The sequence below is a fragment of the Ensifer sp. GW821-FHT05G01 genome (genome assembly GCF_059419585.1).
This window is the reverse complement of record NZ_JBWKSC010000006.1, coordinates 56,231-169,631: the sequence shown is the minus strand read 5'-3', so window position 1 is coordinate 169,631 and position 113,401 is coordinate 56,231. Positions and strand designations below refer to the sequence as shown.

The following is a 113,401-nucleotide window of genomic DNA, read 5'->3' as shown; positions in this document are numbered from 1 at the left end:
AGGCAATCGGCGAAGCCGGCGACTACGACAGCGTGTCGGTCATCCTGCAGACCGCATCCGGCAAGCAGGCGATCATCTCCAACTCGCGTCGCGCCACCTACGGTTATGACCAGCGTATCGAGGTTCATGGCTCCAAGGGCGTCGTCTCGGCGGAGAACCAGCGCCCGGTTTCGATCGAGATCGCCAATGGCGACGGCTACACCCGCCCGCCGTTGCACGACTTCTTCATGACCCGCTACACCGAAGCCTATGCCAACGAGATCGAGAGCTTCATCTCCGCGATCGAAAAGGGCACCGAAATCACCCCTTCGGGCAAGGATGGCCTCGCGGCGCTTGCACTTGCCGACGCCGCCGTGAAGTCGGTTGTGGAAAAGCGCCAGATCAGCGTCGGTTAAGGCGCAGGCAAGCCCCAGAATCGAACGGCCGGGCGCATTGCGCTCGGCCGTTTGCATTTCCGGACTACCGCTTCAGCCGTCGGCGCGCAGCGCCTCAGTCGACCACTCGCGCGCCTGCTCCTCCTGCCCGGTGCTGGGCGCGACTCCGGGCCTGCCCGTCAGAAACCCCTGGACCTGCAGGCAGCCTTCTTCGACCAGGATCTGTCTTTGCCGCTCCGTTTCCACGCCCTCGGTCACGACAGGCAGGTTGAGGCTGTTGCCAAGCGCGATGATCGCCCTGACGATGGCGTGCGCTGAAGGGTCCTTGTCGATCAGGGCCGTAAAGCTGCAATCGATCTTCAGCTTGTCGAACGGGAAGGTCTGCAGGTTGCTGAGGGAGGAATGCCCGGTTCCGAAGTCGTCCATGACGATGTGAACCCCGTGGATGCGCAGCCGTCCGAGGGTGGCAAGGACGTCTTCGCGATTGTGCAGCAGCGCAGCCTCGGTGATCTCCAGCTCCAGCCTGCGCGGCTCCAACCCCGTGCGCCGCAGGATGCCGAAGATCTGGTCGAACAGATTGGGAAGCAGGAACTGCACCGGCGAGATATTGACCGACACCGGCAAGGGCTCGTTCCATTTCGCCGCCTCCCTGCAGGCCTGCTCCAGCACCCATTCGCCGATCTGGATGATCGAACCGCTTTGCTCGGCAATGGGGATGAAGACATCGGGACTGATCAGGCCGCGCTCGGGGTGTATCCAGCGCAACAGCGCTTCATAGCCCAGAACCCGGTCGCCACGTAGATCGACAATGGGTTGATATTCAAGGAAGAGTTGCCGCCGAAGCACGGCGTGACGCAGGTCGTTTTCAATCTGCCGGCGGGTGCGCACGGCTTCGTCCATCTCCGTATCGAAGAAGCAGGCAATCCCCTTGCCGGATTGTTTGGCGCGGTAGAGAGCGGTATCGGCGTTGTTGCGCAGTCGGTCGGCGGTGTCGCCGTCGATCGGATAGATCGCCGCGCCGATGCTGACGCCAACGGCGGTCGGATCGCGGTTCGTATCCATCTCCGCGGCAAAAAACGTCAGGATGCGGTCTGTCAGATGACGTGCGGCCTCCGGTTGCTCGCCCCCGACCTGAAGGATGGCAAACTCGTCACCGCCCAGCCGGGCGACGGTATCCCCCTCGCCGACGGCCTCGCGCAGGATGTCGGCAACCTTCTTGAGGATGCGATCACCCTCGCCGTGGCCGAAGATGTCGTTGACCGCCTTGAACCGATCGAGGTCGAGGCAGAGGATGGCGAGGTGCTCACCCTTCGCCGCCGCAGCCGCCATGGCCTGGCCAAGGCGAAGGTCGAAGAAACCACGGTTGGGAAGGTCGGTCAGGGCATCGTGGTGCGCCAGATGCTCGATGGTGCGTTCTGCTTCCTTGCGCGCGCTCAGATCGCGCACGAAGATCACCTCGCATTCGCGCCCGCGATATTCGATCGTCCGGCACGTGAACTCGACAGGAACGGACTGCCCGGCCACATCGACCAGGTCGATCTCCCCCGGGCCGTCGCCGCGATGATGGCCCTCCAGCCCTTCCTTGCCGAAGGCGAAAATGTCCGCGGGATCTCTGGCGACAAGCTCGGGAACCTTGCAGCCCGCCAAGCGTGCGAAGCGTTCATTCGCGTCGATGATGCGGCCTTCATGCACGATGGCCATGCCTTCCAGCGATGCATTGGCAAGGCCGCGCAGGTCTGTCAGATGGCGGTCGACGAACACCGCGCCGAAGGCCAGGATGATCAGCATCGTCGAGGCAGCGATGACCCCACCGGCAAGCCAAGCGGGATGGATGACATCGGTTGCCGGAATATCCGGCGCCGGCACCAGCGTCGCGCCGCTCATCGAGGTGAAATGGAGGACGCAGATGGCAACGACGAGCAGCAAGGTCGAAACCACCAGCCGGCGGACATTGCGCAACACATGAAAGGCATGAAGCGCTACAGATGCCAGCAAGGTACCGGCAACGATGGCGAAGGCGGTGAACCTGGTGTCGTAGACGATGTGACCGGGCATCTCGAGCGCCTGCATGCCGGTAAAGTGCATGGCGGCGATGCCGACACCCAGGATGACGCCACTTGACGCAAGCGCGTAATGCGAGCGTGCACCGAGCCCGACGGTGAACGCGACCCAGGCAGCCGCGACGGCGACCGCAATCGAGAGCGCTGTCCCGGAGGCGCCGTAGGAAACCGTCATCCCGCCATCATAGGCAAGCATGGCAATGAAATGGGTGGCCCAGACGCCGATGCCGCAGGCAACACCACTGGCGGCGACCCAGAGATCGCGCTGGTTGCCTTCACTTCGCTGGGCACGCAGCAGCAACAGCATGGTAGCCACACAGCCGGCCAGGCAAACCACGGCAGCCACCAGCACCAGACGCCAATCGTGGTCATCGCGTATGCATGCAATCACTGAAAACATGATCGTCTCCCGCGTCAATGCCACATTGACAAGGAGTTGCTAAATAACCGTAAATTGCATTAGCGTGCTTGTTCGCCCTTGATACAACCCCAAGAATGGTTGTCTCATCCCGCGCCTCACGCGCGCGCCAGTCAGGCCGTGGCGATCTCGCTATCGATCACGCCCAAGGCGCGCTCGAGATGTCCATCGAAAACGAGCCGTTGCTCGTCTAGCACAACAGATATTTCAGGCGGGCCCTGAAGCCGGAGCTGGAGTGACTGGGACACGCCCTCCATCAACCCACCCTGCAGCAGATCGAAGTAACGCGTCCCGGGGCCGGTGACGTAGATCGGCATGCGCTCGTAAAGACTGAGCATGCGCGATATGCCGTTGCCGAGAGCAAGACCCGCCTGTCGAAAGGCATAGCCCGCCATCCGATGCCCCTGGCGCGCACTCGCCGCGATCTTGTCCATCTCGGCGATCGGGACGAACTTTGCCGGGATCGTGTCGGGCGGCACTTCGAAAGCTGCTCGAAGGATGCCGTAGAACCCGGCGGCCGCTTCGATGCAGCCATAGGCGCCGCACCGGCACAATCCCGCCGATGGCGCATGCAGCATGTGCCCGAAGTTTGGCGCGGTCACGTCGATCTCGCCGAACCTGCCCTTGCGGGCAACACCGAGGCCGATGCTGTGGCCGAGCGAGATGGCGGCAAGCGATCGGAAACCGGCCTCTGGCGCGCGTTCCGCTTCCGCAGCCAGCGCCTGCGCCACCAGCAAGGTCTCATTGTTGAGCATCACCTTCGCCCGCCATTCCGGGGCAAGCAGTGCGGCAAAGTCGAGTTGTTCGCTGCCGAAGACCGGCGACCAGAGCAGACGCGCCGCGTCGTTGTCGACATCGACCAGACCCTTGCTGCTGATGGAGACGGCAAGCACACGGTCACGCGTCAGGCGCGAACGCTGCAGCAAGCGCTCCAGCGCATCGACGAAGATCTGCGCGAAGGCGGATGTGCCGCGTTGATCGTGATTGCGGCTCTCCTCGAAACGGTCGAGCAGCGTGCCGCCGTAATCGGTCAGCGAATATTGCACCACATCGGAAGAGATGCGCACGACGATGACATAGCCGCAGTCGCGGCGCGGCGTGAACAACACACGCGGACGCCCACGTCCGCCCTGCACCTGCTGCTCCGCCTTGGCGATGACGCCTGCCCGCTCGAGCTCGGCCGTGATCGCCGAAACGGTCGCAGACGCAAGCCCGGTCGCAGCAGAAATCTCCGTATGGGAAAGATTGCGGGCACGTCTGAGCGCGGCAAGAACCAGGGCGCTGTTTTGCTGACGCACGAGCTCAGTGCTGGACTTGGTCAGCATCATACGTCCTTGCCGGTGGCGGGTCCTTCGAACACATGCCCTCCCAAAGCATCTGCCGTGCGGCGAAGCAAGGCGCTGACGGCCTTGTCGATAGCCTTGCCAATCTCTGCCACTGATTTTCTCGACTGTCGAGAAATAATCCACAGGCCATTTCGCGAGCCAGGCAATCGCAATCGCGCTGTTCGGCGTCGACAGGAGAGGTGTTGCCGCAAGTTGCATTGCACGGTCGCCGGGCAAAACCCACCGAGCCAACGGACAAGCCATCCGGAACCTTCCCGGAGATCGCCCCGGGCGTTGGTTGAAATGACACGACAATCCTTTTCCGACTGGCCGCGGGACCACACATTCCCTTGTGACGCTGCGGTTGTGCGCGCTGCGCGTCGGTGCATCCAGGTGTCGAATGCGACCGGGTTGCCCGTGTTGACAGGTCCGGGATTCTCTGACATTCATTTTCTCGACTGTCGAGAAAATAAAGCCGAACGATGTTACGGTGGCATTTCGACAGCGTTGCAAGGCTGGTCGAGGATGGTGCGGGAGGTTCGCACGCTCAGCCGGCCGCCACTCGGGAGGATGAAATGAAAACCGTTTTGAAGCTGATGGCAGGGGCTGCCATCATCGCGTCGATGCATTCCGCCGCGATCGCCAAGGACCTGGTGGTCGGCGTTTCCTGGTCCAACTTCCAGGAAGAGCGTTGGAAAACCGACGAAGCCGCCATCAAGGCAGCGCTTGAGGCATCCGGCGACAAGTACATTTCCGCCGACGCACAGTCTTCCGCTGCCAAGCAGCTGACCGACGTCGAGTCGCTGATCGCCCAGGGCGCCAACGCTCTGATCGTGCTGGCGCAGGACAGCGACGCCATCGGCCCGGCCATCGAAAAGGCTGCCGCCGAAGGCATCCCGGTCGTCGGCTACGACCGCCTGATCGAAAACCCGGCCGCCTTCTATATCACCTTCGACAACAAGGAAGTGGGCCGCATGCAGGCTCGCGAAGTGTTCAAGGTCAAGCCGGAAGGCAACTATGTCTTCATCAAGGGCTCGTCTGCCGACCCGAACGCCGACTTCCTGTTCTCCGGACAGATGGAAGTGCTGAAGGAAGCCGTCGACGCCGGCAAGATCAAGAATGTCGGTGAAGCCTATACCGACGGCTGGAAGCCGGAAAATGCCCAGAAGAACATGGAGCAGTTCCTGACCGCCAACGACAACAAGGTCGATGCGGTCGTCGCTTCCAACGACGGCACCGCCGGCGGCGCGATCGCAGCCCTCGACGCACAGGGCCTCGCCGGTTCCGTTCCTGTCTCCGGCCAGGACGCCGACAAGGCAGCTCTCAACCGCGTAGCCCTCGGCACCCAGACCGTGTCGGTCTGGAAGGACAGCCGAGAACTCGGCAAGCGTGCAGCTGAGATCGCCGCGGAACTGGCAAGCGGCAAGAAGATGGAAGAAATCGCCGGCGTGACCGCCTTCAACGGCGGCCCGAAGGGCGTCGCCATGCAGTCGGTCTTCCTCGCACCGCTGCCGATCACCAAGGAGAACCTCAACGTCGTCATCGACGCCGGCTGGATCTCCAAGGACGAAGCCTGCCAGGGCGTCAAGGGCGACGTGGCTGCGTGCAAGTAAGCCGCCCGGACAGGGTTGAGCTCTGACCTCCTGACAAGCGCCGCAACGCACCCCGTTGCGGCGCTTGCGCAAGGTGCGGCCGGGGCGGACAATGCGGCAAGACCTTCGGGCGCGCATTGACGAACGAGAGAAGCGCTCGACAGCTGTCTTCATCATCAGACTTGTCGCGTCCCATCCGGCCGTTTCGTGCCGGCAGACGCGATGACATCAACGAAAGAGTGGGGGGAAGGCACGTCCATGGCCGACATCACACAGGGCAACCAGACACAAAGAACCCAGGCCAACCGGGCCCGCAATGCGGACGAAAACCCGGTGAAGCGCTTTTTCCGCGCCACCGAGATCGACACCCGCCTGCTCGGCATGGTCGGCGCGCTGGCCATCATCTGGCTCGGCTTCGAGATCATGACCGGCGGGCTATTTCTGACGCCGCGAAACCTTTGGAACCTGACGGTTCAGACCTCGTCCGTCGCCGTGATGGCGACCGGCATGGTGCTGATCATCGTCACCCGCAACATCGATCTGTCCGTCGGCTCCGTGCTCGGCTTCTGCGGCATGATCATGGCGGTCATGCAGGTGAAAGTCCTGCCGCAATATCTAGGCCTCGAGCACCCCGCCATCTGGATCATCACGCTTGCCTGCGGCATTGCCGTCGGTGCTGCGATCGGCGCGCTCCAGGGTTCGATCATCGCCTTCCTCAACGTGCCGGCCTTCATCGTCACGCTCGGCGGCCTTCTCGTCTGGCGCGGCGCCACATGGTTCGTCACCAGCGGCCAGACGGTCGCGCCGATGAACTCCACCTTCCGCCTGATGGGCGGCGGCACCGAGGGATCGATCGGGGCGACAGCCAGCTGGATCGTCGGCATCATCGCCTGTATCGCCATCGTCGGGGCCATCCTCAACTCACGCAAACAACGCAAGCGCTTCGGCTTTCCGCTGCGCCCGGTCTGGGCTGAATACTTCCTCGGCATCCTCGGCTGCATCCTGGTGATGGGTGCCGTGGCGATCGCCAACAACTATTACTGGCCGGTCAACATCGCCCGCAAATATGCCGACGCCAACGGCATCGCCTGGCCGGATGGCGGCCTCCTGATCTCGCATGGCATCGCCATCCCCGTGCTGGTCGCCATCGCGGTCGGCATCGTCATGACCTTCATCGCCACCCGCCTGCGCTTCGGCCGTTACGTCTTTGCGCTCGGCGGCAACCCTGAGGCAGCCGAACTTGCCGGCATCAAGACCCGCTGGGTCACCGTCAAGATCTTCATGCTGATGGGCGTGCTTTGCGCCATCGCCGCTGCGATCTCGACCGCCCGCCTCAACGCCGCGACCAATGCGCAAGGCGAGCTCGACGAGCTCTACACGATCGCAGCCGCTGTTATCGGCGGCACGTCGCTTGCCGGCGGTGTCGGCACGATCGCCGGCGCGATGATCGGCGCCCTCGTCATGCAATCGCTGCAGTCGGGCATGGTGCTGCTCGGGATCGACAGTCCGTTCCAGCGCATCGTCGTTGGCGTGGTTCTTGTCGTGGCCGTCTGGCTCGACACCATCTACCGCGCCCGTGCCAAGTAAGAAGGGGTCCGACCAATGAAAGACCAACGCACTCCGCTCGTGGAAATGAAGAACATTTCCATCTCCTTCGGCGGCATCCATGCGGTCGACAACGCCTCCGTCGACCTCTATCCCGGCGAGGTGGTGGCACTTCTCGGCCACAACGGCGCCGGCAAGTCGACGCTGATCAAGATCCTGTCAGGCGCCTACAAGCGCGATGGCGGCGAAATCCTGATCAATGGCGAAGCCGCCGACATCAGCAACCCGCGCGACGCCAAGAAATACGGCATCGAGACGATCTACCAGACGCTTGCCGTCGCCGACAACGTCGACGCGGCCGCCAACCTCTATCTCGGCCGCGAGCTCAGAACGCCCTGGGGCACGCTCGACGACGTGGCGATGGAGGCCAAGGCCCGCGAAGTCATGGGGCGCCTCAACCCCAACTTCCAGCGCTTCAAGGAGCCGGTGAAGGCGCTCTCGGGCGGCCAGCGGCAATCGGTGGCGATCGCCCGCGCCATCCTGTTCGACGCCCGCATCCTGATCATGGACGAGCCGACGGCAGCCCTCGGGCCCCAGGAAACCGCCCAGGTCGGCGAACTGATCAAGCAGCTGAAGCGCGAAGGCATCGGCATCTTCCTGATCAGCCACGACATCCACGACGTCTTCGACCTTGCCGACCGCGTGTCGGTTATGAAGAACGGCCAGGTCGTCGGCCAGGCCCGCACCGAGGATGTGACCAAGGACGAGGTGCTCGGCATGATCATCATGGGCAAGGTCCCGCCCAAGGCGATCCCCGGCCCCGGCGCCATGCTGACCGCCTGACAGAAGATACCGAATGGCCCGGCAATTGCCGGGCCATTCATTTTGAAGCCTAAGCGCTCCGCCTCGGAGTAGGGAAGTGCCGCGTGAGGACGCGAAGGCAAGCCGCGGCAAGGCCCCTGCCTGCCTCCCGGGCTAGCCACACGCCCCTCGCCCGCGCAGCACGTCGATACATGTCGCAAGGCGACACTCGCCCCTCCTCTCGCCACCTGTCGAGACGTGTTCAACGGCCCGTTCGACCCGTTGCCCTGGCAGCAATTTGCAGTCCTTCGCAAATTCCCCTGCGAACTCCGTCATTTCACCATTGAAGCGGCGCGCAAGCTAAGCTATGAACCGCTCACAGCCCGCTTCGGCGGCCTCGCTGCAAACGGATGCACCCGTAGCTCAGCTGGATAGAGTGTTGGATTCCGATTCCAAAGGTCACAGGTTCGAATCCTGTCGGGTGCGCCATTTTACTCAAAAAATCAATACCTTAGGTCAAGGGCACGACTTCTCTTCGCTTATTGCTACGTTTTCGCCTCGTTTCACCAGGCGGAAACAGCCTCTCTCCGGCTCCGCTTGGAAAATTAAGCCCGCCTTGCCGCAAAGCAGGCATAGCGAAGTTTATACCAGCGAGCACTGATCGCGACTTGTTATGGGATTCCCTAATAGGCTGATTTCTGACGCATTGTGCCAAACGGAAGTTTGGCATGACGAGTGCGGTATCGTTACGTGGAGATTTTGACGGGCCTGCGCTCAGGCGGCTGGCGAAGAAGGCAAAGGATGCCGCCCAAGCTCGGCGGCTGTTGGCGGTGGCCTCGGTTTATGATGGCGGCTCCCGGCAGTATGCATCCGAGGTCGGCGCAGTGACGGTTCAGACCGCCCGTGATTGGGTCATTCGCTTCAACGAACGCGGCCCTATCCCTGCCGTGCGGCGTCGTGCGCTGGTGCAGGAATGATCTGGTGCAGTGGCTCGCCCAGGAGTTCAGGCTATCCCTCGACGAGACAACGACCGGCAGGAGTTGAGGGCGTTGGACTTTGCCAAGCTTCCCGCCCGTCCGTGCCGCTGGGCACGTCCGGGAACCCGACCACCTGCCCTGCACGACCCGCGAACCATGTGGGTCTATATCTTCGGCGCGATCTGCCCGAAAAAGAGCAATGGTTATGGTAGCGCCGTGCAGGAAATTGCCGTTCACGTCGATAGAGAGCACGCAGCAGAGGTGGGGCCCTCCGCGGCACCCCTCCCTACAAAGAGGATGGAAATCCGCCCCGCACGTAATTCTTATTTGATCGCAACACTGTTCGACCCGGCAACGACGAGGATACAGCCTTCGACTTGTGGAAAGACTTGGGGGGCCACCGTGAAAAGTTCGGGTGGGAAATAGACTGGCAATCCTCACAATACCGATAATCGTGATTGCCGGATCGCCTTGCTTTTGTTCACGCAATGTTTGAAATATGCCGTATACAACCGTAGCAGAGCACAGTGGCGCGCGTTTCGCGTTGCCACCGTGATGAAGAAGCAAGACAAGGTCCAATCATTTTACCGGGGGAATATCGTGGGCGGCTTTTCGATATGGCATTGGCTGATCGTCTTGATCGTTTTTGTTGTGGCAATCTTCTTAATCGTCAAGTCACGTCCGCCCGGTCCTAATCGGTTCGGTGAGATGCCCTCGTCAATGAGTTTCGGCGAGGCCATTTGGAGCTTCTTCAAGAACTACGCAAGGTTTTCAGGAAGAGCGAGCCGTTCCGAATTCTGGTATTCAATGCTCTTCGTAGTCGCCGTACTGGTGACATTGAACATCGGAGACCCAAGCGAACTTTTGGGCGCTTTGTTCTTTTGTGCGGTTTTCCTTCCCACCATCGCAGTGAGCGCACGCCGCCTCCATGACACTAACCGAAGCGGGAGACTTCAGATTCTTTCGTTGCTCGGCCCAATCGGAACTATCGCGGTTATTGTCTGGTACTGCACGAAGGCAAGCGACCAGAGCCCCGTCTTTACTCATGCCGCGTCCACGCATCCGCCATCGTCGCAGTCAGTCTAAGTGTTGGAAAGGCTTGCAAAGCTAAGCGATAGCGGCGCGATTGTTGGCGAGGAATACGACGCGGAGAAACGCAAACTTCTGCGGACGTAAGTGGACCTTCAGCGCACGCAGCCTCCTTCTCCTACTCGAAGTCTCGGAGGAATTTGGTTTGCTGACCGTCGAGATTGGAAGGTATGAGCATTATCCGGGACGCAAATTGAGCGATCAGGTGCCGCCTACGGTCGATCTTGTGCTTCCTTAAAAAGAGCTGGACCGCGCGCAAATTTGCTATGCCGATTATCAGCTTTTGCGTTGGCGACCGCCGTGAATTATGAACAAATTCAATGGTGACAAGGACTTATCGAAGTACTGTCGGGTGGGCCATCTTTCACAAGTCCTTATTGGACATTGGCTTGCAGTTTGTTTTCGAGACATAGGCAGCTTTTGGCCCGAACGGGTTTTCGAGCGGTTCTGGCATGCACGTCTCGTCATTCGAATATCCCAGATCATAGTGCATGAAGGTCACGAGCCAGATGCGCTCGTCTGCTTGTTTACTTCCGACGACCTGTCCCGCAAAGCCCTTGGCCGAGCTTCACCTTCTGGCGCTTAAAGCACATGCGGCCGCACGTGATGACGGTGCCGTCGTTGTCGTGAAACGGGTCGTCGAAGCCGGGTAAACCTCAGCGGTTACCGTGCTTTGACCTGTCCTTGCCGACTGATAATGTGGCGTCAGGCAACCCAAACGTTCGAGCGGACAATTGCACCCGCGACCGTATTTCGCCGCAGCACATTGGAAATGACGCCCGCCTGGGAAATGGAACTCCACCCTCACCGAGTTACACACAGCTCGGCATTGCAAGGAGACACCATGAGAAACCTCGTAGCTGCGGCGGCCGCAACGTCCGCGCTCCTGATCACCAGCCCGACATTTGCCGCTGACACGGTTCCCGTCCCCACGCTCGCCTGGAACGCTTGCCCGGCAGCCAAGCAAGGTGCCGCGAGCACCGACAGCTTCCAGTGCGCCACGGCCGAAGTGCCGATGGACTACGCGGATCCGTCTTTGGGACGCTTCAACCTAGCGCTGATCAAGGCTCCGGCGCGCGATGCGGGACAGCGGCTCGGCACGCTGTTCTGGAATCCTGGCGGCCCCAGCGACGCGGGAACAGAGTACCTCCCAGCAGCAATCCGCGGCTTTCCTGAGAAGGTGCGTGACCGCTTCGATATCATCAGCTGGGATCCGCGTGGCATGGGCGGACGCACGACACCGGTTGTCCAATGCTTTGACAGTGCCGATGACGAAGCGGCATTCTTCGCCCGCGCCACGCAAGACGGTTTCCCGGTGACGGCGAAGCAACTCGCCAAAGACGCCGCCGGGCGCACCGCGTTCAATGAGGCTTGCGTCAAACGCAACGGCGAACTCCTCGCCCACGTTTCCACGGCGGACAATGCCCGCGACCTCGATCTCTTGCGCCAAGCCGTCGGCGAGGAGACGATGAACTATTACGGCACGTCCTATGGCACCTTCCTCGGCGCAACGTACATTAACATGTACCCCGACCGGGTGCGCGCTGCCGTCCTTGACGGCGCTGTGGCAGTGCCGGCATGGGCCGGCAACGCCGGCGAAAACCTTGCGCTCAGCACCTTCATCCGGCTCGGCTCAGACTTCGGTGCAGCCTCAACTATCCAGGCATTCATGAGCCAGTGCGGGGCGGTCGATGCTTCGGGTTGCGCCTTCTCGGCCGGATCTCCCGAGGCGACAAGGAAGAAATGGTCGGATCTGCTCCAGCGCGCGCAGAAGGGCTTCGCACTCGAAGGCGACACGATCGACGCCCCAAGCATCCTCGCCTACGTCGGCAGCTCGATCTACGTCGTCGAGCCGCTACCGGGCTTTGGCCGCTTTCCCGGTTGGGCGGCGGTGGCAGAGTTCCTGCAGCAGGCGTGGGTGGCGAGCGAAGGCAGCGGGCAACAGGTCGCCGCTGGCGGTTCGGGCGATGCCGGTTCGCCGGCTGCCGTTGCCACACCGGAAAAGCCGGCAGGGGCCACGTATGTCACCAGCGCCGGACGCCAGCTTTCAGTGATCTGCGGCGAAAGCCCCAACCCCACGACCGAAGACGCCGCCGTTCAACAGGCACTGGCGAGTTATCAGCGTGCCGGCATCTCCGCATGGCCGTTTGTGGCGTACTGCGTCGGCTGGACTGCCAGGGCGAAGGCGACCTATCTCGGCCCATGGAACAAGGCGACCGCGCCGGTGCTCGTTATCGGCAACACCAGCGACCCCGCGGCCGCCTTACCCAGTTCGGTTCGCATGGCACAGGCTCTCGGGAACGCGCGACTGCTGATCGTGAACGGTTTCGGGCACACCGTGCTCATCAATCCAAGCACGTGTGCGCAGGACCACATCGCGGCCTATTTTATCGACGGCGAGATGCCGCCGACGGGCGCAACATGCGCCCAGGACAAGCCCCCGTTTCCTGGCGATTGAGCAGCACGAAAAAACACGACGCGCAAAAGTGTGTTGCGGTGTTTTGACGACGACATGCGCAAAAACAAAAACTCAAAGCGCGCAAGCGAATCTGAAAGATCGCGACGCGCTTTCGTTCCGCACCGCATGACGCCCGACTACCCCTGTGCAGCCAAACGCGCATACCGCCCCGGCGCCTCCCCCACATGGCGGCTGAAGGCCGTGCTGAACGCGCTCGCCGAGGCGTAACCAACCCGCTCGGCGACGTCGGAGATTTCGGCGTTGTGGTTGCACAGCAGATCCTTGGCCATCGCCATGCGCCAGCCAAGCAGATATTCCATCGGCGCGACGCCGACATTGCGGGTGAAGCGCTCGAAGAACGCCGAGCGGGAGAGACTGGCCAGCTTCGCCAGCTCGGCCACTGTCCATGATCGCGCCGGAGTGCCGTGCATCGCCCTTATCGCTTCCGCCAGCCGTTGATCGGCAAGCCCGCGCAGCAATCCCGGCGAGGCGTCCGGCCGCTGGGTCAGGCGCAACGCCTCGACGAGCAGCACTTCGACAAGGCGGGCAAGCACCAGATCGCGCCCGGCGCGCTGCTCGCCCGCCTCCTCCGTCAACAGCCGGACCAAGAGCGAAAGCCGCTCGGCGCCGCGCACATGCACCTGCGCCGGCAGCAGCGACACCAGCAACCCGGCATCCTCAGTCGCAAAGACAAAGTAGCCGCCGAGCAGCCGCACGCTTGGCGGAGCGTCGGGATCGCCGTGGCGAACTTCGTCGCCCTGGTCCGGCGCTGCCTTCGGATCGATGTATGTCGGCGTCACGGGCTCGAAGCCCGACAGGGTGAAGCCGGGTGTCGTCGGCAAGAGGACGAAATCACCGGCCTCAAGCACCAGCGGGTCCTGGCCGTCGACGGCGAGACGGCAACCACCTTCGAGTACGGTACAGAAGCCGGGATGGCCGAAGTCGGAATAGCGCACACCCCAGCGGCCGGCACCGCTGATGCCTTTCGTAAACACCGCGCGTGGCCTGAGCAGTGTGATGATTTCAGAAAGTGGGTCGATCATTTCAGGACTATGGCAAATAAGATACGGATTTTCAATTATATATCGTCCGGTCAACGTTGGGTATCATGCCATCATCAGAACCAACCAAGGACATGTCATGAAAACCGTATTGATCACCGGCTGCTCGTCCGGCTATGGCCTCGAAACCGCACGCCTCTTCCACGCCAAGGGCTGGACCGTGATTGCCACCATGCGCTCGCCGCGCGAGGATATTCTGCCGTGCTCGGAGCGTTTGCGTGTCGTGCAACTGGACGTGACCGATCCCGACAGTATTGCGGCGGCACTCGAGGCGAGCGGCCCGATCGATGCGCTGGTCAACAATGCCGGCATCGGCGTGGTCGGCGCCTTCGAGGCGACGCCGATGGCGCATATACGCAAAATCTTCGAGACCAACACGTTTGGCGTCATGGCTATGACGCAGGCGGTGATCCCGCAGTTTCGCGCCAGGAAATCCGGCGTCGTGGTCAACGTCACGTCCAGCGTGACGCTTGCCGCCATGCCGCTGGCCGCTGCCTATACCGCCAGTAAGACGGCGATCGAGGGGTTTACCGGATCGCTGGCCCACGAGCTTGCCGCCTTCGGCGTGCGCGCCAAGCTGGTCGAGCCCGGCTATGCGCCGAGCACGCAGTTTTCGCACAATACCGGCGTCAACATCGCGGACCTGATCCCGGAGACCTATGCGGCGTTTGCGCAGCCGATCTTCGCCGCCTTTGCAAACCCGGCCCTTATTACCAAGGAAAGCGATGTGGCGGACGCGGTCTGGCGCGCGGCCAATGACGCGTCGCAACAGCTGCATTTCCCGGCAGGGGCCGACGCCGTGGCGTTGGCCCGCGCAAGCTGACAATCCCTGTCGGCCCCGCGTCGCCCGCAAGCAACCGTCAGCCGAGCGGCAGGCCCGCAGCGTGCACCCTGTCGATGAGCGCTTCCGTGATCGTCCGGTCGCGGAAGAACTCCTGGGTGCGGATATATCCGGCCGAAAGCTTCGGATCGAGCGCCTGGATCTGCGCCACCAGCTGGCGCGCCCGGTCGGTATCGCCCCGCGCCATCCGCGCGGCGATACGATAAATCAGCGTCCGCCGCGTCTGGTAAGGCAGTGCCCGCGCCACGGCGAAAAGCTCGTCGTGGCGGCCCAGCATATAGAGCGAGGCGACCCGCTCCTCGACGATCCAGACCGGCAGGAACGGATCCAGCGCCTCGGCCCGGTCGAGCAGTTCCAGTGCTCGCTCGGCTTCGTTCGCGTAGGTGTAGAAAGCTGCGCATCGCCCGGCGATATAGGCATCATTGGGCGCAAGCTCGATCGCCCGCTCGTGATGGTGCCGTGAGGCGACGAAATCCCCCTCCATGCATTTGATCGCGCCCATGATGCGGTGGGAGTCCGGGTCGGTGGGGTCGAGATCAAGCGCGTGGGCGACCTGCCGCTCGCCGGCAAAAAGGTCGAAATCCGGCAGGTTGCTCCAGGCGCAGACATGCATGGCGACCGGCCGGCCGAAGGACGGATCCGCATCCATCGAGCGCTCGAACCAGCGCATGGCTTCGCCGATGTGGCTGTCGGCGACGCCGATCAAGCGATGATGGTCGAGACCAAGCAGATAGTATTCGTAGGCAGACATGTTCTCCGGCCGCTTCAGCCGCGCAGCCACCAGCTCCGCCTGCTCGATCCGCCCGGCCACCGTCGCGGCGATCCGGGCCGTCACCTCGTCGATGACGGCAAGCAGTTCCTCAAACGGCCGCTCGATCCGGTCCGACCAGACGAGATGGCCATGGGCGGTCTCCGACAGCGACACATTGAGGCGGACGAGGCCACCGAGCTTGCGCACCGAGCCCGAAACGACGTAGCGCACCCCGAGCGCCCTGCCGACCTCGACGGGATCGCGGGTGGACAGTGCCACCGAGGCCGAGCGCGAGCTGACGAAAAGGCTCTTCAGCCGGCCGAGCTCCAGGGTCAGGTCGTCGGTCAGACCTTCCGTGAGGAAAGACTGATCGTCCTGGTTGGCCGCGAAGGCGACGAAGGGCGTAACGATGACCGAATTCGGCCGCATCGACGCGGGCGGCGCCTCGCGCGTCGGCGCCGAGAGAAACCGGTGCCGGTCGATGTTCGTGCCCACCCGGTAGACGCGGATCGGATCGGCGACACCCTTGAAGCGCCGCTCGCCGACCTCCTCGAAGCCGCAGGGCGAGGCCCGGCGCACCTGCTGATACAGCGCTTCGGACACCTCGATCTCGCCGGCCGCAGCGCTTGATTGCAGCCGTGCGGCAAGATTGACACCATTGCCCCTCAGATCATCGCCGACTGCGAAAACGTCGGCCAGATGCAAGCCGAAGCGCATGTGGTTGGGCGTGGCATCGGGGATTGCCGCAAGCGAACTGCGTGCCTCCATGGCCGCGCGAAGAGCATTGACCGGGCTGCCGAACTCGGCAAGCACGGCATCGCCGGCCGTGTTGAAAACCCGGCCATCGTGCCGCACGACCGTGTCGCCCACCACCCTCAGGCAGGCCGAGACGCACTCGACAGCCTCTTCCTCACGCGTTTCCATCGCCGCCGTCGACCCGACGAAATCCGCCACCATGATCGCTACCAGCTTGCGCTGCATCTCCATCGCCTCGCCGGCACATGGGCCGCCTGTATTAGAGGATAGCACATTGCAGCGGGTCAGACAGCAATCGCTGCTTTAGCGATAACTTCAACAAAAGAAGGAACACCCCGCTGCGCGCCGTCATCCGGGCAACGCATGAGGGCCGGCGTGCGGGCTGCCCTCATCATTTCTGCTTTTTCGCCTATAACATGCCGGCTTGAAGTTGCGAGAAGGCTGGCGGAGCTGCAGCCAAATGGTTTATTGAGCCGTTGTTTTCATATACAGCCTGCGACGTGTGGAGTGTGCAGATTTGACGGTCGAGTTTCTGACAACAGAAACGTCGCCGTGCCGTGTGGCTCTAATTCGCTGGCACAAGTTTATAGCTAACCATGGGACAAGTTCGTATGGCTGAGAAATCTAAGGTCGCCCTCGTCACTGGCGTCACGGGACAGGATGGCGCTTACCTTGCACAACTCCTGCTGGACAAGGGTTACATCGTACACGGCATCAAGCGACGGTCTTCGTCTTTCAATACCGCCAGGATCGACGATATCTACCAGGATCCTCACGAGAAGAATGCGCGCTTCTTCCTGCATTACGGCGATATGACGGATGCCACGAACCTCATTCGGATCATGCAGGAAACGCAGCCGGACGAAATTTACAACCTCGCCGCACAGAGCCATGTTCAGGTCTCGTTCGAAACGCCGGAATATACCGCCAATTCGGATGCGCTCGGCACTTTGCGGCTATTGGAAGCCATCCGCATCCTGGGTCTGACCGACAAGGCACGGTTCTACCAGGCATCGACGTCCGAACTCTACGGCCTGGTTCAGGAAGTCCCTCAGCGCGAAACAACGCCGTTCTATCCCCGAAGCCCCTACGCCGCGGCAAAGCTCTACGCCTACTGGATCGTCGTAAACTATCGCGAAGCATACGGAATGCACGCTTCGAACGGGATTCTCTTCAACCACGAGAGCCCGCTGCGCGGTGAAACCTTCGTTACGAGGAAGATTACCCGCGCCGCCGCGGCCATCAAGCTTGGCAAACAGGACAAACTCTACCTCGGCAATCTCGACGCCAAACGAGACTGGGGCCATGCGCGCGAATATGTCCGCGGAATGTGGCTTATGCTGCAACAGGACAAGGCCGACGACTACGTGCTCGCCACCGGGAAAACCACCGAGGTGCGGACGTTCGTCGAATGGGCTTTCGCCGATGTGGGCATCACCCTGCGCTGGCAAGGCCACGGTGTGGAGGAAACGGGGATCGATGATGCGACCGGCCGGGTGCTCGTCGAGGTCGATCCACGCTATTTCCGGCCGACCGAGGTCGACCTGTTGATCGGCGATCCGACCAAGGCCCTGGAGAAACTGGGCTGGTCGCATGAGATCGGCGTCAGAGATCTCGTCAGGGAGATGGTGGAATACGACCTGCGCGAAATGGAAAGCCATTAACACTGCCGTGCCGGTGCACGAACAAAGCGAGATACGAGAGTGACGAAAATCCTGCTAACAGGTGGAGGCGGTATGGTTGGGCGCAACCTCGTATCGCTGTGTCGCAATGTCGGTATCGACATTGTCGCCCCCGGCCGAAGCGAGCTTGACCTGCTGGACTTCAACCAAACGCAGAATGTCCTCAAGCAATTGAGCCCTGATCTGGTGATCCATGCCGCAGGCGTCGTCGGCGGCATTCAGGCCAACATCAAAAATCCGGTGCGGTTCCTCTCCGACAACTGGGCGATGGGAAACAACATCGTCCTTGCGGCCCGATCGGCCGGCGTGGCGCGGTTGCTCAACCTGGGCAGCTCCTGCATGTACCCTCGAAACAGCGAAGATCCGTTGCGAGAGGACCAGGTTCTGAGCGGGACGCTCGAGCCGACGAATGAAGGATATGCACTGGCCAAATGCGCCGTTGCGCGCTTGTGCGAATACGTGACGAGAGAGACCCCGCAATACGACTACAAGACGATCATACCGTGCAATTTGTATGGCCCATTTGACAAATTCGACCCGGGCGTTTCGCATCTCATACCCGCGATCATTCACAAGCTGCATGTCGCCAAACTGCGCGGCGAGACATCAGTCGAGATTTGGGGAGACGGGTCGGCACGGCGCGAATTCATGTTCGCCGGAGATCTTGCCGATGCGATCGTCTTCGCCATCGCCAACTTCGCCTCCATGCCGAGCCTGCTCAATATCGGCCTCGGCGACGATTTTACAGTGAACGAATACTACCAGGTTGCCGCGGATGTTATCGGCTATGACGGCACCTTTGCGCATGACATTTCAAAACCGGTCGGAATGAAGCGCAAGCTGCTGGACGTAACAAAACAGACGATGCTGGGGTGGGCGCCACGCACGACGCTTCGCGACGGTATCCGCGAAACCTACGAATACTATCTTTCACTGGAAGCCTGATATGCCTTATCCATTAGCCAATTCCACCTGGGATCAAGAAGAATACGAAGCCCTCCAGACGGTGATCAAGTCTGGCATGTTTACCATGGGCGAGAAGGTTTCGCAGTTCGAGCGGGCTTTTGCAGACTATGTCGGCAGCAAGTATTGCGTCATGGTCAATTCCGGTTCCTCCGCCAACCTCCTGATGATCGCCGCGCTGCGGTATCGCTCCGCGTCGCCTCTGCTGCCGGGAGCGGAAGTCATCGTTCCCGCAGTCTCATGGAGCACGACCTACTACCCGCTTCATCAATATGGGCTGAAGCTCCGTTTTGTGGACATCGACGCACAGACACTGAACTTCGACCTCGAACAGCTGTCGCAGGCGATAACGCAGGATACAAAAGCGATCATGGCCGTGAACCTGCTCGGCAATCCCAATGATTTTGCCCGCATAAAGGCGATTATCGGCGATCGCGACATCGCCCTCATCGAGGACAATTGTGAGTCGATGGGCGCCTTGTATGAAGGTAAGCAGGCCGGCACGTTCGGATTGATGGGGTCTTTCAGTTCCTTCTTCAGCCATCACATATCCACCATGGAAGGTGGGCTTGTCGTGACCGACGACGAGGAATTGTTCCATGTCATGTTGTCCTTGCGCGCTCACGGCTGGACAAGGAACCTGCCGAAAGTAAACCGGGTGACGACCGACAAAAGCGATGACCCGTTTACGGAGTCGTTCCGCTTCGTGCTTCCCGGCTACAATCTGCGCCCCCTGGAAATGAGCGGCGCGCTGGGATTGACCCAACTTCGCAAGCTGCCCAGCATCGTGGACGAGCGCCGGAAAAACGCCGAAGAATTCCTTGAGCTGATGCGCGACTATCCGTTCCTGCGAGTCCAGCGCGAAATTGGCCAAAGCAGTTGGTTTGGCTTCAGCCTCATTGTCGAACCGGACTCCGGCGTGACGCGGGAAAACATGCTTCACTTGCTCACCGAAGCACAGGTCGATGTCCGGCCGATCGTGGCGGGCAACTTTGCCAAGAACGAAGTTCTGAAATGGTTCGACTATTCCGTTGCCGGCGACCTGAGCAACGCTGATACGGCCGACAAACACGGCTTCTTCATCGGCAACCACCACTACCCGCTTGAGCAGGAATTCGAACTGCTGCGCTCGGTGTTCGGCAAGACGAATTGGAAGTAGTGTGATGGCGGGGGCTCTTACCCCCTGCAGCGTTCATGACGGGAAACAATTCTTCGATTGCCCCAATGCAAGCGGCGCCGGCAAAAAACCACCTGCCGCGCGTTTTCGCCTATGCGAGGGTTTCTCTCGGCAACGCAGTTCGCGCGGTCAAGACCGTCATAGAGCCTGCTCTCGCAGAAACCGCCGAGACGGAACTCAACGTGGCCCGCCGGCGTGTCCTTTGTGATCACAACCTCTTGGCCATCCTGGCAAAGCTGGCCGGACAGCTGAAACATGAAGAGAAAGGCAGACCGCCTTCAGCCGGAGGCGAGGCACATTAGCTTTAAGCATTAGGCGTTGATGCTTCTGCACCGGTGACATTCAGGCTCATGGGTGCCGAGAAGCCGACGATCACACCAACGACGCGACGCGGAGCGCGCGCAAGCTTCCCGCTCCTTCAAACTCCAACTTCCCATACGAATACGCACCGACCACCTGGCTCGCTGTCCAGCGCCACTCGCCGCTTCTCAGTTTGCAGCACTTACAAACGCTGCCACGTGGCAGGCAGGATATCGCTTGCATCGTGATCCTTCGAGCGAAACCACTGTGCTGGCGCAATCACGTGCTTTTCCACGTTCGGATTGAGCCACGCCCCCCACCAGCTGAATGTGCTGTTGGCGATAATGTGCGCGCGGCAAGCTGCCATCAGGTGCATGTCCTCGCCGTCCTGACCATCCGCCTGAGGCTCCACGAAGATCATCGACGGCCAGGACGGCAGGTTGGCGCGGGCCCAGGCCGGATCATCGGAGAACACAAAGAAAGACGGGTTGTCGAAGCGCGCAGCCATCTGGCGCATTGCCTCGGCATACCACTCCGGTTCGCATGTCCCGTGGATAGAGTTGGCCGAGGGATTGCTGACATAGTCACCGCGGCGAACATGGACGGAGACGGGCGCGTCGGCAGCGCGCACCTGCTGCAAGACCTCTTGTCTTGCAGCGCTGAAGGGGGCCCTGAGTCCGAACTCCTTGCGGATGACATCTGCCACCGAGGCAAAGTACTTCTCGGTCTGCCAGTAGCCCTGGAGGTGCACCGGGCCACGCAAGTCGAGGATCGCTGCGTCAAACGTGTTGGCTCGCTCCTTGGCGATGAGACAGGGCGACGTCTTGGGCAGAAGCCGCGACTTCACCTTGTTGAAAAGCCCCCTGCCCGGCTTCGCCGGCACTTCGTCCGGGCGAGCGCTCTCCGCTTGAATTGCAAACTGCTCCAACCCGAAAGCCCAGGTCTTGTAGCGTTGCATTTCCGTCAGATCCAGCTTGAGCGTTTGTCCGCTAGCAGACGCGAGCGACCGGCCGGCCGCATACTGAAACATCTGGTTGCCGAGACCACCAAGGATACGCGTGATTATCAAGAGATTACCTTCGATTGTTGGGTTGCTTCAACAGGCTCTGACCCGTCACGCCTCGTCCGGCTCTTTCCATCGCCCCACATAAGGCAGATTGCTCAGGAAGCGACCGATATCGTCACGCGCGCGGTAGATCGCCCGCAGTCGCCGGAAGCGCCGCGACTTCTTTGCACGCTGGCCTCCCTGCCAGATCTCCGATTGCTCGGGCGTTTCCGCCGCGTGCGTGACAGGCAACGGCGAGATCCCATAGGAACCGACCCCGTGGGTCCAGAACCGATCCAGGTGGCAATCGACCGGCTCGAACCAAATCGCGGCCGTGGCCAAAAGCTTGGATGCGGCCTGTGGCGACACCGCATAGCACGACGTCCCGTGCGGTCCACGCTCGAAGCGGACAATGCGCATCGCGTCGTTCAGGCGCTCGCATGTCGCCCATTGGCGCCGCTTGTGCCCGGAAAACCGCAAGAGCCCGTAGCGCTCGATCTTGCGGGCGGCGAAGTGATAGGCTTCCGCAAAATTGTCGTTGAGAACGACATCATCTTCGAAGATGAGAAGCGGCTTGTTCTCTCGCACGCAGCGCTCCCAAAGAAGATAGTGGCTGGCGAAGCACCCAAGTTCACCTGCATTGAGAATGAACCCTCTGCGAACTTCAGCAAGATGCTCGTCAAAATGGTCAAATGACGAATGCCGCCCCTTGCGCCCGTCGACCGCATCGAAAAAGCTGTAGGGCAATCCGAGCGGTTCAAGCAGGCGCACCATGTCCTCACGTCGCTCGACGGAACGTTCCAGATTAACCACGACAATCTCGAGCGCAGTATCCTTCACTTTATCGATCACCCCTTGTCACTTGATCATCACATTTCGCAAGGTTTCTGGGCCAACTGGAGCGAACTTGTCAATCCGCCACCGCTGCCCGGTATCGCCATATTGGTGTTGTCGGCGTCAAGACGCGTTGAATGCACGGCGCCGGGACGCGGCCGTCCGTTGCGAAGAATTGCCGTGGCGGTCTTGCGTCGGAAAATATCGCATGGAAGTCTAAGGCTGCGCAATTGCGCAAGATCGTGGCTTGGTCTAAGCGAAGACCTTCATTGGCAGCGATACTGTGGCCGTTTGGCACGCCCTACCAGCGCCTTTTAACCTCCCGCGCACGCCGCCCGGGAGCGACCGCGCGAAAGGCAGGCAGCAAGCCGCCGCATCGATCAGGAAGTGCAATGCCTCAAATTGACCTTTGCATCGTTGCCACCCGGCGGCCCGAACTGCTTGCGCAAACCCTTGCGAGTTTTCGCGAGAAGATGCTTTGCCAGCTTGATATGGGATCGACCTATCTCAATCTCGATCCGGCCTTCGGCACGCCAGACGACCATGCCGCCTGCATTGAGGTCGTGCGCGGCCACTTTCCCGATGCGGTGATTTTCGAGCCGGAGCAGCCCGGCTTTTGCGCCGCCGTCGCAAGAACATGGGCGGCAAGCACGTCGGAGTATGTCTTCCATCTGGAAGATGACTGGATCTCGCTCAGGGACATGGGTGAAGAACTGTTCCAGCCGTTTGACGATCCGTCTGTCATGCAGGTGTCTTTTCACACTGCAGACCAGAACTGGGACATTGCCCGCAAGGGCCATTTCCATCAGCGCAACGAATATGCGCGGCTGCTCGGCATCAAGATCCCGCTGTTTCGCACCTTCCCGAAGTTCACCACCTCGCCGTCGATCCTGCGCGGCAACTTTGCGCGCCATTGCGCCAGCCTGATGGATCTCAGCCGCGATCCTGAAAAGCAGTTTTATTCCGGGGTCAACCCGGCCATGGAAGCCTACGTCGCAAGCTATCGCAACTACATCTTCTCGCCGGAGGCAAAGCCGGTCATTCGCGACATGGGACGGGAATGGCGCGATCAGCGCAACATTCGCAAGGTGATCACCAACTCCACCTCGACCTGGGAAAACGGCAGCTGAACTCGGAGCATCCCGCTTTCGACGGAAGTGCCGAAGGTGGACAAGATGCTCCAGAACCGGATTTCCGGAGCGCCGGTGGTCGGCGTTGCCCGCGTTTCTTGCGACACAGGCGAATTGATCAGCCGTCACCCCCGCTTCGGCGCGACGGCTGATTTTTCAACGTCAGGCGGCAGCGCCCTTGCGCTGGAAACCCTTGCTCGCAACCATCAGATTGCGGGTATAGTCCTCGCTGATCCGTCCGGCGACGAGATCGGCCGAGGACAGCCGCTCGACCACGCGGCCGTTCTGCATCACCGCCAGGCGGTCGCACATATGCGTGACGACACCCAGGTCGTGGCTGACCATGATGAAGGTCAGCTTGCGGTCGCGCCGCACCTGTTCGAGCAGGTTCAACACCTCCGCCTGCACCGAGGCGTCGAGCGCAGAGGTCGGCTCGTCGAGAAGCAGGATCGAGGGCTCGAGGATCAGCGCCCGCGCGATCGCGATGCGCTGGCGCTGGCCGCCCGAAAGCTGGTGCGGGTAACGGAAACGGAAACCCGAGCCGAGGCCGACTTCGTCGAGCGCCTTCAGGATGCGCCGTTCGCCATCGGCAACGCCGTGGATGGCGAGGGGCTCGAGCAGTTGCCGGTCGATCGTCTGGCGCGGATGCAGCGACCCATAGGGGTCCTGGAACACCATCTGCACATCGCGATAGAACGCTTTGTCCCGGCGATTGCCCGTCAAAACCCGGTCGTGCACGCGGATCTTTCCCGATGTCACCGGCGCAAGGCCGGCGACCGCGCGAAGCAGGGTCGACTTTCCGGAGCCGGACTCGCCGACGAGCCCGAAGGATTCGCCGGGCGCGACATCGATGCTGACGTCGTCCAGCGCCTTGAACTCGTCATAGGTGACGACAAGATTCTCAGTGGAAACGGTGGCGGTCGTCATAGGGCCCACTCCGGTTTGCGATCGAGGACCGGCAGGGGATGACGATCCGAACCGATCGCCGGCATGCAGTTCAACAGGCCCTGGGTATAGGGATGTTTGGCGTTTGCGAGATCGGACGCGGCAAGCTCCTCTACGATCTTGCCGGCATACATCACGATGACGCGGTCGCAGAACGAAGACACCAGCCTGAGGTCGTGCGAGACGAAGATCAGACCCATGCCGCGCTCGGAAACCAACTTGTCGAGGATACCAAGCACTTCGAGCTGAACCGTCACATCGAGCGCCGAGGTCGGTTCGTCGGCGATCAAAAGCTCGGGTCCCGCCACCAGCATCATCGCGATCATCGCGCGCTGTCCCATGCCGCCTGAAACTTCGTGCGGATAGAGGTCGAAGACGCGGCCGGGATCGCGGATCTGCACCGCCTCCAGCATGTCGAGCGCCCGCTCGCGCGCTTCCGCACGGCCGACGCTCTCATGCCGCGTCAATGTCTCGACAATCTGCCGACCGATGCTCATCACCGGGTTCAGCGAATACTTCGGGTCCTGCAGGATCATCGCAATCCGCTTGCCCCTGAGATCCCGCCGTACCTTCGGCGCGGCCGACAGCAGATCGATGCCTTCGAAGGAAAGCGTCTTGGCCGTCACCCGCGCGTGCGCCGGCGTCAGTCCCATGATCGCGCGACCCGTCTGCGACTTGCCGGAACCACTCTCGCCGACAATGCCGAGCCGCTCGCGGCCAAGCGTGAAGGAGACCCCGCGCACGGCTTCGACCAGCCCGGTGCGGGTCGGAAACGAGACCTTGAGGTCGTCGACGGTCAGAAGCGGGTTCATTGTCCGCTCTCCCGCGGGTCGAGCGCATCGCGCAGGCCGTCGCCGAGCAAGTTGAAGCCGAGGCTGACGATCAGGATCGCAACGCCGGGCATGGTGGCAACCCACCACTGGTCAAGGATGAAGCGGCGACCGGATGCGATCATCGCGCCCCATTCCGGCAATGGCGGCTGTGCGCCAAGGCCGAGGAAGCCGAGGCCCGCGGCAGTCAGGATGATGCCGGCCATGTCGAGCGTGACGCGCACGATCAAGGACGACATGCACATCGGCATCACATGGCGAAAGACGATGCGGGTCGGCGACGCGCCCATCAGTTGCACGGCGGCGATATAGTCGGAGTTGCGCACCGTCAGCGTTTCAGCGCGCGCGATGCGCGCATAGGGCGGCCAAGAGGTAATCGCGATGGCGATGACGGCGTTCTCGATGCCGGGGCCAAGTGCGGCCACGAAGGCGAGAGCCAGCACCAGCTTCGGAAAGGCAAGGAAGATGTCGGTGATGCGCATCAGCACCGCATCGACCCATCCGCCGGCATAGCCCGCGACCGCACCGACGATGAGGCCGACCGGGGCGGCGATAATTGCGACGAGCAGCACGACCGCAAGCGTCAGCCGCGAGCCGTGGATCAGTCGGGAGAGGATGTCGCGGCCGAGATCGTCGGTACCGAGCAGGTAGCCGGGGGTGCCGGGCGGCAAGAGGCGGGCATTGGCGAGATCGCCGATATAGGGCGAGTGCGGCGCCAGCACGTTGGCAAAGGCTGCAATGAACACCAAGGCGAGCAGGATCAAGAGGCCGAGAACGGCCAGCTTGTTGGCGGAAAAGCGCTGCCAGGTCATGTAGGCGCGGCCGAGGCGCGCCTGCGTGCGCGATTGCGGCCGGTCGGACAACAGCCATTCGCGGCGTGTCATCGGGCGTGTTTCAGTGACGGTGCTCATCGCTGGCGCGTCCTTGGGTCAAGCGTCCGATAGAGAAGATCGGACAGGAGATTGATGCCGATGAAGACCGAACCGATGACGATGGTGCCACCGAGAACGGCATTCATGTCGGCATTCTGCAGCGAATTAGTGATGTAGAGGCCAAGGCCCGGCCAGGCAAAGACGGTCTCGGTCAGGACCGACCCTTCGAGCAGACCGGCATAGGAAAGCGCAATCACGGTAACGAGCGGCACGGCGGCATTGCGCAGCGCGTGGCCCCAGATGATGCGGGTTTCCGAAAGGCCCTTGGCGCGGGCGGCAACGATATACTCCTGCTGCAGCTCGTTCAGCATGAAGCTGCGCGTCATGCGGCTGATATAGGCAAGCGAGAAGTAACCGAGCAACGATGCCGGCAGGATGATGTGGCGGAAGACGTCCCAGAGCACATCCCACTGCCGCTGCCAGAGCGCATCGAACAGGTAGAAGCCGGTGATCGGCGTAAACGTGTATTCGAACACGATGTCGATGCGGCCGGGATAGGCGACCCACTTCAGCCGGGCATAGAACACCAGGAGCGACAGGAGCGCCAGCCAGAAGATCGGCACGGAATAGCCGACAAGGCCGATGACGCGGACGATCTGGTCGGCGATGCTGCCGCGCTTGACGGCGGCGAGAACGCCGAGCGGCACGCCGAAGATGGCGCCGATCAGAGTGCCGAGCGTCGCAAGCTCCATGGTCGCCGGGAAGACACGACGGATATCGGTCATGACAGGATTGGTCGTCAGCACCGAAATGCCGAAGTCACCGGTCAGCGCCTGACGGACATAGATGAAGAATTGTTGGTAGAGGGGCAGGTTCAGCCCCATCGCCTCGCGCGTCCTTTCGACGACATGCGTTGGCGCCCGGTCGCCGAGGACGGCGAGCACCGGGTCGATCGGGATCACCCGGCCGATGAAGAAGGTCACGGCCAGAAGGCCAAGATAGGTGGTGACGACGATCACCAGGAACCGCAGGACGGCACCCATGATCTTCGCTGGACGGGCGCGTCGGCGCCCGCCCATCCGTTCTGTTCCGCTCATGCTCAAGGGAACTATCCTTTCGGGTTATTCCTTCGAGATGCCTGCAACGAAGTTGGTGTCGAAGCTCGGGCCGAGTTTCAGGCCCTTGACGTTGCCGCGATAGCCGGCGACTTCGGTCTGCTGGAAGATGATGACGAACGGGCTTTCGCCCAGCACCGTCTTCTGCAGTTCCTTGTAGGTTTCCGCACGCTTGGCGCTGTCACGCTCGAGCAGGGCAGCCTTGGTCTTCTTCGTCAACTCCGGAACGTCCCAGGCATTGCGCCAGGCGAGCGTCTTGTTCTTGCCTTCGTCGGAGTTGTCCGGGTTGGCGGTGAAGGTTTCGGCATTCGAGTTCGGGTCGAAATAGTCCATGCCCCACTGACCGATATACATGTCGTGGTTACGGGCACGGTACTTCGTCAGCGTCTGCTTGCCGTCGCCGGGGATGATCTCCAGCTTCACGCCGGCCTGGCCGAGCGTCTGCTGGAAGGATTCGGCAATGCCGGTGACCGGCTGGCCGTTGCGCACGTCCATGGTGACGGTGAAGCCGTCGGCAAGGCCGGCCTTGGCCAGCAGTTCCTTCGCCTTGGCGACGTCGAACTTGTAGGGGTTCTCGTCAAGCGCACCCAGAACGCCCTTCGGCAGGAAGCTCTGGTGGATTTCGCCGATGCCCTTGATCAGGGTCGAGCCGATTGCATCGTAGTCGACCAGGTACTTGAACGCTTCGCGCACCTCAGGCTTGGCAAGGTTGGCGTTCTTCTGGTTGAGGCTGATGTAGTAGACGGTGCCCTTCGGCGCATTGGTCGTGGCAAGGTCGCCATTCTTCGCAACGGCGTCGAAATCGCCCGGCTCCAGGTTGCGCGCGACGTCGATGTCGCCGGCTTCCAGCGCCAGGCGCTGGCCCGAGCTTTCCTTCATGTGGCGATAGATGACGCGGGCAAGCTTTGCCTGTTCGCCATAGTAGTTTTCGTTGCGCTCGAGAACGATGACTTCGTTGGCGCGCCATTCGCGCAGCTTGAACGGGCCCGAGCCGGCATAGCCGGTCTTCAGCCATTCATTGCCGAAGTCGTTGTCGTACTTGTACTCGTCGCTCGGCGTGACAGGCTTGACGTTTTCAAGCACCAGCTTCTTGTCGAGCACGGCGCCGACGGTTGCCGTCAGGCAGTTCAAGACGAAGCTCGGTGCGTAGGGTTGGTCGACGGTAAAGACGAAGGTCGTATCGTCAGTGGCCTTGGCCTTTTCCGTCACGTTGTCGCCGGTGAGGCCGAACTGGGTGAGGATGAAGGCGGGGCTCTTGTCGAGCTTGACGGCGCGCTCGAACGACCAGGCGACATCGGCAGCCGTCACCGGATTGCCGGAGGCAAACTTCAGGCCGGACTTCAGCTTGAACGTATAGGTCAGGCCATCGTCAGACACGGTCCAGCTGTCGGCCAGATCACCGACAACCTTGGTGGTGTCGTTGATGTCGAGGCGAACCAGCATGCTGTAGGTGTTGCCGGTGATTTCGGCCGCGGTCAGCTCGAAGGCTTCGCCCGGATCCATGGAGATGACGTCGTCGATTGCAAAGGCTTCGACCAGCGTGTCCTTTGGCGTTTCGGCAAAGGCCGGTGCGGTCGCGGCCATCACCATGGCGAGCGCCGCCGAAGCGGTCAGAAGACGAAGACGTCCATTGAGCTTGTGCATCATTTTTTGCAGTTCCCTCGTTTGCACCCCTTTCGGGGCTCTTCTTCATGGGTTCAGGCGGCCTCGTGCCAAGCCTGCCCCAGAACTCTCAGCCAGTTCTCCCGGCATATCTTTGCCAGTTCGGCGTCACCATATCCGGCGGTCTTGAGCGCCGCAACGAGCTTCTGGCCGCCCGCCGCATCGCCGATATCTTCCGGTATCGTCGCGCCATCGAAGTCGGAACCGAGCCCGACGCAGTCGATCCCCATCCGCTCGACCATGTAGTCGATGTGGCGAACCATGTCGGAAAGCGGTGTCGCGGCGTTTTCCTGCGCGTCGGCGCGCAGCATCGTGGTTGCGTAGTTGAGACCGACGAGGCCCTTGCTTTCGCTGACGGCATCGAGCTGCCTGTCGGTGAGGTTGCGCGCAACCGCCGTCAGCGCATGGGCATTCGAGTGGCTGACGACCAGCGGCTGGTCGCTCGTCTTGGCGACGTCCCAGAACCCTTTTTCGGTGATATGGGCTAGATCGATGAGGATGCCCAGGCGGTTGCACGCCTTCACCAGCTCAAAACCGGCCTCGGTCAGGCCCGGCGCGGTATCGGGCGACATCGGGAAAGCGAAGGGCACGCCGTGGGCAAAGGCGTTGTGGCGGCTCCAGACCGGTCCGAGCGAACGCAGGCCGGCGGCATAGAACGTTTCGAGCGACGACAGATCGGCACCGATCGCCTCGCAGCCTTCCATGTGCAGCACGGATGCAAAGGTGCCCTGCCCGGCCGCATCGCGGATTTCGGCGGTCGAACGGCAAAGCTTCCAGGCGCCGGCCCGATCGAGACGGACGGCGATATCGGCCATCTCGATGGCGACGCCCAGCGACGGCAGATGCTCGAGCGGCGCGGAGAGCGGTGTGGCATAGTGGCCATTCGCGTCCGGACCCGCCAGCACCAGATCGCCCGAGGGAACGTAGATCGCGCACAGACCGCCGATCAGGCCGCCTGTTTTCGCACGCGGCGCATCGATATGTCCCTTGTCGGTACCGTCGACGAACTCGCCAACCGGGTCGCTTCCCTTGCGCGCGTTCTGCCATAGCCGCAGAAGCACGTCATTATGGCCATCGAAAACCGCCTGCATTCCGGATTTCCTTATGTTTTCAGGGAGATCGGATGAGGCATACAATGCCGCACCGAAGGAGGAAAGATCGGATGCTATTGAAACGCCGATCCCTTTTCAATTGATATTGAGGGGTTTTACCCAACGCCCGCTGTCGCGAAATGTTGCATGTTTGCCGCACGTGCACCATCAGAGAGGGCGCGAACAGGCCGAAAAGCTATGCCGAGGGCAGAAATTCTGCCATTTCTAGGGCATGAGACTGGCCGGATCCGGGGTTATGGATCGGCGCGCCGCATGATGCGGTATTGGGGGTTTTGTTGCTGCGTTTGTTTTCTTGGGCTGGCCGACCGGGCCAAGTGGGCCGCGTCGCCACCGTTCTGCTCCTGGCGTCCGTTCTGGCAGCCTGTGCCAGCCGACCGGTCGGCGTGCTCGTTCCATCGGGAACGGCCGGCGGCGCCTCGGAAGTCGATCTGCTGGTCGCCACCACCCGCGCGCCCTCGACCGAGCCCGGCGTGCTTTTCAGCGGCGAGCGCTCAGATGAACTGTCGCTTACCGAAATTGTCGTCTCGATCCCGCCCGAAAAGAGCCGCACGGTTGGTCAGGTTCAGTGGCCGAAGAAACTGCCGGCCAATCCCGAACGCGAGTTTTCGACCGTCAGTGTGACGCCGCTGAAGGGCAAGGACGATGCGCAGTCCTGGCTGAAGGGCAATCTGCCGAAAAGCCGGCGCGTGCTGATCTTCGTCCACGGCTTCAACAACCGTTATGAGGACGCGGTCTATCGCTATGCCCAGATCGTCCACGATTCGGGAACGGATGTCGCGCCGGTGATCTTCACCTGGCCGTCGCGCGCAAGCGTCTTCGACTACAACTACGACAAGGAAAGCACCAACTATTCGCGCGACGCGCTCGAAGACCTGCTGCACCGCGCGGCGCGCGACCCGAAGGTCGGCGAAATCACCGTCATGGCCCACTCGATGGGATCGTGGGTCACAGTCGAGGCGCTCCGACAAATGGCGATCCGTGATGGCCGCATCGCGCCGAAGATCACCGACGTCATCCTCGCCTCGCCGGATCTCGACGTCGACGTGTTCGGCAAGCAGATTCAGGCGATGGGCAAGGCACGGCCGAAGTTCACGCTGTTCGTGTCGCGCGACGACCGTGCGCTCAACCTCTCCCGCCGGATTTCCGGCAATATCGACCGTCTCGGTCAAATCGACCCGACGGTCGAGCCCTATCGCACACAGCTGGAAACCGCTGGCATCACCGTTCTCGACCTGACGGCGCTGAAAGGCGGCGACAAGTTGAACCACGGAAAATTCGCCGAAAGCCCTGAAGTCGTGCAACTGCTCGGCAACCGATTGATCGCCGGCCAGACGGTCACCGATTCCGATGTCGGCCTCGGGGAGCGCATCGGCGCCGTGACGCTCGGCACCGCCCAGACCGTCGGCAGCGCCGCCAGCGTCGCTGTGTCCACTCCGATCATGATCTTCGACCCGCGCACCCGCGCCAACTACGGCAATCAGGTCCGCCGCCTTGGCCAATCGGTGGAAAACACCGTCGGCTCGACTGTTGCCCCCTGAGATCGCTCCTTGTTGCGTGGTCAAGGCCCGGTAGGCTATGCTTTATCGGGCAACGGGAAAATGAAATGAATCTCAAGGAGTTCGCAGGCCAGCTGGGGCTGTCGCAAACGACGGTCAGCCGTGCGCTCAGCGGTTATCCGGAAGTCAAGAAGACGACGCGCGAACGGGTGCTGAAGGCGGCAGCCGAACTCGGCTATCGGCCGAACACCAGCGCGCTCGGGCTTGCGACCGGACGCGTCGGCACCATCGGCATCGTCTTTCGCGGCGGCGGCGATTTCGGCCCGCACACCAGCGAGTTCATGGGCGGACTCGGCAGCCGGCTGCAGCAGGCTGATGTCGATATCCTGCTTTCCACCGTCGACACGCGGGAAGCGGAGCTTGCAACCTACCGCCGGCTTGCCGCCAGCAAGCGCGTCGATGCGGTCATCCTGCATTCGCCTGCGGTCGACGATCCGCGCATCGCCCTTCTGACCGAGCTGCGGCTGCCTTTCGTCCTGCATGGGCGAACCGGGACCGCAGGCAATTTCGCCTTTCTCGACATCGACAATTTCGGCGCGATCCGCCAGGCGACCGAGCTTTTGACCGCTCTCGGCCACCGCCGCATCGCGCTGGTCAACGGCCATCGCGGCTATACCTTCACCGAACATCGACAGGACGGTTATGCGGCAGCCCTCGGCGCGCGCGGCATCGATATCGATCCCAACCTGCTCGGCAATGGCGACTTCACCGACGAGATGGGTTTTCGCCTGATGCAGGGGTTCTTGGCACAGGAAAACCGGCCGACGGCCGTCTTGGCCGGCTCGATGATGTCGGCGCTCGGCGCGATGCGGGCCATCCGCAGCGCCGGAATGACCGTCGGCGAACACATCTCCCTGATCGCCCACGACGACGTCTTTCCGTATCTGAGCCCCGAGAACCTGATCCCGACGCTCACCACCACGCGCTCATCGATCCGCGCTGCGGGAACGCGGATCGCCGAGATGGTTCTGGACCTTCTTCAGGGCACGCCAGCTGCCGATCTGTGCCAGGTCTGGCCGGTGGAGCTGGTCATGCGCAGTTCCACCGCACCGCCTCCGAACTGAAGCGCTGTCAAACCGAGAGTTCGCGCCTTTCGGCTTCAGTCTCCAGCGCCAGGTCCAGCACCTTCTGCAGGTTCGCGGCATGGCGGAAGCCCGGCTCAACCGTCTTGGCGTCCTTAACCGCGGCGGCAAACCGCTCGTAGTTGGTCGGCACCGTGCCGGCATCGACATCGCGCCAGGTCGCCGTTTCGACATCCGTGCCGAGGCAGGCACGAAGCGTCGAGCCATCCGGCGTATGCACCACTTCGAGAGCGCCCTTGTCCCCGTGCAGCCGAAGCCGCAACTCGTTGAGGTGGCCGGTCGCCCAGCGGCTGGCATGGATCACGCCCATGGCACCGTTGCCGAACTCGGCGGTCATGACAAAGCTGTCATTGGCGTCGAGATCATACTCGCCGATGCGGTTTTCCGGCGCCTTGTCGAAAGTCTTCAGCCGCGCAAAAATCCGCTCGGCGTCGGTGCCGGCGCCATAACCGGCAAAATCGAGGATATGGATGCCCACGTCGCCCAGAACACCGTTCGAACCGTGTTTGGTCGACAGCCGCCAGAGCCACTGCGATTCCGTCGCCCAGTCGCCCCAGGCCTTGGAGACGAGCCAGCTCTGCAGATAGGAAGCTTCGAGGTGGCGCAGCCTGCCAACATCGCCGGCCAGCACCATCGCCCTCGCCTTCTGCAGCGGCGCGACATTGCGATAGGTCAGGTTGACCATGGTGACGAGGCCAGATCGCTCCGCCGCATCGGCCATTTCCGCGGCCTTGGCGTAATTTTCAGCGAGCGGCTTTTCGCACAGCACGTGCTTGCCGGCAGCAAGCAATGCCAACGTCGTCGGGTGGTGCGCCTTGTCCGGCGTCACGTTCGTCGCCGCATCGAACTTGCCCCAGGCGATCGCCTCGTCGAGCGAGGTGAAGGTGTTCGCGATGCCGTGTCTCTCGGCAAAGTCCGTGGCGCGCTTGGGGTCGACGTCGACCGCCCCCACCATGTCTACGCCTTCGATCCCGGCGAAGGCTTCGGCATGGCTGTTGGCCATGCCGCCGGTTCCAACAACAAGAAGACGCATAGCGATCACCTGTAGCCGGCTTCGCCGGCCTCATGCAGCTTGGGCCCACGCTCGACGATCGGCTCCAGCGCATTTTCGACCGGCACGTTCGGCGCGTCGTGGATCGCGGTGTAGCGGTTGTCGGCGTTGTAGGCCCACTTGACCGAGTTGCGCAGCACCTTCTGGACATTGCCGTCATGGTAGGTCGGGTAGGTCTCGTGGCCCGGACGGAAATAGAAGATGTTGCCGGCACCGCGGCGCCAGGTCAGACCGGAACGAAACACTTCGCCGCCGGCAAACCACGAGATGAACACCGTCTCAAGCGGCTCCGGCACGGAAAACTGCTCGCCATACATCTCTTCGTTTTCGAGGACAAAATTCTCGCCGATGCCCTCGGCAATCGGGTGGCGCGGATTGATCGCCCAGACGCGTTCACGCTCGCCGGCCTCGCGCCATTTGAGCGCGCAAGGCGTGCCCATCAGCCGCTTGAAGATTTTCGAGAAATGACCGGAATGCAGAACGATCAGGCCCATGCCTTCCCAGACGCGCTTGGCGACGCGCTCGACCACCTCGTCGCTGACCGCACCATGATCCTTGTGCCCCCACCACAGAAGCACATCGGTCGCAGCGAGTCGCGCCTCGGTCAGGCCATGTTCCGGCTCCTGCAGCGTCGCTGTCGTCGCCTCGATCGAAACGTCGGTGTTCAGCGCCGCCGCGATCGTGTTGTGCATCCCGTTGGGATAGATGCTTCTCACGACCTCATTGGTCTGCTCATGGATGTTTTCACCCCACACGACTGTCCGGATTGGCATCGGCAAACTCCCGTTTATGCGCAGCTGTTAAAATTGAAAGCGGTTTCAATTCGTAGAACTAGTCATGCGCCAACGCCTTTGCAAGCGCTTTTTGCCCTGCCTGATGTCAGCGACCGGATGTCGGCAGCGAGATTTTCAATGGAACGTGGACTTGGAGAAGACGTTGAGCACGATGACGCCGCAGATGATGAGCCCGAGCCCGATCACGGCGGCAAGATCCAGCTTCTGGCCAAAAGCAAAGTATCCGACGAGTGAAATCAAGACGATGCCGAGACCGCTCCACACCGCGTAGGCGATACCAACAGGAATATAGCGCAGCGTGTAGGACAGAAAGAAGAAGGCGATGGCGTAACAGACGACCATCGTCACCGTCGGCACCAGCCGGGTAAAATGCTGTGCGGCCTGCATCGCCGAGGTGCCGAGCACCTCGAAGACGATCGCAACGACCAGGACGGCATAGAGCATCGCGGGGTTCATTTTGGTCTCCCTCCGACCTATCGCGTCGAAAGCGCTTTGAGATTGTCGGCCAGCGCGAGGCGTGCCGCGGCATCAAGGTCATGGCTCTGCATCAGGTCGGCGAGCCAGAGGCCATCTGCCGCAAACCGGGCGAGCACGCAGTGTGGCGAGGCGTCGGTTTCCGCGAACTCCTGAGAGCGGCGATTGACCCATTCGCGCCAGCGGACCTTCAGGTTCGGCTCGGCAATCATCGCGATCGTCAGCATCCGCCAGCCGGGCACGTCCGCATCGGGGTCGAGCGTCGAGCAGACATCGACATAGGCGCGGGTAAAACGCCCCTGCGCCACCGGATCCGCGGCCATCGCCTTTTCGATCGCCGCATCGAACCGCACGACGAGATCGTCGAACAATCCATCGAGCAGCGCCGACTTGTTGGGAAAATGGTGCAGCAGCCCACCCTTGCTGACGCCGGCCGCATGCGACACCGCATCCAGCGTGATGCCTGCCACCCCCTGCTCATGCGACAGGCGCGCGGCGACCTCCAGCAATTGCTGGCGGACCTGTTCGGGTTGCTTCTTGCGGCGATGGGCGTCTGTCATGACGCTATAAAGATACCGTCTGGACGGTTTGTCAAGATCGCCGCGACAATCCCGCGCCGAAACGCCGCAAAAACAAGAGGCGGAAAGCCGTTGTCCGTCAGGTCCTGGCGGGCTAGGACAAAGGCACGAAGGAAGCGGCGATGGCAGATCAGGAAACGACGACCCTCTATGACGCGATCGGCGGCGACACGGTGCGTGCGCTGACCCATCGTTTCTACGAACTGATGGACACGCTTCCGGAAGCCGCACGTTGTCGCGCGGTTCATCCGCCTGACCTGTCCGGCAGCGAGGAAAAATTCTACGAGTATCTGACCGGCTGGCTCGGCGGGCCGCCGATCTATGTGGAAAAACGTGGCCATCCGATGCTGCGGCGCCGGCATTTCGTGGCCGAGATCGGACCGCAGGAGCGGGACGAATGGCTGCTCTGCTTCACCCGCGCGCTGGAAGAAACGGTGGAGCACCCGAAACTGCGGCAGATCATCCTCGACCCGATCACCCGCCTCGCCTTGCACATGCAGAACAAGGAATGACCATGCCTTCAAGTGGATTGCGCGCAACGACGCTCTTTGTCGCCGGATTGATGGGGCTTGCCGGGGTGGTCAGCGCCGCCGCCGCATCGCATGGGCCGGACCCAAGGTTGCTTGCCGGGATCTCGGCCATGTGCCTGGCACACGCCCCCGCCCTTGTCGCACTCTATGCCGCCTGGCCGAGCTTTCGCACCGCGCCGGCCGCAGCCTTGCTGATCGCATTTGGAACGGCGCTGTTTTCAGCCGACCTCGCCATGCGCCACATGGCGGGACAGGGCCTGTTTCCGATGTCGGCGCCGCTCGGCGGCACGACGATCATGGCCGGCTGGCTTGCCGTTTCCATCGGCGCCGTCCTTCCAAAGAAGGCGCCGTGACGCTTAAAGACCGTTCGCAGCGCGGGGGATCAGGCGCCTTCGACGACGGAAAAACCTTCGAACTTCGGGGGCCCCAGATACATCGACCGGTTGTCGCCTGCGTTCTTGTGGGCCGCTCGAAAATTCTCCGACTTCGTCCAGGCCGAGAAAGCATCCTTGTCCTTCCAGGTCGAATTCGACACGAAGAGCGTATAGCCCTCCTCCGGCACGCTTTCGCCCCTCAGAAGATGAAACGAGAGGAAGCCCGGCATTTCGGCAAGGCTTGAATCGCGGCCCTTCCAGATGGCTTCGAAAGCCTCTTCCTGGCCGATGGCGATACGAAAACGGTTCATTGCGTAGAACATAGCCTGCCTCTTATGCGCTGTCTTTCTTGCGAGCCGGCTCGTTGGCCGCTCTCGGGAAGGCAACAATAGTGGCCTCCTGCGCCTCCGCAAGCCCAAAGGGATCCCGGCCCGGCCGGCGCGTTTCCCAGGACGGGAACTCGGTGACATTCGGGTTTTCTTCGAGCATGCGGGAGCGCCGCGTCAGCAATTCATAGAGTTCGGGCACGAGCCCATCGCCATTTTGCGCTGCCAACTTGTGCAGGCCGATCATCATGCACTTGTCCTGTCGGTCTTCAATCATGTCGAAAAATCTCCAGGCGCGCGGGCAGCCACTCGCCATCGCCGCGCGTCATGTTTTTGGGTGGTTCTAGTCGTTGCGGCTGTTGGTGAGGTCCTGCAGCGCCCGCTCGAGGCTCGACTTCGAACCGTTGCGCAGCGGCACGAAGGCCTTGCCCCACTTCTTGCAGCCGGTCTTCACGCGAAGACACGCATCGTGGCTGATGCAATCGATCGGGCAGAAGACACAGTCGACGGAAGGAAGGACGCGGTCGATGCGCGATACTGCCTCGCGCAGACCGCCATCGTGATGCAGCAACTCCGCACCGAAAGAGCTGGCGATTTCGCGCAGATGGGCGACCTGGCAGTCGCGCCCGCCGACATAGAGGAAGCTGCGGCCCTCGAGTGTCGTCTTGGCGACCTCTTCGCGGACCTCGACCCGTTCGGAACCGGAACGACCCTTGCCGCTCTTGGCCGCATTGTGGTGACGCTTGCCGCGCATGCAATCTTCTCCGCCTCATTGCTGCGTCAGCTACCCTCACGGCAACCGATCGCATCGGGATCGACACACACCGTTCGGTTGCGTCACGGCGGCAACTTATTAAACTTGATATTCAGAGTAAAGTATAAACATGAGTTTTGTATTCATATTTATTTCGAGAGGCCGCCGGGACATTTCGGCTGACCTCGCCCGGCGTCAATCGCTGGCTTCAGCCCGGATTGTAGGCGATCGGCAAACTGAAGGTCCAGCTGCTGCGACCGGCATCGGCCGGGATCGGTGGGAACGGTGCCGCACGGCGCACCGTATCGAGGGCCGCCTGGTCGAGAATCGGCGAGCCGGAACTTCCTGCCAGGCGAAGGCCGGACAGCCCGCCGTCCGCCGACACGACAAAGCTTACGGTTGCAGTGCCGGCTATGCCCTGGCGCCTGGCCTGGGAGGGATAGCGATGCTTCCTGTTGACCTTGGTGCGCACCTTGCCCTTGTAGTTGTCAAAGGAGGCATTGCCCTCGGCCGACGAAACCTTGCCTTGCCCGGATGCCGTGGCGGACTTGGCATTCTCCAGACCGTCGGCTTTGCCTTTGACCTGGCTCTGTGCCTGCTCGCCCTTGTCGCCCGACTTTTTGCGGGTGACCTTCTTCTTTTTGACCGGATCCTTCTTCGGTTCGGGTTTTTCAACCTTCTCCTTCTTCGGCTCCACGATCTCTGGCTTTTCCTCCGGCACGACGGTCTCGACCGGCGCTACGCTGGCCGTGACCACAGCTTCGGCGACCTGCAAGGTGGGAACCTGTTCCGCCGGAAGAATGACGTCGGCTTCCGTTGCCACCAGGTCATGCGGCTGCTCGGCGACGATCTCCGGCGTCGTCGACGTCAACTCTTCGACCGGCTCGATTTCCTCGGGCTTCAGCTCGTCGGGCGTGTCTTCGGTCGGCTCGACGATTTCGGATGGATCGCCGGCCTGCAGCGTTTCATCAAAGGCATCGCCGAGAAGGGCGACTTCGGTCGCCACGCCGCCCATCACGAAGGCCGGCTCGTCTTGCGGCGCCGACGAGGCGAGATACATCGCACCGCTGGCATGCGCTACGAGCGAGAAGGCGATCGCGCCGATCCATTTGATGGTATGCTTCATCTTAGCCTAACCTCCGCCGCGAACCGCGACGCAAACGCAGTACTCAATGTAAAAACCGGACATCAGCCCTTGAGTTCGACCGGCGACTTCGAGCCGGTCTTGAGTGCCTTCATGCAAGCGTCGCCCTGAACGCCCTCGCCGACGCAGGCAGGTGCGTCATTGATCAGCAGGCTCTTGACCGCCTCGCAATTGGTGCCGGGCAGATCGAACTGGCGAACCTTGGTCTTGCCGGCAGGCAGGTAGCGGAAATCGAGCACCGCCATGCGCTCGACCAGACCCTTCTGATCGAAAATCACGAATTCGAAGGAAACCTTGCTCAGGCTCTGGGCGAAGGCGTTGCCGGCAACGAAAGTGAGCTTGCAACCTTTCTGCGACGGCGCAACCTCGTTCAGCTCGATATTGAGCGCGCCGGCGAGTGCCGCCTCCTGTGCTGCAGCGCCACCTGCTGCAAGCGCAAATGCGAGGGCCACGGGAGCAATCATACGGGAAAAGTGCATCATTCTAATACCACTCGCGAACGGCGCTCCGGGCCACGGAGCGTTGAAGTCGTCGCCATCTGTCCACAAGCGTGAAGCATCTAACTTGAGTGTGGCGATCCGGTATTGCGTCCATAAAGAAATATGAGTAATGAAGTCAAGATAGTAAACGAATTGCGCGGCAGGAAATGCGGGAAAAACGCCGCGGCCCGCCATCTAGAGACGACCGAACCGTGACAGCTGATGACACTGATTATGCGCGACTTTCGCAACCTGCGGCATCCGCGCAGCGTGTCCAGCGGGTCGTCGAAAGCCGCGACCTGTTTCGCGGCGAAAACGAGATCCTCATTTCCCACGACGGCGCGATCTACCGCATGAAGATCACCCGCCAAGGCAAACTGATCCTGAACAAATAGGCGAATGACAATGACCGAGAGCCTCCGTCCCACCCCGTCCGAAATCCGCGCCTACCGCGCCGAGAACCCGAAAATGCGCGAGCGCGACATCGCGGCTCAGCTCGGCGTTTCGGAAGCAGCGCTCGTGGCCGCCGAATGTGGTTTGACCGCGGTGCGCATCGACGCGGATGCCAACCGTTTCCTTCTGCGCGCCGAGGAGCTCGGCGAGGTCATGGCGCTAACCCGCAACGAGAGCGCCGTTCACGAAAAGATCGGCGTCTTTGAAAAAATCACGACGGGCGAGATGGCGAGCATCGTTCTTGGCGAGCAGATCGACCTGCGCGTCTTCCCGAGCGCCTGGGCGCATGCCTTCGCCGTGACCAAGACCGACGACAGCGGCGAAGCGCGCAAGAGCCTGCAGTTCTTCGACAAGTGGGGCAATGCCGTGCACAAGCTGCACCTGCGCCCGGCGTCGAACGTCGCCGCCTACGACAAGATCGTCGAAGACTTCCGCCTCGACGACCAGGCGCAGACCTTTGTTGCCGACACCAGCACGCCGGCTGGCGACGACAAGCCGGAACACGTCGTCGACGTTACCGAACTGCGTGACCGCTGGGCCAAGATGACCGACACGCATCAGTTCCATGGCCTCTTGCGCAAGCTGAAGATCGGCCGCCGCCAGGCCCTGCAGCACATCGGCGACGACTTCGCCTGGCGCCTCGACCCGTCGAGTGTCGAAACGATGATGCGCGCCAGCGCCGAGATCGAGTTGCCGATCATGTGCTTCGTCGGCAACCGCGGCATGATCCAGATCCATTCCGGCCCGATCGCCAAGATTGCCCCGATGGGCCCTTGGCTCAACGTCATGGATCCGACCTTCCACCTTCACCTGCGCACCGACCACATTGCCGAGCTTTGGGCCGTGCGCAAGCCGACTGCCGATGGTCACGTCACCTCGATCGAGGCGCTGGACGCCAAGGGCGAGATGATCATCCAGTTCTTCGGCAAGCGTAAGGAAGGTTTTGCCGAGCGCCCCGAGTGGCGCGATATCGCCGAGGGCCTGGCGCGCCTCGACACCACCGTCGCAGCTTAAGGACAGCGTGATGATCAAGGGTCTCGACTTCCGCCGCCTTCGCCGCTGGGAGCTGGCTTTGGCCGCCTTCGCGGTTTCCGCTCCTTTCCTGCTGCCCGCCGTGGCGCCGGGGGCGCCGTCGTTCATCCGACCGGCGATGGCGGAAAGCATCGAGAAGCCGGACGTCTCGCGCGTCGTTTCGGTCGGTGGCGCGATCACCGAGATCATCTACGCACTTGGCGAGGAGGGTCGCCTCGTCGGCCGGGACTCGACCAGCACCTATCCGGAAGCGGCAAACAAGCTGCCCGACGTCGGCTACATGCGTCAGCTCGCCCCTGAAGGCATCATCGCGGTTAACCCGACCGCGATCGTCGCCGTCGAAGGCAGCGGCCCGCCGGAAGCGCTTGCCATCCTGAAGGAGGCCAATATCGCCTTTACCAGCGTGCCGGAAACCTTCGACAAGGACAGCATCCCCGCAAAGATCCGCTCGGTCGGCACCTTCCTCAATGTGCCCGACAAGGCCGAAGCGCTCGCAAAGTCGGTGGAAACCGACCTTGCTGCGGCGATTGCCGATGGTGCCAAGCGCCCGGAAGGAGAGCGCAAGCGCGTTCTTTTCGTGCTCAGCACCCAGGGTGGCAAGATCATGGCTTCGGGCACCGGCACGGCTGCCAACGGCATCATCGAGCTCTCGGGCGCGATCAATGCTGCCGGCCAGTTTCCGGGCTACAAGGCTCTGACCGACGAGGCGATCATCGAGGCCAAGCCCGACGTCATCCTGATGATGGATCGCGGCGGCGAGCACAGCGCCAAGGCGGCCGAACTTTTCGCCTTGCCGTCGCTGAGCCTGACGCCCGCCGCCAAGACACAGGCGCTGATCCGCATGGACGGCCTGCATCTGCTCGGCTTCGGCCCGCGCACGGCAAGCGCCATCCGCGACCTCAATGCCGCAATCTACGGGAAGAAGGCCAATGCCTCGCAGTGAGGCATTGGACCGCGGCATGCGCCTGACCGCCTTTGCTGCCGATATCCGGGCCGAATGGCGGTCCGGCAATCGTGCACGACTGGCCGGCGTCGTCATTGTGCTGCTCGTCGTCTTTGCAGCGGCAACATTCATCAGCTCGATCATGACCGGCGCCGCCGATGCGTCGCTATCCAATGTCGTGCGCTGGCTCCTGGGTGCAAGCGAGGCGGATCAGGTCCTGAGCGTTCGCGATCGCATCATCATTCTCGACATCCGGCTGCCGCGCGCCGTGCTCGGCATGCTCGTCGGTGCGTCGCTCGCCGTCTCCGGCGTGGTCATGCAAGGGCTGTTTCGCAACCCGCTGGCCGATCCCGGCCTCGTCGGCGTTTCCTCCGGCGCGAGCCTCGGCGCAGTCCTCCTGATCGTGCTCGGTTCGGCGGTGTTCGGCCCGCTATTTGCGCTCTTTGGTTTTTACGCCCTGCCGATCGCTGCCTTCGTCGGCGGCCTCGTGACCACGCTCCTGCTCTACCGGATTGCCACGCGCGGCGGGCAGACATCGGTTGCGACGCTGCTTCTCGCCGGAATCGCGCTCGGCGCGCTCACCGGCGCCTTCACCGGCGTGCTGATCTTCATGGCCGACGACAAGCAACTGCGCGATGTCACCTTCTGGGGTCTAGGCTCGCTTGCCGGCGCCAATTGGACGAAGATCGGCGCGGCTGCCCCCATCATTCTCCTGTCGCTCGCCGTCACGCCCTTCCTGGCACGCGGCCTCAACGCGATTACGCTCGGCGAAGCCGCCGCCTTCCATATGGGCATCCCAGTGCAGCGCATGAAGAACATCGCCATCGTCAGCGTTGCCGCGGCAACGGGCGCGTCGGTCGCCGTCAGCGGCGGCATCGGCTTTGTCGGCATCGTCGTGCCGCATCTCCTGCGGCTGGTCATCGGCCCGGATCACCGCTATCTCATCCCGGCATCGGCGCTGCTCGGCGGAACCTTGCTGATCCTGGCCGACATGATCGCCCGCACCATCGCGTCACCCGCCGAGCTGCCGATCGGCATCGTCACCGCCTTCATCGGTGCACCGTTCTTCCTGTGGATCCTGCTGCGCGGTCGCACGACCATGGGGCTGTGAGACAAGACCATGATCACCGTATCGAACCTTTCTGTCCGTTTGGGCGGCCGCCAAGTCATCCACGGCATTTCGCTCGAGGCAGCACCGGGGGCGTTGACCGCAATCGTCGGGCCGAACGGCTGCGGCAAGACGACGACGTTGAAGGCGATCTCCGGCGAATTGGCGCCGGAAAGCGGTTCGGTCAGCATCAACGGCCGCAATCTCAAGGGCCTGAAACCCTGGGAACTTGCGCTGAAACGCGGCGTGCTGCCGCAATCGACCGTGATTTCGTTTCCCTTCACGGTCCGCGAAGTGGTGCGTTTGGGCCTGACCGCGGGTGCGAACGCCGATGCCAAGGCCAATGACCGCATTGCAGCCGACGCGCTCGAATCTGTCGATCTCGGCGGCTTTGCCGGCCGCTTCTATCAGGAGCTTTCCGGCGGCGAGCAGCAGCGCGTGCAGCTGGCGCGCGTCCTTTGTCAGATTTCCAACCCGGTCGCCGATGGTGAGCCCCGTTACCTGCTGCTCGACGAGCCGGTTTCGAGCCTCGACATCCGCCATCAGCTGACCATCATGCAGCTGGCGCGCCGGTTTTGTGAACAGGGCGGCGGCGTCATCGCCGTCATGCATGACCTCAACCTGACGGCGATGTTCGCCGACCGGATGATCATGATGAAGTCTGGCGTGATCCGGGCAAGCGGTGCGCCAGGCGATGTGCTAACGGACGAGACGATGGAGGCGGTGTTCGGTTGCCGCATGCAGGTCAGCGCCATGCCGGCCGCCGGAGTGCCCTTCGTGTTGCCGCAGACGGCGACGCTCTGACCGCCTCTCTGCAAATCGCGCCAACTTCAAGATTTATCGAAACAATTTGCGCACTCGTGCGTTGTTCTCCGTGAAAGGCCGGCCGCGGTGATGAGCGCGCATGCCGGTTCGAGCAGATCACGCCGGTCGACCTTGGCCGGCGTTGCAGCGAAAAGGAGACCAATCATGGCTTCAGGCCTCTTCTCAGGTTCCAGTTCACGGTCGAGCAAGCGCAACGGTGCGCTCGCGGACATTTCCATCGAAGATCAGCTCAGCGAACTGCGAAGCGATATGGCAGCGCTGGCGGCACTGCTTGCCGATCGCGGCGCCGATGCGTCGAAACAGGCGCGCAACAAGGCGCACGATGCGCGCGAACAGGCCGAAGCCGGCCTTCAGGATCTGCTTGCAACCGGCGAGGAATTGCTGGGTGACCTGCGTAGCCGTTACGCCGGCACGGAAAAACAGCTGCGCAATGCGGTCCGCGAGCACCCCTTCGCAACGCTCGGCACAGCAGCGCTGATCGGCCTGGTCGCAGCCGCCCTCCTGCGGCGCTAGACGAGCGTGAGGCCACCACGCAACAGGGTGGGAACGCCGCAAGCGTCCCACCCGTTTTGACGTCTTTCAGGAGTAGAAGCGCATGGGTCCACTTGGGGCTGCCCTGTCCGCCTTGCTGGCCGCCGATATCGGCGCCACCGCATCCCGTTTCAAGCGCAACGCCGCGCTCTGCGCTGTCGTCGCCGTGCTGCTCGTCACCGCCTACGTCTTCGCACTGATCGCGGTCGCGCTCTATCTCAGCGCCACCTATTCACCTGTCATCGCCGCCGCGTCGATTGCAGCAGCCCTCATTCTCACGGCTCTTATCGTGATCATCGTCATGATTGCCCTGGAGGGCCGGGATAGGCGCCTGGCAGAAGAACGCCGCCGGCGTTCGATGGTGAAGACCAATTTGACGATCCTGGCTGCGACAAGCATTCTGCGCAAGAATCCGCTCGTTGCTGTCGGCACCGCACTGGCCATCGGCGCCCTGCTCGGCACCGGCAAGAAACGCAGGGATTCCTAGAGCGGCACGCGGATCAGGGCGGTCACGCCGGCCGCCATGTATTCCACCTTCACCGAACTGCCGAGAACCTTGTCGAGGCTGCGCTCTATCAGGATGGAGCCGAAGCCTCGACGTTTCGGTTCGCGCACCGGCGGTCCGCCGACCTCAGTCCACGTCAGGTGCAACACCGCCTCGCCTTCCTCCACGACATTGCGCGCCGTCAGCACCACCTTGCCATTCGGCACCGACAGCGAGCCGTACTTCACCGCGTTGGTCGCCAATTCGTGCAGCACAAGCCCGAGGCCGACCGCCTGATCCGGCCCAAGCAGCACCTCATCCTTGTGCAGTTCGATCTGATCCGCATAGACGCTGACATGCGGCATCAATTGCTTGGAGATCAGGTCCGCAAGCCGGATCGTGCCCCACTCGTGATCCGATAACAGCCCGTGCGCCTCGGAGATCGCCTGAAGCCGACCGGCAAAGGCGGTCATGAATTCGGCCGGGTCGCTGGTCTGGCGCAGCGTCTGGCGGGCGAGAGACTGCAGCATCGCCAGGGTATTCTTGACCCGGTGATTGAGTTCCTTGAGCAAAAGCCGCGTCCGCTGGACCGACGCCTGCTGGTCGGTAACATCGATGGTGACGCCGATGAAGGTCAGCGGGTTTCCCTTGGCGTCCCGATCATGCACCCGCCCGCGGCCGAGCAGCCACCGGCCGGTGTCGCCGATCCGGAACATGCCGTCATATTCCTCATCCGCCTTCATCGCCTGACGAAGCTTGGCGAAGGTGGCTCCGCGGTCGTCAGGATGGATGGCACCGAACACTTCTCTTGCGCCGAACGAACGATCGGTCGGCAATCCGAACATGCGCATCAAGGCGCTGTTGCCGGCGATCACGCCGGAGCGGACATCCCAGAGCCAGCTGCCAATGTTGGCCGCCTCCAGCGCCATGGCGTGACGCTGTTCCTCGCGCGAAAGTGCGGCCTCCTTGATGGCACGACGACGCGCTTCATCCTTAAGCTTGAACAGGGCAGCGGCAAGGCCGGCAAGCCGGCGCAACTGTTCCATCAGATGCGGCGCAACCTCGCCGCGCACGGCAACGTCGAGCACGCAGACCGTGCCGACCGGCTGGCCATCGAGGATGATCGGCGCACCGGCGTAAAAGCGCAGGAACGGCGCACCGGCGACAAGCGGTCGGCTGCGGAACCGCAGATCGGCTGAAGCGTCGAGAACGACGAGGCCGGCGCCTCCGGAATCCGCGGCCGCGTGTACGCAGAACGAATCTTCCGATGACGCCCGCGGCTCCGACGTGCCGACAGCGGATTTGAACCATTGCCACTCGCGGTCAAGCAGGCTGACGAGCGCGATCGGCGCATCGAAGAGGCGGGCGGCGATTTCGGTAATGCCGTCGAAATCCGTATCGGGGACGGCCATATCCGGCACTGTCGCGTGCAGCACACGCAGACGTTCGGGCGCGTCGAGCAGCGATGTCTCCGGTGAGGCGGTGTTTTCTTCTCGTTTTTCGCGCATCCGGCCTCAACTCCAAACTGCCGCCTCGGCCACCGGCGCCAATTGCCATCGACGCACGGCGCTCCTATGCGGAGGCATTCAGGCCGCCAGTGAAAGCAGGGCTGCTCTCGATTTGCAACGCTCTGGCGGCCAAAAAAGCTTTCGAATCAGGAAACGAATGCCCGAGAGGTGATGGGAGCGGACGTTTCGTCCGGACCGTAGTCGTTTTCTCCCTGAACCTGGAGGATATCCTGAAGGCGCTGGCGGGCGCGATTGACCCGGCTCTTGATGGTGCCGAGCGCGCAACCGCAGATCGTCGCCGCTTCCTCGTAGGAGAAACCCGACGCTCCGACGAGAATGATCGCCTCGCGCTGATCCGGAGGCAGTGTTTCGAGTGCCCGACGGAAATCCTGCAGGTCCAGCGAACCATACTGTTCCGGATGGTGGGCGAGCGACTCGGTGAAATGGCCGTCGCTGTCCTGGACTTCTCGTCCGCGCTTGCGCATCTGGCTATAGAGTTCGTTGCGCAGGATGGTGAACAGCCAGGCCTTCATGTTCGTCCCCATCTGGAAATGGTCCTGCTTGGCCCAGGCCTTCATGATCGTGTCCTGGACAAGATCATCCGCCCGATCATGGCGACCGATGAGGGACATGGCAAAAGCGCGAAGGCTCGGCAGGGCGGCGAGCATCTCTCGCTTGAAATCATTCTTTTCCGACGACATTCCGGCGCTCACTCCCTACCCTGCAGAACCGACTGCTGCTCGGCCGCATCGAGTTTCTCCAGAAGATCTAGAAAACGCGAGGGTATCGCTTCTTCCTGAACGGACTGGTAGAGCGCCTTCAGCTTGGCTGCGATCTGTGCGTTTGGGTCTTCGGTCCATGAGGTCGTACCGGAAGTGCGCCCCGCCCCTGTTTTATACTTCATTGTCAATCTGTCGCCTTGTGGTGTTCATTACCGCCTTAACGCGTCTGAAAAATGAAATGTTCCCTCTCGGAACTTTTTTTTGCGTGGAACGTTTTCGGACGTCACCGCAATTAATATCTCGAGGGAGTTCCCCATGACATTGTCCACACGGATCGCGCCGCTGCTGCCTTATCTGCGCCGCTACTCGCGCGCATTGACCGGCTCGCAGACATCCGGCGACGCCTATGTGGCCGCCGTGCTCGAAGCCCTGATTGCCGACACCTCCATTTTCCCGGAGGCCAGCAACGACCGGGTCTCGCTGTTCCGTCTCTATACGTCGCTCTTCGGTTCCTCGTCAGTGCTGGTTCCCGAACCGATTTCGCCCTTTGCGTGGGAGCAACGCGCATCGGTCAACCTGGCGAACGTGTCGCCGCTTGCTCGCCAGGCGTTCCTTCTCGTATCGGTCGAAGGTTTCCGCCCCGAAGAAGCCAGCGAAATCCTTGACGTCAGCGACGACAAGATCGGCGCGCTTCTCGACCGCGCCTCGCAGGAAATCTCGCGCCAGGTCGCGACCGATATCATGATCATCGAGGACGAGCCGCTGATCGCCATCGATATCGAGAACATGGTCGAGAGCCTCGGCCACCGCGTCACCGGCATTGCCCGCACCCGCGACGAGGCGGTCGCGCTTTACAAGAAGACCCGGCCGAGCATGGTGCTTGCCGATATCCAGCTTGCCGACGGCAGCTCGGGCATCGACGCGGTCAACGACATCCTCAAGAGCAGCGCGATTCCGGTGATCTTCATCACCGCCTTCCCCGAGCGCCTGTTGACCGGCGAACGCCCGGAACCGACCTTCCTGGTCACCAAGCCGTTCAACCCCGATATGGTCAAGGCTCTGATCAGCCAGGCGCTGTTCTTCAACGAGTCGACCAAGGCCGCAGCCTAACCATCGACGCAACGCTTTATCGCCGGCGGCTTCGGTCGCCGGCTTTTGTATGTCTGCGTGCTGCCTGTTCAAGCGGCCCACCCGGCGATCCACTGGGCGATCCGAGGGCTGAAAACAAAACAGCCAGTGCCGAGGGAAGGCACTGGCTGACATTGTTCAACTCACACGGGGAGTGTGAGTTGTAAACCGGCGGATTACCTCCGGCGCCACATTGGGGGCGATGCGCGCCACCGTCCGGTCTGCAGATAAAATGCGTGACGCAAGCAAAGGTTCCCGGCGTTTCGCGTATGCCGATCATTTTTATTGAAGCGCGTCGAGTTCGTCCCGATGGCGGTAGAGCGCAAGGAAGCGGCGGTAGTCGCGATCGTAGATGTCGCGCATCTGAGCGTTCGGCAATCGCTCCTGCCCGCCCGATGCCATGGCAACGCCGGATGCCGCGAGATCGGCGTGAACCTGACCGGCGACGGCCGCCGCCATCGCCGTGCCGAGAAGCACGGCGTCAGGTGCATCCGGTGCCACGACCCGGCACCCCGTGACGTCGCAGTAAAGCTCCATCAGAAGGGCGTTGCGAACATGGCCGCCGGTGACGTGAAGCGTATCGAGCTCATAGCCGACCTCACGCATCGTTTCCAGGATATGGCGGATGCCGAGCGCGATCGCGACACAGGTGCGCCAGTAAAGCCGGCAAAGCGCATCGAACGACGAATCGAACGGCAGGCCGCTGATGACACCGAGGCCGTGCGGATCGGCAAGCGGCGAGCGGTTGCCGTGAAAATCGGGCAGGACGTGCAGCCGCTCGGCAAATTGCGCTCCGTGCAGGGCGCGCAGTTCCTGGACGCGCGCAATGATGCGGCCATGGGTCTCGGTCGTCGGCTCCAGTCCGCCGCCATGGATGCGCACGATGTGATCGAGCAGCGCGCCGGTTGCCGATTGCCCACCCTCGATCAGCCAGGCTCCGGGCAGCACGGCCTCGAAATAGGGTCCCCACATGCCGAAGCCGGGCTTCATATCCTTGGAGAAGGCGACGATGCAGCTCGATGTTCCGGCGATCAGCGCCAGCTGCCGCTCGAGTTTTTCCGGCTCTCCGACAAAACCGCCGAGAACGCCGAGCGCGCCGGCATAGGCATCGATCAATCCCGGCGCTACCTGGCAGCCGGTATCCAGGCCAAGGTCTGCTGCAGCTTCCGCCGACAGGCCACCGACCGAGCTTCCGACCGGCAGCGTTTCCTCCGGCAATCCGCCTCGCGTCAGCAGGTCCTCAAGGCCGATGCGTTCGAGATAGTCCGCCTGCCAGCCGCGTTTCTCATGGGCGAGATAGTTCCATTTCGCCGTCAATGTGCAGCGTGAGCGTGCCGCACTGCCCGTCGCCCGCCAGGAGAGATAATCGGCAAGATCGAAGAAGTAACCCGCCTTCTCCCATTGGGCCGGCAAGTTTCGCTTGAGCCACATCAGCTTCGGCATTTCCATCTCCGGCGACATGACGCGGCCGGAGAAATCGAGAACCGGATGTCCGGTTGCGGTGCAGAAATCGGCTTCCTCAAGCGCCCGATGATCGAGCCAGACGATCGTGTCCCAGCGGCCCTCGCCTTTCCGGTTGACGGAAAGCGGCACCCCGTCCCGGTCGCGAACGACGAGCGAGCACGTCGCGTCGAAACCGATGGCAGCGATATCCTCTGCCGCGATGCCGGCCTTGTCTCGGGCAGCCCTCACCGAGCCGCAGACGGCTCTCCAGATATCGTCCGAATCATGTTCGGCATGATTTTCCTCCGGCCGGTTCATGGCGATCGGCAGGTCGGCACGTGCCAGCAGCCTGCCGGCCCGGTCGAAGATACCCGCGCGGGCACTGCCGGTACCGACATCGACCGCAACGACGAATTCACGCATCAATGGAGGTCCCCGTCCCTGTTACTGGCGGACAAACTGTAGCAATTCGCCCATGTCGTCAAACAGCACGTCCGGGCTGAGCTCGGCCAGCGTCTGCCTATGCCGGTCGTTGCGCGCATGCCCGCCACCGGCGAAAGCGAAAGCCCGCATGCCGGCGGCATGCGCCGCCTCGATACCGGCCGGACTGTCCTCGACGACGATACAGTCCTCGGGCGCATAGCCCATCTCCCGGCTCGCCAGCAGAAACAGGTCGGGCGCAGGCTTGCCATGTTTGACCATCGTCGCAGAGAAGATGTTCGGCTCGAAAAGATCGATCAGACCGGTGACGGTCAGCGATAGCCGGATGCGTTCCGGCTGGCTGGACGAGGCGACGCAACAGGCAACGCCAAGCTCTTCGACCGCACGGCGGATGCCGGCGATCGGCTGCAGCTCCAAGCGGAACCGCTGGTAGAGCCGCGTGCGCATGTCATCGAGAAAGGCGTCGTCGGTCGCCAGGCCGTACTCGTCGTGGAGGATGGCGGACATGCTCTTGAGGCTGCGGCCGAGAAACCGTTCGGTCGCCTCCTCCGTCGTCATCGATACGCCAGCGGACGAGAGCACATCGACCAGGACTTCGAGCGAGATCGGTTCGCTGTCGACCAGCACGCCATCGCAATCGAAGATCACCAGCCTGGACGCGCCGTCCGCCATGATACCCTACTCCCCAAGCTTGCCGTCCAGATAAAGCTGGAGCGTAGCGCGCGTACCCTTTTCCCAAAGGGTTTTCAATGCTTGGTGGAAGCGCTTGCGGAAAAGATCGGCTCGCGCGACTTCGCCGAAGATGTCCGACAATGCCAGAAAAGCCATCGGATCCTCTTTGGCGGCCAGCGCCGCCGCCTGAAGCCGATCGGCGTTCTGGTCGTTGAAGACGATCGCCTTGCCGCTGTCGGTGGTGCCGGCGAAGTAGCGGCACCAGAGTGCCGAGACCAGCGCCAGACCGACGACGTCTTCGCCGCGTGCCAACCGGTCGGACGCCGAGGGCAGGATGAATTTCGGTTGCCGGTTGGAGCCATCCTGCGCCAGCCGCGGGATCGTGTCGCCGATCTTCGGATTGGAAAAGCGGGTCTCGATCAGCTTGTAGTAATCGCCGAGATCAGTGTTCGGCACCGGCGGAATGACGGGAATGATCTCGTCGCGCTCAAGTTTGGCGAGGAAGGCACGGATCAGCGGCTCCTCCATCGCCTCGTGCACAAAATGAATGTCGAGCAAGGCGGCCGGGTAAGCGATCGCCGCGTGGCCGCCATTGAGGATGCGGATCTTCATGTGCTCGTAAGGCGCGACATCAGGCACGAATTGTACCCCGACCTTTTCGAGTGCCGGACGCCCCTGCGGAAAATGATCTTCCAGCACCCATTGCTTGAACTCTTCGCAGAACACCGGCCAGGCGTCCTCGATCTCGTACTCGGTCGCCACGATGCCGATTTCGCGTGCGCCGGTGGCCGGCGTGATGCGATCCACCATGCCGTTCGGAAAGGCGACATTGGCATCGATCCAGTCTGCGAAATCAGGGTCGAAGAGCCGCGCGAGGCCCGAGACCGCCGCATGCGTTACTTCGCCATTGCCCGGAATGTTGTCGCAGGACATGACGGTGAACGGCGGGATATGCCTGTCCCGGCGGGCCTTCAGGCCGGCGACGACAAGGCCGAAGACCGTCTTCGGAGAAGCCGGTTTCTGCGCATCTTCGACAATATCAGGATGGGTCGGGTTGAAGACGCCAGAGGCTGGGTCGATGAAGTAGCCGCCTTCGGTGATCGTCAGCGAAACGATGCGGATCGCCGGATCGGCAAGCGTGGCGACGATGCCCGCGACATCCCCGGGCTTCAGGTAATCGATCATCGCGCCGGTCACATGGGCACCGGTGCGGTTGTTGTCCTGCTCGACCACCGTTGTCAGGAAATCCTGCGCCGCAAGCTTTGCCCGCATCTGTTCGTCGGACGGCAAGACACCGGCCCCGACGATCGCCCAGTCATGGTCGTGTCCGGCATTGAAGAGATCGTCGAGATAGACGGCCTGATGGGCGCGGTGAAAGTTGCCGACACCGAAATGCACGATGCCGGCTTTGAGATCGGCACGATCGTAGCTCGGCACACCGGCCTTGGCCTTGACCGCATCGAGCGCGGCAAGAGAAAGTTTGGTCGTCATGATCCCGTTCCTTTTGAAGGCATCGTCTGAGAGACGGACCTCAGCTCATCCAGTTGCCGCCATCGACGTTGTAGGTCTGCGACACCACGTAGTCGCTCTCGGCTGACGCGAGAAAAATCGCCATGCCCGTGAGATCCTCGGCCGTTCCCATGCGCCCGTAGGGCACTTCGGCACCCACGAGCCGCTTCTTCTCGCCGCGTGGGCGGTTCTCGTATTTGGCAAACAGCGCGTCGACGCCGTCCCAGTGTTCGCCGTCGACCACGCCCGGAGCGATGGCGTTGACGTTGATGCGATGCTTGATCAGGTCGAGCCCGGCCGACTGGGTCAGGCTGATGACCGCCGCCTTGGTCGCGCAATAGACCGCGACCAGTGCCTCGCCGCGACGCCCTGCCTGGCTTGCCATGTTGATGATCTTGCCGCCCCTGCCCTGGGCGATCATCTGTTTGGCGGCCGCCTGCATCGCAAACAGCGTTCCCGACACATTGATCGAAAACAGCCGGTCATAACTTTCGCGGGTGATTTCGACGATCGGTGCGAGATCGAAGAGCGCGGCATTGTTGACGAGTATGTCGAGACCGCCGGCCTCGGTAACGACCGATGCTATCGCCGCGTCGATCGAGCCCTGCTGCGTCACGTCCATTTCGACAGCATAGGCGCTCGGTCCGATCTCCGCGGCCGTCTCACGCGCCCGCGCCATGTTGATGTCGGCAATCGCCACCCGGGCGCCTTCGCGCACATAGGCTTCGGCAAAAGCGCGACCGATACCCCGCGCAGACCCGGTGATCAGCGCGCTTTTCCCGTGAAGACGTTTCATCGAACTGCCAACCCCTTGTCGTCGAACCTGTGGACGCGCTGGGCGTCAGGCGTCAGGAACACGCGATCACCGTGAGTGACAGCGAAATCACCGCCGACCCGCGCCGTCATCGTTCCGATATTGTCGACGTTGACATGCAGGAACGTGTCCGAGCCCAGGTGCTCGGCAACCCCGACCGTGCCGCCCCAGGTGCCGCTTTCCTTGGACAGCACCAGATGCTCCGGCCGGATGCCCATTGTGTGCGCCTGATAGGCAGTGGCCGGCGCACCGGAGACGAAGTTCATGCGCGGCGAACCGATAAAGCCGGCGACGAAGAGATTGTCGGGCTTGTGATAGAGATCGAGCGGCGAGCCGACCTGTTCGATGCGGCCGCGATTGAGCACCACGATCTTGTCGGCCATGGTCATGGCCTCCACCTGATCGTGGGTGACGTAGACCATCGTCGTCTTCAGGTCCTGGTGCAGTTGGCTGATTTCCAGCCGCATGTTGACGCGCAAGGCAGCGTCGAGGTTCGAAAGCGGCTCGTCGAACAGGAACGCCTTCGGCTGACGCACGATCGCCCGGCCGATGGCGACGCGCTGGCGCTGACCGCCCGAGAGCTGCCGCGGTTTGCGGTCGAGGTAGTCGGTGAGATTGAGAACGCGCGCAGCATCGGCCACTTTCTTGTCGATGACGGCCTTGTCCTCGTTCGCCATTTTCAACGGAAACCCGATATTCGAGCGCACGCTCATATGCGGATAGAGCGCGTATGACTGGAACACCATCGACAGGCCGCGTTGTGCGGGTGGTAGCTCGGTGGCGTTCTTGCCGTCGATGACGATCTCGCCATCGCTCACATCTTCAAGCCCGGCGATCAGCCGCAAGAGCGTGGACTTCCCGCAGCCCGACGGGCCGACGAAGACGACGAACTCGCCGTCGTTGATGTTGAGGTCGATCGACGGGATGACGGCATGGGCGCCGAAGACCTTCGAGACGTTTCTGAGCGTTATGTTTCCCATTGTCGTATCCCTTATTTGACCGCGCCGAAGGTGAGGCCGCGCACGAGCTGTTTCTGCGAGAACCAGCCGAGTATGAGGATGGGGGCGATCGCCATGGTCGAGGCCGCCGAAAGCTTGGCGTAGAACAGGCCCTCGGGGCTTGAGTATGAGGCGATGAAAGCCGTCAGCGGCGCCGCCTTCGCGGCACTGAGGTTGAGCGTCCAGAACGCCTCGTTCCAGGCAAGGATGATGTTGAGCAGCAGTGTCGAGGCGATGCCGGGGATCGCCATCGGCGTCAGCACATAGATGATCTCCTTCGACAGAGAAGCACCGTCCATGCGTGCCGCTTCCAGGATCTCGCCGGGGATTTCCTTGAAATAGGTGTAGAGCATCCAGATGATGATCGGCAGGTTGATCAGCGTCAGCACGATGACGAGGCCGGTGCGGGTATCGAGCAGGCCGGTGTTGCGGAACAACAGATACATCGGCACCAATACGCCGACCGACGGCATCATCTTGGTGGAGAGCATCCACATCAACACGTCCTTGGTGCGCTTGGTCGGCGAGAACGCCATCGCCCAGGCAGACGGAATGGCGATGATCAGGCCGATCAGCGTCGAGCCGAAGGAGACGACGACGGAGTTCATGAAGTGCAGGAAGTAATTCGATCGGCTCTGCACCTCATGGTAGTTCTCCGTCGTCCAGTCGAAGAAGAACAGTGACGGCGGCGAGGCGATCGCCTCTGCCTCGGTCTTGAAGCTCGTCAGGAACGTCCAGAGGATCGGGAAGAAGATCAGGATGCCGATCGTCCAGGCGACGACGGTAACGATGATCTTTCTTCGGGTGGAGACGTTGCGTGCCATGGGTCTCAAGCCTCCAGCGTCTTGCCGATCATGCGCATCAGGAAGAATGCGACGATGTTGGCGAGGATGACGGCGATGATGCCGCCGGCGGATGCGCCGCCCACGTCGAACTGCAGCAAGGCCTGCGCATAGACGAGGAAGGTCAGATTGGTGCTCTGTGTGCCCGGGCCGCCATTGGTCGTCACCAGGATTTCCGCAAAGACCGAGAGCAGGAAGATCGTCTGGATCAGGATGACCACGGTGATGGCGCGGGAGAGATGCGGCAGCACGAGATAGATGAAGCGGCTCCAGGCGCTGGCGCCGTCCATCTGGGCTGCTTCCTTCTGCTCTTCGTCGAGCGATTGCAGCGCCGTCAAAAGGATCAGTGTCGCAAAGGGCAGCCACTGCCAGGCGACGATGAGGATCACCGACATCAACGGTGCGTTGGCGAGAAAGTCGAAGGGCTGCAGTCCGAAGAGCTTGGCCACCCAGGCGAACAGCCCGTTGACCGGGTTCATGAACATGTTCTTCCACACCAGTGCCGCGACGGTCGGCATGATCAGGAACGGCGCGATCACCAGGATGCGCACGATCCCCTGCCCGAACATCGGCTGGTCCAGCAGCAGCGCCAGCGCGATGCCGCCGACGACGGTGATGAACAGCACGCCGAGCACGATGGCGAGTGTGTTGAAGATCGCGTGGAAGAAGGCCGGATCGGTGAGGAAGTACTTGTAGTTCGAGAAGCCCGCGAACTCTTCCATTCCCGGCATCAGGAGATTGTAGCGCAGGAACGAGAAATAGATCGTCATGGCCAGCGGAACGATCATCCAGGCCAGAAGCAGAAGCACCGAGGGCGCGATCATCAGACGCGCGGCGGAGCGGGTGTGCAAGGTCGCCATGGCGTCCCCCCAAATGACGGAATTCAACGCTGTTTCGAGATCGGGTCGGGCCGGCGCGTGATCCCGCGCAGGCCTGACTTGAGGGAAATTACCGGGGCGCCAGCCATTTGCGGCCGGCACCCCGGGCCCTTGGGAGCGCTATTTGATGTAACCGGCCTTGGTCATTTCGCGTTCGGTCAGTGTCTGGGCGCTGGCAAGCGCGTCGTCGACGCTCATCTGACCGGCAAGGGCCGCCGAGAACTGCTGGCCGACCGCCGTGCCGAGACCCTGGAATTCGGGGATCGCCACGAACTGCACGCCGACATAGGGCACCGGCTTGACGGCCGGGTTCTTCGGATCGGCGGCATTGATCGAATCGAGCGTCATCTTCGCAAACGGCGCTGCCTTCTGGTACTCAGGGTTTGCGTAGAGCGAGGTGCGCGTGCCCGGGGGAACGTTGGCCCAGCCTTCCTTGTCGGCAACCAGCTTCAGATAGTCCTTGCCCGTTGCCCAGGCGATGAACTTTTCGGCCGCTGCCACCTTCTGCGAACCGGCGGGAATGGCGAGGTTCCAGGCCCAGAGCCAGTTGCCGCGTTTGCCAAGACCGGTGTCAGGCGCAAGCGCAAAGCCCACCTTGTCAGCCACCGTCGATTCCTTCGGATTGGTCACGAACGAGGCCGCAACCGTCGCATCGATCCACATGCCGCACTTGCCGGTCTGGAACAGCGACAGGTTTTCGTTGAAGCCGTTCGAGGATGCACCGGGCGGTCCGGCGTCATTCATCAGCTTGACGTAAAAGTCGAGCGCGTTCTTCCATTCCGGCTGGTCGAATTGCGGCTTCCAGTTCTCGTCGAACCAGCGCGCGCCGAAGGCGTTCGCGGTTGCCGTCAGGAACGCCATGTTCTCGCCCCAGCCCGCCTTGCCGCGCAGGCAGATGCCGTAGACTTCGTTGTTCTTGTCGGTGATCTTGCGGGCTGCCTCAGCGATAAAGTCCCAGGTCGGCGCGTCGGGCATGGTCAGCCCAGCCTTCTCGAACAGGTCCTTGCGGTACATCACCATCGAGCTTTCGCCGTAAAACGGTGCGGCATAGAGCTTGCCGTCGATGGTCAGGCCCGAGCGGATCGCCGGCAACAGATCGTCGACATCATAGTCGGCGCCGAGATTGTCGAGCGGCAGCAGCCAGCCCTGCTTGGCCCAGATCGGCACTTCGTAGGTGCCGATGGTCATGATGTCGTACTGGCCGCCCTTGGTGGCGATATCCGTCGTCACGCGCTGGCGCAGCACGTTTTCCTCGAGCGTTACCCACTCGAGCGTAATGTCCGGATTCTTGGACGTGAAATCATCCGTCAGCTTCTGCATCCGGATCATGTCGCCGTTGTTCACGGTCGCAATGGTCAGCGTTTCTGCTTGGGCCAGACCTGACAGTGCGACTGCCGAGCATGTGCCCAGCAGGAAAGTTCTCAAATTCATCGACTTCCTCCCAGAAGAAATTGAGCATTTGCCTCGCTCATGGGCAATTACTCACTTATCGTAAAAGAATGTCAATCCGCTTTCGTTGCTGCGCTGCAAACAGAAAGGTTACAAAGCTGTTTTGATTGTCGATTTTTTATCAGCAAGCGATCATATGAACGCCAAAAGGCCGGTGCATGGCCGGCCTCCGTCAACTGGAATCGGTGCGATCAGGCGTTGAGCAGGTAGGCGGCAGTCGCCTCATCGGTGATAATGCCGTTGATGATCCGGCCCTTGAGAGCCGCCCTCAGCGCCTCGTATTTGCGCCGTCCCTTGGCGAGACCGATCACCGAGGCATTGTCACGGGATGGGAGCGGAACCGAGGCGACGCGATCGTTGAAGCTGCCGGCCATCAACGCGCCGTCTTGGTCGAACATCCAGCCGCAGATCTCCCCGGCTGCACCCGATTTCGTCAACTGCCCCATTTCGTCCTGGGACAGAAACCCGTCCTGGCAAAGCGGCGCGTCGGGGCCGAGCTCGCCGACGCCGACAAAGGCGACATTGGCTTGCGCACCGAGCTTCAGCGCCACCTGGACGAGGCTCTGGCTGTGCAGCACCGCGCGCTCCTCCGCCGACGAGGCGAGCACCGGCAACGGCATTGGAAAATGCCGCGCCTTGACCGCATCGGCCATGCTGAAGATGACGTTGTAATAGGCGGCCGAGCCGTCGAGCCCGATATTGCCGGTCAGTGACACGATGCGATGTTGCGGACATTCCATCGCCGGCAGCTGGTCGATCGCCGCCTTCAGGGTGCGGCCGGTGCCGATCGCCAGAACCTGGGGCTCGGGCAATTTGAGCCAGCGCTCGATCTCGGCAGCTCCGGCTTCAGCGATGCCGACCGTCGTCGAACTCGAGCCAGGATCGCTCGGCACCACGTCCACATGCCTGAGATCGTATCTTTCGCGAAGCCGTTCGGCGGCCTCCAGGCATGCGGCAATCGGATGATCGAGCCGGACCTTGATCAGGCGCTCTGCCATGGCGAGCGACACCAGCCGCTGCGCCGATTGGCGCGAGATGCCCATGACCGTGGCGATCTCGTCTTGTGTGCGGCCGGCGACATAGTAGAGCCAGCCCGCGCGGGCAGCATCGTCAAGCCTGTTGTTCGCCTCAGCCCTGCGCGCCATGCCAATTCTCCGTTCCCCCGCGATCGCGACGTCTTGGGGTCGGATTCACCCAAAAACATCGTGATCGCTTCCCTGAGCTAGATCCGGATGCGGGCGGAAACCCGCACACACTTTTCCTCATCCCGCTCTGATTTGCTGCCACTATTTGCCCTGCCCTGTCAAACAGCGCTCAAGAACAAGCACTTGGCACGTCTACGGCAAAGTGCCGGAGCACAAGGCTTTCAGGTCATTTCGACGGCAAACTTTTACCGTTTGATAAAAAAATAAAGCGTGTTACCGTTCCATCATCCTGAGAAAACATTGGGAGCCAAAAATGGGAACGACGCAATCTGGGATCCTCGGCGGCCGCCTGCCGCTCGCGGACTACGAAACCAATTTCTCCGACCTCCATCCAGCCCTCGACAGGCACGAGGCATTGGTCGCATCCGACCGCTGTTATTTCTGTCATGACGCGCCATGCATGACGGCCTGTCCGACCTCCATCGATATCCCGCTGTTCATTCGGCAGATATCGACGGGCAACCCCATCGGCTCGGCCAAGACCATCTTCGACCAGAATATTCTGGGCGGAATGTGCGCCCGCGTCTGTCCCACCGAAACGCTCTGCGAGCAGGCCTGCGTGCGCAACACGGCCGAGGAGCGCCCGGTCGAGATCGGCCGCCTGCAGCGCTACGCAACCGACATCGCCATGAAGGAGAACAAACAGTTCTACGCCCGCGCCGCCGCCTCCGGTCAAAGGGTTGCCGTCGTCGGCGCCGGCCCGGCAGGGCTTGCCTGCGCTCACCGCCTTGTGGTCAAGGGCCACGAGGTCGTCATCTATGACGCCCGGGAGAAATCCGGCGGCCTCAATGAATATGGCATCGCCGCCTACAAGTCGGTCGACGATTTTGCCCAGAGCGAAGTCGACTACGTCCTGTCGATCGGCGGCATCGAAGTTCGCCACGGCCAGGCGCTCGGCCGCGATTTCTCGCTTGCAGACCTGAGCGAGCAGTATGACGCCGTCTTCCTCGGCCTCGGCCTTGCTGGCGTCAATGCGTTGCGCATCGAAGGCGAAAATGCCGAAGGCATCGATGATGCCGTCGACTTCATCGCCGCCCTTCGCCAGTCGAAGACCAAGGCCGACATTGCCGTCGGTCGCCGCATTGTCGTTCTCGGCGGCGGCATGACCGCCATCGACGCCGCCGTCCAGGCAAAGCTGCTCGGCGCCGAGGAGGTGACGATCTGTTACCGCCGCGGCAAGGAGCATATGAACGCGTCGGAATTCGAGCAGGATCTGGCAGCGTCCAAGGGCGTCACCATCCGCCACTGGCTCCAGCCCAAGCGCATCGCGCTGAAGGACGACAAGGTCGCCGGCATCGAGCTCGAATACACCACGCTCGTCGATGGAAAGCTGACCGCGACCGGCGAAACGGGTATCATAGCCGCAGACCAGATCTTCAAGGCGATCGGTCAGACCTTCGAGGCGTCGGGCCTCGGCTCGCTTGCGTTCGAGGGTGGCCGCATCGTTGTCGATGCGGAAGGCAAGACATCGCTTGCCAATGTCTGGGCCGGTGGCGACTGCGTTGTGGGTGGCGAAGACCTGACAGTGTCGGCCGTCGCCAATGGGCGCGATGCAGCCGAAGCGATCAACCGGGCTTTCGCCGCGGCCATGCCGCAGGCGAGCGCCGTTGCATAACGGATCGGGAGGACGGAACAATGGCTGATCTACGCAACAATTTTGTCGGCATCAAATCCCCGAACCCGTTCTGGCTGGCCTCCGCGCCGCCGACGGACAAGGCCTATAACGTCGAGCGCGCCTTCAAGGCGGGCTGGGGCGGCGTCGTCTGGAAGACGCTCGGCGAGGAAGGACCGCCCGTCGTCAACGTCAACGGCCCGCGCTACGGCGCGATCTGGGGCGCCGACCGCCGGCTGCTCGGCCTCAACAACATCGAGCTCATCACCGACCGCGACCTCTATGTGAACCTGCGGGAAATGAAGCAGGTCAAGATGAACTGGCCGGACCGAGCTCTGATCGCATCGATCATGGTGCCTTGCGAGGAAGAGGCCTGGAAGGCGATCCTGCCGTTGGTGGAAGAAACCGGCGCCGATGGCATCGAGCTTAACTTCGGCTGTCCGCACGGCATGTCCGAGCGCGGCATGGGTGCCGCGGTCGGACAGGTGCCGGAATATATCGAGATGGTCGTGCGCTGGTGCAAGCAGTACACGCGCATGCCCGTCATCACCAAGCTGACGCCGAATATTACCGACGTGCGCAAGCCGGCGCGGGCGGCCAAGGCCGGCGGCACCGATGCCGTGTCGTTGATCAACACGATCAACTCGATCGTCTCCGTCGATCTCGACAACTTCGCACCGAACCCGACGGTCGGCGGCAAGGGCACCCATGGCGGTTATTGCGGCCCGGCCGTCAAGCCGATCGCCCTAAACATGGTCGCCGAGATCGCCCGCGATCCCGAGACCTACGGCCTGCCGATCTCGGGCATCGGCGGCATCACCACCTGGCGCGACGCGGCCGAGTTCCTGGTGCTTGGCGCCGGCAACGTGCAGGTCTGCACCGCGGCGATGACCTACGGCTTCAAGATCGTCCAGGAAATGATCTCCGGCCTCTCCGACTGGATGGATGCCAAGGGTCATCGCAATCTCGACGACATCACCGGCCGCGCCGTGCCGAATGTCACCGACTGGCAGTACCTCAACCTCAACTACATCGCCAAGGCCAAGATCGATCAGGATTCCTGCATCAAGTGCGGCCGCTGTCACATCGCCTGCGAGGACACCTCCCACCAGGCGATCACCCAGTTCGTCAATGGCGTGCGCCATTTCGAGGTGATGGAAGACGAGTGCGTCGGCTGCAATCTCTGCGTCAACGTCTGTCCCGTCGAGAACTGCATTACCATGGAAGAGCTGCCGGCAGGCAGCATGGATCAGCGCACCGGCAAGCCGGTCGATCCGAACTATGCCAACTGGACGACGCATCCGAACAATCCGATGGCCCGCCAGGCCGCGGAATAGGCAGGCGAAAGCGGTTCCAGGAAACCGCAGCGGGTTCCTGGAACCGCTTTAGCCCACGAAAAACGCCGCCGGAGCAACAATCCGGCGGCGTTGTTGTCAAAGGCGTCTCACACCTCGACCACCACCTTGCCGAAGGCGCCGCGATCGAGATGCGCCAGCGCGTCGCGGAAATCCTCGAACCGGTAGCGCGCATCGACCACGGGCTTCAGGCCGGTCTGGTCGACAGCAGCCACCAGATCCTCCAGCGCCCGGCGATGGCCGACGCCGATGCCTTGAATGACCGGAGATTTCAGCAGCACCGGCGGCACCGGCGCCGAGATCTCCGCGCCCTCCAGTACACCGATAACCGAGATCCTCCCCTGCACAGCCACCGCCTCCAGCGAACGGCCGAGATTGGCGCCACCGGCGAGCTCCAGGATATGATCGGCACCGTGATCGCCGGTGATCTCAAGCACACGCTCGACCCAATCTTCGTTCAAGCGATCGATGCCGTGGTCGGCGCCAAGAGCAAGCGCACGCTCAAGTTTGTCACGGCTTGCCGACGTGACGATAACTTCAGCGCCATGCGCCTTGGCGATCTGCAACCCGAACAGCGAAACGCCGCCCGTCCCCTGCACGACGACGCGGTCGCCGGCCTTCGGCCGTCCCTTTTCGACCAGAGCATACCATGCCGTCACACCGGCGCAGGGCAAGGTGCTGGCCTCACCGTCATCGATGCTCTCAGGCGCGTGCACGAACCAGTCCTCAGGGAAGGCGACATATTCCGACGCGACACCGGGATTGAGACCACCGAGCGCAAACGAGGTCGGGTGACGCGCAGTCCCCGGCTTTTGCCCGTCGATCCAGGTGGGATCGAAGACGGAAATGACGCGATCGCCGGCTCGAAAGCGCGTCACGTCGCTGCCCACCGCTTCGACGACGCCAGCCATGTCGGAGCCCGGCACGAAGGGGAAGGCAAGCGGCATGCCCATGCCGTTTTCGAGCACCAGCTTGTCGCGAAAGTTGAGCGATATGGCGGTGGTTCGAACGAGCACTTCGCCCGGGCCCGCCTCCGGAACGGGACGTTCGACGAGCTTGAGGTTCTGAGCGCCCAGCGCATCGATCGTCCACTGCTTCATCAGTCTTGCCATGGTCTTTCCTTTCATTGGATTGATCTGATGGAGAAAGCATAGCGTTGAAATTAACTCTCCAGTTACGATATGATTTCGTCATATTGGTTCCCTGAGGGATACAAAAATGAGCTATCTCAGTGGCGTTTCGGTGTTTGTGGAAGCAGCAGACGCCGGTGGTTTTTCGGCAGCCGCCGAAAGGCTCAACCTGTCGCGCTCGGCCGTCGGCAAGACAGTCGCCAAGCTGGAACAGAGGCTCGGCGTTCGCCTGTTTCATCGCACCACCCGCACGCAGAGCCTGACCGACGAGGGTCAGCTGTTCTACGAGAACTGCCTGAGGGCGCTCAGTGAAATCAGGGCCGGCGAAGCGCTGCTGGAATCCGGCAAGCAGGAGATACAGGGGCGCTTGCGCCTGTCGATGCCGGTGCATTTCGGCCGCCAATGCGTCATGCCGCTTCTGTCCGAACTGCTGCGGATGCATCCGCGCCTGGAGTTCGACCTCAACTTCAGCGACCGCAACGTCGACCTCATCGAGGATGGCTTCGATCTGGCCATCCGCTCCGGCCCGCTGCGGAGCGATCCCGAACTGATGTCGCGCAAGATCGCCGACCAGCGCATGATCGTCTGCGCCTCTCCGGCCTATATCGAAGCGAACGGCGCCCCGAAGACGATTGAAGACCTAATGGCGCATCAGGCCATCCTTTACCGGCGCAGCGGTCAACCCCTCGCCTGGTCCTTTCCGGCCAAGGCCGGCCAGACGCAGGCCGTCACCCCGCCGGCGCGGCTGCGCCTCGACGACCTGACGTCGATCGCCGACGCGGCGGCTGACGGTTTCGGTATCGCCTGGCTGCCATGCTGGCTTGTGGGCAGCCGCATAGCCTCCGGTTCGCTCGTGCGGATACTTGCCGATGCGCCCGCCCTCTCCTACGGCGCCTACGTCGTCTGGCCGAAAACCCAATACATGCCGCCTAAGCTGCGTCTGCTCATCGATACGCTTGCCGCGCGCCTGCCGCCCATGATGGAATGACGGCAACGGCAGCCGCCGCGGACTCAGGTCAGGGAGGCAATCGACATGCAGAAAGTGGCAGGAATCGGCGGGCTTTTCTTCCGCAGCGACGATCCGGACCGGCTCGCTGCCTGGTATCAGGCCCACCTCGGCATAGACACCGTGCCTTCGAACTACGACGACAGTTGCTGGCAGCAGCGCGCTGGCAGCACCGTCTTTGCGCCGTTCAAGCGCGATACCGATTACTTCGGCCGTGGAGAACAAATGTGGATGGTCAACTTTCGCGTCGACGATCTCGACGCGATGGTCGAGCAACTGCGCACTGCGGGCATCGAGGTGACGACCGATCCGCAAACCTATCCGAACGGCCGCTTCGCCAGGCTCCACGACCCCGAGGGCAACCCGATCGAACTCTGGCAGCCGAACCCCGCCGAATAGCGCCGGCGACCGATGACGCGCAAGACACGATAACGAAACAGATTGTGTAGAAAAGGTAAGTTGTCGGCGTATGCGATCTGGATAATAAAGGGGGAAAGAACCGAAGCCGGCGTCTCGCCGGCAGAGCTGGGCTCGCTATTTGACGATCATTTCCGCCAATAGACGCAAGCGCATTCACCTCGTCTCCGGGGCAGTGCTTGGTACGTTCATCCTTGCCCATTTTCTCAACCATTCGCTCGGCCTGATCTCCGTCGAGGCCATGGAAGCCGGCCGCAAGGTCTTCAACGTCGTCTGGCATAGTGTGCCCGGCACGATCTTGCTCTATGGCGCGCTGCTGGCGCATTTCATCATGGCGCTCGACAGCCTCTACCGGCGCCAGACGCTGCGCATGCCGATGCGCGAGGCGCTGAAGATCGTCTTCGGCCTCAGCCTGCCGTTCCTGCTCATCGGCCACGTCACCGCGACGCGGATCGAGCCGCTTTTGACCGGCGTGGAAGCCGACTATCCCGGCATGCTGCGCGCGCTCTGGTCGAGCTGGACCAATACCACCCGACAGTCGCTGGCCCTGCTGCTCGCCTGGAGCCACGGCTGTCTCGGCGCCTGGTTCTGGATGCGCGGGCGCACCTGGTTTCCGCGCTATGAAATCCTGCTCTATACGGTCGCCATCCTCGTACCGATCTTCGCGCTGCTCGGCTTCTTCAGCGGCGCCCGCTCGCTCGAACGTGTCTACGAAGAGCATGGCGGCTACGGCGACAGGGCCGAAATCAGACCGGCCTACGACGTCAACCTGCTCGAAGACATCCGGTTCGGCCTCTACCTCGGCTTTGCCGGTCTGATCGGCGGAACCTTCATCCTGCGCATCCTGCCCAAGGGTGGGCGCATTCGCGTCCGCTATCCCGATGGCCGCGTCGCCACCGTCAATCTCGGTTTCAGTGTGCTGGAGGCGAGCCGCGCCGCCGGCATTCCGCATGTCTCGGTCTGCGGCGGCCGCGGCCGCTGCTCCACCTGCCGCGTGCGGGTGATTCAAGGCCTTGAAGGAAATCCGGGGCCGGAGGATGCCGAGTTGACGACGCTGACGCGGATCGGCGCACCGGACAATGTGCGGCTTGCCTGCCAGTTCCGCCCCGTCCACAACGTCACCGTCGTTCCCATCCTCGATACCGACAGCATCGGCATCAAGAAGCAGCTGGTGCGCCAGGACGGCGAAGGCCGCGAGCGGCGCATCGCCGTGCTCTTCTGCGACCTGCGCGGCTTTACCAGCATCGCCGAGCACAAGCTGCCCTTCGATACCGTCTTCCTCTTGAACCGCTATTTCGAGATGGTCGGCGAGGCGGTCGAGGATTCCGGCGGCGTCATCGACAAGTTCATCGGCGATGGCGCTCTCGCCATCTTCGGGCTGAAGAGCTCCTTCACCGAGGCCTGCCAGCAATCGCTGGCAGCCGCCGTGCGCATCTCCAAGGGTATCGACGCCCTCAACCAGACCTTCGAGGGCGAACTCGACGAGCCGCTCAGGATCGCGATCGGCATGCATGCCGGCCCGGCCATCATCGGCGAGATCGGCTACGGTCAGGCAACGTCGCTGACCGCCGTCGGCGACACCATCAACACCGCGAGCCGGCTCGAAGGCCTTGCCAAGGAGCACGACGCCCAGCTTGCCGTCTCGGCCGAACTCGTCAACCGCGCCGGTGTGGTGATGGAGGCGCACAAGCGGCTCGACATCAGCCTTCGCGGACGCCAGGCGACACTCGAAACCTGGATCGTCGAGGACGCCGGCGATATTGCCAAGGCCTTGCAACCGTCACCGGCTCCGGCTTAGAGCATTTCCAGGAAAAGTGCGAAGCGGTTTTCCGTCAGGAAATGCGTAGAAACAAAGCGATAGGGCGTTACTATGACTCCGTTTACACCGGAAATGCTCTATAGGTGCGTGGGCACACGCATCCTTCGCCATCTCCAGTTCCGGAAGCCAGCATGAAACAGGACGTCTCGCCGAAAACGGCGCACCAGAGCCACGCCAAGGGCGTCGAAAAGCTCAAGGCGCATCTGGCGATGCTGACCTTTTCGGCGCTGATCGCCGGCTCCTTCTCCTTCGGCGGCCTGGCGGCACAGCATATGGGTGCAGGTCCGCTGACGCTCTGGCGCTATCTGTTGACTGTCGTCGTGCTCGGCGCGCTTACCTTCGGTTATGCGCGAGTACCGTTTCACATCCCCAAACAGCTGTGGCGTTTTCTCATCCTTGGCGGGCTGATCGCCGTCTACATGCTGACCATGTTCAAGGCGCTGGAATTCACCGATCCGGTTTCGACCGGCGCCGTCTTCACCCTGATGCCGCTGTTAAGCGCGGGCTTCGCCTTCCTGCTGCTCGGCCAGCACACGCGGCCGGGCGTGCTCGCCGGCCTGATCATCGCCGCACTTGGCGCCGTTTGGGTGATCTTTCGCGCGAACGTCCAGGCGATCCTCGCCTTCGATATCGGTCAGGGTGAGCTGATCTTCTTCGTCGGCGTCATCTGCCACGCGATCTATGTGCCCTTGATCCGCAAGTTCGATCGCAAGGAAAACCCTTTCGCCTTTGGATTCTGGGTCGCCGCCTGCACCGTGCCGTGGCTGCTCGTTCCCGGCGCGGTCGGCCTTGCCACCACCGACTTTTCAAGCCTGCCGGCCATCGTCTGGATTGCCGTCGTCTATCTCGCTGTCGTGACGACGGCGATCACCTTCCTGTTGCTGCAGTTCGCCTCGATGCGGTTGCCGTCGTCGAAGGTGCTCGGCTACGGTTATCTGACGCCGAGCTTCATCATTCTGCTTGAAGGCATTCTCGGCCACGGCTGGGTCAGCCTCCCCGTCCTTGCCGGCGCGTTGACGACGGCCTGCGGGCTGGCGCTGATGGCGCTGCTGCCGGATTGATGTCTGAAGCATGTCGCGCAAAAGTGTGCCGCGGTTTTGCGATAACGACATGCGTAAAAACAAGAGCCTAAAGCGTGTAACGCGACTCTGAGCGATCGCGATGCGCTTTAGGCCATTCAGGAGATCGGCTGTTCGCTGACCTGCAGCCCATCGACAAACAGGCGCTCGAGAAAGCGCGCCGCATCCTCGAACCGCCCTTCGCCGGAATTGCCCTGCCCGAGCACCGCGCGCACCTGTACGTCGAAGTCGGCATAGTGCTGCGTCGTCGACCAGATCGCAAAGATCAGGTGATAGGGATCGCACTTGGCGATCTTGCCGGCCTTGGTCCAGGCGCGGATGACCTCCGCCTTCTCGTCAACGAGTTCCTTCAACGGCCCCTTGAGTTCGTCCTCGATATGCGGCGCGCCCTGCAGCACCTCATTGGCAAACAGCCGGCTTTCGCGCGGGAAATCGCGCGCCATCTCCAGCTTTCGGCGAATGTAGCTGCGGATCTCGGTGACCGGGTTTCCCCCGGCGTCGAAGGCGCGCAGCGGATCGAGCCAGGTGTCGAGCACGCGATCGATCAGCGCCCGATGCATCGCTTCCTTGGTGCGGAAATAATAAAGCAGGTTGGGCTTCGACATGCCGGCCACATCGGCGATCTGGTCGACGGTCGCACCGCGAAAGCCGTGGGCCGAAAACACCTCCAGCGCCGCCTCCAGAATGCGCTCTTCCTTCTCACCCTGGATGCGTGTACGCCTCTGGGTCCTGGCCGCTCTCGGAAGTACCATTTCGCCCCCTGCCGGTGCCTGCGCGCTGATCCGCCCAGTCGGTCTCTGCCCAATTTTCGGCGCCGCCATCTTTTCGGGCAACAACTTCGTTTTTTTGCTTTTCCGGCTTGAGTGCCGCAACGGAAGTTGTAATGTTTACCAACCGGTCAAATTATCAGCCAGTTCGCCAGCAAAGGCAACGACTGATCGAAGGGCACCAGAAAAAACCAAGCCTGGATTTGACCAAGGGAACATGAGGGGCATGCGCCACCCAAGGCGCTGTCCGAAAGAATGAGGAGACCGCCGTGGCAGCACCTGGCGAGAACATGCGCGTCAATGCCGACCGCCTGTGGGATACATTAATGGACATGGCCAAGATCGGCCCTGGTATCGCTGGCGGCAACAACCGCCAGACGCTGACGGACGAGGATGGCGAAGGCCGTAAGCTCTTTCAGTCCTGGTGCGATGAAGCGGGCCTGACCATGGGTGTCGACACCATGGGCAACATGTTCTTCACCCGGCCCGGCACCGACCCGGATGCCCTTCCCGTCTATGTCGGCTCCCATCTCGACACCCAGCCGACGGGCGGCAAGTTCGACGGCGTGCTCGGTGTGCTCTCGGGCCTCGAGGTCGTTCGCTCCATGAACGATCTCGGCATCAAGACCAAGCATCCCATCGTCGTCACCAACTGGACCAACGAGGAAGGCGCACGCTTTGCGCCTGCCATGCTCGCCTCCGGTGTCTTTGCCGGCGTGCACAGCCAGGACTTTGCCTATGGCCGCAAGGACCCGGAGGGCAAGACCTTCGGCGATGAATTGAAGCGCATCGGCTGGGTCGGCGACGAAGAGGTCGGCGCCCGCAAGATGCACGCCTATTTCGAATACCACATCGAGCAGGGCCCGATCCTTGAGGCCGAAAACAAGGACATCGGCGTCGTCACTCACTGTCAGGGCCTGTGGTGGCTGGAATTCACGCTGACCGGGCGCGAGGCGCACACCGGCTCGACCCCGATGAACATGCGCGTCAATGCCGGCCTTGCCATGTCGCGCATCATCGAAATGGTCCAAAGCGTGGCGATGGAAAACCAGCCGGGGGCCGTCGGCGGCGTCGGCCAGGTGGTGTTCTCGCCCAATTCCCGCAACGTGCTGCCGGGCAAGGTCGTCTTCACCGTCGATATCCGCTCGCCCGACAAGGCCAAGCTTGACCGCATGCGCGCGAAGATCGAGGCGGAGGCGCCGAAGATTGCCGATGCCCTCGGCGTCGGCTGCTCCGTAGAGGCCATCGGCCATTTCGAGCCGGTGACCTTCGATCCGAAACTCGTCACCGCCGTGCGCAACGCCGCCGAGCGGCTCGGCTACAGCCATATGAACCTGATCTCCGGCGCAGGACACGATGCCTGCTGGGCCGCCAAGGTCGCGCCCGCCACGATGGTCATGTGCCCCTGCGTCGGCGGCCTCAGCCACAATGAGGCCGAGGACATCTCCAGGGAGTGGGCAGGCGCCGGAGCCGACGTCCTCTTCCACGCCGTCGTCGAAACGGCCGAAATCGTCGAATGAGTTTGCGGGCGGGACGAAAGTTCCGCCCTTTTTCGTGGCGGCCGAACGGCCACCGGAAGCACAATCGCGAGGGTGAAAATCAATGAGCACTGTCATCAAGGGCGGAACCATCGTCACCGCCGACCTGACCTACAAGGCGGATGTGAAGATCGAAGGCGGCAGGATCGTCGAGATCGGCCCGAACCTGAACGGCGACGAAACGCTCGACGCCACCGGCTGTTTCGTCATGCCGGGTGGCATCGACCCGCACACACACCTCGAAATGCCCTTCATGGGCACCTACTCCTCCGATGACTTCGAAAGCGGTACCCGGGCAGCGCTCGCCGGCGGCACGACGATGGTCGTGGATTTCGCCCTGCCCTCGCCCAACCAGTCGCTGCTCGAAGCGCTTGACATGTGGCACAACAAGTCGACGCGCGCCAACTGCGACTATTCCTTCCACATGGCGATCACCTGGTGGGGCGAGCAGGTCTTCAACGAGATGGAGACCATCGTCAAGGATAAGGGCATCAACACCTTCAAGCACTTCATGGCCTACAAGGGCGCCTTGATGGTCGACGACGACGAGATGTTCTCGTCCTTCCAGCGCTGCGCGGCACTCGGCGCCCTGCCGCTCGTGCATGCGGAAAATGGCGACGTCGTCGCACAACTGCAGGCCAAGCTGCTGGCCGAAGGCAATAACGGCCCGGAGGCGCACGCCTATTCGCGGCCGGCCGAAGTCGAGGGCGAGGCCACCAACCGCGCGATCATGATCGCCGACATGGCTGGAAGCCCTGTCTATATCGTCCACACCTCCTGCGAACAGGCGCATGAAGCGATCCGCCGCGCCCGCGCCAAGGGCATGCGCGTCTTCGGCGAGCCACTGATCCAGCACCTGACGCTCGACGAGTCAGAATATTTCAACAAGGATTGGGACCACGCCGCCCGTCGCGTGATGTCGCCGCCGTTCCGCAACAAGCTGCATCAGGACAGTCTCTGGGCCGGCCTTGCTTCCGGTTCTCTGCAGGTGGTGGCAACCGATCACTGCGCCTTTACATCAGAGCAGAAACGCTCTGGCGTCGGCGATTTCACCAAGATCCCCAACGGCACCGGCGGACTTGAAGACCGCATGCCGATGCTTTGGACCCACGGCGTCAACACCGGCCGTATCACCATGAACGAGTTCGTGGCGGTGACCTCGACCAACATCGCCAAGATCCTCAACGTCTACCCGAAGAAGGGCGCGGTGCTCGTCGGCGCCGACGCCGACCTCGTGGTCTGGGATCCGAAGCGCACGAAGACGATCTCGGCCAAGAGCCAGCAGTCGGCGATCGATTACAACGTATTCGAGGGCAAGGAAGTAAAGGGCCTGCCGCGCTACACGCTGACCCGCGGCATCGTCGCCATCGAGGAAGGCACGATCAAGACGCGCGAAGGCCACGGCGAATTCGTCCGCCGCGATCCGTTCCCGGCCGTCAGCACCGCGCTCACCACGTGGAAGGAAGTTACCGCCCCCCGCGCCGTCCAGCGCAGCGGTATCCCGGCGACCGGGGTGTAATTTTGGTGTTTCGCGGCCTGCACGTCTTCACACCACTCTGTCCCACCGGACATGTCCCGCCACACCGGTGGGACGCTTCGGCTCGGTTTCCCATCGCCTCAGCCAGGCACGAGGGCGTCGAGCTCCGGCAGCAGAACGACGCTTTCCTGCTCCTTGGGGTCGGTGCGGGCGATGACGGCCGAACAGGGTGCGTCGGAGAGATTTGCCGGCAGGTGCGGCACGCCGGCCGGAATGTAGAACATTTCGCCGGCGCGAACGACCACATGCTCCTCGAGCCGCTGGCCGAACCAGGTGTGCGCCTCGCCCGACAGCACATAGATCGCCGTCTCGTGGCTCTCGTGCAGATGCGCCTTGGCACGCGCGCCGGGCGGGATCGTCAACAGGTGCATGCAGATGCCGGTCGCGCCGACGGTCTCCGCCGCAATGCCCTCGAAATAGCTGAGCCCCTGCTTTCCGGCATATCCGCTGCCGGGGCGAACCACGCGACAGCCAGGATTGGATGATCGAGACATGACTGTTCTCCAGAATTCCCTGAAAAACCAGCAGCAAACGGCTCCGCTTGCAAATCCGCGATTGCATGTTGCCGGTCCGGATAGCAGTCTGACACAGCCAAGCCAGAATGAGTATTCGCCGATGACGTCCAATACCGCATCCGTGGTTTCGGCCCGGGACCTCTGCCTGACCTTCGAGACTGCCGACGGCCCGGTCAACGCCCTGACCGGCGTCAACCTGGATGTGGCCAAGGGCGATTTCGTGTCGTTCATCGGCCCGTCCGGCTGCGGCAAGACGACGTTCCTGCGCGTCATCGCCGATCTCGAAAAGGCGACCTCCGGTACCATCACCGTCAACGGCATGACGCCCGAGGAAGCCCGGAAGCAACGTGCTTATGGCTATGTGTTTCAGGCGGCCGCACTCTATCCCTGGCGCACCATCGAGAACAACATCGCCCTGCCGTTGGAAATCATGGGCTATTCCAAGGCGGAGAGACAAGCGCGCATCGACCGCACGCTCGATCTCGTCAACCTGACAGGTTTCGGCAAGAAATATCCCTGGCAGCTTTCCGGCGGCATGCAGCAGCGCGCCTCGATCGCGCGCGCATTGGCCTTCGACGCCGATCTCCTGTTGATGGACGAGCCCTTCGGCGCGCTCGACGAGATCGTTCGCGACCATCTGAACGAGCAGCTTCTGAAGCTCTGGGCGCGGACGAACAAGACGATCTGTTTCGTCACCCATTCTATTCCCGAAGCCGTCTATCTCTCCACCAAGATCGTGGTGATGAGCCCCCGCCCCGGCCGCGTCACCGACATCATCGAATCGCCCCTGCCGCGCGAGCGCCCGCTCGGCATCCGCGAAACGCCCGAGTTTCTCGAAGTCGCCCACCGCGTGCGCGAGGGCCTGAGAGCGGGACACAGCTATGAGGAGTAGCGCGGCGTCTTTGACCGTCTGCCGTCCGGCGACACACGGCGACATGAGCGCCTGCGCCGACATTCTCAACCGCTGGATCGATGCGACGCCCTGGATGCCTCGCATCCACGACCATGCCGACGTCGCGCGATATTACAGCGAGACGGTTTTTCCCGAACGCACCGTGATCGTTGCAGAGCGGGACGAGCGGATCGCAGGTTTCATGGCGCTCTCCAGCGATCACTATGTGACAGCGCTTTACATCGACACACCTGATCGCGGCATGGGCGTCGGCAGAGACCTGCTCGGCACTGCCAAGATGCTGTCGCCACAGGAATTGAACCTCTGGACTTTCGTCGCAAACGACAGGGCTCAGCGCTTCTATGAAAGACAGGGGTTTTCGGCAGTTCGCCGGACCGATGGCGACAACGAGGAAAGCCTGCCCGACATCCTCTATCATTGGCGTGGGGCGGAGGGACAGCCATGACCCTTGCCTATGTGCTCTGGCTGCTGCTTGCCACCACCATCTTTCTCGGCGGCGCGACGGCTTCGCGCGCCTATGTGTCCAACAGCCATATCGGCGTGCTGGTTCTGGCACTCGGGCTCTACATGGTCGGCAACATCATCATGGTCAAACTGATGCGCGATGGCGGCCTTGGTCTTGCGATCTCGCTGTCGGCCATCGTGCAACTGGTCCTCGTCAACATCATCGCCTTTGCCGTCTTCGGCGAAAGGCTGAGCCTCACCCAGGCGGCCGGCGTCATGCTCGGCATCGCCGCCATGGGCCTGATGTTGCTGCCGACAAGCGGAAAGGCGTGACGATGCGCGAGGAAAGCTTTGTTCGAGACAAACTCCTGCCCGTCGGCACGGTCGTCGCAGTGCTGATCATCATCTGGTATGTCGCGGTCGTATACCTCAACGCGCCGTTCGAGCGCGACACGGCTGCCCGCGCCGGCACCGAAATCAGTTTCTCGCAGATCGTCCACAACACCATGGCGCAGGAGCGCCCCGTGCTGCCAGCGCCGCACCAGGTGATCGCCGAAATCTGGGACACGACCGTCAACAAGCCGATCACCTCGAAGCGCAGCCTCGTCTATCACGCCTGGATCACGCTTTCGGCCACCCTGCTCGGCTTCGGTATCGGCGGTGTACTCGGCATTCTGCTCGCCATCGGCATCGTGCACAACCGCGCAATGGACCGGTCGCTGATGCCGTGGGTCATCGCCAGCCAGACGATCCCGATCCTTGCCGTGGCACCGATGATCATCGTCGTCCTCAACGCGATCGGCATCTCCGGGCTTTTGCCGAAGGCGCTGATCTCGACCTACCTCTCGTTCTTCCCGGTCGTCGTCGGCATGGTGAAGGGCCTGCGCAGTCCCGAGGCGATCCAACTCGATCTGATGCACACCTACAACGCCTCGCAGGCACAGACCTTCTGGAAACTGCGCTGGCCGTCGTCGATGCCCTATCTCTTCACGTCGCTGAAGGTTGCGGTGGCGATCTCGCTCGTCGGCGCGATCGTCGGCGAGTTGCCGACAGGGGCCGTCGCCGGCCTCGGCGCCCGCCTGCTCGCCGGCTCCTATTATGGCCAGACGGTGCAGATCTGGTCGGCCCTGTTCATGGCGGCAGCGCTCGCCGCGGTCCTCGTCATGATTGTCGGCTTTGCGCATACCGCCGTCCTCAAGCGCATGGGGGCCAAGCCATGAACCTACCGATCCTCGTTGCTGCTATCATCTTCTGGCTTGCCGCCTGGGCTTTCAACGAATGGCTGGTGCGCCAGCGTTTTGAAAGCGAAATTGCCAATCGGGCGGCGCACTTCGCCGTGCCGGTCCTTTTCGGCATCACGCTCCTGGTGCTCTGGGAAGGCATCGTGCGCGGTTTTTCCGTGCCCTCGGTGCTGCTGCCGGCACCGTCGATGATCTGGCAGCGCCTGATCAACTCGGTGCCGACACTGATGGCCGACTTCCGCCAGACGTTCCTGAAGGCGGTACTGACGGGTTATGCGCTCGGCTGCGGCCTCGGCTTCGTCGTTGCCATCCTTATCGATCGCTCGCCGTTCCTGCAAAAGGGGCTGCTGCCGCTCGGCAACTTCGTCTCGGCGCTGCCGGTCATCGGCGTCGCGCCGATCATGGTCATGTGGTTCGGCTTCGACTGGCAATCCAAGGTCGCCGTCGTCGTCATCATGACGTTCTTCCCGATGTTGGTGAACACCATCGCCGGCCTGGCGGCGTCCAGCCACATGGAGCGTGACCTGATGCGCACCTATGCCGCCTCCTGGTGGCAGACACTGATCAAGCTGCGGCTACCGGCCGCCTGGCCGTTCATCTTCAACGCGCTCAAGATCAATTCCACCCTGGCGCTGATCGGTGCCATCGTCGCCGAATTCTTCGGGACACCCATTGTCGGCATGGGGTTCCGGATCTCCACGGAAGTGGGCCGCATGAACGTCGACATGGTCTGGGCCGAAATCGCCGTCGCGGCGGTGGCAGGTTCGGCTTTCTACGGGGTGGTGGCGCTCATCGAGCGCGCCGTCACCTTCTGGCATCCTTCCATTCGCGGAGGGCGCGCCTGAGAACACGCAGTGATCCAAAGAAAATGAAGCAAAAACAAGAGGGAACTGACATGAACAAGAGACTTGCATCGCTTCTCGCCGCAGGCGTCTTTTCGCTTACAGCGTTCCACGCCCAAGCCGCCGACAAGGTGACACTGCAGCTGAAATGGGTCACGCAGGCCCAGTTCGCCGGTTACTACGTCGCCAAGGACAAGGGCTTCTACGAAGAAGAAGGCCTCGACGTCGACATCAAGCCCGGCGGCCCGGATATCGCGCCTGCCCAGGTGATTGCCGGCGGCGGCGCCGACGTCGTCGTCGACTGGATGCCGTCAGCGCTTGCCACCCGCGAAAAGGGCGTGCCCCTCGTCAACATCGCCCAGCCCTTCAAGAAGTCGGGCATGATGCTGACCTGCCTCAAGGAAAGCGGAGTCACCAGCCCGGACAAGTTCAAGGGCCATACGCTCGGCGTCTGGTTCTTCGGCAACGAGTATCCGTTCCTGTCCTGGATGTCGCACCTGAAGATTCCGACGGATGGCGGACCGAACGGCGTGACCGTGCTCAAGCAGGGCTTCAACGTCGATCCTCTGATCCAGAAGCAAGCGGCCTGCATCTCGACCATGACCTACAACGAGTATTGGCAGGTGATCGACGCCGGCATCAAGCCGGATGATCTCGTCACCTTCCAGTACGAAGACCAGGGCGTGGCGACGCTCGAAGACGGCCTCTACGTGCTCGAAGACAAGCTCAAGGATGCGGCCTTCAAGGAGAAGATGGTCAAGTTCGTGCGCGCCTCGATGAAGGGCTGGAAGTACGCCGAGGAAAACCCGGATGAAGCAGCCGGTATCGTTCTCGAAAACGACTCGACCGGTGCCCAGACTGAAAAACACCAGAAGCGCATGATGGGTGAAGTTGCCAAGCTGACCGCCGGCTCGAACGGCGCGCTCGATGAAGCCGACTACAAGCGGACCGTGCAGTCTCTGCTTTCGGGCGGTTCCGATCCCGTTATCTCCAAGGAGCCGCAAGGCGCCTGGACGCACGAGATCACCGACGCGGCCCTGAAATAAGAAGAAGCGAACCGAACTGCAGAAGAGGGTCGCGCGATATCAATCGCGCGGCCCTCTTCCGTTTCTGTACGGGCCGTTCATGTCCCGCAAGCGTTGCCTCGAACGTCCGGGCGTGGGGGTGGCAATTCGAGGCCAACGGGCGGTTGATGCGCCTCAATTGTCAAGATCGTGTCGAGATTGCAACCAAGACTGCAGAACGGGAGAAATATTGAGGAACCATCACTTCACCGCACTTGTAAGCACATGATGTCAAGATTACATAGGCGCGGATGTTTGTTGGAGGCAAGCAACACGGAGGAGTTCATTTTCCGAATGTTTTGCCTGCGGGATTAGGTCCCAGTTCTGCCTGCTCTCACGGTCTGATACCGTGTGTGCGGCGCATGAATACAATGGCCGTGCGCCTATGCCTTGTTTCGCTGGTCGGCGAAAACAGGTGTCGGCGAAACTGATAATCGCTTGATTGTGCAGGGGTCCAGCCTTGAAAGGCGCAGATCCTCTTTATGTCGTTTCCGTTGCCGGGATTGTAAAGCCGATGGCTCACAAAGTAATACCTGCTCTCAGCGTTTTCGCTGCGATGATCATTGCCCCATTTTCAAGTGCATTTGCCGAGGACGCAGCCAAGGCTCCGCCGGCGCACAGCCTGCCATCAATCGTCGTGACAGAAGCCGTCGATCAGTCGATCAGCGATCGGGTCGTTGCAACCGGGACGATACAGGCGGTGGAGCAGGTCTATGTCGCGCCGCTGGTCGAGGGATTGTCGATCCGCTCACTGAATGTCGACATCGGTGACAAGGTCGAAGAAGGCAGCGTGCTGGTCGTTCTCAACGATGACGCGCTGCGGCTTGAAAAGAGCCAGCTCGAAGCCTCACTCGCCAAGGCGGAAGCCGGGCTTGCGCAACTCAACGCTCAGCTCAGCGAAGCCAAGGCAAATTCCGAGGAAGCGACACGCGTCAGCGATCGCAACGCCGAGCTTGCCAAGAACGGCACCGTCTCGACAGCAGAGGCCGATCGTGTCCGCGCTCTTGCCGCAGCCACCCGCGCCCGCGTCCGCTCCGCCGAACAGGCCGTTGCCGTCTCCAATGCCGATATCAAGGTGGCGCAGGCCCAGATCGACGACATCGATCTCCGCCTCACCCGCACCGAGGTCAAGGCACCGGTCGCCGGCATCATCTCCGCCAAGAACGCCAAGATCGGCGCGATCGCCAATGGCAGCGGCGAACCGCTGTTTGCGTTGATCCGCGATGGCGCTATCGAAATGAAGGCCGATGTCGCCGAAGCCGATATCATCAAGCTTGCCGTCGGCCAGCCGGCGACGATCACGCTTGCCGGCGGAAACACCAAGGTCGAGGGCGCCATTCGCCTGATCGCGCCGACGGTCGATCCCGTTTCGCGCCTCGGCACCGTCTTCATCAGCCTCAAGGACACTTCCAAGGCACGTTCCGGCATGTATGCCAACGCCATCATCACCGCTGAAGAGAAGACCGCTGTCGTTCTGCCGCAAACAGCGGTTACCAACGAGGACGGCAAGACCATCGTGCGCAAGGTCGAGAACGGCGTGGTGAACATCATTCCGGTGAAGACCGGCATCTCCGACGGCAAGTTCGTCGAGGTGGTCGAAGGGTTGAGGGCCGGCGAGCAGGTCGTGGCCAGGGCCGGCGCCTATGTGCGTGACGGCGACCACATCAACCCCGTCAAATCAGCGCAACCAGCGACCAACTGACAGGAACCGTGACCATGAACTTCTCAGCCTGGTCCATCCGCAATCCGATCGCTCCGATCCTCGCCTTTTTCGTGCTGCTCGTGCTCGGCTATCAGTCGTTCAACAGCCTGCCGATCACCCGCTTCCCCAACATCGACGTGCCGATCGTATCGATCAGCGTGGCGCAGAGCGGCGCCTCGCCGGCCGAACTCGAGACCCAGGTTACGAAGGAAATCGAGGACGCGGTCGCCAGCGTCACCGGCGTCGACCATATCCAGTCGACGATCAATGACGGCACATCGACCACAGCCGTGATCTTCCGCATGGAAGTGCCGACGACGCAGGCCGTCCAGGACGTCAAGGACGCCATCGACCGTGTGCGCGGAGACCTTCCCACCTCGATCGAGGAACCGATCGTCTCCAAGGTCGACGTCGAGGGACAGGCGATCCAGACCTTCTCGGTCTCGGCACCCGGCATGTCGCTCGAAGAGCTCTCCTGGTTCGTCGACGACGTCATCAAGCGCGAAATTCAGGGCAAGAGCGGCATCGGCCGCGTCGACCGCTATGGCGGCGCCGACCGCGAGGTTCGCGTCGAGCTCAACGAGGACAAGCTGAACTCACTCGGCATAACCGCTGCCGACGTCAACGCCCAGCTTCGTCGCATGAACATGGACCTGGGCTCCGGCCGCGGCCAGGTGGGCGGCAGCGAGCAGGCAATCCGCACGCTCGGCGATGCCCGCAATGTCGATCAACTCGCCAACACGATGATCTCGGTTCCGAGCGGGCGTTTCGTACGCCTTTCCGAACTCGGCACGGTGACCGACACCTATGAGGAGCCCCGCTCCTTCTCGCGCTTCAACGGCAATCCCGGCGTGACCTTCGCGGTCTTCCGCGCCAAGGGCGCCAGCGAAGTCAGCGTTGCCGAGACCGTCGCCAAGTCGCTGGAGAAGATCAAGGCAGCAAACCCTGACGTCACCATCGAGATGGTCGACGATTCCGTCTACTTCACCTACGGCAACTATGAAGCCGCGCTGCACACGCTGATGGAAGGCGCTTTGCTCGCCGTCATCGTGGTCATGCTGTTCCTGCGCAACTGGCGCGCCACGCTGATTTGCGCCGTCGCCCTGCCGCTCTCGGCAATCCCGACCTTCTGGGTCATGGAACTGCTCGGCTTCTCGCTCAACCTCGTCAGCTTCCTGGCCTTGACGCTCGCAACCGGCATTCTCGTCGACGACGCGATCGTCGAGATCGAGAACATCGAGCGCCATATCCATATGGGCAAATCGCCCTATCGGGCGGCAATCGAGGCGGCGGACGAAATCGGCCTTGCGGTTATCGCCACCACCTTCACGATCATCGCGGTTTTCATACCGGTGTCGTTCATGCCGGGCATCGTCGGCCAGTACTTCATCCAGTTCGGCCTGACCGTGGCCGTCTCGGTGTTCTTCTCGCTGCTGGTTGCGCGGCTGATCACGCCCGTCATGGCCGCCTACATGATGCGTCCGTCCAAACTGGAAGCACATCAGCTCGAAGACGGCTACCTGATGCGCAAGTATACGCGTCTGGTGCATGCAACAACGAAGCGCTGGTACATGCGCTATCTGACAGTGCTCGTCGCAATCGGCGTGACCGTGGCATCCGTCATCGCACTGTTCATGTTCGTGCCGGGCGGGTTCCTGCCTCCGGACGACACGTCGCGCGTCAGCCTCTCCGTCGAACTGGCGCCGGACGCCATGCTCGAAGACACGGACCGAACGACGGCGCAAATCTACGAAAGGGTCAAGGACCTCGATGGCGTCGAAAGCGTCTTCGTGCTCGGCGGCGCCTCGCCCAAGGGCGACCTGGAACTGCGCCGGGCCACGGTGACGGTGCTTTTGGAAAAGCGCGATCACTCGCTTCTCAACAAGGTCGTCAACGACGTACTTGGCCGCCTGCCGGTCATCGGCCAATACCTGCCGAAGCTTGAGCCGGAAGGCCGCATCATTCCTCAGGCGCAGATCGAAAAGGAAATCTTTGCCCGCGTCCGCGATCTGCCTGATGTCCGTGTGATCAAGCTCAACGACCGCGGCGAGCGAGAGCTCTCCTTCAACCTGCTTTCCAACAACGAGAAGGATCTGGACCAGGCCGTTGCCATTCTCGAAGCCAAGCTGCGCAGTGATCCGCTGCTGGCCAATGTCAGCCCTGACGGCGCCCTGCCCCGTCCGGAATTGCAGATCCGTCCGCGGGACGAGCAGATGTCGCGCCTTGGCATCACCACCGCGCAGATCTCGGAAGTCATCCGCGTTGCCACCATCGGCGACATCGACGCGGCCCTGACGAAGATTGCCCTCGACGGCCGGCTCATCCCGATCCGCGTGCAGATCAATCGCGACTTCCGCACGGATATCGCCGCGATCCGCAATCTGAAGATCCAGACCGCTTCAGGCGCGACAGTGCCGCTGTCGAGTGTTGCCGACATCAACTATTCGGAAGGCCCGAGCTCGATCAAACGTTACGATCGCAACCGCGTCGTTGCGCTCGGCGCGGACCTGCCGATCGGCGTGGCGCTCAATACCGCCTCGGCTCGCTTCGAGCAGATCGCGGCCGAAGCCGAGATGCCAAGCACCGTGCAACTCCTCAAGAGCGGTGACGCCGAGGTTGAGGAGGAGATGCAGGTCAGCTTCGTCAACGCCATGCTGCTCGGCCTGATGCTGGTGCTGGTGGTGCTGATCCTGCTGTTCAAGGATGTGATCCAGCCTTTCACCATCCTGTTCTCGCTACCGCTCGCCATGGGCGGCGTCGCAGGTGGCCTGATCCTGACACAGAACTCGCTGTCGATGCCGGTTCTGATCGGCATCCTGATGTTGATGGGCATCGTCACCAAGAACGCGATCCTGCTGGTCGATTTCGGCATCGAGATGATGCATCACGGCATGGAACGCACGCAGGCGATGATCGAAGCGGGCCGCAAGCGCGCCCGCCCGATCATCATGACCTCGATCGCCATGTCGGCAGGCATGTTGCCCTCAGCGCTCGGCGTCGGCGAAGGCGGTTCGTTCCGTGCGCCGATGGCGATCGCGGTGATCGGCGGCATCATCGTCTCGACGGTGCTCAGCCTCGTCGTGGTCCCGTCCTTCTTCCTGATCATGGACGATCTGTCGCGCCTGCTCGCCTGGATCTTCGGCCGCTTCGTCGGCAAGAAGGACGAGGAAAACCTGCCGCTTGATCGCGAGGCGCTGACCGAACTCGTCAACGACCAGGGCAAGACGATCGAAGGGCTGGAAGAGCGCCTGAAGACGATCGAGGACGGCCAGCCAAAGGGCAAGTCCACGGGCAAGGTGATCAACCATCCGGCGCTTGCCGCCGAATAGCCGGCACAAATCACCTGACAATCGGGCCCGCACCCACCGGTGCGGGCTTTTTTTGTGAAAATTGTTTGATCGAGGTCAATTCACGTTTCAAAAGCCCGGCTACCCTGATGCGACTTTTGTTTAGGGCCGGTACGATGAAGACCTTGCGATTGAACTCGAATGACAAAGCGGTGCTGCTCGGCTCCCGCTTCTTCGAGACGCTGTCAGCGGCAGCGTCCGATGCCATTCTCGAAGGCGCCGTGGTAACCAACCACGAGGAACACGACATCCTGTTTCAGCAGGACGAACCCGTCGACAGCGTCTTCTGCGTCCTGTCCGGTCTCGTTCGGGTCTATCGGCTCGGCAAGGACGGACGCGAGGCCGACATCGCCGTTTTCCCCAAGGGTGAACTTTTCGGCGAAAACGCCATGTTCCTCGGCAACCGCGCCACCGCCAACGCGCAGGCGATCGGGTCCTCGACCATTGCCCGCCTCGACAGCCGCAATCTGCGCAAGCTCGCCGAACAATATCCGGATATCGCCCAGGCCCTGATGGAGCTGCTCTGCCGGCACGGCCAGATGGCCGAGGATTGCCTTGCGGAAGATCGCCTGCTGACGGCACCTCAGCGTGTCGCCAGCTACATACTCGGGCACTGCCCGGATGGCTCGACCACCTTCTCGTTCCGGCTGCCGTTCCAGAAGAATGTGCTGGCCGGCAAGCTGGGCCTGGCACCGGAGGCGCTCTCGCGTGCCTTCTCGGCGCTTCGTCGCTCTGGCGTCACCGTCAAGGGGCGCATGATCGAGATCCATGACCGCCAGGCGCTGGAGCGCTTCTAGCGATAACAGGCACTGCGAGCTTCAATCCGGATCTGGTCCTGCGCGATGGCGACGATGCGATTGCCTTGTCGCGGATCGCTTCGCCGCCGACCTTGCTCGGGCCTTAGAGCCCACCGTGCAACGTCAGGAAATCGACGATCCGGTTGACGCCGTCGCCGCGTTTCATGTCGGTGAAGACAAAGGGCTTGTCCGCCCGCATCCGGGTTGCGTCGCGATCCATCACGTCGAGGTCGGCGCCGACATAGGGCGCGAGATCCCGCTTGTTGATGACAAGCAGGTCCGACCTGGTGATCCCGGGCCCACCCTTGCGCGGGATTTCCTCGCCCTGGCAGACGGAGATGACATAGATCGTCAGGTCGGCGAGATCAGGGGAGAAAGTGGCAGCCAGATTGTCGCCGCCGGATTCGATGAAGACGACATCAAGATCGGGAAAACGCCGGTTGAGATCGGCGATCGCTTGCAGGTTTATCGTCGCATCCTCGCGGATCGCCGTGTGCGGGCAGCCGCCGGTCTCCACGCCGACGATGCGGTCGGACGGCAGCGCCTGCATGCGCACCAGCGCCTCGGCATCTTCCTTTGTATAGATGTCATTGGTAACGACGGCGACGGAGTATTTCTCCCGCATCGCCTTGCAGAGCTTGTCGGTCAGTGCCGTCTTGCCGGAGCCGACAGGCCCGCCAATGCCGACGCGCAGAGGACCATTCTTCGATGCCATGTGACATTCCTTTTCAAGGCCGAGCTCACGCTTCAGGAGCGGAAAAGCCGCGAATGCAGGGTTTCGTGTCTGAGGGATGAAATATCGGCCGTGATCGTGGCCGAGCCAAGATCGTCCAGCGATGCGGCGCTAGCCTTTCGCGCGACCTCGGCAATCGTCGGCTCCAGCGCCGCGATCAGGCCGACGCCGTCACGCTGGCCGGTGACGCCACAACGGATGGCCACCGATGCGGCGTTCGAAACCGACGCGTGCAGATAGGCGGCAATCGCCGGCTCGAGGCCCGTCGCATGTGCGCTGGCAACGGCACCGACGGCGACCGGATAGGCAACGCCCTCACCCAGCCGCTCAAAGACGGGATGCGGCCAATGCCGCGCGGCAGCAAGAAAGGCCTCGCCCTGCAGCAGGGTTTCCATGTGCCGCTCGCGGCTCGTCGCCATCGCTTCAGAAAGCGCGATGACGGATGCAAGTCGCAGCGGATCATCGAAGGCGCGATAGGCCTCGCCGAGCAACACCGCGTCATTCCAGCCGGATCCGTGGCAAAGCAGCGCCTCCAGCCACCGCCGCAGGCTTTCGGCATCGCCGACATGACCATCGTGAACCGCTTGCTCCAATCCGTTCGAATAGGAGAAGGCGCCGACCGGAAAGGCCGGCGACAGCCAGGCCACGAGGCGAAGAAGCGCCTGCGTGTCGATCCGTTCAGCCATGGTGATGGTGATGGCTGTGATCGTGGCCGCCGGCTGCATGGTAAGCGCCACGCAGCGGATGGAAAGGCTCGGAGATTTCAGCCACCGTCGCCCCCAGTCCCTCGAGCATCGCCCTTATGACCGGATCGCGGGCAATCAGGATGCGCCCGGTCTCGATCTGCGCCGGCAGATGGCGGTTGCCCAGATGCCAGGCCAGCTCGACGAGATGCAGCGGGTCGCGCGGGCGGATTTCGTAAAGCGCCTCGGGTGCGGCAAGAATGCGGATATGGCCGCCCCCTTCGAGCACAAGAAAGTCGCCGTCGGCCAGCATCACCGCTTCCTTGAGGTCAAGCATGACGACATCGTCGTTTTCGAGATGCAGCAGCTTGCGGCGCAGATGGCGTGCATCATGCGCCAGGGTGATGCTGTGCAGCGGTGTCTTGTCCTTTGGCCCGGGCGAGAGCACCTCGGTCGAACGATAGGGCATGTCAGAGCACCTCGACCTTTTCCGGATGCACGAGTTCGATGCGCGCTTCGATCAGCAGATCCGCCATTGCGGCCTGAAAAGCCTTCAGATGCGGTTCGGCGAAATGCGCGTCGACGGCCGCCTTGTCCTTCCAGGTTTCGACGAACACCAGCGTGTCGGGGTCGGCAGGCTTTTGATAGAGCTCGTAGCTGATGCAGCCCGCTTCGCGACGTGTGGCCTCGATCAGTGGTACGGCCAGCGGCAGGACTTCCGCGCCCTTGCCCGGGTGTGCCGTCAGATAAGCGATAATGTAAACCATTGAACCCTCGACATCTTTTTCATCTCGCAGTGTAGCAATAAAAAACCCCGGCGCTAGCACCGGGGTTTCAAAAATCGGCCCATTCGCCAGCCTGATCAGGCTGCGAGCTTCTGCGACTTCAGCGTTTCGAGAATGTTCTGCGGCGAGGAAACGCCATAGGGGTCGCTGTCGCAGTTGTCGGAATAGCCTTCTTCCTCGAACCACTGCACGACGACGCCGTTGTCGACGACGGCGGCGTAGCGCCAGGAGCGCATGCCGAAGCCGAGATTGTCCTTGGCGACCAGCATGCCCATCTTGCGAGTGAACTCGCCCGAACCATCGGGGATCAGCTTGACGTTTTCGAGGTTCTGCGACTTGCCCCAGGCGTTCATCACAAAGGCGTCGTTGACCGAGATGCAGTAGATTTCGTCAACGCCTTCAGCGTTGAATTCGGCCGTCAGCTTTTCGAAGTCAGGCAGCTGGAAGGTCGAGCAGGTGGGCGTGAAGGCGCCCGGCAGCGAAAACAGAACGACGCGCTTGCCGGCGAAGTAATCGTCGGAGGAAACGTCCTGCCAACGGAACGGGTTGGAGCCGCCGACGGCTTCATCGCGGACGCGGGTGCGGAACGTTACGGACGGTACTTTTCTGCCGAGCATGGTCATCTCCTTCAGTGCGGGCACTCGATCGCGAGCGGCCTTGGGAGAACATTCGCAGTCGAGGAAAATATCAGCCCGCTTCCTACCGGAAATTCCGCTGCGGTGCAGCACGAAAGGCAGCGAATCCCGCCGGTGCATGGCAGGCATGCGGAGAGCGCATGCCTGGAGAGAGCGTATCAAACCCGGCCATGTCTCAGTTGTGAAGCCGCAAAGACAGGCCGAGGGTGGAAGGCAAGGGATTCCACAAACCCGTCTGCAATCCCGCTTCTCTCAGCGCCCGCGCCGTCCAGGTGTTGCAACCGAACAGGGCATTGAATGTGCCTTCCGCCTCGAAGAAGCGATCGGCATAGCCATAGGAAAAGCCTTCGACCGGAATGACGGCGCTGCCGTTCCTGGCAAAGCTGCCAGCGATGAACGTCATCAGATTTTCGAATTCGCCACGCTCCAAGCCTACGCTTGCGACCGACGGCTGAGGCTCGACGATCGGACCGGCGATATCCACGTGCATCACCGAGCGATCAAGCGTCAGCGCCCTGAAGACCGGCATCGGCTTCAGCTCCGACCATGTCGGCGTTTCCAGATAGAAGGAACGGCCGCCCCAACCGAAGATCAGCCATCGGGCTTCCGGGTGATCCAATGGCACGCCCGCCTCGCCGGCGAAGCCGAACCGCGCGCGGGTCTCCTCATTGAGCGGAATGGCGATATCGGTGTGGATCGGACCGGAGAGGATCAGGATGCGTTCGCCGATGGTCGTCGATGCTGCCGCCGTCGCCGTCGTCGGCAGCAGGGGCCGGGGCACGATGGTTCCAAGGACGACAGCGAGCACAAGTGCCGACACGCCATATGCGGTCCATCTGAGGACCCGCCAAAAACCGCCTTTTCGAGACAATGCCGTTTGCCGCTCAGAACAGGAAATAGCGCTGGGCCATCGGCAGCACGGTCGCCGGCTCGCAGGTGAGAAGCTCGCCGTCGGCACGCACCTCATAGGTCTCCGGATCGACCTCGACATGCGGGGTCAGGTTGTTGTGGATCATCGATGCCTTGCCGATGCCGCCGCGCGTGTTCCTGACCGCAACCAGCTGCTTGGCGACGCCGAGCCTGGCCGCAAGCCCGGCATCGAGCGACGCCTGCGATACGAAGGTAACGGAGGAATTCGTGCGGCTCTTGCCATAGGCGCCGAACATCGGCCGGTAGTGCACCGGCTGCGGTGTCGGGATCGAGGCGTTGGGATCGCCCATGGGTGCTGCCGCGATCGTTCCGCCGATCACCACCAGATCGGGTTTTACGCCGAAGAAGGCCGGGTTCCAGAGGACGAGGTCGGCGCGTTTGCCGACTTCGAGTGAACCGAGCTCATGGCTGAGACCATGGGCGATCGCCGGGTTGATGGTGTATTTTGCGATGTAGCGTTTGACCCGGAAATTGTCGTTGTCGCCGGTTTCCTGCGGCAGTGCGCCGCGCTGGCGCTTCATCTTGTCGGCGGTCTGCCAGGTGCGGATCGCCACCTCGCCGACACGACCCATCGCCTGGCTGTCGGACGAGATGATCGAGAAGGCGCCGATATCATGCAGGATGTCTTCGGCAGCAATCGTCTCCTTGCGGATCCGGCTTTCGGCAAAGGCGATATCTTCCGGGATCGACGGCGACAGGTGATGGCAGACCATCAGCATATCCAGGTGTTCGGCAAGCGTGTTCCTGGTGTAGGGCCGGGTCGGGTTGGTCGACGAGGGAATGACGTTCGGCTGGCCGCAGATCTTGATGATGTCGGGCGCGTGGCCACCGCCGGCGCCTTCCGTGTGGAAGGCATGAATGGTGCGGCCCCGGATCGCCGCGATCGTGTCCTCGACGAAGCCACTCTCGTTCAGCGTATCCGTGTGGATCATCACCTGCACGTCGTACTCGTCGGCAACGCTGAGGCAGCAATCGACGGCAGCCGGCGTCGAGCCCCAGTCCTCATGCAGCTTAAGCGACGTCGCCCCCGCCAGCACCATCTCGACCAGCGCGCCGGGAAGCGAGGCATTGCCCTTGCCGGCAAAGGCAAGGTTCATCGGAAAGGCATCCGCCGCCTCGATCATGCGGGCGAGATGCCACGGGCCCGGTGTGCAGGTGGTCGCAAGCGTTCCGTGTGCAGGGCCCGTGCCGCCGCCGAGCATGCAGGTGAGCCCGCTCATCAGCGCTTCCTCGATCTGCTGCGGGCAGATGAAGTGGATGTGGCTGTCCATCCCGCCGGCGGTGACGATCTTGCCCTCACCCGCGATCACCTCGGTGCCGGGGCCGACGATGATCGTCACCCCGGACTGCATGTCCGGATTGCCGGCCTTGCCGATTGCCGCGATGCGCCCGTCCTTCAAGCCGATATCGGCCTTGACGATACCCCAGTGGTCGACGATCAGCGCGTTGGTGATGACACTGTCGACGGCACCCGCCGCCCGCGTCACCTGGCTTTGGCCCATGCCGTCGCGGATGACCTTGCCGCCGCCGAATTTCACTTCCTCGCCATAGGTGGTGAAGTCCTTCTCCACCTCGATGAAAAGCTCCGTATCGGCGAGCCGAACCTTGTCGCCGACCGTCGGGCCGAACATGTTGGCATAGGCCGCGCGCGACATCTTGTAGGGCATGGGTTCAGGCTCCTTGGGACAAGTCTGACGAAGAAGAGGAGAGACGGCGAAGACGGCCTTCGGCCACAAGCGCGTCGACATAGCGACGCTCGGCGCCGAAGGGGTGCAGCGCCCAGCCGGCATGGCCGAACCCGGCAAGGACGATATCATCGTCGGCCGATGCGAAACCGGAGAGCACGTCGGCGATCACAACCATACCACTCGACGGAACGACGTAAGGGGTGGGCGCAAACTGCGCCAAATCCCCGTCCAGTTGCTCGTGCGCGGCGACGGAAATGATCCGGTGCGCCCGACCGGTCGACACCGCAAAACTCTCGAAACCGGCGGTATAGTCATCGCAGAAATCATCGAGGTCCGGATGCGTTTCAGCCAATGCCGCGCGCATGCCGGCAAACTTCTCAGCCGACCGCACGCACCAGATCTCGCGGGATTGGCGCACTGCGGCGCTGTTCTTCCAGCGGCCACCTCCGAGCATGGCAAGGGCCGGCCTCCCGGTATTGCAGACAGCGACGATATCGGTCTTCGTTCCACCGGCGCCAACCGACCGGCAGTCGTTGAAGCGAATAACGACATCGGCCGCATCGATGGTGGCGGCAGCCCCCTCCGGCACCTCTCCGTTCCCGACGATCATGATGGTGCGGCGAGCCATGTGAGCTAGTTTTCCGTGGGCTCGAGCAAAGCTTTGAGTTCTTCGGTGCGCGCCGTGGTCAGTTGGGCCAGGCAGCCGGACACCAGCATCGGCTCCATCGATCCGCCCCTCGCCTCGAAGCCTGCAAGCTCGCACTGGCCGTCCCGATAGCCGATCCAGGCGCGTTGCGCCTTTTTCAACGCCTCCTCCGCACCGACATAGTCGGCGCTGATGTCGCCAAGCTCCGCGTCCTTGGCGCGCATGGCCGCGACGGTCTGCTTGTAGACGGTATTGAGTTCGGTATCGGCCGCCTCATACTCCTCGTTGGCGCAGATGTTCATATCAGCCTGCGTCGTCGCATTGCCGCAATCGACATCCTCCTGCGCCAGGACAGGCATGGCGCCCAGCAGCAAGGCGCCGGCAACAAGCATCGTTCGCATCTTCATCTCTATAGCTTTCCCATGATCTGCTGGCGGAATCCGAAAACCTCGCGCTTGCCCGAAAGCGGAATGAGCGTGACCTGCCGTTTCTGCCCCGGCTCGAAACGCACAGCGGTGCCGGCGGGAATGTCGAGCCGCTTGCCACGGGCAGCGCTGCGGTCGAAATCGAGCCCGGCATTGGTTTCGGCAAAATGGTAGTGGCTGCCGACCTGCACCGGCCGGTCGCCGGTGTTGGAAACCTCGATGGTGACCGTCTCCAGCCCGTGGTTGAGTTCGATTTCGCCGCTTGCGGCAATGATTTCCCCTGGGATCATGTCTTGCTCACTCCCCTCTCAAGCCGCGTCGGCGCCGGCACAGCCTTGCGGCTTCAGCACCCGTTCGGTCGATGCCGGATATTTCACAAGCAGCGCGGCGGGTCGCACCGGGCGACGGGTAAACTCGCCGCCGCAGTTCGGGCAGGATCCGCCGAGCTTGCCTTCGACGCAATCGGCGCAGAAGGTGCACTCGAAGGTGCAGATCATCGCTTCGCGGCTGTCGGGCGGCAGATCCTTGTCACAGCATTCGCAATTCGGGCGCAGTGCCAGCATCTCCCAGCCTCCTCAGCGGATCGGTTCGTGCACGGTGACGAGCTTGGTGCCGTCAGGGAAGGTCGCCTCCACCTGGATGTCGTGGATCATTTCGGCAATGCCTTCCATCACCTGCGCCCGGGTAATCACATGGGCGCCCGCCTCCATCAATTCCGCGACCGATCGGCCGTCACGCGCGCCTTCGACGACGAAGTCGGTGATCAGTGCGATCGCTTCTGGATGGTTGAGCTTGACGCCGCGCTCCAGGCGACGACGGGCAACCATCGCGGCCATGGAAATCAACAGCTTGTCCTTTTCGCGCGGGGTAAGATTCATGCGTCGCCACCGGTTTGATTGCGGATTAGAGGACCCAGACTTTCGGCACTGTCTTCTGCTTGCGCAAGTGCGAAATGACCGGAATGAGGGTTTTTCTGAGCGAGAAGCCGTCGGCTGCCGCAAAGCGCCCGACCAGCTTGTCGAGGCCGGCGATCTGGATGTGGCTGACACCTCCACCCGCCTCAGTGTCGATGAGCGTGCGCAGCTGCGGCAGCAGCATCTCGCAATCGGGTCCGGTGTAAAACAGCGTCGCAAACGCCACGCGACCACGAAGGATGGCAGTCCGGGCGACAAGGGCGGCGATATCGTCGGCGAAGGTAAGATTTTCCGCGTGCAGCAACCTGTCATCGACGCGAATGCGCCAGCGGTCACGAAAGAGGCCCGCCTGCATCACCTCGCCCATGGCCTTGCGGCCGAGAAGCACGGCCTCGACGGCCAGCAATGTCGCGTCGCCGTCAAGCTCAACGTCGAGCGCGCGCGTCAGCGACGCCCGATCGAACAGGATCGTTTCCTGCGGCAGCCAGTCGACGCGCGCTCCGGCCGCCACCTTGATGCGTGTCGCGACCTCGACCGTGCCGGCACTTGCCTTATAGATCTTCTCGCAGGCCTGCGTAGTGACGGTCAGCTCGGTCGCGGGACCGGCTTCGATCTCCCAGGCCATGCGGTCGCCGCCGGTGAGCCCACCCGACGAATTGATCAGTACGGCTTCCATGGAACTGTCGAAGGTTTTCGGCAGCCGGATCTTGGCGCAGCCCTCCTGGTAAAGCTCGGCAATGCGCGTGCGCCCGACGGCCGCTTTCGCGACCAGCCGTCCCTTTCCGAATGCCCGCTGCGGGGCGATGATTGCCGCATTGCTCATATTCATCGTCCGACATCGTCGGCATCCTGAGGCGCCAAGTCAAGCTGTTGTTTTGCAAAGAAAATCAGCAGCGTGGTCGCTTTATGAGCAGCGGGTGCTCATCAAACAGCCACCCTCTCAGGCGACCCTGTCCGGCGGCTCGCGCCCGTCGAAGAAGGCTGTGATGTTGTCGACCACCTTCATGCCCATGGCAACGCGCGTTTCCTCGGTCGCACTGCCCAGATGCGGCAGCAGGACGACGTTCTCGAGCGCCCTTAACCCGGCCGGTACGTTTGGTTCGGCCTCGAAGACGTCGAGGCCGGCGCCCCTGATCACGCCGTTCGTCAACGCCTCGATCAGTGCCGGCTCATCAACCACGTCGCCGCGCGCGGTGTTGACGAGATAGGCTGCCTTTTTCATCTTCGCCAGACGCTCAGCATTGATGAGATGCCGGTTCTCGCCGCCACCCGGGCAATGCAGCGAAACGAAGTCGGCGACCTCAAGCACCTCGTCGACGGTATCGAGCTGGCGCGCGCCGTAGCGCGCGGCTTCCGCCGCATCGACGCGCGAGCGGTTGTAGAACACCACCTCCATGTCAAAGCCAAAATGACAGCGTTTCGCCATCGCCTTGCCGATGCGGCCGAAACCGATGATGCCGAGCGTCTTGCCGGTCACTTTGGCTCCGATCATGTGCGTCGGCCGCCAGCCGGCCCATTCGCCCGCCCTGATCTGGCGCTCGCCCTCGCCCGCCCGTCGCGCAACGGTCAGCAGCAACGTCATGGCGATGTCGGCGGTGCAATCGGTCAGAACGCCGGGCGTGTTGGTAACAACGATACCGGCGGCCTTGGCGGCGGCGACGTCGATGTGGTTGTAACCGACGCCGTAGTTGCCGAGGATCCCTGCCCTGATGCCGCCACCGTCAAACAGGCTTGCCGGCAGGCGGTCGGAAACCGTCGGCAGCACGGCATCAAAATCGCGTAGCGCCTGCGCCAGCTGATCCGCCGACATCGGTGCATCGTTCTCGTTCAGCAAGACATCGAACCGCTCGGCCAACGCGCGCTCGACCGCTTGCGGCCATCTGCGGGTGACGAGAATGCGCGGCTTGGAACTCATGGGGCAACCTCTGAAAACAGAATCGTTCGGCGATAGTGCACGAAATGGCAGCGAGGGACAGCCTTGCGCTGGCGCATGTCGCGCAAAAGTGTGCCGCGGTTTTGCGATAACGACATGCGCAAAAACAAGAACTTAAAGCGCGCCAAGCGAATCTGAAAGATCGCGGCGCGCTTTTGCGGAGCGAAAGCCGCGTTGCGCGAGCCCCTGCTCGCGTAGAGCACGTTGTCGAAGCGTCACCACATCCGCCGAGACACTCGTCCAGAAGCGAAAAGCCCGGCGATCGCTCGCCGGGCTTTCGAAGTTCTGACGTGGTTCAACGAACCTCGAAGCGAGATTTACTCGTTTTCGAAGTAGCTGTACTTGCCGTCTTCACCCTTCTTCCAGGTGTACATGACGTAGTCCGGACGGGTGATGTCGCCCTTTTCGTCATAGCCGAGTTCGCCGATGGCGGTCTTGAACGGGCCCTTGGCCTTGATCGCTTCGGCAACGGCCTGCGGATCGGTGGTGCCACCAGCCTTGGCAGCTTCAGCCACAACCTGCAGAGCAGCGTAGGCGTAGAGCGTGTAGGCTTCCGGCTCAAAGCCGGCAGCGCGGAACTTTTCGACGAGTTCCTTGGCAGCCGGGTTCTTGCGCGGATCCGGAGCAAACGTCATCAGCGTGCCGTCAACGGCGTCGCCGGCGATCGAAGCCAGTTCGTTCGAAACGATACCGTCGCCCGACATCAGGGTAGCCTTGAGGCCCTGGTCCTTCATCTGGCGCATGATCAGGCCGGCTTCGGTGTGCAGACCGCCGTAGTAGACGATCGAGACGCCGGCTTCCTTCATCTTGGCGATAAGGGCCGAGAAGTCCTTGTCGCCGGTGTTGATGCCTTCATAGAGGGCTTCATTGAGGCCGGCTTCGTTCATCGACTTCTTGGTTTCATCGGCAAGGCCCTGACCATAAGGGGTCTTGTCGTGAATGACGGCGATCTTGGCGTCCTTGTGGTTGGCAGCAAGGAAGGCGCCGGCAACGGCACCCTGCTGGTCGTCACGACCGCAGGTGCGGAAGGTGTTCCAGAGGCCGCGTTCGGTGAACTGCGGGTTGGTGGAAGCCGGCGTTACCTGCAGGATGCCGTTTTCGGCATAGACTTCGGAAGCCGGGATGGACACGCCCGAGTTGAAGTGGCCGACAACGAACTTCACGCCGTCAGCAACGAACTTGTTGGCGACCGATACGCCCTGCTTGGCGTCGGAAACGTCGTCGCCGAGCACAACCTTGATCTGTTCCCCATTGATACCACCGGCAGCATTGATGTCTGCAGCAGCCTGTTCGGCACCTTTCTGCAGCTGTGCGCCGAAGGCAGCGTTCGGGCCCGTCAGCGGGCCAGCAACGCCAACGAGAATATCAGCCCATGCGGTGCCGCTGAAAGCGACCATCGCCGACAGGGCAACGGCCGACAGAAGAGACTTTTTCATTTTGTTACTCCCAATTATCCGAGCGGGTCTCGTTACCAACCTGCGCAATGCCCACCGTAATTCGCGCCGGTATTTCTTTCGCACCGGCCGCGGCGGCCGGCGCGCGCTGTTCCCTTTATTTGGCTTTCCAGGAGAAAGGCGAAGCCTTCTCATAGAGCCAATAGTAGTTATTGGTCATTTGCTTGGTCCGGTAGTACCGGAAACCTACGGTAGCAAACAACAAAAGTACGACCGTGTCTACGATATAGTAATGCAGACTGAACATCGTGCCTTCGAAGAGGGCGTGGTGCACAAACCGAATACCAAGCCCCAAAAGCGCCACGTAGACAAAGAGGCGCGGAAGCTCCTCCCAGCCCTCGGCGACGCTCTTTCCCGTTCTCCACGCGGTCCAGCCGCCCAGAACACAGGTGATGAAAAGAAACTGCCAGATCGACACTTCTTCGTAGAGAATACCCTGCATGTCACAAACTCCAGATGCGGCGCATCAGTGGCGGCCGCCTTCAAGATAGGCCGCGCGGACTTCCGGATTGGCGAGCAGTTCCTTGCCCGAGCCGCTCATCGTCACGCGGCCGTTGACCATCACGTAACCGCGGTCGGAAAGCTTCAAGGCGCCGAACGCATTCTGCTCGACGAGGAACACGGTGAGCCCCTCTTCCTTGTTCAGCTTCTTGATGGCTTCGAAGATGCCCTTGACGATCAGCGGTGCCAGGCCGAGCGAGGGTTCGTCCAGCAACAGGAGTTTCGGACGCGCCATCAGCGCTCGGGCGATCGACAACATTTGCTGCTCGCCGCCGGACAGCGTGCCGCCGCGTTGAGCCTGACGCTCCTTCAACCGCGGGAACAGCGTGAACACTTTCTCGACGTCCTGGTTGAAGTGCTTGAGATTGTCGAGGCTTGCGCCCATCTGCAGGTTTTCGAACACGGTCATCCGCGGGAAGATACGACGACCTTCCGGCGACTGCGCGATGCGCAGACGGGCGATCTCGTGCGTCGGCATGCGGGTAATGTCCTCGCCTTCGAAGATGACCGCGCCGGTGCGGGCCTGCGGGCTGCCGCAGATCGTCATCATCAGGGTCGATTTTCCGGCGCCATTGGCGCCGATCAGGCAGACGATTTCACCGCGGTGCACTTCGACATCGACGCCGCTCAGCGCCCGGATATTGCCGTAGTAGGTTTCGACGGCCTTTACTTGCAGGAGAGGCGCACTCATTTCTTGGAGCCTCCCTGTCCGCCTTCGATTTCCTCGATTTGTTCGATCACCTCTTCAACCTCTTCATCCTCGACACCCAGATAGGCCGCAATGACCCGCGGATCGTTCTTCACGAAATCCGGGTTGCCGTCGGAAATCTTCTGGCCGTATTCCAAAACGACCACGTGGTCGGAAATCTCCATGACCACCGACATGTCGTGCTCGATCAGCAGGATCGACGTGCCGGTTTCGGCGCGAATGCCCCGCAGTAGCTCATTGAGCGCCAAGGATTCACGCGGGTTGAGGCCGGCGGCCGGCTCGTCGAGGCACAGAAGCTCAGGCCCGGTGCACATGGCACGGGCGATTTCGAGCCGTCGTTGAGCGCCATAGGGCAGATCGCCGGCCGGATCATCGGCGCGATCGACCAGCGATGCCTTTTCCAGCCAATGGCGCGCAAGCTCGATCGATTCCTTCGAGGCCTGCTTGTAGGCGGGAAAGCCGAGCAGCCCGAGGAAGGTATAACCGGATGCCTGCATCAGCTTGTTGTGCTGCGCAACCAGCAGGTTTTCGAGCACCGTCAGACCGGAGAACATCCGGATGTTCTGGAACGTGCGTGCGACCTTGGCATGCTTGGTGATCTCGAAATCCGGCAGGCGCTCCAGCAGATATTCCTTACCGGACTTCTGCTTCATGGTGATCATGCCCATCGTCGGCTTGTAGAAGCCGGTGATGCAGTTGAACACCGTGGTCTTGCCGGCTCCGTTCGGGCCGATCAGCGCGGTGATGTCACCGCGATAGGCTTCGAAGGAGAAGTCGTTGATGGCCATGAGACCGCCGAAGCGCATCGACAGGTGCTCAACCGAGAGAATGGGGTCTTTTTTCATTGTCGTTGTCTCGAGGGCCATCAGCCATGCCCTTCCTTGGTAAAGCTGCCGGAGATCGCCTTGCGTTCGCGCAGGAACGCCGTCGGTTCACGCGAGCCGACGAAGCCCCGCGGTTTCCAGACCATGACGACGACCATCGCCAGACCGAAGATCAGCATGCGGTAGAGTTCAGGCGTGAAGTCCGGCCCGAAGACCGCCTTCAGGAAGGAAAGTTCGCGCAGGATTTCCGTGCCGCCGATCATCGCCACTGCGGCAATGGCGATGCCGGTCAGCGAACCCATGCCGCCGAGAACCACGATCGCCAGGATAACGGCGGATTCGAGGAAGACGAAGGATTCCGGCGAAACGAAGCCCTGGCGCACGGCGAAGAACGAGCCGGCAATGCCGCCGAACATGGCGCCCGTGGCAAAAGCCGTCAGCTTGGTTGTGACCGTGTTGATACCGAGCGAGCGGCAGGCAATCTCGTCTTCGCGCAGCGCTTCCCAGGCGCGACCGATCGGCATGCGGCGAAGGCGGATGGTGACGTAGGCAGTCAGAAGGGCGAGCGCCAGGATCAGGTAGAACAGGAAGATCTTGTAATAGGCCGACGACATGGGAAGCCCCATCAACGCAGCGAAACCGTCCTTGGATGCGTCGAACTTGATGCCGAACAGCGTTGCCTTGGCGATACCGGAGACGCCGAACGTCCCCTTGGTCACCTCGGTCCAGTTTATGAGCACAAGCCGGATGATTTCCCCGAAGGCGAGCGTGACGATCGCGAGATAATCACCCCTCAGCCTCAAGACCGGGAAGCCGAGGATCATGCCCCAGAAGGCGGCAAGGATGCCGGCGACCGGCAGCAGGATCCAGAACGAAAGCCCGAAATAGGTCGACAGCAGCGCGTAGGAATAGGCGCCGACCGCGTAGAAAGCAACATAGCCAAGGTCGAGCAGGCCAGCGAGACCGACGACGATGTTGAGGCCCCAGGCGAGCATCACGTAGATCAGGATCTGAACACCGAAGTTATCGACCCATTTCAGCGAACCCTGAACACCGACAAGTGCAACGATGACCGGCGGATAGAGAATGAGCGCTGCAATGGCGATCTTCGAGAAGTTCCGCTTGAAGAAGGTCTCTTCCTTGACGACGTCCTCGGCCTCTGCCTTGGCCGCCTTACGGCGCGCCATGGCGGGCTGGATATAGGCGACCATCAGAAACCGGCCGACGGCAGCGACGATCACGAAGATCGCAAGCAGACCCCAGCGCTGGGTGAGCACCAGTTCGTTGCGAATGTTCTGGTCGGTTTTCAGACCGACGAACAGCACGAAGAGGCCGAGAGAGATCAGGCCCGCGAAGACAGCCTCGCGCAGGGCCCGCGCCGTCAGGTCACTGCCGGCGCTTGCAGATGTAGAAGCAATGTTTGCCATTGAATTATACCTTCTCGACTTCCGGTCGTCCGAGTATGCCAGACGGCTTGAAGATCAGGACGATTGCGAGAATGGAGAACGTCGCAACATCCTTGTAGTCGATGGTGAAATAAGCGGACCAGAGGGACTCGATGAGGCCGATCAGCAGCCCGCCGAGAACAGCGCCAGGCAATGAGCCGATGCCGCCAAGAACTGCCGCAGTAAAGGCCTTGACCCCCGGAACAAATCCGTCGGTAAAGACGACCACACCATAATACATCAAGTACATGGTGCCGGCGACGGCAGCGAGTGCCGCGCCCATGATGAAGGTCACCGAGATGGTACGATCGACGTCGACACCGAGCAATGCCGCCATCTTGCGGTCCTGTTCGGTCGCGCGCTGGGCCCGCCCGAGTGGCGTCTTGTTGACGATGTACCAGAACACGGACAAGAGGATCGCCGTGATGATGATGATGATGATCTGCTTCAGCGAAATCGTGATGCCCATCACCTCGTAAACCGAGGAAACCATCGGTGGGATCGGCTTGTTGCGCGGTCCCTGCGTGACCTGGATGAAGTTCGACAATGCGATCGACATGCCGATTGCCGTGATCAGCGGGGCGAGCCGGAACGATCCGCGCAGCGGCCGGTAGGCCACCTTCTCGATCGTCCAGTTCCAGAGCGCTGCCGTCAGCATGCCGACGACCATCATCAGCAGCAGGGCAAGTACAACCGGTATGCCGGCCATGAATGTTGTGAGAAGCAGAAAGACAATCAAAGCGGCAAAACCGCCGAGCATGAAGATATCGCCGTGGGCGAAGTTGATCATGCCAATGATGCCGTAGACCATGGTATAACCAATTGCGATCATACCATAAATAGACCCAAGAGTCAGCCCGTTGACGAGCTGCTGGACGAAATACTCCATCAATCTTCCCCTGGACCAGATCCATAAGGTCCGGTCTCTTGTTTTTTGAGCTCATTGTTGAGCGTTCTGTTTGATCGATTCCATACCTCTTTCAAACGAAAAGAAAAGCTAAAAAACGTGGGACCGGCAAAATCTTCGCCGATAAAATCGATTTGACGCTTTTGAAGTCAAAAAAAACAAAAAAAATGCACGTCTCGCCTGCGCAATAGTCAACTTTAGTCTAAAACCGCGTGCAATCCCGTCTGTGGATGAATCGGCAAGCAACAAGACCATCTTGCCGATCCGACCTCCTCAAGCACGCATGCGTTGACCATTTGCGTCGAACAATGGGTAGGGTTGCAGCCGCGCCGGCAGGATCTCGCCGAGCAGTTCAATCGCCCAGCCCCCCTGCTCATCGGCGATCTCCTTGGGCACATAGCCGAGCGCCACCGACACGCCGCTGGCATGGGCATAGCCGCCCGACGTCACCCAGCCACGCACGGCGCCGTCGAAGTAGATCGGTTCGTCGCCGATGACATCGGCATCGCGTGTCTCAATCAGGAAGGTGCGCAAACGAAGCCGCCCGCCTTCGGCCTTCTCGGCGATTGCCGCCGCTTTTCCAATGAAATCCGTGGGTTTGCCGAGCGCCACGAACCGATCGAGCCCGGCCTCCAGCGGACCGTAGAGCGGCCGATACTCGCGCGACCAGCTGCCGAACGATTTTTCGACCCGCAGCGCGTTCAGGGCACGAAGGCCAAACAGCCGGATGCCGGATGCAGCCCCCTTTTCCAGAATCAGATCGAACAGGTAGCGCTGATATTCCGGCTTCATCCAGATCTCGTAGCCGAGATCGCCGGTATAGCTGACGCGGCCGACGACAACGGGCGCCATGCCGAGATCCATCCGGCGAATGTCCATGAAGGCAAAGGCCGAATCACCGACGTCGAGATGGGTCAGCGCCGCCAGCACGTCCCGCGCCTTCGGCCCGGCGATCGACAGACCGACCAGTTCAAGCTTCAGCGGGCGGATCGAGACCGAGCCATCGTCCGGCAGATGCGCCTCGAACCAGCGCATATGGTAATCCTCGGCGATGCCGGAGCCGATAAGAAGGAAATCCTGCTCGCCAAGCCTGGCAAGCGTGAAGTCGCCGATCAGCTTGCCGTCATCCTTCAGCATCGGCGCCAGCGACATCCGGCCTTTCGCCGGGATACGGCAGGCGAGCATCCGGTCGAGCCAGGCTTGCGCCCCACCCCCCTTGATCTCGTATTTGGCAAAACCGGAGGTTTCCATCAGCCCGACCGAGGTTCGCACCGCACGGGCTTCATCGCCGACCGTGTCGAAATCGGTCGAGCGGCGCCAGGAGAAGTGATCCTCGACACCGGCGGGCGCAAACCAGAGCGGCGTCTCCAGGCCATAGGACGCGCCGAACACGGCACCGGCCGCCTTCAGCCGGTCATAAATCGGCGTCGTCAGCAGCGGGCGGCCGGCCGGCAATTCCTCGTTGGGATAGCGGATCGAGAAGCGGCGCGAATAGTTCTCGCGAACCTTGGCGTTGGTATAGGCAAGCGTGGCGAAATCGCCGTAGCGCGCCACGTCCATGGCGAAGACATCGAAGCCCGGATCGCCTTCGATGATCCAGTTGGCAAGCGCCAGTCCGACGCCGCCGCCCTGGCTGAAGCCAGCCATGACGGCGCAGGCCGACCAGAAATTGCGCAAGCCCCTGACCGGCCCGACCAGTGGGTTCCCGTCCGGCGAAAAGGTGAAGGGGCCGTTGATGACCTTCTTGATGCCGGCCTTGTTGAAGGCCGGGAAATGCCGGAAACCAACTTCAAGCTCCGGCGAAATGCGGTCGATATCTTCGGCGAGAAGTTCATGGCCGAAATCCCAGGGCGTCGTTACCGGCGACCACGGGCGGCAGGCTTTCTCATAGGTGCCCATCAGCATGCCCTGACGTTCCTGACGCAGATAGATCTCGCCGTCGAAATCGACGCAGTGCATCAGCTCCTTGCCGCGCGTCTGGTTGAACTCGATGACTTCGGGCATGTCCTCGGTGATGAGGTACATGTGTTCCATCGCCAGCACCGGCAACTCCAGCCCGACCATGCGCCCGACCTCGCGCGCCCAGAGACCGGCGGCATTGACCACATGCTCGGCGATGATCTCGCCCTGATTGGTGATGACGCGCCAGGAGCCGTCCTCGCGCTGCACCAGATCCTCGACCTTGGTGTGCAGGTAGATCTCGGCGCCATTCTTCTTGGCCGACTTGGCATAGGCATGGGTGGTGCCATAGGGATCGAGATGGCCCTCGACCGGGTCGAACACCGCGCCGACGAACTGATCGGGGTCGAGCAGCGGCATCAGGTCATGCGCTTCCTTCGGCGTCAGCAGCTCGGCTTCGAGCCCCATGTAACGGCCCTTGGCGAGGATCGACTTCATCCAGTCGAAACGCTCCTTGGTCGCAGCCAGCATCATGCCCGAGGTCATGTGCAGCCCGATATCCTGACCGGAATAGTCCTCGATCTCCTTGTAGAGCTCGACGGTATATTTCTGCAGCTTGGCGACGTTGGGGTCGCCGTTGATCGTGTGCATGCCGCCGGCCGCGTGCCAGGTCGAGCCGGAGGTCAGTTCCGACCGCTCCAGGAGCACCACATCGGTCCAGCCGAACTTCGTCAGGTGATAGAGGATCGAGCAACCGACAACGCCGCCACCGATGACGACGACTCTGGCATGGCTTTTCATGCGCGCACTCCGCTCTCCCGCGCATCCGGGTGGTACACGGCTCAGTTTTCAAGGGAAAAGGATCAGGCACGACTGCCGTCCGCCGAGGTCCGTTCCTGTACTGGGACGGCAAGTGGCGAACACGCAGAAGCCTAGTCAGAAAGACGGCTGCGATAAAGACGTGGCTGCGAAGGACGCTTGTCCGTTTCCGCCATCCGCTGGCGGATCGGCGACCCAAATGCGGCATACGATGCCGCATTTGTTTTTAGAGCGCCGCACGTCCGTCCGGACGTGCAAAGGTCGCTCGCAGATCTAAAACGCGGTGCCCAGGACCAAAAACCGAATCGAACTTCGGTCCTGGGCGCTATTCGGAGAAAGCAGCCGAAAGATCGAACGGACGACCCATCGTCATCAGGTCCTCGAACAACGATTCGGCAAAGCTGCGCGAAACGATCAGTTCGAAGACATCCTCACCGGTGCGCGCCAGGTTGATGGCAATATGGCCACACAGCACGTTGGTGCTGCCGCCGAGCGCGAAGGCCGCAGGGTGAAGATCAACGCCGATGCCCTTGGCAAGGATCTGCCGAGCCGACGGCCCGGAAAGGCGCATGAGAACGCGGCCGTCGCTGTGGTCGACCACATGCGCCTGCGTGCCGCACAGCATGTCGAGACGGCGCATGAGCCCGACAGGCGTGTCGACGCCGGACACCACCAGCCACTCGCCCGGCCCGCAATAACGCAGCGACAGGTCAGGCGTCGACGAAAGCGCCCGCTCCACCGCCGCGTCCAGCCCGACATGGGCGAGCACCGTAGCAATCGCCTGCCAATGGCCGACTTCGAGGTGATCCGCATGCGCGGGCTTCGGTGCACCGCGCAGCTTCTGGTCGAGCGCGTGGCGGTTGTTGTAATCGCGAACCATCAGCGCCTCCTCAGGCTTTCAGCTTCTTGTTTTCGGGATCGACGAACATCGGATCGCAGACCTCGGCGACGACCTCGTAATCGCGCAACTTGTCCCAGACGACGATCTTTTCGCCGTAGCGCTCGCGCCCGGACTTGAGGAAGGCGAGCGCGATGTGCTGCCCCAGCACCGGCGAGTAGCCGGCGGAGCTGACCCAGCCCTGATCGTTGAGCGTCGACGGCTTCATGCCTTCCTTGAGAAGATGAGCGCCGGCACGCATGTCCTTGTCCTTATCGACAGGCTTCAGACCGACAAGCTGCATACGGTCTGCTGCTGTCAGGCCGTAGCGCGCCGACAGGTGCTTGCCGATGAAATCGGGTTTCTGCGCGGAAAACATCCGCCCAAGCCCGGCATCGTCGGGCGTCACCCGGCCGTCGAACTCCGCATGGGTCAGAAGCCCTTTCTCGAGCCGAAGAACGTTCAGCGCCTCGACGCCGTAGGCGCAGATATCGTGCGCCCGCCCCGCCTCCATGATCTGCTCGGCCACCGCCTCGCCATAACCGGCGGGAACGGCCAGCTCGAAGGCGAGTTCGCCCGAAAACGAGATGCGGAACAACCGGGCATTGATGCCGCCGCGAAGCACCATCGAACGCGCTGCCAAGAACGGGAAAACCGCTTCCGAGATGTCCTCGTCGATCAGTTGCTGCAGTACGTCACGCGCCTTCGGTCCGGCAATCGCCATCTGCGCCCATTGATCGCTCACCGAGCAGAACCGGACTTTGAGATCGGGCCACAGCACCTGCGCGCAATAGTCCATATGGGACATGACGGCGCCAGCCATGGCGGTTGTCGTCGTCACGAAGAAATGGTCTTCCGCAAATCGGCTCACGGTGCCGTCGTCGAAGACGAAGCCGTCCTCGCGCAGCATAAGGCCGTAGCGGGCCTTGCCGACCGGCAACTTCAGCAGGGCATTGCAATAGAGCCGGTTGAGAAATTCCGCCGCATCCGCCCCGAAAACCTCGATCTTGCCGAGCGTCGACACATCGCAGAGCCCGACATTGGCGCGCACATTGAGCACCTCCCGGTCGACGCTTTCGCGCCAGGACTTTTCGCCGGCGCGCGGGAACCAGGCCGAGCGGAACCACAGGCCGGAATCGACGAAGGTCGCGCCATTCTTCCTCGCCCATTCATGCAAGGGGGATTTGCGGGTCGGCGTCGCATGGCCGTCACGGGACGTGCCCGCCAGCGCCCCGAAGGACACCGGCGTATAGAACGGCCGAAACGTCGTCGTGCCGACCTCGGCCGGGCTCACGCCGCGCATGCCGGCGAGAATGCCGACCGCATTGATGTTGGAAAGCTTGCCCTGGTCCGTCGCCATGCCGCTGGTTGTGTAGCGCTTGGCATGCTCCACATGGCCAAAACCTTCGCGCAGCGCGAGGCCGAGATCCTTGGCATGCACATCGTTCTGGAAATCGACGAAGGCTTTCGACCTGGCGCCTGGCACATACCAGAGGGCTGCGAAGGAAGGCTCTCCCTCGGTCTCGGTCTCCGTCACCGGCACAGGTGCTGCTGCGGCGTTGAAGCCCAGCTCGGTGGCAATCGCCGTCGCCTTCTCGACGCCGTCGCGCAGGCAGCCGGAAAGCGTATAGACACCATTGGCGGATCCGACGATACGAAGGCCGTTGCCGACATTCGGCGCTGAGAATGCCTTCAGCTCCTCCGACCACACCGGCCGGGCACCGCGCTGACAAGCGAGATGAATGACCGGGCTCCAGCCACCGGACATGCCGAGCGCATCGCAGCCAATCAGTTCCTCGAAACCGGAGCGCTCGACGACAATGCCGGACAACCGCGCCCGGCCCTTGGTGTCGACGACCGCGCCGGAACGGATCACCCGCACGCCATCGGGCGCCGCGTCGCTCGCATCCGCACGGCTGTCGACGATCGCCGAGACTGTCACCCCTTTAGCCGACAGGCCACGCGCTGTGCGATAACCGCTGCTGCCGCTGGTGAAGATCGCCACCGATTTGCCGGCGGAAACGCCATAGCGCTCGGCGTAAGTCGAAACGGCGCCGGCCATCATGACGCCGGGACGGTCGTTGCCTCCGAACACCAGCGGTCGCTCTTCGGCGCCGGTCGCCAGCAAGGCGCGTTTGGCCGCAATGCGCCAGACGCGTTCGGTGGGCAGCTTGGCCGAGGGGTCGGCGACATGTTTCTGCACCCGCTCGACGGCACCGAAGACATTGTCGTCATACCAGCCGAAGACAGTGGTTCGCGACAGGAGCGTGACGTTGTCGAGAGACTGCAATTCGGCGACGACCCGCTCGGCAAAGGCCGATGCGGGCGAACCGTCAACCGTTTCCGTTTCGCACAACAGCGATCCGCCCAGACGAAAATCCTCGTCGGCAAGGATGACGCGAAGACCGGCGCGGCCGGCGGTCAGGGCAGCCATCAGACCGGCCGGGCCGCCGCCGACGACGAGCAGATCGCAAAAGGCCCAGGACTTTTCGTAGCTCTCCGGGTCGCGTTCGAGCACGGCCCGCCCGAGACCGGCAGCGCGCCGGATCACCGGCTCATAAAGCTTTTCCCAGAGCTGCTTCGGCCACATGAAGGTCTTGTAGTAGAAGCCGGCGCCAAGAAACGGCGAAAGCAGGCCGTTGACCGCGCCGACATCGAAACCGAGCGAAGGCCAGCGGTTCTGGCTCTTCGCCGTCAGACCGGCATAAAGCTCGGCGACCGTCGCCTTGGTGTTCGGATCACTGCGGGCGCCCGAACCGAGGGTCACAAGCGCGTTCGGTTCCGACGGCCCGGCGCTGACGATGCCGCGCGGCCGGTGGTACTTGAAGCTGCGGCCGACCAGCAGCTGGTCGTTGGCAAGAAGTGCGGAGGCAAGCGTATCGCCGGCAAAACCGCGCAGCGGCCGTCCGTCGAAGGTGAAGCTCAAGACCTTGCTGCGATCGACAAGGCCGCCGGAGGACAGGCGATAGGCGGTCATCGCTGTGCCTCCCGCGCCGCGGCAGCACCATCGACAACCGAATAGACCTCGTGAGTGACGGTATCGCGCTCGACAACGAGGAAACGGCGACAGCCGGCAACGTGATGCCAATGCTCGACCGTCCGGCCCCGGGGATTGGCGCGGACATAGACATAGTCATGCCAGGCTTCATCCGATGCCGAGGGCGCCGGTCGAACGAGCGACGCGTCGCCGCGGATTGCGAACTCTTCCTTCGGGCGGACCCCGCAATGGGGACAGGTGATCAGGCTTGCCATTGTCTTCCGTATCCTGGAGCCTCAACGCGGCTCGCTCATATTCCCGGACTGCCGGATGGTCGCCACCCGACAGACGCCGCTCTAGTGAAGGTTCGGCTGAGGGCCGGCACCGGCCTCGTCGACCGCGTAGCCGCGCGCGAAACGATCGAGCCGCAGGGCGCGCGCCACCGGATGGGTGTCGTTCCTGGCAATCAGATGCGCGAAACAATAGCCGGACGCCGGCGTCGCCTTGAAGCCGCCATAGCACCAGCCGCAATTGAGGTAGAGGTTGTCGATCGAGGTGCGGTCGATGATCGGCGAGCCATCCATGCTCATGTCCATGACGCCGCCCCAGGCGCGCAGCACCCGGACACGCGACAGGCCAGGGATCATCGATACCCCCTCCTCCATCACATGTTCGGCAGTCGCCAGGTTGCCGCGCTGGGCATAGGACGAGTAGCCGTCGATCTCCGCGCCGAAGACCAGCCCGCCCTTGTCCGACTGCGAGATGTAGAAATGGCCGCCGCCATAGACGATGACGTGATCGATGCAGGGCTTCAGCCCCTCGGTCACGAAGGCCTGCAGCACGTGGCTTTCAAGCGGCAGCTTCAGGTCCGCCATCTCGCCGACGCGCGAAGAATTGCCGGCAGCCGCCAGCGCCAGCTTGCCGCAGCCGATGAAGCCCTTCGACGTTTCGACACCGGTGACGACGCCGTTTTCGCGACGAATGCCGGTCACTTCGCAATGTTCGATGATATCGACGCCGTGCTGGTCGGCGCCGCGGGCATAACCCCAAGCGACGGCATCATGGCGAGCCGTGCCGGCGCGGCGCTGCAGAAGGCCGCCGAGGATCGGGTAGCGCGCATGGTCGTAATTGAGGAAGGGGATCATCTTCTTCAGCTGTTCGCGCTCGATCAGCTCGGCGGACACGCCTTCCATCCACATCGCATTGCCGCGCCTGACATAGGCGTCGCGCTGGCCGTCGCTGTGGTAGAGCATGATCACGCCGCGCTGTGAGAGCATGACGTTGTAGTTCAGGTCCTGCTCCAGCCCTTCCCAGAGCTTCATCGAAAACTCGTAGAACGGCTCGTTGCCGGGCAGCATGTAGTTGGAGCGCACGATCGTGGTGTTGCGGCCGACATTGCCCGATCCGAGATAACCCTTCTCAAGCACCGCGACGTTCTTCACGCCGAATTCCTTGGCGAGATAGTAGGCGGTCGCAAGGCCATGGCCGCCGCCGCCGACAATGATCACGTCATAATGGGATTTCGGCTGCGGCTGCCGCCATTGCGGCTTCCAGTTCAGGTTTCCGGAAAGGGCGTTCCTGACGATCGAGAATGCGGAATAACGCATGAAGGCATCCAGTTCAGTTGCGTCGGCACATTTGCACAGCCGGCGCGAGGAGCAAAGATGCAAGCTTCTCGCGGTCGCAAAAATCAAGCCGGCCTTTTGCCGCAACCGCCGAAAACTTTTCGCACACGCGCCTGGGAGAGGACATTTCGCGCGAACCGTCGAAAACTATGGGCAACTTCAGCCGCGGAGTGTGCTATGGCGCGAGAAAGTCCTGAAAGACGACAAGCAATGCTCGACATTCTCAAAAAATCCGCGATTGCCGCCGGGCGCGCCATTCTCGACATCTACCACTCCGGCCCGGAAGTGCTTTACAAGCCCGACTGTTCGCCGGTGACGGATGCCGACGAATGTGCGGAGCGCATCATCCTGGCCGATCTCGCGGCCGCCTTTCCTGATATTCCTGTCGTCGCCGAGGAATCGGTGGCTGCCGGTTCGATCCCCGAAATCGCGGGCAAGTCGTTCTTCCTGGTCGATCCACTCGACGGCACCAAGGAATTCATCGGTCGCCACAACGACTTCACCGTCAACATCGCGCTGATCGAAAACGGCGCGCCGGTTGCTGGCGTCGTCTACGCGCCAGCGCTCGGCATCCTCTACGCCGCGAGCGGCGGCAAAGCGCTGAAATCGGTGGTCTCCGAGACATTTCTGGTCGAGCCGGAAACCGTGATCGGCTGTCGAATCCGCGGCGACCGACTGGTGGCGCTGGCGAGCCGCTCGCACAACAGCACCGAGACCGTCGCCTATCTCGCCGAACATGGGATCACCGACTACGAGGCCGTCGGCTCGTCGCTCAAGTTCTGCCTGCTGGCCGAAGGGGTTGCCGATGTCTACCCGCGCTTCAGCCGCACGATGGAATGGGACACGGCCGCCGGCGATGCCATCCTGCGCGCGGCAGGCGGCGAAACGCTGACGATGGAGGGCACGCCCCTCACCTACGGCAAGCGCAACCAGAAGAACGACAGCGATTTCGCCAACCCCTGGTTCGTCTCGCGCGGCAAGGTCTGAGATCAACGCCGGTGGGCATCATGGCGGGGTCGGAACGCTAGACCGGCACCGCCTCGCCATCGCTTCGCGTCGTCTCTCCATCTGCACCGCCATCTTCTGCCGGTGGCTTGATACGGAACCAGGCGAGATAAAGCGCCGGCAGGAACAGGAGCGTCAGCACCGTTCCGACAATGATGCCGCCCATCATCGCATAGGCCATCGGCCCCCAGAAGATTTCCCGCGCGATCGGGATCAGCCCAAGGCTTGCGGCTGCGGCCGTCAGCATGATCGGCCGCATGCGATGCTCGGTCGCCTCGCGCACCGCATCCCAGGCGGCCACCCCCTCCTTGCGCAGATCCTCGATCTGCACGACGAGGATGACCGAGTTGCGGATGAGAATGCCGATTAGCGCCAGCACGCCAAGGATCGCGACAAAACCGAGCGGTGCGCCGCTTGGAAGCAGCGCCGCGACGACGCCGATCAGCGCCAGTGGCGCCACGGCAAAGACCAGGAACAGTCGCGAGAAGCTCTGCAGCTGGATCATCAGGATCGTCGCCATCACAAACAGCATCAGGGGCACGACGGCGACGATCGGTGCCTGGCTCTTGGCGCTTTCCTCAATGGTGCCGCCGATCTCGATCCTGTAACCGTCCGGAAGCCCGGCGCCAAACGCCGCCACGTCCTTTTCCAGCTGCGCCGAAACCGTCGAGGGCTGTGCCGTACCGTTGATCGCCGCCTTGACCGTGATCGTCGGCAGGCGCGAACGGCGCCATACGACCGGCTGCTCCATTTCGTAGCGGAAGTTGGCAACAGCCGCCAAGGGCACGGAATTGCCGTTGGCGCCGGGAAGCTGGAGATCGCGCAGCGTTTCGATCGATTGCCGCTCGGAGTCGCGCGCCCGGCCGATCACGTCGATCAGGTAGATGTCGTCGCGCACCTGTGTGACGGTCGTTCCCCCGACAATGCCGTTGAGGGCATTCGCGATATCCTGCGAGGTCACGCCGAGCTGGCGCGCCTTGTCCTGCAGCACATCGACCTTGATCATGCGCGCCGGCTCATTCCAGTCGAAAACGATCTCGCCCAGTTGCGGGTTGCGGCCGAGCACGGCGCTGAGATCGAGCGCATGCTTGCGCACCTGTTCGATATCGGGCCCGCTGACGCGATACTGGATCGGCCGACCGACCGGCGGGCCGATGTCGAGCAACTTCACGTAAGCGTCCGTTCCCGGGAATGTCTGCTTGAGATAGGCTTGCAAGTCGGCGCGCACCTTGTCGCGGACGTCGAGCCCCTTGGTGACGATGATCATCTGGCCGAAGGAGGGGTGCGGCGGTTGAACGTCGAAGGATAGGACGAAGCGCACAGCCCCCTCGCCGACATAGCTCGACCAGCGCAACACATCCGGGTTGCCGGCAAGCTTCTCTTTCTCGAACTTCGCCATCTGTGCGTTGGTTTCCTCGATCGAGGAATTCTGCGGCAGCGACCAATCGACGATGATCTCGGGCCGGTCGGATGAGGGAAAGAACTGCTGTTGGACGAAACCCATGCCGAAGACCGAAAGGCAGAAGACGGCGACGGTGGCGATGATCGTGGTCCAGCGCCAGTGCATGCAGAGATCGAGAAGCCTGGAAAACAGCCGCCCGATCCGGCCTTTTTCTCCGGCATGCTGCTTCATCGTCTTCGGCAGGATGGTGACGCCCAGAAGCGGCGCGAAGATCACCGCAACGATCCACGAGACGAGCAGAGAAATGGCGATGACGACGAACAAGGTGAAGGTGAATTCGCCGGCCGCGCTGTTGTTGAGGCCGATCGGGATGAAACCGGCAACGGTAACGAGCGTGCCCGTCAACATCGGAAAGGCTGTCGACGTATAGACGTAGGTCGCCGCCTTGCGCAGCGAATCGCCGACCTCCAGCCGCGCTACCATCATTTCCACCGCAATCATCGCATCGTCGACCAGCAGGCCGAGGGCGATGATCAGCGCACCGAGCGAAACGCGCTGCAGCGAGATGCCCCAATAGGACATGAAAACGAAGGTGATCGCCAGCGTCAGCGGAATGGAAAGGGCCACGACCAGGCCGGCGCGCATGCCAAGGCTGACGAAGCTGACGGCAAGAACGATGATCACCGCTTCGAACAGCGCCTGCGTGAAGCCGGAGACCGCCTCTTCGACCACGAGCGGCTGGTCGGACACGAGGTGAACGTCGACGCCGACAGGCAACCTCTGCTCCAGGCGCTCGATCTTCCGCTCCACCGCCTTGCCGAAATCGAGCAGATTGGAACCCTGCTTCATGCCGATCGCCAGCCCGATCGCGGGCTTGCCCTCGAAGCGGAAAAGGGCGGAGGGCGGATCGACGTAGCCGCGGGTGATCGTGGCAATGTCGCTGAGACGGAAAAATCGGTCATTGACCTGCAGGTTGACCGAACGGATGCTTTCTTCCGATGAAAACTGGCCGCCGACACGAATGCTGACGCGCTCACCTTCGGTCTGGATGACGCCAGAGGGTGAGACCGCATTCTGTGCCTGCAGCGTCTCGATCACCTGCTGTTGGTTGATGCCGAGGGCTGCGAGCTGGCGCGGCGAAAACTCGAGGTAGATCACCTCGTCCTGCGCGCCGATCAGATCGACCTTGCCAATGTTCGGTACCGTCAGGATATCGCGGCGCGCATCCTCGACATAGTCGCGCAGCTGCCGCGGCGTCAGCCCGTCGCCGGTGAAGGCATAGATGTTGCCGAAAACGTCGCCGAAGCGGTCGTTGAAGGCAGGCCCGATGACACCCGAAGGAAAGTCCCCGCGAATGTCGTTGATCATGTTGCGAACCGTGACCCAGGTCGCCGCCACATTACGCGCCTTCGTCTCCGGTTTCAGATTGACGAAGACCAGCGTCTGGCCCGGCGTCGTCATGCTCTTGGTGTAGTCGAGCGATTCCAGTTCCTCGAGCTTGCGCTCGATGCGCTCGGTAACCTGAAGCGTGGTTTCCTCGACCGACGCACCCGGCCAGGCGGCCGAGATCGTCATCGTCTTGATGGTAAAGGACGGGTCCTCCTCGCGGCCGAGCTCGACATAGGACGTGATGCCGAGCACGACGAAGACGATCATGAAGTACCAGACCATCGAGCTGTGATCGAGCGCCCAGTCCGAAAGGTTGAACTTCTTCATGAACGCGCTCCGTCGGAAATCTTTATCTTCTGGCCTTCCTCAAGGCTGTGCACGCCCGCGGTGGCGATGCGCTCTCCCGGCTTGAGCCCTGAGGTCACCGGCCTCAGGCCGCCGGCATCGACGCCGACTTCAACTTCCCGTGCCGTGACATCACCGCCCTGTTCATTGACGATCCAGACAAAACTCTTCCCTTCCCGCTCGAACACCGCAGTCGACGGAATGAGCATGAGTTCATGCTCGGCGCCCTGTCGCGTTGCGGTAATAGTCGTTCCCAGCCTGAACCCGACAGGCGGATTGTCGAGCGCGATCTTCACGCGCCGGGTTCGGGTGACCGGGTCGGCGGCCGGCGCGATCTCGCGCACCGTGCCACTGACCTTGAGATCCGGATTGATCTGCAGCGCGACCGAGAACGGCGTGCCGATCGGAAACAGCGCGATGCCGTCGGGCACGTCGACGACCGCGTCGCGTTCGCCGGGCCTTGCAACGGTCACGACCATCTCGCCGGCCGACACCACCTGGCCGACCTCAGCTCCGGTCGCCGTGACGATGCCGTCGAAATCGGACTTCAGCTTGGTATAGGAGAGCTGTTCCTCGGACTTCGCCAGCCCCGCCGTCGCCCGTATGAGCGATGCCTGCGCCGCCTCGTGCGCTTGCTGGGCACTGTCGACTGTGGCCTGGGATTCAGTATCAGTCTTCAGGAGAGCGGTGAGCCGCTCCTCGGCGGCAGCCGCATTGGCAAGGGTTGCCTCGGCACTTGCCTGGTCAGCCTTTGCCGACCGCAGCGCCAGTTCGAAGGCAGTCGGATCGAGGGCCGCAAGCTCGGCGCCTGCGATCACCGCATCGCCGACGGTCACATCACGGGCGACGAGCCGGCCGATAACCCGGAAGCCAAGCTCCGTCTGGACCTTCGGTTGCACCGTTCCGGCAAAGCTCGCAGCGGCGTCGACGCGCTGGCTGACGACCATCGATAGCACCGGACGAGCGACCTCGGTCGCCTGTTCCTCTTCCTTCTGGCATCCGACCAGCAGCAGCAATGCGGCAATCGGTATGACCAGGTGCGGGGTTCTCGACCAGCTCATTTCGCCTGCTCCTCAGCCACCGCATGCACCACCAAGCCCGGGCGCAGGAATTTGCCGCCCTCCGCCACGACCTTCTCGCCGACCGAAAGCCCGGAAGCGACGAGCACCCGGCCGCTTTCATAGGACTTGACCTCGATCGGCTTGAGGCTGACCGTGCTGTCGCTGGGATCGACGATCCAGACCGCTGGCTTGCCGTCGACGGCAGTGAGCGCCGTCCACGGCAGCGCGATGACCTTGGCCGGCTCGAAACGGGCGACACCGGTCACCGATGAACCGAGCGTCATGCGCTCCGGCGTCTCCTGCATCGCCAGCTTCACCCGCACCGTGCCGGCCTTGGCGTCTATCGTCGGGGAGATCTCGCTCACGCGAGCGATCGCCGTGACCGAGGGGTCGCTGACCAGCGCCAGCGTCACATCCTCGCTCGCCGGCCTCATGAACAACAACCCCTCGTGAACATTGAAGATGGCGTCCCGCGGACCGTCCTTGGCAACGGAGAACATGGTTTGGGCCGCCTGCACGACCTGTCCCACCTCGGCATGTCGGACGGTAACGATCCCCGCGGCACTCGAGCGCAATTCGGTGTAGGAAAGAGCGGTGCGCGCACTCTCGAGTTCCGCATTGGCGGCGTCCAAAGCACTTGCCGCCGTGCGCGCGGCAGTCTCGGCCTGGTCGAGATCACGGCGCGTCGTAAAGCCCTGCGTCATCAGGGTGTTCTGCCGGGTCAATGTCGCCTGGGCCTGCCGCAATTGGGCTTCTGCGGCCTTTACCGCCGCTTCGGACGCTTGAACATCGGCCTCCTGCTCGCGCGGATCGATCTTCGCCAGAAGCTCGCCGTCCTCGACATGGGCGCCGACATCCGCGAACCACTCTGTCACCTGGCCGCTAACGCGAAAGGCAAGGTTCGCCTGCACATGCGCCACGACTTCACCGGTCAGGGTGACGGTCTGCTGGTAATCGGTGAGCGCCGCTTCGACGATCCGAACTGTTGTATCCGGCCTTGCGGCTTCCGCCTCCTGCTTCTCGCACGAGGTCAGCAAGATCGTCGAGGCGAGCACGATTGCCCAACCACAGTGCCGCACGCTGCATGTGAATTGCGCCATACGCTCCACCCGGCTCCAGCATTGATCGAGGCATTTTCGAATGCCCGCCAACAGACAAGATGCGCCTCGCCTTCGTCGCGAGGATGCCAACAAAGTCGCATACTTGGCCGGTGTCTGGAAGTCCTCAGTCTGCAAACAGCGCTGCGACCGATGGTGGCGGCGCTGCTCGACACACGCGGTGAAGAAACACAGGGCGCGGCGGCTAAACGCCCTCGCGCCTGGTGGCCGTGGCGATCAGATTACCGATCGAGCTCTCGTTGAACGGTTTGTCGATCCTGGGGATGCCGCGCAGATGCGCCGGAAAGATCTCCGCATCGCCGTAGCCGCTGGTAAAGCCGAAGCATATGCCGCGGGCAATGATCGCGTCGGCAACCGCAAAGCTCGTCTCATTCTCGAGATTGACATCGAGCATGATGAAATCGAACGTCTGTGCCGAAATGAGCTGCATCGCCTGCTCGGCGTTGGTCGCGATCTGCACGTTGGAGATCCCGATGGATGTCAGGATTTCCTCCGCATCCATCGCGATGATGAAATTGTCTTCCAGAACGAGCACAGTTCTGATCGACGGTGGAATCTCGATCGTTGGCATTCGGTCCACCTTTCGCGAGAACCATGCGCCGGCCGCAGGAGCAGCCGCCGCAATCAACCTTGATCTATACCCCCCGCGAAACCACCCGGCATTTAAAAAAGACATGTTGGAAACGGTCAGCGATTTTGCCGCATCCTCACTCTGGCAAACGAAGGAACAAGGTGCTCGGCGGGGCGTTCAATAGGACGCGGCGCATCGACGGCCGAAAGCCGCAATCGCGGCCGCGTCTCGACACCCAGGATGAATTTCCGAAACCGATTGGAGAAAGATCATGGCACAGGCAGCCTCCGTGCTGAAACCGAAGGTCAAGGACGAGGAATTCGACATCGGGCTGAAGAAAGCCTATCGCCAGCAGATGGCGGCCGCCCTCTCCGACATTCTCGCCGACACCTACAAGCTCGTCATCAAGAGCCACATCTACCACTGGTACGTCGTCGGCCCACTGTTCAAGCCGCTGCATGAGCTGACTGAAGAGCATTACAATACCCTGTTCAAGGCGACCGACATCATTGCCGAACGCATCCGTGCGCTTGGCCATCTCGCTCCGGCAAAGCTCGGCGAGGCCAACCAGTTCGCTCCGACGAGCGCGTCGGTCAACCACACGACGGCGGCCGATATGGTCGCAGACCTCATTGCCGACCACGAGGCAGCCGTGCGGCGCATGCGCGAAGCGGGCGTGAAAGCCGATGAGAATGACGACCTTGTGACGACGGACATGCTGACCGATCGCCTCACCTTCCACGAAAAGGCACTGTGGATGCTGCGAGCGATCGTCGCCGCCTGACATCGTCAACCATGACGCGTCAAGTCGAGCCCCGCCATCCGGCGGGGCTCCTTGCGTCTTGCGCCTACCCGGCAAAGTGTCAGATCAACGGCCGCTTGGTCTCACTAAAACCTTCCCAGCCGGAGATTGCCAACAGTCCGTCGATGTCGCGAACGTTGCAGCCCTTGTCGGCCCAACGGATCATGCCGCGCTCGGCCAGCTTCTTCAGCGTCTTGTTGGTATGGACGATCGAAAGGCCGAGCGTATCGGCCACGTGCTGCTGGGTGATCGGGATTGCCACGCGGCTGCCGTTGAAGAGGTCGAGCGCCTTGGCGCGCTGGTAAAGGAAGGCGATGAGATAGGCGGCGCGCTCCAGCGCAGACCGCCGCCCGATGCTCAAGAGGTTCTCGTCGAGGATGCGCTCTTCGCGCGCAGCAATCCAGGTCAGATCGTAGGCGAGGTCGGGATAGCTGCTGTAGAGCCGATTGAGCTTGCCGCGTTCGAACACACAGAGCGTGACGGGGGAGAGCGCCTCGATCGAATGCTGCATTTCCCCCATCAGGCTGCCCTGCAGCCCGACGAGATCGCCGGGCATGATGTAATTGAGGATCTGCCTGCGGCCATCATCGAGCATCTTGTAGCGAAAGCCCCAGCCAGTCAGCACGGTAAAGAGATGAGCGCTGTGCGAGCCTTCCACCAGGATCGTCGCCCCGCTGTCGACCGCGAGTTCGCCGGTCTTGAATTCCGAAATGAAAGCCAGTTCGTCCGCGGTAAATGCCCTGAAGTGATCGAGCTTGCGCAAGGGACAGCTTTCACAGGGGATACGTTTGTCGTTGCGGGTTGCCGTTCCGGCCATCAATCCATCCGATACATGTTGCGGCAGGCCACTTCGGCTACCAAGGTCCTGATCGGAACTAGCGTGCACCGACGGGGCGGCAAGGTTTGCCCTGCCAAAAACGGATAGATTTCAGGTGCTTCATTGTTTCAGGCATGTCCTGTGACGATGGACAGCCATCAGGTCGTGCCCTATCTCTTGCGTCAGATCCTGCCCGCTGGAGCCGCCGCCATGTCTCATCCCGCCTTTGCCGCCGATCACCTTGCCGTCGTCACCGGTGCCGCCTCCGGCATCGGCCTTGCCAGCGCCCGCCGCTTCGCACGGCTCGGGATGCGCGTCGTGCTAGCCGATCTCGAGGGTGAACGCCTGGCGCAAGCCGCAGCCGAGGTCTCCGAGCTTTCGCCGCATGGCACGACGTACGTTGTCGCCATTCCCACCGATGTCTCCCGCCTTGAGAATATCGAAGCGCTGCTGCACGCCGTGCGCGAGCGCTTCGGGTCCGTCCACGTGTTGATGAACAATGCCGGCATTCAGCC

110 protein-coding genes and 1 tRNA gene (2 of these 111 cut by a window edge) are annotated in these 113,401 nt (G+C 62.2%); 45 read left to right on the top strand and 66 right to left on the bottom strand.

The features are described from left to right. Positions 1-395, top strand: the 3' portion of a protein-coding gene (gene iolG, locus AC07UR_RS16635) for an inositol 2-dehydrogenase (RefSeq protein ID WP_173423969.1). 598 nt of this gene lie to the left of the window's left edge; the window shows 395 of its 993 coding nt (coding positions 599-993); its start codon lies beyond the left edge, outside the window; its stop codon occupies positions 393-395. A gap of 72 nt (positions 396-467) precedes the next feature. On the opposite strand, the gene AC07UR_RS16630 is transcribed toward iolG, so the two are convergent. Next, positions 468-2,834, bottom strand: coding sequence for a bifunctional diguanylate cyclase/phosphodiesterase (locus AC07UR_RS16630; protein ID WP_209791024.1), 2,367 nt, complete (start codon positions 2,832-2,834; stop codon positions 468-470). Positions 2,835-2,965: 131 nt separating this feature from the next. After that, positions 2,966-4,177, bottom strand: coding sequence for an ROK family transcriptional regulator (locus tag AC07UR_RS16625; RefSeq protein ID WP_173423967.1), 1,212 nt, complete (start codon positions 4,175-4,177; stop codon positions 2,966-2,968). A 575-nt stretch (positions 4,178-4,752) separates the two neighbouring features. Here AC07UR_RS16625 and xylF point away from each other — a divergent pair. From xylF to AC07UR_RS16590, 7 genes are all read left to right on the top strand, one after another. After that, complete coding sequence (gene xylF / locus AC07UR_RS16620) at positions 4,753-5,790, top strand: D-xylose ABC transporter substrate-binding protein (protein ID WP_173423966.1); 1,038 nt, start codon at positions 4,753-4,755, stop codon at positions 5,788-5,790. Between the two features lie 237 nt (positions 5,791-6,027). Next, positions 6,028-7,356 (top strand): sugar ABC transporter permease, encoded by a 1,329-nt coding sequence (locus AC07UR_RS16615; protein ID WP_173423965.1) that lies wholly within the window; start codon positions 6,028-6,030, stop codon positions 7,354-7,356. Between the two features lie 15 nt (positions 7,357-7,371). Continuing rightward, positions 7,372-8,157 carry an ATP-binding cassette domain-containing protein gene (locus AC07UR_RS16610; protein WP_209791025.1) on the top strand — a complete coding sequence of 262 codons (786 nt, stop codon included), beginning with the start codon at positions 7,372-7,374 and terminating at the stop codon, positions 8,155-8,157. 370 nt (positions 8,158-8,527) lie between these two features. Further along, positions 8,528-8,604 (top strand) — tRNA-Arg (locus AC07UR_RS16605). Positions 8,605-8,843: 239 nt separating this feature from the next. Further along, complete coding sequence (locus AC07UR_RS16600) at positions 8,844-9,092, top strand: hypothetical protein (protein ID WP_209791026.1); 249 nt, start codon at positions 8,844-8,846, stop codon at positions 9,090-9,092. A gap of 555 nt (positions 9,093-9,647) precedes the next feature. Beyond that, on the top strand, positions 9,648-10,178 hold the full coding sequence (locus AC07UR_RS16595; RefSeq protein WP_209791027.1) for a DUF805 domain-containing protein: 531 nt from the start codon (positions 9,648-9,650) through the stop codon (positions 10,176-10,178). Positions 10,179-11,025: 847 nt separating this feature from the next. Continuing rightward, positions 11,026-12,639: an alpha/beta hydrolase gene (locus AC07UR_RS16590; RefSeq protein ID WP_494700047.1), complete on the top strand. Its 1,614-nt coding sequence runs from the start codon at positions 11,026-11,028 to the stop codon at positions 12,637-12,639. 137 nt (positions 12,640-12,776) lie between these two features. Here AC07UR_RS16590 and AC07UR_RS16585 read toward each other — a convergent pair whose 3' ends face one another. Further along, positions 12,777-13,682, bottom strand: coding sequence for an AraC family transcriptional regulator (locus AC07UR_RS16585; protein WP_209791029.1), 906 nt, complete (start codon positions 13,680-13,682; stop codon positions 12,777-12,779). Between the two features lie 97 nt (positions 13,683-13,779). Between AC07UR_RS16585 and AC07UR_RS16580 the strand changes: the two genes are divergently transcribed. Next, entirely contained in the window at positions 13,780-14,523 is a 744-nt protein-coding gene (locus tag AC07UR_RS16580) for an SDR family oxidoreductase (protein WP_209791030.1), read from the top strand. Positions 14,524-14,560: 37 nt separating this feature from the next. Here the strand turns inward: AC07UR_RS16580 and AC07UR_RS16575 are convergent, their stop codons facing one another. Next, complete coding sequence (locus AC07UR_RS16575; protein WP_209791031.1) at positions 14,561-16,273, bottom strand: adenylate/guanylate cyclase domain-containing protein; 1,713 nt, start codon at positions 16,271-16,273, stop codon at positions 14,561-14,563. 386 nt (positions 16,274-16,659) lie between these two features. On the opposite strand from AC07UR_RS16575, the gene gmd reads away from it, so the two are divergent. From gmd to AC07UR_RS16560, 3 genes are read left to right on the top strand one after another with little or no spacing between them, the layout of a single operon-like run. Further along, positions 16,660-17,712 carry a GDP-mannose 4,6-dehydratase gene (gene gmd, locus AC07UR_RS16570; protein WP_209791032.1) on the top strand — a complete coding sequence of 351 codons (1,053 nt, stop codon included), beginning with the start codon at positions 16,660-16,662 and terminating at the stop codon, positions 17,710-17,712. Between the two features lie 39 nt (positions 17,713-17,751). Next, a complete protein-coding gene (locus AC07UR_RS16565) occupies positions 17,752-18,675 on the top strand; it encodes a GDP-L-fucose synthase family protein (protein WP_209791033.1) in 924 nt (307 codons plus the stop codon). 1 nt (position 18,676) lies between these two features. Beyond that, positions 18,677-19,852 carry a DegT/DnrJ/EryC1/StrS family aminotransferase gene (locus AC07UR_RS16560; protein WP_209791034.1) on the top strand — a complete coding sequence of 392 codons (1,176 nt, stop codon included), beginning with the start codon at positions 18,677-18,679 and terminating at the stop codon, positions 19,850-19,852. 520 nt (positions 19,853-20,372) lie between these two features. Here AC07UR_RS16560 and AC07UR_RS16555 read toward each other — a convergent pair. Both AC07UR_RS16555 and AC07UR_RS16550 read right to left on the bottom strand, forming a co-directional pair. Further along, a complete protein-coding gene (locus AC07UR_RS16555; protein ID WP_209791035.1) occupies positions 20,373-21,239 on the bottom strand; it encodes an alpha-1,2-fucosyltransferase in 867 nt (288 codons plus the stop codon). Between the two features lie 45 nt (positions 21,240-21,284). Then, entirely contained in the window at positions 21,285-22,055 is a 771-nt protein-coding gene (locus AC07UR_RS16550) for a glycosyltransferase family 25 protein (protein WP_173423953.1), read from the bottom strand. Between the two features lie 386 nt (positions 22,056-22,441). Between AC07UR_RS16550 and AC07UR_RS16545 the strand changes: the two genes are divergently transcribed. After that, a complete protein-coding gene (locus AC07UR_RS16545; protein WP_234941905.1) occupies positions 22,442-23,179 on the top strand; it encodes a glycosyltransferase family 2 protein in 738 nt (245 codons plus the stop codon). 162 nt (positions 23,180-23,341) lie between these two features. Here the strand turns inward: AC07UR_RS16545 and AC07UR_RS16540 are convergent, their stop codons facing one another. The 6 genes from AC07UR_RS16540 to AC07UR_RS16515 are packed head-to-tail and all read right to left on the bottom strand — an operon-like array spanning position 23,342 to position 29,694. Continuing rightward, on the bottom strand, positions 23,342-24,106 hold the full coding sequence (locus tag AC07UR_RS16540) for an ABC transporter ATP-binding protein (RefSeq protein WP_209791036.1): 765 nt from the start codon (positions 24,104-24,106) through the stop codon (positions 23,342-23,344). After that, positions 24,103-24,936 (bottom strand): ABC transporter ATP-binding protein, encoded by an 834-nt coding sequence (locus tag AC07UR_RS16535; protein ID WP_209791037.1) that lies wholly within the window; start codon positions 24,934-24,936, stop codon positions 24,103-24,105. The genes AC07UR_RS16540 and AC07UR_RS16535 overlap by 4 nt, the downstream gene beginning before the upstream one ends. After that, on the bottom strand, positions 24,933-25,865 hold the full coding sequence (gene nikC / locus AC07UR_RS16530) for a nickel transporter permease (protein ID WP_112810654.1): 933 nt from the start codon (positions 25,863-25,865) through the stop codon (positions 24,933-24,935). Before nikC ends, AC07UR_RS16535 begins: the two co-directional genes overlap by 4 nt. Further along, on the bottom strand, positions 25,862-26,905 hold the full coding sequence (locus AC07UR_RS16525; RefSeq protein WP_112810653.1) for an ABC transporter permease: 1,044 nt from the start codon (positions 26,903-26,905) through the stop codon (positions 25,862-25,864). Before AC07UR_RS16525 ends, nikC begins: the two co-directional genes overlap by 4 nt. Positions 26,906-26,947: 42 nt before the next feature. Next, on the bottom strand, positions 26,948-28,588 hold the full coding sequence (locus AC07UR_RS16520) for an ABC transporter substrate-binding protein (RefSeq protein WP_209791038.1): 1,641 nt from the start codon (positions 28,586-28,588) through the stop codon (positions 26,948-26,950). Between the two features lie 50 nt (positions 28,589-28,638). Then, entirely contained in the window at positions 28,639-29,694 is a 1,056-nt protein-coding gene (locus AC07UR_RS16515; RefSeq protein ID WP_209791039.1) for a dipeptidase, read from the bottom strand. Positions 29,695-30,029: 335 nt separating this feature from the next. Between AC07UR_RS16515 and AC07UR_RS16510 the strand changes: the two genes are divergently transcribed. Then, entirely contained in the window at positions 30,030-31,253 is a 1,224-nt protein-coding gene (locus AC07UR_RS16510; protein ID WP_173423948.1) for an alpha/beta hydrolase, read from the top strand. A gap of 65 nt (positions 31,254-31,318) precedes the next feature. Beyond that, entirely contained in the window at positions 31,319-32,335 is a 1,017-nt protein-coding gene (locus AC07UR_RS16505; protein ID WP_209791040.1) for a LacI family DNA-binding transcriptional regulator, read from the top strand. A gap of 7 nt (positions 32,336-32,342) precedes the next feature. Here AC07UR_RS16505 and AC07UR_RS16500 read toward each other — a convergent pair whose 3' ends face one another. From AC07UR_RS16500 to AC07UR_RS16485, 4 genes are all read right to left on the bottom strand, one after another. Then, positions 32,343-33,386 carry a Gfo/Idh/MocA family protein gene (locus AC07UR_RS16500; RefSeq protein ID WP_209791041.1) on the bottom strand — a complete coding sequence of 348 codons (1,044 nt, stop codon included), beginning with the start codon at positions 33,384-33,386 and terminating at the stop codon, positions 32,343-32,345. A gap of 5 nt (positions 33,387-33,391) precedes the next feature. Further along, complete coding sequence (locus AC07UR_RS16495) at positions 33,392-34,177, bottom strand: ThuA domain-containing protein (protein WP_209791042.1); 786 nt, start codon at positions 34,175-34,177, stop codon at positions 33,392-33,394. A gap of 135 nt (positions 34,178-34,312) precedes the next feature. Beyond that, positions 34,313-34,654: a DMT family transporter gene (locus AC07UR_RS16490; RefSeq protein WP_173423944.1), complete on the bottom strand. Its 342-nt coding sequence runs from the start codon at positions 34,652-34,654 to the stop codon at positions 34,313-34,315. A 17-nt stretch (positions 34,655-34,671) separates the two neighbouring features. Continuing rightward, entirely contained in the window at positions 34,672-35,232 is a 561-nt protein-coding gene (locus AC07UR_RS16485) for a TetR/AcrR family transcriptional regulator (protein ID WP_173423943.1), read from the bottom strand. Between the two features lie 140 nt (positions 35,233-35,372). Here AC07UR_RS16485 and AC07UR_RS16480 point away from each other — a divergent pair, with 140 nt between their 5' ends. Together AC07UR_RS16480 and AC07UR_RS16475 are read left to right on the top strand one after the other, a co-directional pair. Next, the gene (locus AC07UR_RS16480; protein ID WP_209791043.1) at positions 35,373-35,762 is read left to right on the top strand and encodes a globin domain-containing protein; all 390 of its coding nucleotides are present in this window, start codon (positions 35,373-35,375) and stop codon (positions 35,760-35,762) included. A gap of 2 nt (positions 35,763-35,764) precedes the next feature. After that, on the top strand, positions 35,765-36,133 hold the full coding sequence (locus AC07UR_RS16475; protein ID WP_209791044.1) for a DUF423 domain-containing protein: 369 nt from the start codon (positions 35,765-35,767) through the stop codon (positions 36,131-36,133). A 29-nt stretch (positions 36,134-36,162) separates the two neighbouring features. Here AC07UR_RS16475 and hmuQ read toward each other — a convergent pair whose 3' ends face one another. The 5 genes from hmuQ to AC07UR_RS16450 all read right to left on the bottom strand — a co-directional run bounded on the left by hmuQ (position 36,163) and on the right by AC07UR_RS16450 (position 38,860). After that, positions 36,163-36,477 (bottom strand): heme-degrading protein HmuQ, encoded by a 315-nt coding sequence (gene hmuQ, locus AC07UR_RS16470; protein ID WP_209791045.1) that lies wholly within the window; start codon positions 36,475-36,477, stop codon positions 36,163-36,165. A gap of 10 nt (positions 36,478-36,487) precedes the next feature. Continuing rightward, a complete protein-coding gene (locus AC07UR_RS16465; RefSeq protein WP_173423939.1) occupies positions 36,488-36,757 on the bottom strand; it encodes a hypothetical protein in 270 nt (89 codons plus the stop codon). Positions 36,758-36,823: 66 nt separating this feature from the next. Then, a complete protein-coding gene (locus AC07UR_RS16460; RefSeq protein ID WP_173423938.1) occupies positions 36,824-37,234 on the bottom strand; it encodes a DUF2325 domain-containing protein in 411 nt (136 codons plus the stop codon). Between the two features lie 208 nt (positions 37,235-37,442). After that, positions 37,443-38,360, bottom strand: coding sequence for an energy transducer TonB family protein (locus AC07UR_RS16455; protein WP_209791046.1), 918 nt, complete (start codon positions 38,358-38,360; stop codon positions 37,443-37,445). A 62-nt stretch (positions 38,361-38,422) separates the two neighbouring features. Beyond that, positions 38,423-38,860 carry a hypothetical protein gene (locus AC07UR_RS16450; RefSeq protein ID WP_209791047.1) on the bottom strand — a complete coding sequence of 146 codons (438 nt, stop codon included), beginning with the start codon at positions 38,858-38,860 and terminating at the stop codon, positions 38,423-38,425. 164 nt (positions 38,861-39,024) lie between these two features. Here AC07UR_RS16450 and hemP point away from each other — a divergent pair, with 164 nt between their 5' ends. The 7 genes from hemP to AC07UR_RS16415 all read left to right on the top strand — a co-directional run bounded on the left by hemP (position 39,025) and on the right by AC07UR_RS16415 (position 44,236). Continuing rightward, on the top strand, positions 39,025-39,252 hold the full coding sequence (gene hemP, locus AC07UR_RS16445; protein WP_210264675.1) for a hemin uptake protein HemP: 228 nt from the start codon (positions 39,025-39,027) through the stop codon (positions 39,250-39,252). A 10-nt stretch (positions 39,253-39,262) separates the two neighbouring features. Further along, the gene (locus tag AC07UR_RS16440; RefSeq protein ID WP_209791048.1) at positions 39,263-40,324 is read left to right on the top strand and encodes a hemin-degrading factor; all 1,062 of its coding nucleotides are present in this window, start codon (positions 39,263-39,265) and stop codon (positions 40,322-40,324) included. A 10-nt stretch (positions 40,325-40,334) separates the two neighbouring features. Then, the gene (locus tag AC07UR_RS16435; protein ID WP_209791049.1) at positions 40,335-41,285 is read left to right on the top strand and encodes a heme/hemin ABC transporter substrate-binding protein; all 951 of its coding nucleotides are present in this window, start codon (positions 40,335-40,337) and stop codon (positions 41,283-41,285) included. Continuing rightward, positions 41,272-42,396, top strand: a complete 1,125-nt coding sequence (locus AC07UR_RS16430) for a FecCD family ABC transporter permease (protein WP_209791050.1) — start codon at positions 41,272-41,274, stop codon at positions 42,394-42,396. The genes AC07UR_RS16435 and AC07UR_RS16430 overlap by 14 nt, the downstream gene beginning before the upstream one ends. Positions 42,397-42,405: 9 nt before the next feature. Then, on the top strand, positions 42,406-43,197 hold the full coding sequence (locus AC07UR_RS16425; protein WP_209791051.1) for a heme ABC transporter ATP-binding protein: 792 nt from the start codon (positions 42,406-42,408) through the stop codon (positions 43,195-43,197). A 165-nt stretch (positions 43,198-43,362) separates the two neighbouring features. Next, positions 43,363-43,731 carry an ElaB/YgaM/YqjD family protein gene (locus tag AC07UR_RS16420; RefSeq protein ID WP_209791052.1) on the top strand — a complete coding sequence of 123 codons (369 nt, stop codon included), beginning with the start codon at positions 43,363-43,365 and terminating at the stop codon, positions 43,729-43,731. 82 nt (positions 43,732-43,813) lie between these two features. Continuing rightward, positions 43,814-44,236, top strand: a complete 423-nt coding sequence (locus AC07UR_RS16415; protein WP_209791053.1) for a hypothetical protein — start codon at positions 43,814-43,816, stop codon at positions 44,234-44,236. Here the strand turns inward: AC07UR_RS16415 and AC07UR_RS16410 are convergent. The 3 genes from AC07UR_RS16410 to AC07UR_RS16400 form a co-directional block, all read right to left on the bottom strand. Continuing rightward, entirely contained in the window at positions 44,233-45,741 is a 1,509-nt protein-coding gene (locus AC07UR_RS16410) for a sensor histidine kinase (protein WP_209791054.1), read from the bottom strand. The genes AC07UR_RS16415 and AC07UR_RS16410 overlap by 4 nt on opposite strands. Before the next feature lie 146 nt (positions 45,742-45,887). After that, positions 45,888-46,442 (bottom strand): RNA polymerase sigma factor, encoded by a 555-nt coding sequence (locus AC07UR_RS16405; RefSeq protein WP_077503295.1) that lies wholly within the window; start codon positions 46,440-46,442, stop codon positions 45,888-45,890. An 8-nt stretch (positions 46,443-46,450) separates the two neighbouring features. After that, positions 46,451-46,645, bottom strand: coding sequence for a NepR family anti-sigma factor (locus AC07UR_RS16400; RefSeq protein ID WP_077503294.1), 195 nt, complete (start codon positions 46,643-46,645; stop codon positions 46,451-46,453). A gap of 133 nt (positions 46,646-46,778) precedes the next feature. Here AC07UR_RS16400 and AC07UR_RS16395 point away from each other — a divergent pair, with 133 nt between their 5' ends. Continuing rightward, a complete protein-coding gene (locus AC07UR_RS16395; protein ID WP_209791055.1) occupies positions 46,779-47,573 on the top strand; it encodes a response regulator in 795 nt (264 codons plus the stop codon). Between the two features lie 300 nt (positions 47,574-47,873). Here AC07UR_RS16395 and AC07UR_RS16390 read toward each other — a convergent pair whose 3' ends face one another. The 9 genes from AC07UR_RS16390 to AC07UR_RS16350 all read right to left on the bottom strand — a co-directional run bounded on the left by AC07UR_RS16390 (position 47,874) and on the right by AC07UR_RS16350 (position 57,782). Next, a complete protein-coding gene (locus AC07UR_RS16390; RefSeq protein WP_209791056.1) occupies positions 47,874-49,457 on the bottom strand; it encodes an FGGY-family carbohydrate kinase in 1,584 nt (527 codons plus the stop codon). 21 nt (positions 49,458-49,478) lie between these two features. Further along, entirely contained in the window at positions 49,479-50,147 is a 669-nt protein-coding gene (locus tag AC07UR_RS16385) for an HAD family hydrolase (RefSeq protein WP_209791057.1), read from the bottom strand. 6 nt (positions 50,148-50,153) lie between these two features. Continuing rightward, the gene (locus AC07UR_RS16380) at positions 50,154-51,638 is read right to left on the bottom strand and encodes a mannitol dehydrogenase family protein (RefSeq protein WP_209791058.1); all 1,485 of its coding nucleotides are present in this window, start codon (positions 51,636-51,638) and stop codon (positions 50,154-50,156) included. A 40-nt stretch (positions 51,639-51,678) separates the two neighbouring features. Beyond that, positions 51,679-52,452 (bottom strand): L-iditol 2-dehydrogenase, encoded by a 774-nt coding sequence (locus AC07UR_RS16375; protein ID WP_209791059.1) that lies wholly within the window; start codon positions 52,450-52,452, stop codon positions 51,679-51,681. Beyond that, positions 52,449-53,450 carry an ABC transporter ATP-binding protein gene (locus AC07UR_RS16370; RefSeq protein WP_209791060.1) on the bottom strand — a complete coding sequence of 334 codons (1,002 nt, stop codon included), beginning with the start codon at positions 53,448-53,450 and terminating at the stop codon, positions 52,449-52,451. Before AC07UR_RS16370 ends, AC07UR_RS16375 begins: the two co-directional genes overlap by 4 nt. An 11-nt stretch (positions 53,451-53,461) precedes the next feature. After that, positions 53,462-54,292, bottom strand: a complete 831-nt coding sequence (locus AC07UR_RS16365; RefSeq protein ID WP_209791061.1) for a carbohydrate ABC transporter permease — start codon at positions 54,290-54,292, stop codon at positions 53,462-53,464. Between the two features lie 5 nt (positions 54,293-54,297). Then, entirely contained in the window at positions 54,298-55,170 is an 873-nt protein-coding gene (locus tag AC07UR_RS16360; protein ID WP_173423922.1) for a carbohydrate ABC transporter permease, read from the bottom strand. A gap of 138 nt (positions 55,171-55,308) precedes the next feature. Further along, positions 55,309-56,619 (bottom strand): ABC transporter substrate-binding protein, encoded by a 1,311-nt coding sequence (locus AC07UR_RS16355; RefSeq protein WP_173423921.1) that lies wholly within the window; start codon positions 56,617-56,619, stop codon positions 55,309-55,311. 209 nt (positions 56,620-56,828) lie between these two features. Next, the gene (locus tag AC07UR_RS16350) at positions 56,829-57,782 is read right to left on the bottom strand and encodes a sugar-binding transcriptional regulator (RefSeq protein WP_209791062.1); all 954 of its coding nucleotides are present in this window, start codon (positions 57,780-57,782) and stop codon (positions 56,829-56,831) included. Positions 57,783-58,095: 313 nt separating this feature from the next. Between AC07UR_RS16350 and AC07UR_RS16345 the strand changes: the two genes are divergently transcribed. Further along, on the top strand, positions 58,096-59,457 hold the full coding sequence (locus AC07UR_RS16345) for an NAD(P)-dependent oxidoreductase (RefSeq protein ID WP_494700048.1): 1,362 nt from the start codon (positions 58,096-58,098) through the stop codon (positions 59,455-59,457). Positions 59,458-59,477: 20 nt separating this feature from the next. After that, positions 59,478-60,791, top strand: a complete 1,314-nt coding sequence (gene preA, locus AC07UR_RS16340; protein ID WP_209791064.1) for an NAD-dependent dihydropyrimidine dehydrogenase subunit PreA — start codon at positions 59,478-59,480, stop codon at positions 60,789-60,791. A 107-nt stretch (positions 60,792-60,898) separates the two neighbouring features. On the opposite strand, the gene AC07UR_RS16335 is transcribed toward preA, so the two are convergent. Then, positions 60,899-61,921 (bottom strand): zinc-dependent alcohol dehydrogenase family protein, encoded by a 1,023-nt coding sequence (locus tag AC07UR_RS16335; protein ID WP_209791065.1) that lies wholly within the window; start codon positions 61,919-61,921, stop codon positions 60,899-60,901. 106 nt (positions 61,922-62,027) lie between these two features. Here AC07UR_RS16335 and AC07UR_RS16330 point away from each other — a divergent pair, with 106 nt between their 5' ends. The 4 genes from AC07UR_RS16330 to AC07UR_RS16315 all read left to right on the top strand — a co-directional run bounded on the left by AC07UR_RS16330 (position 62,028) and on the right by AC07UR_RS16315 (position 66,242). Then, entirely contained in the window at positions 62,028-62,927 is a 900-nt protein-coding gene (locus tag AC07UR_RS16330) for a LysR family transcriptional regulator (RefSeq protein ID WP_209791066.1), read from the top strand. Positions 62,928-62,972: 45 nt separating this feature from the next. Further along, on the top strand, positions 62,973-63,344 hold the full coding sequence (locus AC07UR_RS16325) for a VOC family protein (protein WP_209791067.1): 372 nt from the start codon (positions 62,973-62,975) through the stop codon (positions 63,342-63,344). Between the two features lie 139 nt (positions 63,345-63,483). Then, positions 63,484-65,160, top strand: a complete 1,677-nt coding sequence (locus AC07UR_RS16320) for an adenylate/guanylate cyclase domain-containing protein (protein WP_209791068.1) — start codon at positions 63,484-63,486, stop codon at positions 65,158-65,160. A 152-nt stretch (positions 65,161-65,312) separates the two neighbouring features. Then, positions 65,313-66,242, top strand: a complete 930-nt coding sequence (locus tag AC07UR_RS16315) for a DMT family transporter (protein WP_234941906.1) — start codon at positions 65,313-65,315, stop codon at positions 66,240-66,242. A 116-nt stretch (positions 66,243-66,358) separates the two neighbouring features. Here the strand turns inward: AC07UR_RS16315 and AC07UR_RS16310 are convergent, their stop codons facing one another. Continuing rightward, on the bottom strand, positions 66,359-67,012 hold the full coding sequence (locus AC07UR_RS16310) for a TetR family transcriptional regulator C-terminal domain-containing protein (RefSeq protein WP_209791069.1): 654 nt from the start codon (positions 67,010-67,012) through the stop codon (positions 66,359-66,361). 284 nt (positions 67,013-67,296) lie between these two features. Between AC07UR_RS16310 and AC07UR_RS16305 the strand changes: the two genes are divergently transcribed. Together AC07UR_RS16305 and hydA are read left to right on the top strand one after the other, a co-directional pair. After that, positions 67,297-68,547: a Zn-dependent hydrolase gene (locus tag AC07UR_RS16305; protein WP_327795864.1), complete on the top strand. Its 1,251-nt coding sequence runs from the start codon at positions 67,297-67,299 to the stop codon at positions 68,545-68,547. Positions 68,548-68,629: 82 nt separating this feature from the next. Next, entirely contained in the window at positions 68,630-70,084 is a 1,455-nt protein-coding gene (hydA, locus tag AC07UR_RS16300; protein ID WP_209791070.1) for a dihydropyrimidinase, read from the top strand. A 98-nt stretch (positions 70,085-70,182) separates the two neighbouring features. Here hydA and AC07UR_RS16295 read toward each other — a convergent pair whose 3' ends face one another. After that, positions 70,183-70,596, bottom strand: coding sequence for a cupin domain-containing protein (locus AC07UR_RS16295; RefSeq protein ID WP_173423911.1), 414 nt, complete (start codon positions 70,594-70,596; stop codon positions 70,183-70,185). A gap of 121 nt (positions 70,597-70,717) precedes the next feature. Here AC07UR_RS16295 and AC07UR_RS16290 point away from each other — a divergent pair, with 121 nt between their 5' ends. The 9 genes from AC07UR_RS16290 (at position 70,718) to AC07UR_RS16250 (ending at position 80,967) form a co-directional block, all read left to right on the top strand. Next, positions 70,718-71,509, top strand: coding sequence for an ABC transporter ATP-binding protein (locus AC07UR_RS16290; RefSeq protein ID WP_173423910.1), 792 nt, complete (start codon positions 70,718-70,720; stop codon positions 71,507-71,509). Then, positions 71,499-71,975, top strand: a complete 477-nt coding sequence (locus tag AC07UR_RS16285) for a GNAT family N-acetyltransferase (protein ID WP_209791071.1) — start codon at positions 71,499-71,501, stop codon at positions 71,973-71,975. The genes AC07UR_RS16290 and AC07UR_RS16285 overlap by 11 nt, the downstream gene beginning before the upstream one ends. Then, positions 71,972-72,307 (top strand): hypothetical protein, encoded by a 336-nt coding sequence (locus AC07UR_RS16280; protein WP_173423908.1) that lies wholly within the window; start codon positions 71,972-71,974, stop codon positions 72,305-72,307. Before AC07UR_RS16285 ends, AC07UR_RS16280 begins: the two co-directional genes overlap by 4 nt. A 2-nt stretch (positions 72,308-72,309) precedes the next feature. After that, positions 72,310-73,194 carry an ABC transporter permease gene (locus tag AC07UR_RS16275; protein WP_173423907.1) on the top strand — a complete coding sequence of 295 codons (885 nt, stop codon included), beginning with the start codon at positions 72,310-72,312 and terminating at the stop codon, positions 73,192-73,194. Next, positions 73,191-74,060 (top strand): ABC transporter permease, encoded by an 870-nt coding sequence (locus AC07UR_RS16270; RefSeq protein WP_209791072.1) that lies wholly within the window; start codon positions 73,191-73,193, stop codon positions 74,058-74,060. The genes AC07UR_RS16275 and AC07UR_RS16270 overlap by 4 nt, the downstream gene beginning before the upstream one ends. Before the next feature lie 50 nt (positions 74,061-74,110). Further along, a complete protein-coding gene (locus AC07UR_RS16265; protein WP_173423905.1) occupies positions 74,111-75,103 on the top strand; it encodes an ABC transporter substrate-binding protein in 993 nt (330 codons plus the stop codon). Between the two features lie 532 nt (positions 75,104-75,635). Further along, positions 75,636-76,823, top strand: a complete 1,188-nt coding sequence (locus AC07UR_RS16260) for an efflux RND transporter periplasmic adaptor subunit (protein WP_209791073.1) — start codon at positions 75,636-75,638, stop codon at positions 76,821-76,823. Positions 76,824-76,837: 14 nt separating this feature from the next. Further along, positions 76,838-80,152: an efflux RND transporter permease subunit gene (locus AC07UR_RS16255; RefSeq protein ID WP_209791074.1), complete on the top strand. Its 3,315-nt coding sequence runs from the start codon at positions 76,838-76,840 to the stop codon at positions 80,150-80,152. A gap of 134 nt (positions 80,153-80,286) precedes the next feature. Beyond that, positions 80,287-80,967, top strand: a complete 681-nt coding sequence (locus AC07UR_RS16250; RefSeq protein ID WP_173423902.1) for a Crp/Fnr family transcriptional regulator — start codon at positions 80,287-80,289, stop codon at positions 80,965-80,967. Between the two features lie 103 nt (positions 80,968-81,070). On the opposite strand, the gene ureG is transcribed toward AC07UR_RS16250, so the two are convergent. From ureG to AC07UR_RS16125, 25 genes are all read right to left on the bottom strand, one after another. Further along, complete coding sequence (gene ureG / locus AC07UR_RS16245; RefSeq protein ID WP_209791075.1) at positions 81,071-81,682, bottom strand: urease accessory protein UreG; 612 nt, start codon at positions 81,680-81,682, stop codon at positions 81,071-81,073. 32 nt (positions 81,683-81,714) lie between these two features. After that, positions 81,715-82,386 carry an urease accessory protein UreF gene (locus AC07UR_RS16240; RefSeq protein ID WP_209791139.1) on the bottom strand — a complete coding sequence of 224 codons (672 nt, stop codon included), beginning with the start codon at positions 82,384-82,386 and terminating at the stop codon, positions 81,715-81,717. Then, complete coding sequence (gene ureE, locus AC07UR_RS16235) at positions 82,379-82,852, bottom strand: urease accessory protein UreE (protein ID WP_209791076.1); 474 nt, start codon at positions 82,850-82,852, stop codon at positions 82,379-82,381. Before ureE ends, AC07UR_RS16240 begins: the two co-directional genes overlap by 8 nt. A 1-nt stretch (position 82,853) precedes the next feature. After that, the gene (locus tag AC07UR_RS16230; protein WP_173423899.1) at positions 82,854-83,150 is read right to left on the bottom strand and encodes a putative quinol monooxygenase; all 297 of its coding nucleotides are present in this window, start codon (positions 83,148-83,150) and stop codon (positions 82,854-82,856) included. A gap of 95 nt (positions 83,151-83,245) precedes the next feature. After that, a complete protein-coding gene (locus tag AC07UR_RS16225) occupies positions 83,246-83,785 on the bottom strand; it encodes a peroxiredoxin (RefSeq protein ID WP_173423898.1) in 540 nt (179 codons plus the stop codon). Between the two features lie 193 nt (positions 83,786-83,978). After that, entirely contained in the window at positions 83,979-84,623 is a 645-nt protein-coding gene (locus AC07UR_RS16220; protein WP_327795865.1) for a TIGR02117 family protein, read from the bottom strand. Between the two features lie 64 nt (positions 84,624-84,687). Further along, complete coding sequence (gene ureC / locus AC07UR_RS16215; RefSeq protein WP_209791078.1) at positions 84,688-86,400, bottom strand: urease subunit alpha; 1,713 nt, start codon at positions 86,398-86,400, stop codon at positions 84,688-84,690. A 4-nt stretch (positions 86,401-86,404) separates the two neighbouring features. After that, positions 86,405-87,049 carry a Urease operon accessory protein gene (locus AC07UR_RS16210; RefSeq protein ID WP_209791079.1) on the bottom strand — a complete coding sequence of 215 codons (645 nt, stop codon included), beginning with the start codon at positions 87,047-87,049 and terminating at the stop codon, positions 86,405-86,407. A 5-nt stretch (positions 87,050-87,054) separates the two neighbouring features. Next, complete coding sequence (locus tag AC07UR_RS16205) at positions 87,055-87,468, bottom strand: lysozyme inhibitor LprI family protein (RefSeq protein WP_209791140.1); 414 nt, start codon at positions 87,466-87,468, stop codon at positions 87,055-87,057. A gap of 8 nt (positions 87,469-87,476) precedes the next feature. After that, the gene (locus AC07UR_RS16200) at positions 87,477-87,782 is read right to left on the bottom strand and encodes an urease subunit beta (protein WP_209791080.1); all 306 of its coding nucleotides are present in this window, start codon (positions 87,780-87,782) and stop codon (positions 87,477-87,479) included. 18 nt (positions 87,783-87,800) lie between these two features. Further along, the gene (locus AC07UR_RS16195) at positions 87,801-88,055 is read right to left on the bottom strand and encodes a DUF1272 domain-containing protein (RefSeq protein WP_209791081.1); all 255 of its coding nucleotides are present in this window, start codon (positions 88,053-88,055) and stop codon (positions 87,801-87,803) included. 12 nt (positions 88,056-88,067) lie between these two features. After that, positions 88,068-88,370, bottom strand: coding sequence for an urease subunit gamma (locus AC07UR_RS16190; protein ID WP_025428139.1), 303 nt, complete (start codon positions 88,368-88,370; stop codon positions 88,068-88,070). Between the two features lie 25 nt (positions 88,371-88,395). Continuing rightward, positions 88,396-89,229 (bottom strand): urease accessory protein UreD, encoded by an 834-nt coding sequence (locus AC07UR_RS16185; RefSeq protein ID WP_209791082.1) that lies wholly within the window; start codon positions 89,227-89,229, stop codon positions 88,396-88,398. Positions 89,230-89,346: 117 nt separating this feature from the next. Further along, positions 89,347-90,321, bottom strand: coding sequence for a 2-hydroxyacid dehydrogenase (locus tag AC07UR_RS16180; RefSeq protein WP_209791083.1), 975 nt, complete (start codon positions 90,319-90,321; stop codon positions 89,347-89,349). A gap of 335 nt (positions 90,322-90,656) precedes the next feature. Further along, positions 90,657-91,775 carry a branched-chain amino acid ABC transporter substrate-binding protein gene (locus AC07UR_RS16175; RefSeq protein ID WP_025428142.1) on the bottom strand — a complete coding sequence of 373 codons (1,119 nt, stop codon included), beginning with the start codon at positions 91,773-91,775 and terminating at the stop codon, positions 90,657-90,659. Between the two features lie 115 nt (positions 91,776-91,890). Further along, entirely contained in the window at positions 91,891-92,235 is a 345-nt protein-coding gene (locus AC07UR_RS16170) for a DUF6867 family protein (protein ID WP_173423889.1), read from the bottom strand. A 24-nt stretch (positions 92,236-92,259) separates the two neighbouring features. Further along, positions 92,260-92,985: an ABC transporter ATP-binding protein gene (locus tag AC07UR_RS16165; protein WP_209791084.1), complete on the bottom strand. Its 726-nt coding sequence runs from the start codon at positions 92,983-92,985 to the stop codon at positions 92,260-92,262. Then, entirely contained in the window at positions 92,982-93,869 is an 888-nt protein-coding gene (locus AC07UR_RS16160) for an ABC transporter ATP-binding protein (protein ID WP_209791085.1), read from the bottom strand. Before AC07UR_RS16160 ends, AC07UR_RS16165 begins: the two co-directional genes overlap by 4 nt. Further along, positions 93,869-95,254, bottom strand: a complete 1,386-nt coding sequence (livM, locus tag AC07UR_RS16155) for a high-affinity branched-chain amino acid ABC transporter permease LivM (RefSeq protein WP_209791086.1) — start codon at positions 95,252-95,254, stop codon at positions 93,869-93,871. The genes AC07UR_RS16160 and livM overlap by 1 nt, the downstream gene beginning before the upstream one ends. Before the next feature lie 4 nt (positions 95,255-95,258). Then, entirely contained in the window at positions 95,259-96,161 is a 903-nt protein-coding gene (locus AC07UR_RS16150) for a branched-chain amino acid ABC transporter permease (protein ID WP_209791087.1), read from the bottom strand. Between the two features lie 291 nt (positions 96,162-96,452). Next, the gene (locus AC07UR_RS16145; RefSeq protein WP_209791088.1) at positions 96,453-98,879 is read right to left on the bottom strand and encodes a GcvT family protein; all 2,427 of its coding nucleotides are present in this window, start codon (positions 98,877-98,879) and stop codon (positions 96,453-96,455) included. A 343-nt stretch (positions 98,880-99,222) separates the two neighbouring features. Then, positions 99,223-99,777, bottom strand: a complete 555-nt coding sequence (locus AC07UR_RS16140) for a sarcosine oxidase subunit gamma (protein WP_209791089.1) — start codon at positions 99,775-99,777, stop codon at positions 99,223-99,225. 10 nt (positions 99,778-99,787) lie between these two features. Further along, a complete protein-coding gene (locus AC07UR_RS16135; RefSeq protein WP_209791090.1) occupies positions 99,788-102,751 on the bottom strand; it encodes a sarcosine oxidase subunit alpha family protein in 2,964 nt (987 codons plus the stop codon). Continuing rightward, positions 102,748-103,026 (bottom strand): sarcosine oxidase subunit delta, encoded by a 279-nt coding sequence (locus tag AC07UR_RS16130; RefSeq protein ID WP_173423881.1) that lies wholly within the window; start codon positions 103,024-103,026, stop codon positions 102,748-102,750. The genes AC07UR_RS16135 and AC07UR_RS16130 overlap by 4 nt, the downstream gene beginning before the upstream one ends. A gap of 81 nt (positions 103,027-103,107) precedes the next feature. Further along, a complete protein-coding gene (locus tag AC07UR_RS16125) occupies positions 103,108-104,358 on the bottom strand; it encodes a sarcosine oxidase subunit beta family protein (RefSeq protein ID WP_173423880.1) in 1,251 nt (416 codons plus the stop codon). Between the two features lie 228 nt (positions 104,359-104,586). Between AC07UR_RS16125 and cysQ the strand changes: the two genes are divergently transcribed. Then, positions 104,587-105,363, top strand: coding sequence for a 3'(2'),5'-bisphosphate nucleotidase CysQ (gene cysQ / locus AC07UR_RS16120; RefSeq protein WP_173423879.1), 777 nt, complete (start codon positions 104,587-104,589; stop codon positions 105,361-105,363). 37 nt (positions 105,364-105,400) lie between these two features. Here the strand turns inward: cysQ and AC07UR_RS16115 are convergent, their stop codons facing one another. The 4 genes from AC07UR_RS16115 to AC07UR_RS16100 all read right to left on the bottom strand — a co-directional run bounded on the left by AC07UR_RS16115 (position 105,401) and on the right by AC07UR_RS16100 (position 111,267). Beyond that, a complete protein-coding gene (locus tag AC07UR_RS16115; RefSeq protein ID WP_173423878.1) occupies positions 105,401-108,499 on the bottom strand; it encodes an efflux RND transporter permease subunit in 3,099 nt (1,032 codons plus the stop codon). After that, positions 108,496-109,578, bottom strand: coding sequence for an efflux RND transporter periplasmic adaptor subunit (locus AC07UR_RS16110; protein WP_209791091.1), 1,083 nt, complete (start codon positions 109,576-109,578; stop codon positions 108,496-108,498). Before AC07UR_RS16110 ends, AC07UR_RS16115 begins: the two co-directional genes overlap by 4 nt. Next, positions 109,575-110,678, bottom strand: coding sequence for an efflux RND transporter periplasmic adaptor subunit (locus tag AC07UR_RS16105; RefSeq protein ID WP_209791092.1), 1,104 nt, complete (start codon positions 110,676-110,678; stop codon positions 109,575-109,577). Before AC07UR_RS16105 ends, AC07UR_RS16110 begins: the two co-directional genes overlap by 4 nt. A gap of 202 nt (positions 110,679-110,880) precedes the next feature. Further along, on the bottom strand, positions 110,881-111,267 hold the full coding sequence (locus AC07UR_RS16100) for a response regulator (RefSeq protein WP_209791093.1): 387 nt from the start codon (positions 111,265-111,267) through the stop codon (positions 110,881-110,883). Between the two features lie 271 nt (positions 111,268-111,538). Between AC07UR_RS16100 and AC07UR_RS16095 the strand changes: the two genes are divergently transcribed. Continuing rightward, positions 111,539-112,051 carry a Dps family protein gene (locus AC07UR_RS16095; protein WP_494700049.1) on the top strand — a complete coding sequence of 171 codons (513 nt, stop codon included), beginning with the start codon at positions 111,539-111,541 and terminating at the stop codon, positions 112,049-112,051. A 79-nt stretch (positions 112,052-112,130) separates the two neighbouring features. Here the strand turns inward: AC07UR_RS16095 and AC07UR_RS16090 are convergent, their stop codons facing one another. Continuing rightward, positions 112,131-112,886 carry a Crp/Fnr family transcriptional regulator gene (locus AC07UR_RS16090; RefSeq protein WP_209791094.1) on the bottom strand — a complete coding sequence of 252 codons (756 nt, stop codon included), beginning with the start codon at positions 112,884-112,886 and terminating at the stop codon, positions 112,131-112,133. A gap of 210 nt (positions 112,887-113,096) precedes the next feature. Between AC07UR_RS16090 and AC07UR_RS16085 the strand changes: the two genes are divergently transcribed. Continuing rightward, positions 113,097-113,401 carry the start of an SDR family NAD(P)-dependent oxidoreductase gene (locus tag AC07UR_RS16085; protein WP_209791141.1) on the top strand. The gene runs 553 nt beyond the window's last position, so 305 of the gene's 858 nt are visible here — the first part of the coding sequence; its start codon is at positions 113,097-113,099; its stop codon lies beyond the right edge, outside the window.

Coding starts and splice junctions, on each gene's coding strand:
- AC07UR_RS16195 (WP_209791081.1), bottom strand. CDS start 88,055: ATGCTGGCACTGCGCCCGAATTGCGAATGCTGTGACAAGGATCTGCCG.
- AC07UR_RS16410 (WP_209791054.1), bottom strand. CDS start 45,741: ATGCGCGAAAAACGAGAAGAAAACACCGCCTCACCGGAGACATCGCTG.
- AC07UR_RS16130 (WP_173423881.1), bottom strand. CDS start 103,026: ATGGCAAGCCTGATCACCTGTCCCCATTGCGGGGTCCGCCCGAAGGAA.
- AC07UR_RS16180 (WP_209791083.1), bottom strand. CDS start 90,321: ATGAGTTCCAAGCCGCGCATTCTCGTCACCCGCAGATGGCCGCAAGCG.
- AC07UR_RS16140 (WP_209791089.1), bottom strand. CDS start 99,777: ATGGTTCGCGATTACAACAACCGCCACGCGCTCGACCAGAAGCTGCGC.
- AC07UR_RS16145 (WP_209791088.1), bottom strand. CDS start 98,879: ATGAAAAGCCATGCCAGAGTCGTCGTCATCGGTGGCGGCGTTGTCGGT.
- AC07UR_RS16485 (WP_173423943.1), bottom strand. CDS start 35,232: ATGACAGACGCCCATCGCCGCAAGAAGCAACCCGAACAGGTCCGCCAG.
- AC07UR_RS16250 (WP_173423902.1), top strand. CDS start 80,287: ATGAAGACCTTGCGATTGAACTCGAATGACAAAGCGGTGCTGCTCGGC.
- nikC (WP_112810654.1), bottom strand. CDS start 25,865: ATGAGCACCGTCACTGAAACACGCCCGATGACACGCCGCGAATGGCTG.
- hemP (WP_210264675.1), top strand. CDS start 39,025: ATGCGGGAAAAACGCCGCGGCCCGCCATCTAGAGACGACCGAACCGTG.
- AC07UR_RS16135 (WP_209791090.1), bottom strand. CDS start 102,751: ATGACCGCCTATCGCCTGTCCTCCGGCGGCCTTGTCGATCGCAGCAAG.
- AC07UR_RS16205 (WP_209791140.1), bottom strand. CDS start 87,468: ATGCGAACGATGCTTGTTGCCGGCGCCTTGCTGCTGGGCGCCATGCCT.
- hmuQ (WP_209791045.1), bottom strand. CDS start 36,477: ATGTTCTACGCAATGAACCGTTTTCGTATCGCCATCGGCCAGGAAGAG.
- AC07UR_RS16175 (WP_025428142.1), bottom strand. CDS start 91,775: ATGAAAAAGTCTCTTCTGTCGGCCGTTGCCCTGTCGGCGATGGTCGCT.
- AC07UR_RS16315 (WP_234941906.1), top strand. CDS start 65,313: ATGAAACAGGACGTCTCGCCGAAAACGGCGCACCAGAGCCACGCCAAG.
- AC07UR_RS16210 (WP_209791079.1), bottom strand. CDS start 87,049: ATGGCTCGCCGCACCATCATGATCGTCGGGAACGGAGAGGTGCCGGAG.
- AC07UR_RS16450 (WP_209791047.1), bottom strand. CDS start 38,860: ATGATGCACTTTTCCCGTATGATTGCTCCCGTGGCCCTCGCATTTGCG.
- AC07UR_RS16625 (WP_173423967.1), bottom strand. CDS start 4,177: ATGCTGACCAAGTCCAGCACTGAGCTCGTGCGTCAGCAAAACAGCGCC.
- AC07UR_RS16335 (WP_209791065.1), bottom strand. CDS start 61,921: ATGGCAAGACTGATGAAGCAGTGGACGATCGATGCGCTGGGCGCTCAG.
- ureC (WP_209791078.1), bottom strand. CDS start 86,400: ATGCCCTACAAGATGTCGCGCGCGGCCTATGCCAACATGTTCGGCCCG.
- AC07UR_RS16160 (WP_209791085.1), bottom strand. CDS start 93,869: ATGGCCCTCGAGACAACGACAATGAAAAAAGACCCCATTCTCTCGGTT.
- AC07UR_RS16535 (WP_209791037.1), bottom strand. CDS start 24,936: ATGAACCCGCTTCTGACCGTCGACGACCTCAAGGTCTCGTTTCCGACC.
- AC07UR_RS16575 (WP_209791031.1), bottom strand. CDS start 16,273: ATGCAGCGCAAGCTGGTAGCGATCATGGTGGCGGATTTCGTCGGGTCG.
- AC07UR_RS16125 (WP_173423880.1), bottom strand. CDS start 104,358: ATGCGTTATTCCGCATTCTCGATCGTCAGGAACGCCCTTTCCGGAAAC.
- AC07UR_RS16375 (WP_209791059.1), bottom strand. CDS start 52,452: ATGAAACGTCTTCACGGGAAAAGCGCGCTGATCACCGGGTCTGCGCGG.
- AC07UR_RS16360 (WP_173423922.1), bottom strand. CDS start 55,170: ATGGCGACCTTGCACACCCGCTCCGCCGCGCGTCTGATGATCGCGCCC.
- AC07UR_RS16260 (WP_209791073.1), top strand. CDS start 75,636: ATGGCTCACAAAGTAATACCTGCTCTCAGCGTTTTCGCTGCGATGATC.
- xylF (WP_173423966.1), top strand. CDS start 4,753: ATGAAAACCGTTTTGAAGCTGATGGCAGGGGCTGCCATCATCGCGTCG.
- AC07UR_RS16505 (WP_209791040.1), top strand. CDS start 31,319: ATGAATCTCAAGGAGTTCGCAGGCCAGCTGGGGCTGTCGCAAACGACG.
- AC07UR_RS16465 (WP_173423939.1), bottom strand. CDS start 36,757: ATGATTGAAGACCGACAGGACAAGTGCATGATGATCGGCCTGCACAAG.
- AC07UR_RS16330 (WP_209791066.1), top strand. CDS start 62,028: ATGAGCTATCTCAGTGGCGTTTCGGTGTTTGTGGAAGCAGCAGACGCC.
- AC07UR_RS16400 (WP_077503294.1), bottom strand. CDS start 46,645: ATGAAGTATAAAACAGGGGCGGGGCGCACTTCCGGTACGACCTCATGG.
- gmd (WP_209791032.1), top strand. CDS start 16,660: ATGGCTGAGAAATCTAAGGTCGCCCTCGTCACTGGCGTCACGGGACAG.
- preA (WP_209791064.1), top strand. CDS start 59,478: ATGGCTGATCTACGCAACAATTTTGTCGGCATCAAATCCCCGAACCCG.
- AC07UR_RS16270 (WP_209791072.1), top strand. CDS start 73,191: ATGAACCTACCGATCCTCGTTGCTGCTATCATCTTCTGGCTTGCCGCC.
- AC07UR_RS16380 (WP_209791058.1), bottom strand. CDS start 51,638: ATGACGACCAAACTTTCTCTTGCCGCGCTCGATGCGGTCAAGGCCAAG.
- AC07UR_RS16280 (WP_173423908.1), top strand. CDS start 71,972: ATGACCCTTGCCTATGTGCTCTGGCTGCTGCTTGCCACCACCATCTTT.
- AC07UR_RS16435 (WP_209791049.1), top strand. CDS start 40,335: ATGATCAAGGGTCTCGACTTCCGCCGCCTTCGCCGCTGGGAGCTGGCT.
- AC07UR_RS16310 (WP_209791069.1), bottom strand. CDS start 67,012: ATGGTACTTCCGAGAGCGGCCAGGACCCAGAGGCGTACACGCATCCAG.
- AC07UR_RS16480 (WP_209791043.1), top strand. CDS start 35,373: ATGGCAGATCAGGAAACGACGACCCTCTATGACGCGATCGGCGGCGAC.
- AC07UR_RS16405 (WP_077503295.1), bottom strand. CDS start 46,442: ATGTCGTCGGAAAAGAATGATTTCAAGCGAGAGATGCTCGCCGCCCTG.
- AC07UR_RS16365 (WP_209791061.1), bottom strand. CDS start 54,292: ATGGCACGCAACGTCTCCACCCGAAGAAAGATCATCGTTACCGTCGTC.
- AC07UR_RS16275 (WP_173423907.1), top strand. CDS start 72,310: ATGCGCGAGGAAAGCTTTGTTCGAGACAAACTCCTGCCCGTCGGCACG.
- AC07UR_RS16545 (WP_234941905.1), top strand. CDS start 22,442: ATGCCTCAAATTGACCTTTGCATCGTTGCCACCCGGCGGCCCGAACTG.
- AC07UR_RS16190 (WP_025428139.1), bottom strand. CDS start 88,370: ATGAATCTTACCCCGCGCGAAAAGGACAAGCTGTTGATTTCCATGGCC.
- AC07UR_RS16185 (WP_209791082.1), bottom strand. CDS start 89,229: ATGAGCAATGCGGCAATCATCGCCCCGCAGCGGGCATTCGGAAAGGGA.
- AC07UR_RS16385 (WP_209791057.1), bottom strand. CDS start 50,147: ATGGCGGACGGCGCGTCCAGGCTGGTGATCTTCGATTGCGATGGCGTG.
- AC07UR_RS16610 (WP_209791025.1), top strand. CDS start 7,372: ATGAAAGACCAACGCACTCCGCTCGTGGAAATGAAGAACATTTCCATC.
- AC07UR_RS16420 (WP_209791052.1), top strand. CDS start 43,363: ATGGCTTCAGGCCTCTTCTCAGGTTCCAGTTCACGGTCGAGCAAGCGC.
- AC07UR_RS16495 (WP_209791042.1), bottom strand. CDS start 34,177: ATGCCAATCCGGACAGTCGTGTGGGGTGAAAACATCCATGAGCAGACC.
- AC07UR_RS16240 (WP_209791139.1), bottom strand. CDS start 82,386: ATGGCTGAACGGATCGACACGCAGGCGCTTCTTCGCCTCGTGGCCTGG.
- ureE (WP_209791076.1), bottom strand. CDS start 82,852: ATGCCCTATCGTTCGACCGAGGTGCTCTCGCCCGGGCCAAAGGACAAG.
- AC07UR_RS16525 (WP_112810653.1), bottom strand. CDS start 26,905: ATGGGCGGGCGCCGACGCGCCCGTCCAGCGAAGATCATGGGTGCCGTC.
- AC07UR_RS16460 (WP_173423938.1), bottom strand. CDS start 37,234: ATGCGCGGCAAGCGTCACCACAATGCGGCCAAGAGCGGCAAGGGTCGT.
- AC07UR_RS16520 (WP_209791038.1), bottom strand. CDS start 28,588: ATGATGCACAAGCTCAATGGACGTCTTCGTCTTCTGACCGCTTCGGCG.
- AC07UR_RS16095 (WP_494700049.1), top strand. CDS start 111,539: ATGGCACAGGCAGCCTCCGTGCTGAAACCGAAGGTCAAGGACGAGGAA.
- AC07UR_RS16440 (WP_209791048.1), top strand. CDS start 39,263: ATGACCGAGAGCCTCCGTCCCACCCCGTCCGAAATCCGCGCCTACCGC.
- AC07UR_RS16500 (WP_209791041.1), bottom strand. CDS start 33,386: ATGCGTCTTCTTGTTGTTGGAACCGGCGGCATGGCCAACAGCCATGCC.
- AC07UR_RS16615 (WP_173423965.1), top strand. CDS start 6,028: ATGGCCGACATCACACAGGGCAACCAGACACAAAGAACCCAGGCCAAC.
- AC07UR_RS16165 (WP_209791084.1), bottom strand. CDS start 92,985: ATGAGTGCGCCTCTCCTGCAAGTAAAGGCCGTCGAAACCTACTACGGC.
- AC07UR_RS16325 (WP_209791067.1), top strand. CDS start 62,973: ATGCAGAAAGTGGCAGGAATCGGCGGGCTTTTCTTCCGCAGCGACGAT.
- AC07UR_RS16150 (WP_209791087.1), bottom strand. CDS start 96,161: ATGGAGTATTTCGTCCAGCAGCTCGTCAACGGGCTGACTCTTGGGTCT.
- AC07UR_RS16100 (WP_209791093.1), bottom strand. CDS start 111,267: ATGCCAACGATCGAGATTCCACCGTCGATCAGAACTGTGCTCGTTCTG.
- AC07UR_RS16110 (WP_209791091.1), bottom strand. CDS start 109,578: ATGAGCTGGTCGAGAACCCCGCACCTGGTCATACCGATTGCCGCATTG.
- AC07UR_RS16200 (WP_209791080.1), bottom strand. CDS start 87,782: ATGATCCCAGGGGAAATCATTGCCGCAAGCGGCGAAATCGAACTCAAC.
- hydA (WP_209791070.1), top strand. CDS start 68,630: ATGAGCACTGTCATCAAGGGCGGAACCATCGTCACCGCCGACCTGACC.
- livM (WP_209791086.1), bottom strand. CDS start 95,254: ATGGCAAACATTGCTTCTACATCTGCAAGCGCCGGCAGTGACCTGACG.
- AC07UR_RS16540 (WP_209791036.1), bottom strand. CDS start 24,106: ATGACGACCGCCACCGTTTCCACTGAGAATCTTGTCGTCACCTATGAC.
- AC07UR_RS16290 (WP_173423910.1), top strand. CDS start 70,718: ATGACGTCCAATACCGCATCCGTGGTTTCGGCCCGGGACCTCTGCCTG.
- AC07UR_RS16170 (WP_173423889.1), bottom strand. CDS start 92,235: ATGCAGGGTATTCTCTACGAAGAAGTGTCGATCTGGCAGTTTCTTTTC.
- AC07UR_RS16585 (WP_209791029.1), bottom strand. CDS start 13,682: ATGATCGACCCACTTTCTGAAATCATCACACTGCTCAGGCCACGCGCG.
- AC07UR_RS16370 (WP_209791060.1), bottom strand. CDS start 53,450: ATGGGAAACATAACGCTCAGAAACGTCTCGAAGGTCTTCGGCGCCCAT.
- AC07UR_RS16395 (WP_209791055.1), top strand. CDS start 46,779: ATGACATTGTCCACACGGATCGCGCCGCTGCTGCCTTATCTGCGCCGC.
- AC07UR_RS16345 (WP_494700048.1), top strand. CDS start 58,096: ATGGGAACGACGCAATCTGGGATCCTCGGCGGCCGCCTGCCGCTCGCG.
- AC07UR_RS16430 (WP_209791050.1), top strand. CDS start 41,272: ATGCCTCGCAGTGAGGCATTGGACCGCGGCATGCGCCTGACCGCCTTT.
- AC07UR_RS16600 (WP_209791026.1), top strand. CDS start 8,844: ATGACGAGTGCGGTATCGTTACGTGGAGATTTTGACGGGCCTGCGCTC.
- AC07UR_RS16390 (WP_209791056.1), bottom strand. CDS start 49,457: ATGCGTGAATTCGTCGTTGCGGTCGATGTCGGTACCGGCAGTGCCCGC.
- cysQ (WP_173423879.1), top strand. CDS start 104,587: ATGCTCGACATTCTCAAAAAATCCGCGATTGCCGCCGGGCGCGCCATT.
- AC07UR_RS16225 (WP_173423898.1), bottom strand. CDS start 83,785: ATGCTCGGCAGAAAAGTACCGTCCGTAACGTTCCGCACCCGCGTCCGC.
- AC07UR_RS16285 (WP_209791071.1), top strand. CDS start 71,499: ATGAGGAGTAGCGCGGCGTCTTTGACCGTCTGCCGTCCGGCGACACAC.
- AC07UR_RS16295 (WP_173423911.1), bottom strand. CDS start 70,596: ATGTCTCGATCATCCAATCCTGGCTGTCGCGTGGTTCGCCCCGGCAGC.
- AC07UR_RS16105 (WP_209791092.1), bottom strand. CDS start 110,678: ATGGCGCAATTCACATGCAGCGTGCGGCACTGTGGTTGGGCAATCGTG.
- AC07UR_RS16590 (WP_494700047.1), top strand. CDS start 11,026: ATGAGAAACCTCGTAGCTGCGGCGGCCGCAACGTCCGCGCTCCTGATC.
- AC07UR_RS16580 (WP_209791030.1), top strand. CDS start 13,780: ATGAAAACCGTATTGATCACCGGCTGCTCGTCCGGCTATGGCCTCGAA.
- AC07UR_RS16090 (WP_209791094.1), bottom strand. CDS start 112,886: ATGGCCGGAACGGCAACCCGCAACGACAAACGTATCCCCTGTGAAAGC.
- AC07UR_RS16265 (WP_173423905.1), top strand. CDS start 74,111: ATGAACAAGAGACTTGCATCGCTTCTCGCCGCAGGCGTCTTTTCGCTT.
- AC07UR_RS16415 (WP_209791053.1), top strand. CDS start 43,814: ATGGGTCCACTTGGGGCTGCCCTGTCCGCCTTGCTGGCCGCCGATATC.
- AC07UR_RS16115 (WP_173423878.1), bottom strand. CDS start 108,499: ATGAAGAAGTTCAACCTTTCGGACTGGGCGCTCGATCACAGCTCGATG.
- AC07UR_RS16230 (WP_173423899.1), bottom strand. CDS start 83,150: ATGGTTTACATTATCGCTTATCTGACGGCACACCCGGGCAAGGGCGCG.
- AC07UR_RS16630 (WP_209791024.1), bottom strand. CDS start 2,834: ATGTTTTCAGTGATTGCATGCATACGCGATGACCACGATTGGCGTCTG.
- AC07UR_RS16425 (WP_209791051.1), top strand. CDS start 42,406: ATGATCACCGTATCGAACCTTTCTGTCCGTTTGGGCGGCCGCCAAGTC.
- AC07UR_RS16475 (WP_209791044.1), top strand. CDS start 35,765: ATGCCTTCAAGTGGATTGCGCGCAACGACGCTCTTTGTCGCCGGATTG.
- AC07UR_RS16560 (WP_209791034.1), top strand. CDS start 18,677: ATGCCTTATCCATTAGCCAATTCCACCTGGGATCAAGAAGAATACGAA.
- AC07UR_RS16455 (WP_209791046.1), bottom strand. CDS start 38,360: ATGAAGCATACCATCAAATGGATCGGCGCGATCGCCTTCTCGCTCGTA.
- AC07UR_RS16355 (WP_173423921.1), bottom strand. CDS start 56,619: ATGAATTTGAGAACTTTCCTGCTGGGCACATGCTCGGCAGTCGCACTG.
- AC07UR_RS16255 (WP_209791074.1), top strand. CDS start 76,838: ATGAACTTCTCAGCCTGGTCCATCCGCAATCCGATCGCTCCGATCCTC.
- AC07UR_RS16350 (WP_209791062.1), bottom strand. CDS start 57,782: ATGGCGCGCAGGGCTGAGGCGAACAACAGGCTTGACGATGCTGCCCGC.
- AC07UR_RS16595 (WP_209791027.1), top strand. CDS start 9,648: ATGAAGAAGCAAGACAAGGTCCAATCATTTTACCGGGGGAATATCGTG.
- AC07UR_RS16490 (WP_173423944.1), bottom strand. CDS start 34,654: ATGAACCCCGCGATGCTCTATGCCGTCCTGGTCGTTGCGATCGTCTTC.
- ureG (WP_209791075.1), bottom strand. CDS start 81,682: ATGGCATCGAAGAATGGTCCTCTGCGCGTCGGCATTGGCGGGCCTGTC.
- AC07UR_RS16515 (WP_209791039.1), bottom strand. CDS start 29,694: ATGCAGGCGGTTTTCGATGGCCATAATGACGTGCTTCTGCGGCTATGG.